This is a genomic window from Aliiroseovarius zhejiangensis (genome assembly GCF_014656375.1).
GTDB lineage: Bacteria > Pseudomonadota > Alphaproteobacteria > Rhodobacterales > Rhodobacteraceae > Aliiroseovarius > Aliiroseovarius zhejiangensis.
Map to the genome: position 1 here is coordinate 1 of NZ_BNCH01000004.1, position 114,520 is coordinate 114,520.

Sequence of the window (114,520 nt, forward strand, 5' to 3'; positions counted from 1 at the left end):
GTTGCGCTCAGAGTGACATTTCTGCTTTGCGAACCAGGTGACATTTCTACTTGGTTGCAACACGTTTTCGTTAACCCTTCGTATTTCACAAACTTGACTATCTTCCGACAAGTCGACTATCAAATGCTCGCACAAGCTCTCATCGCCGCCGCAACTGAAGCAACTGAGCGTATGAGGGCAAGGCTCTACCGCCCAGTTCATGCGACAGATACCGTGCGGCATAGGATTATAAAATTGAACAGCCGAAGCCAGATATTCGGAAGCTTCCTCTGGTGTGTCTTTGGAAAGACGGCTAAAGGTTTCCGCCACGTGTCCAACCAGTTTTCCCTTGGACATTGCTGTCTCCAGCCGATCGCGACGGGTCTCCACGCTTGTTTGACTGTAAATTGAATTCCCGGAAACAGACTTTCGATTGAACAATGTTGCGATCTGGGTCTGTGTCAGACCGCCATTTTCGTAGGCCGTGTTAAGCCAATGCCTGAAATCGTGATGAGTGAACTCGGCAATCGAACCGGTGCGCGGATCGACTATTCCAAGACGCGCACAGAGGCTATCAGTCGGTTTCCCGGTGCCCCGATCTCGCTTATATCCGGAAAGCCAATGAGCAAAGCTTGATCCGGTGACCCGAGTGACCACTTCCATATTTGCTGCAATGTGGTGAGATAGCTGATCCTTGAATACAACCATGAGGGCCTCATGCATATGCAGAAACACCTTACCAGTATGACGGCACTGCAAAATCGCAGTGTCATATATGTATTTACTTTCTATTTCCGGATTCTCTATTGGGGGTGCAAATGGCTTCTGATGAACCATCATCACACGAGCTTCTTTAACAAGCTCCGAGATCACGGAATACGCATGGCCGGTAATGCTCTTATAGCCTATGCAGGATGCGAGCCCTGAAACAGACGGAAACCGAACATCAGTATCGAACGATCGTTGTGCCTGTAAGTTCTTCCCGCCAAGATATACTCGGCCTTGTCGGGAGGAAATAAGCTGCTCACAAAGCAACGCGACCGACCTTCGATCTATTCCCATTTCACGAGATATGGCCGATACATTCCCATTATGCCGCCTAAAAATCTCGCCCAGAGGAAGCCATTGGGAGGGGCCACCTCTTGGAGTGAAGAACACTTCCTCTGTGTCAATTAAACGATTGAATGGATGTGTGATCCAGTCGGCCAACCAGCGGCGAACAAAATACTTAATGTCCTCCTCGTCACCACCGGAGATCACAGCCTCCCAGGAAATCTCCTTAGCTTTATAGAGTTCTCGTGCACGCTGCCGAGCGGGCTCTGTCACGGCCAAAAGATATGCGATCGCGTCCCTGGCAATTTTCTCCAACTCTGGGGGAACGATGCGTGGAACAATCTTCCCGCCTTTTGCTGCAAAACACCGAATAATGAGTGCATCACCTTCATCAACCAAGCAATCCCGTGGCAGGGTCAACATTTCCTCCACTCGAAATCCGGTGCAAACTGATACGGCTATCGCTGCAAGGAAAAACTGGTCTCTTTCCGACATTTCACTGGCATGACGAGCGGCGAGTAGTTGCTGAACAACCTCGTCAGGAAGAAGTTTTTGTCGTCGCCCTGCCTCAGTTCCACCACGACCGAAAATCGGGTTCGCTTTATGCTTTTGGAAATAAGATATCCTGAGGGAAGTATTCTTAGTCAGCCAGCGTCCGAACACAGCAAGCGTAGTGCAACGACGATGCGCAGTTCCAGTCGAAAATGTCTCAAAAGTTTTTTTCTCGACCCAATAAAAATCTTCCGAATTAAGACTCTCGACGGATCTGGCGGCTGGCATCTCCCCGAGCACAACCAACATCTCCCACGCCGCTCTAATACTTTGTGGCCCCACTCCCTTTTCTACCAATAAGTAGATACAGTATATTTTTGCTATGCCTCGAATACCCAGGTGGCTGATAGCGTCGAAGTTAATAGTATATTTCTTTACCGAGGCCAGCCTGTGAAGCGGAGCGATATTCCAATTATTAGAATTGAAGTCTAACCAATTTGGCGCGGCATTGATGTAACCAGAAATCACCTCCGAAAACTGTGGTTGCTGTGCTTCTGGGATGAGCCGGTCCACAATTTCTTTAGGCCTCATCAATTTTACCAACATTTTTAATTTGATCTATGACTTCGCGAACACCCACTGCGGCCCTATCAAAGTCTTTCATGACTTTAGAGCGCCCATTCGGGAATTCTGCTGTCCTCCAATGCTCATACTCCTCCTGCAAGTAATCCAAAACTGAGTGATGATCAGCACTTCGGAATGCCAGGAAGTGTTCACAAGTGTAGCAACTGAACAGAGGATGTTTGCCACAGGCGTCTTTACTTCCGCATTCGCCGACAATAGCAGGAGCTTTACCCTTCGGGACAAAAATCGGCTGGCCCACAGAGAGTTGGCCATCAACAATCTTCCCTGAAAACCATGCATCTCGCAGCGCAGAGAAACGTCCTCCCAGATTCCGATCCATCTTCTCGAAGACAGGAATGAACTCCACTCCAACAGCGTCGATATAATAACGCGCACTACTCTCGATATCGTGCTGCAAAACATCGGCGATCAGCTGCAAAGAATACCCCTGCATAGCCATATGGGTGGCACCGGTATGTCTAATACGACGAAGACTCACACTAAGAAGATCACCGGTCCGGGGACTTTTCACCCCAATCGATGCAACCCAATTCTGAACACATGCTTTCGCAAGAGCGCCGTAGGCCTTTCGGACTTCAATCCGATCACCCTCCTTCCTGCGGGTTACGTAGGGAAGAAGAACTTCCTGTCGTAGGCTTGACCCAAGTATCTCTGGGCGAGCTCTGTAGGCTTCAATATCGGCGACAAGCTCGGTGGAAATTGTCTCCCAACGCCCCCCCCGGGCGGCTTGGCCCTTGCCTAAGGGAATGCGAACCTCGGCGGTCTCGCCAAAGCGCGTCTTATGTCGGCGCAGACCATCTCCTGCAATTTCCAACAACTGCGATGGGCGTCTTAGAGTATTCAACGTCAGACGTGTGAATACTCTTGCAAAATGAGTCTCTATGTTTTCATTTTCAGCAGGGCTCAAATGCCGACGTAGAACTTCGATCTCCGCCGACGTCATGGCTCCCGCGTGAGGGTCCCACTCCAAAATAGACTTTCCACTTTCAAGCCGTCTGTTGGCGCCCCATGATTGTATTTCGGACGCCAGAACCTGGCCTTGGCGCGGATCGATCTCTTCCAACACCATACAGATCAGCGTTCTGAAATGCGGTCGGTAACTTGGTCGAAGAGAGGTCCAAAGGGTCTTGAGAGCCCTGTAATTGAGGAGATTTGACTTTGTTAGGGGTGGCAAACTCGCCTCGAGGCAACAAAGATGACGGAGAAGCAGATCATATTGCCGCAGAATTGAAGGCGCCTTGCGCCGCATCAACACCCTAAGTGCACTTTCGAAATATGGTTTCACTTCACGAGGGAACCTCTTTGGCCAAACCAGACGGTGCTCACGATTCAAGTGTTCTGCCGACCACTGCCATTCGGTGACGCGAATATATGTGGGTTTGTCCGGTCTAAATTCGTTCTTTAGAAACCGCACGCCGGCTCGATCAAGCCAGAACCCCGATGTAGGGTCATACTTCATGGGAAGTCCGCCAAAGGCTCAATGTCTTGTCTCCAAGCCGCCAAACCACTTCTCGCGCGCTCTTGGCGTGTCCGTCGGGAATATATGGCCAAGCTTTTAGGGTCGCTCCAGCCTCCCCAATAAACCAGATCGTCCACCCTTACAGCTTTGACTGAAGGATCGTCGATCATATCGGCCGCTGCATAAGCGCGGTTGAAAAAGGCGTGGCGACCGAGATGCCAAGTGAACTGGGCCCCGACTTCCTCCGATATGCTTCTTGCCAAACCGAAAGCTGAGGACCTCGGGAGAGGCGCTCCACTGCAACTAACCAGAAGATAATTGTGACCGAGAACCGGCCGCCGCGATTTTCGACCGTTTGCGCCTCGGACGTTCCGGACCCGATGATTGAACTGATAATCGGCTATCAGTCGAGGGACTGGGCTATTCGAGAGGATCGGCGCAAGTTCTCGAGACAAAGTCTTAGGTCGAGGTGCTAAGCGGCCCCGGGGGTCCGGCGGACCGTCGCGCTCTTCAATGCGAACGACGCGGATCGTGGGATCTGAGCGTGTCGGACAGTCTTGAAGGCGAAGGGCGAGGATCTCGCCGAGACGGAACCCGAATTCAATCGTGAGCCGCCATATCAAGTATGCTCTGACCCATCGCGGTTCAGGCTTTTCCCGTTCCGCCGCGTTCTTCAGAAAGGTATCAATTGCTTTGACAGTATCATCGTCCAAATCTGGAGCGATGTCGTCATGAACACGCCTTTTCTTAACATTTTGCCATTCCCTCTTAGAGGTCGTGAGTGCAGCGTCAACGATGGACGCACGCGGCAACTCATATCCTCTACCGTCGCAGAACGTCTCGATGAACCAACGGACCATAGCCTCTGCGGCCCGGATACGCCCATTGAAGGTGTCAACTTGCTTTCGGCGTAGCGCCATATCCCCGCGTTGCATGCACTCTTGGAGCCAGTTTGCGAAGTTTTCAATTTCCCGCCTGTCGAGCGGTTTGCCCTGGATCAAGCGCGCGTCCAAATTAAACCCTGTCTCCAGAGACCAGGAGACGAGCGCTTGCGCCCCCCGCATCACATTCTCAAATGTGTTGGGAGATTGGTATCGATAGCAGGCTGAGGCCTCGTAGAGGGCCCCCGAGATAGACGGCGCAAACGTTTCTCTGTCAACGATCATGGCTCGGATTTCGCCACTCTCCCCCTCAAAGAAGTTTAGCGAAGCACGATATGTTTGCGTTCTTGCCACTCTAACCTTACCCCATTGACCCTTCGCACCTCCCCGGAAAATGGGTGCGCATACTTCTCGTTTAGGGACGGTAAATCAGATATGCACCTTAATTTCCGATGGGGTGCAGATCCAAACGAATGGAAGCCTGTAAAAAAACGTCTAAAATTAATAGGTTAGATAGAAGATTTGAGCGTTGCAGATGGGCCACAATACTCAAATTCCTTGATGGGGTGCAGATCTAATCTGCGGCCTAAACCGGATATTTTAGTTTAATATCAGTTTGTTATCTAAATACACTGCTGGAGTATTGAGCTTTTCTCCAATTCCTCCATGGATACAACTCAACTGTCCGTTCTCCGGAGGGAAATGAATAACCGCGCCAAGCGAGACGCAAACCCTCACGCGATCGCGTTGGTCATTTTTTCTTACATTACTAAGGATCGACATCTATCGCCTGAAAGGCCGCAGGCCCGATACGGTTGCGCTGTATGAAGGCTACACCGCATCGGGCCTGCTACCCGTGCGCTCAAAAGCGATAGTTTTGAGTGCCGAACGTTGAGAAATTAGTGTTTGGCCTTACGAGCCGCGAAAACATCGTCGAACAGATTCCTCCAAAACGCCAGAGGTCGATGATAGGCCCTTCACGAGGGTGCAATCTGGCTGATTACCCCTCGTGAATGCATTCATTGCTCTACAAACTGCACAGCAACTGGACTAAGCCATCTAACCACTACACTTCGAATGCCCGCAAGACGCGCAGGTCATGCAGCCTTCGATCATGCGCATGTCGTATTGGCCGCAGCTTGGGCAGGCGGGACCGCGCGGGGCGTTGCCCAGGTTGATGACCTCGGCTTGTGGGTCGGTTTTCAGGCCCATACCTTCGCCTTCAAGGAAGCCCGTGGCAACCATGTGGCGTTCGATGACCCCGCCGATGGCCGCGAGGATTGAGGGGATGTATTTCCCTTCCATCCACGCCCCACCGCGCGGGTCAAAGACAGCTTTCAACTCCTCCACCACGAAGCTCACATCGCCACCGCGCCGGAATACGGCCGAGATCATGCGGGTCAGCGCGACAGTCCACGCAAAATGCTCCATGTTCTTCGAGTTGATGAACACCTCGAACGGGCGGCGGTGGCCGTTCAGAACCAGATCGTTCACGGTGATATAGATCGCATGTTCGCTGTCGGGCCATTTGACCTTGTAGGTATGGCCTTCCAGCGATTGCGGGCGGTCCAGCGGCTCTGAGATATAGACGACATCTGCACCGCTATCGGCCTCGGGCGCCTTTTCGCTGTCCTCGGACACGGACAGGACGGACCCTGTGACCTCGTTCGGGCGGTAGGTCGTGCAGCCTTTGCAGCCGCTGTCCCAGGCCTCCATGTAAACGTCCTTGAACGCCTCGAAACTGATATCGTCGGGGCAGTTGATGGTCTTGGAAATCGAACTGTCGATCCATTTCTGGGCCGCCGCCTGCATCTTCACATGATCCAGTGGTGCCAGCGTCTGTGCGTTCACGAAGTAATCGGGCAACTCCTTGTCACCAAACTTGTCGCGCCACATCTGGACGGCGTAATCCACAACCTCTTCTTCCGTGCGCGAGCCGTCTTTTTGCAACACCTTGCGGGTATAGGCATAGGCGAACACCGGTTCGATGCCTGACGACACGTTGCCCGCATACAGGCTGATCGTGCCGGTGGGCGCGATCGAGGTCAGCAGCGCGTTGCGGATGCCATGTTCGCGGATCGCGTCGCGCACATCCTCGTCCATATGGGTGAGCGAGCCGGAGGCCAGATATTTCTCGGCATGAAACAGCGGGAACGGCCCCTTCTCTTTCGCAAGCTCCACTGACGCCAGATAGGCCGCCCGCGCGATCTGCTTCATCCAAGCCTCGGTCTGGGCGGCGGCTTCGTCCGAGCCATAGCGCAAACCCATCATCAACAGCGCATCCGCCAGCCCGGTCACGCCGAGGCCGATGCGGCGTTTCGCTTGAGCTTCCTGCCGTTGCGCCTCCAGCGGGAAGCGGCTGGCGTCCACCACATTGTCCATCATGCGCACCGCTGTCGCGACCAGCTCGGTCAGTGCCTCGCCATCCAGATGGGCAGCATCTTCGAACGGATCGGCAACCAGTCGTGCAAGGTTGATCGAGCCAAGAAGGCACGCGCCATAGGGTGGCAAGGGCTGTTCGCCGCAGGGGTTCGTCGCGGCGATCGTTTCGCAATAGGCCAGGTTGTTCATCTGGTTGATGCGGTCGATGAAGATCACGCCCGGCTCGGCGTAATCATAGGTCGCCTTCATGATCTTGTTCCAAAGATCGCGTGCCTCGACCGTGTGATAGATCGTATCGTCGAATTTCAGATCCCAGCTTGCGTCGTCCTTCACGGCCTGCATGAAATCATCGGTGACCAGCACCGACATGTTGAACATGCGTAGACGGGCAGCATCGGATTTGGCGGTGATGAAATCTTCGATGTCGGGGTGGTCACACCGCATGGTCGCCATCATCGCGCCCCGCCGTGAACCTGCCGACATAATCGTGCGGCACATCGCGTCCCACACATCCATGAATGAAAGCGGACCAGAGGCATCCGCCGCCACGCCCTTCACATCCGCGCCGCGTGGCCGGATGGTCGAGAAATCATAGCCGATCCCGCCGCCCTGCTGCATGGTCAACGCGGCCTCTTTCAACATGTCGAAAATGCCGCCCATGCTGTCGGGGATCGTGCCCATGACGAAACAGTTGAACAGGGTCACGGAACGACCCGTCCCGGCGCCTGCGGTGATGCGGCCTGCGGGAAGAAACTTGAAATCTTCCAGTGCGTCATAGAAAGCGTTTTCCTGCTCCGGCTCGGCCTCGGACAGGGCGCGGGCGACGCGGCGCCAAGTATCCTCGACCGTCTTGTCCTCGGCCGTCCCATCGGCCTGTTTCAGCCGGTATTTCATATCCCAGATTTGTTCGGCGATGGGGGCAGCAAAACGGCTCATGCAGACGATTCCTGTGCGGGTTGGAAGGCTTTTCAGACTAGGCGATCGGGCCGGGGAAGGTCAATTGCCAAAGCACAGGATTCGGCGTAAAGTGGCAGACTAACCACAATATCTGGGGTGAGATCGTGGCCAGCACCATAAATCTGGTAAAACTCTGTGTGGGAGCAGAGAAAGTGGAAGATCTGGAAACATGGCAGGCCGCGCGTATGGCCGAAAGCGGTCAGCCCAATCCGCGCCACGTCACACGCATGTGGCCCAAGCGTGAAAGCGAGCTTGTATCAGGCGGGTCGCTTTACTGGGTGTTCAAGGGATTCGTGCTGGCGCGCCAACGCGTGATCCGGCTGGACGAGGTGATTGGCGAGGATGGCATCCGCCGGTGCGGCATCGTGCTGGACCCGAGAGTGATCCGCACCGAAAGCCAACCACGCCGCGCCTTTCAGGGCTGGCGCTATCTGCCGCCAAAGGATGCGCCGCGCGATCTGTCCACAGGCGGTGACGCGGGTGACTCGTCCCTGCCCAGTGACCTCGCCGCCGCTTTGGCCGATATCGGCATCCGCTGACCCCCTGCCCCTGCCATGCACCGGGTCTGGACACCGGTCTTTTGCCTGATAATCTCGCCCCGAATTTGAAGGAGGCTTCGATGGCGACCGGCACCAATATCCGCACCTATTTCAACGGCACATGGCATGATGGCGATGTGTACACAATGCGGGCAGCGGACCATGGGGCGTGGCTGGGCACGACCGTTTTTGATGGCGCGCGCTATTTCGAGGGCATCCACCCGGATCTGGAACCCCACTGCGCCCGCGTGAACCGATCCGCCGAAGCCCTGATGATCACACCGACCGTCACAACTGCCGATATGGTCGAGATCGCCAAGGAAGGGCTGGCAACCTATCCCAAGGACGCCGCTGTCTATATCCGGCCAATGTATTGGGCGCTGGAAGGCGGCGATCTTGGCATTGTGCCGAAAGAGGGGGCCACGGGCTTTGCCATCTCGCTTGAAGAAATCCCGATGGCGCCGGAAACAGCCGCGACCACCCTGACCACCACGCGCTTTCGCCGCCCGGTTATGGAGGACGCCGTGGTCAACGCCAAAGCCGGGTGTCTTTACCCGAACAACGCGCGGATGCTGGCCGAGGCCCGCGCGAAAGGCTACGGCAACGCCTTGGTGGCCGATGCGCTGGGGAATGTGGCCGAAACCTCCTCGGCCAACGTGTTCATGGTGCGCGATGGCGAGGTGTTCACCCCCATCGCCAATGGCTGCTTTCTGGCCGGAATCACCCGCGCCCGCCACATTGCGAACATGCGCGCGGACGGGATCACAGTGCATGAGACCGTGCTGAGCTTCGACGATTTCCGCAACGCGGGCGAGGTCTTTCTGTCCGGCAACATGATGAAGGTCACGCCGGTCAGTGAATTTGATGGCACCAAGTACGACTCCGGCCCGATGACGCGCCGCGTGCGCGAACTTTACTGGGACTGGGCGCATTCTAATGCGTGAGCCTTACAGGACGATCCTGACCCTTGGCGTCGGATCGGTCGGGGCTGCCATCGCCTGGGCGGTCAATCTGCCAATGGGGTTCCTGCTTGGCCCCGCCCTTGTGGTGGCCTTTGCCAGCCTGCGCGGATTGGACACGGACATCGCACCGCCCCTGCGCAACGTGATCTTCATCCTGGTCGGGATCACCGTCGGGTCGATGGTCACTCCGACCAGCATCGAGGCCGTGATCCGCTGGCCCATAGCCTTTGCCATGCTGGCAGCGTTAACCATTGCCACCCCCTATGTCGGGCGCTGGGTGTTGACCCGCAGCATGGGCTTTGATCGCGACGAAGCCTTCCTGTCCGCCGCGCCCGGTCATCTGAGCCTTGTGGTGTCCCTGTCCGACAGCCTTGGCATCCCGGTGGCGCGCCCGGCGATCCTAGCCTCGTTCCGGGTTCTGGCGCTCAGCCTGTTCGTTCCCGTCGCGGCGCGCCTGTCTGGGATCGAGCTTGGCCCCGGTCTGCCCGTGGGCCGGGCGACTGCGCCCTGGCTGATGATCGGGGCCGAACTTCTGCTGGCGCTGGCATTGACCCCGCTTCTAATCCGGTTGCGCCTGCCCGCCCCCGTTCTGCTGGCAGCGATGATTGCGGCAGCGGCGTTTCACCTGACCGGCGTGGTCGATGGCAATCTGCCCCCCTGGGTCAGCCAGGTCGTGCTGGTGATGATGGGATGTCTGATCGGCACGCGTTTTTCAGGGGTGACCTGGCGCGAGTTGAAACGCAATTTTGCCGCAGGCGCGGTGGTCGTCGTGCTGACCGCCTCGCTGGCGGCGGTGGTTGCGATCCCTGCGGCCCATCTGTCTGGTCTGCCGGTCCTGGACATGCTGGTCGGATTTGCGCCGGGGGGTCTGGAAACGATGATCATCGTGGGCGTCGCCATGGGGGCTGACCCCAGTTTCGTGGCCGCCGCGCATGTCGGACGGCTTGTCGTGCTGGCGATCCTGATTACTGGATATGCGACCCGCATTGCCCGTGGTGCGACGCGCTGAAAAACGTGGACAGCACCCGGCCCCATGTGCAGACTGACCCCGTTTCCGGAGGGCCAACATGCGCAAGTTCCTTGTGATTCTTGACGACAGTCGCGAATGCCTGAACGCCATGCGCTTCGCGGCCATGCGCGCCGCCAAGACCGGTGCCGGAGTTCAGGTTCTGTCCATCATCGCGCCAGATGAATTCAATCACTGGATCGGTGTGGGCAACATCATGCGCGAAGAGGCCCGCGAGCGGATCACCGTGCATTTCGAAGTTTACGCCAAGTGGATGCGCGACCGGCAGGGGGTGGACCCCGAACTGGTCATCCGCGAAGGCGAAGCCGTCCCCGAGATCATTGCCCAGATCAACGAAAACCCCGATATCGGGGTGCTCGTCTTGGGGGCCGGGTCGGAAAAGAACGGACCGGGCCCGATCATCAGCCAGATGATGCGAGCCTCGGCCACGCTACCGGTGCCGATGACCATCGTGCCCGGTGAAATGTCCAAGGACCGGCTGGAAGAGATCACCTGAACGGGTCCATTGGCTTGACTCTGCCCAGCGCGAGGCCCATATCAAACCTGACAAAAAAGGTGCGCCAACATGTTCATCCAAACAGAATCCACTCCAAACCCCGCGACCCTGAAATTCCTGCCCGGACAGGCGGTTCTGGGCACGGGGACGGCTGACTTCCCCACTGCTGACACTGCGGGCAGCTCTCCCTTGGCGGAACGGGTTTTCAAGGTGCAGGGTGTGACCGGCGTGTTCTTCGGCGCCGACTTCGTCACAGTGACCAAGGCCGATGAGGTCGAGTGGGATCACATCAAACCCGCCATCCTTGGCGCAATCATGGAACACTACCAGTCCGGCCAACCCGTCATGGCCGGCGAGGCCAGCGCCCCCGCTGGCCATGCCGAACATGATGGCGAGGACAGCGAGATTGTCGAACAGATCAAGGAACTGCTGGACACCCGCGTGCGGCCCGCCGTGGCCCAGGACGGGGGCGACATCACATTCCACGGGTTCGATCGCGGCATTGTCTATTTGCACATGCAGGGGGCTTGCGCGGGTTGCCCGTCTTCGACACTGACGCTGAAGATGGGGATCGAAAACCTGCTGAAGCACTATATCCCCGAGGTGGTCGAGGTGCGCCCCGTTGCCGCATGACCCGCTGATCCTGGCATTTGACACATCGGCCGCGCATTGCGCGGCCGCTTTGCTGTCAGGTGAGACGATCGTCGCATCGCGATACGAAGACATGGCACGCGGACAAGCGGAACGCCTGATGCCGCTTCTGGAAGTGCTGCTGGCCGAGGCGGCGTATTCGTGGACCGATCTTGATGCCATCGGGGTCGGGATCGGACCCGGCAATTTCACAGGCATCCGTATTTCCGTTGCCGCCGCACGGGGTCTGGCGCTGTCGCTGGACGTGCCCGCGATCGGTGTCTCGTCGCTGGATGCGCAAGCCTTCGACGCCCCGCGCCCGGTCTGGTCCCTGATCGACGCGCGGCGCGATCATGTATACGCCCAGTATCTTCGCGATGGTGCCCCGGACGAAGCGCCAATGCTTCTTTCAAGCCGGGAAGCCGCTGCACTTGAAGGCGCGCGGATCGGTCCAAACGCCATGGCAGACTCTGCCCCAACCATTGCCAGGATCGCCGCAAAGCGCCTTGCCGCCGCCGGGCCGACCCCGATCCCGCGCCCTGCCCCGCTCTACATCCGCGCCGCCGATGCCGCCCCGCCGCGCGACCCGGCGCCGGTTATCCTGCCCTGATCCATGTGCACACAGCCGACCCCGCTTGTGCTTGCGTCGCTTCATGCGGCGGCGTTCGCTGATCAACGCCCCTGGAGCGCGGCCGAGATGCAATCCCTGCTGTCCACGCCGCATGTCTTCGTGGCAGGTTTTGATCAGGGGTTCGTCATGGGACGCACGATCCTTGACGAAGCCGAGCTTCTGACCATCGCGGTTGATCCCGACCATCAAGGTCAGGGGATCGGCCGACAGTTGCTGTCTGCGTTCGAAGATCAGGCCAGAGCGCGCGGTGCCATCCGTGCGTTTCTTGAAGTGGCCGAAGACAATACCACGGCACGCGCATTGTATGGATCGGCGGGATGGGCCGAATCTGGTCGCCGGGTGGGCTATTATGCACGTCAAACGGGTGACAGCGTCGATGCCATCCTGCTGGAAAAGCAGCTTCCCTTGCGTGAACCTTCTGAATAATAGACGTTTTCAGGGCAGGCGGCGAAACTTAATGTTGACCCCACCCTTGCCCTTTGCCCAAAATCCCGGATGATCCTATTCAGCGATCTGCTCGCAGACCTTGGGAATCGGCTGACATTCCGTCCGCGACCCCCAACACCAACAACCGGGAGTATCAACATGACCCTGATGAAGACATTTCTTGGCGCAGCGGCGTCGATGGCCCTGACCGCCGGGGCGGCATTGGCCGACCCCGCGATCATCTTCGACCTTGGCGGCAAGTTTGACAAATCGTTCAACGAAGCCGGCTATAACGGCGCCGAGAAATGGGCGAAGGAAACAGGCGGAAACTATCTTGAGATCGAGCTTCAGTCCGAAGCCCAGCGCGAGCAAGCCCTGCGCCGCTTTGCCGAAACCGGTGCAAACCCGGTGATCACCCTTGGCTTTGCCATGTCCGCCGCCCTGTCCGAAGTTGCCCCCGATTTCCCCGAAACCACGTTTGTGACCAATGATGGCTGGTCGGACGCTCCCAACGTGTTGAACGTGGCCTTTGCCGAACACGAAGGCTCGTATCTGGCCGGGATCATGGCGGCCATGGCCTCGAAATCGGGCACTGTCGGCTTTGTGGGCGGGATGGACATTCCGCTGATCCGAAAATTCGGCTGTGGCTATGCGCAGGGTGTTCTGGCAACCAACCCGGACGCCAAAATCATCTCGAACATGACCGGCACCACGCCGACCGCTTGGAATGACCCGGTGAAGGGTGGCGAACTGACGAAAGCGCAGATCAGCCAGGGTGCGGACGTGATCTATGCGGCAGCGGGCGGCACCGGTCTGGGCGTGTTGCAGACCGCCGCCGACGAAGGCGTGTTGTCGATCGGTGTGGACAGCAATCAGAACTATCTGCATCCCGGAAAGGTGCTGACCTCGATGGTCAAACGGGTCGATGTATCGGTCTATGAAGCGATGGTGGAAGGCGAAAACCTGAAGCCAGGCGTGCGCGTGATGGATCTGGCGCATGAGGGTGTCGGCCTTGCCATGGACGAGCACAATGCCGAACTGGTCACCGACGAAATGAAGGCGGCCGTTGAAGAGGCGAAGGCCAAGATCATCGCAGGCGAGATCACCGTCCACGACTATCAGTCGGATGACACCTGCCCCGTGATGAAGTTCTGATCCGGCAATGGCTGAGGTGACAAAAGGGGGGCAACAGGCGACTGTTGCCCCCGCCATCGAACTTCGCGGCATCTCGAAGGCCTTCGGGCCGGTGCAGGCGAACAAGGACATCTCGATTTCCGTGCAGCCGGGCACGATCCACGGGATCATCGGCGAAAACGGCGCGGGAAAATCGACGCTGATGTCCATTCTCTATGGGTTTTACAAGGCCGATGAAGGGCAAATCTTCATTCACGGCAAGGAAACCCAGATCCCCGACAGCCAGGCGGCGATTGCCGCCGGGATCGGGATGGTGTTCCAGCACTTCAAACTGGTTGAAAATTTCTCGGTGCTTGAGAATGTGATCCTTGGGGTCGAAGACGGCGCGATGTTGAAACCATCCCTCGCCAAGGCGCGCAAGTCACTGAAATCACTTGCGGAAGAATACGAACTCCACGTTGATCCGGACATGCTGATCGAAGATCTTGGCGTCGGTGTGCAGCAACGTGTCGAGATTCTGAAAGCCCTTTATCGCGAAGCCGACATTCTTATTCTGGACGAACCGACGGGCGTGTTGACCCCCGCCGAGGCCGACCACCTGTTCCGTATCCTCAACGGTCTGCGTGATCAGGGCAAGACGATCATCCTGATCACACATAAACTGCGCGAGATCATGGAAATCACCGACACCGTGTCCGTCATGCGTCGCGGTGAAATGACCGCGACGGTCAAGACCAAAGACACCAACCCCGAGCATCTGGCCGAGCTGATGGTGGGCCGCAAGGTGCTGCTGCGTGTCGATAAAGTGCCCGCAAAGCCCGGCAAAAAGGTGCTAGAGGTCGAAAACCTGCGCATGGTCGACGACCACGGCGTCGAACGTCTGAAGGGCATCTCGCTGAATGTTCGAGCCGGCGAGATTCTGGGCATTGCCGGTGTGTCCGGCAACGGCCAGTCACAATTGCTGGAGGTTCTGGGCGGATATGCCAAAGCCACGGGCGAAATCCGCGTCAACGATGAGCCGATCGACCTGACCGGGAAGTATTCGGACGGGCGGTCGCGGCGCAGGCGCGGCATTGCGCATGTGCCCGAGGATCGGCAGGAACATGGTCTGATCATGGACTTCCCGGCCTGGCAAAACGTTGTGTTCGGCTATCATCATGCGCCGGAATATCAGAAGAACAAGTTGCTGATGGATAACGCAAAAATCCTTGAGGTCGCGCAGGACAAGATGGATCGCTTCGATGTGCGCCCGCCCAATCCGCTTCTGGAGGCCAAAAGCTTTTCGGGTGGCAATCAGCAAAAGATCGTCGTCGCCCGCGAGATCGAGCGCAACCCCGACCTTCTTCTTGTCGGTCAGCCGACCCGTGGCGTGGACATCGGCGCGATCGAGTTTATCCACAAGCAGATCATTGCCTTGCGCGATGAAGGAAAGGCCGTGCTTCTTGTCTCGGTCGAGTTGGAGGAGATCCTGTCGCTCAGTGACCGGATCGCGGTGATGTTCGATGGGCACATCATGGGTGAACGCCTGCCTGATCAGACCGACGAACGCGAGCTTGGCCTGATGATGGCCGGGGTCACGCAGGAAGGGGACGCAGCCTGATGCAGAAAATGCCCAAATGGGCCGATGTGGCCCTGATCCCGCTTTTGAACCTGTTGATCGCCTTTGTGCTGTCCGGCCTGGTCATTCTGGCCATCGGCGAGAACCCGATCAAGGCGCTGCAAACCATGATCACCGGCGCGCTGGGGTCGACTTACGGCTGGGGCTATACGCTGTATTATGCCACCAACTTCATCTTTACGGGCCTGGCGGTGTCGATTGCCTTCAAGGCCGCAATGTTCAACATTGGCGGTGAAGGTCAGGCGATGATCGGCGGGCTGGGCGTGGCGCTCGTCTGCCTTTACATCCCGTTTCCCCACTGGTCCGTCGCCTTGCTGTTTGCGATGGCAGGCGGGGCCATTTTCGGGGCGGCGTGGGCGTTCATTCCGGCGTATCTGCAAGCCCGCCGCGGCAGCCATGTGGTGATCACCACGATCATGTTCAACTTCATCGCCGCATCGCTTCTGAACTATGTGCTGGTCAATGTGCTGCGCCCACAAGGCGAAATGAACCCACAGACCGCCGCATTTCCCGAGGCAACCCACCTGCCCACGTTGCACGAGGTTCTGGCCCCCATCGGGATCAGCTTCTCGAAATCGGCACCGGTGAATGTCTCGTTATTCGTGGCGCTGGCAGCTTGCGTGATCGTGTATCTTCTGATGTGGCGGTCGCGATTGGGATATGAGATCCGGGCTTTCGGCCTGTCACAGGATGCTTCCGTCTATGCCGGCATTTCGCCTTTCAAGATCATCATGGTGGCGATGCTGCTGTCCGGCGGGCTGTCGGGCATGATGTCGATCAACAACACCATGGGCGAGGCTGAACGGCTTGTCCTGAACTCGGTCGAGGGGGCGGGCTTCATCGGCATCGCCGTGGCGCTGATGGGTCGCAACCACCCGTTCGGCGTTTTGCTGGCGGCGCTGCTGTTCGGGTTTCTGTATCAGGGCGGCAGCGAATTGTCGCTGTGGACGAAAATCCCGCGCGAACTGGTCACCGTCATTCAGGCGCTGGTGATCCTGTTCACCGGGGCGCTAGACAACATGGTCCGGGGGCCGGTGGAACGCATCTTCATCCGGGCCGCGAAACGGGGGGCGAACTGATGGATTTCCTGACGATCATCCAAATCGCCGACAGCGCCCTGCGCCTGGCCACGCCCCTTTTGCTGGCCTGTCTTGCCGGGTTGTTTTCCGAACGGGCGGGTATTTTCGACATCGGGCTTGAAGGCAAGATCCTCGCCTCGGCCTTTTTCTCGGCGGCGGTGGCAGCTGCGACCGGATCGGTCTGGCTGGGGCTGTTGGCAGGTGTCGCATCGTCCATCGCGTTCTCGGGCGTGCACGGTCTTGCCTCGATCACCTTTCAGGGCAACCAGTTGATTTCAGGCGTTGCGCTGAATTTCTTTGCATCGGGCATCACGATCCTGATCGGCACCGCCTGGTTCGGCTTGGGGGGGCGCACGCCCAGCCTGTCCGGCGGGCAACGCTTTTCTCCGGTCGAGCTTCCCTTTGCCAATGCGGTGGCCGATGTGCCGATCCTTGGGCCGATCTACTCTGACCTTCTGTCGGGTCACACGATCCTTGTCTATGTGGCGCTTCTGATGGTGCCTCTGTCGTGGTTTGTTCTGTATCGCACCCGCTTCGGCCTGCGCCTGCGTGCCGTCGGGGAAAACCCGGCTGCGGTCGATACGGCGGGTGTGTCGGTGATCCGGCTGCGCTATGCGGCGATGCTGATCGCGGGAACTCTTTGTGGTCTTGCCGGTGTTTATCTTGCAACCGGGCTGGCCGCCGGTTTCGTCAAGGAAATGAGCGCGGGGCGCGGCTATATCGCGCTGGCGGCGCTGATCTTTGCCCGCTGGCGGCCCTGGCATGCGCTCTATGCCACGCTTCTGTTCGGGCTGCTCGAAGCTATCGCCAACCGGTATCAGAACATCGACCTTGGCACTTTCGTCATCCCCGTTCAGTTCATGCAGGCCCTGCCCTATATCCTGACCGTTATCATTCTGGCAGGCTTCGGCGGCACCGCTGTGGCACCGAAAGCAGGGGGGCAACCATATGTCAAAGAACGCTGAGGCGCTGGCCCGCCAGGTGCGCGACCTTGCCGGGGCAGAACCGGTCGAGGTCGGGCTGGTGCTCGGCTCGGGCCTGGGGCATCTGGCCGAAACGGTCGATGGCGTGTCGATCCCTTATGATCAGCTGGACGGCTTTCCGCAGGCCCATGTGTCCGGTCACAACCCCAAGCTGGTGATCGGACAGTTGGAGGGAACCCGCGTCGCCGTGTTCGGGGGCCGGTCGCATTACTATGAAAATGGCAAGGCGGATGCGATGCGCCTGCCGCTGGAGCTTCTGAAAGAACTCGGGGCGGATCGCCTGATCCTGACCAATGCGGCCGGGTCCATGCGGCTCGACATTCCGCCGGGCGAACTGATGCTGATTTCGGACCACATCAACTTCTCAGGGCTGAACCCATTGATCGGAGAAGCATCGGACGAGCGGTTTGTTCCCATGGGCGGCGCTTATGACGCTGACATGCAAAGTGCATTTTCCGCGATCGCCAAGGACGAGGGTATCACACTGACCCCCGGCATCTATGCCTGGTATTCCGGCCCCTCGTTTGAAACACCCGCAGAAATCCGCGCCATTCGCACCCTGGGCGCGGATGCGGTTGGCATGTCCACCGTGCCCGAGGTGATTCTGGCGCGCTTCCTCGGGCTTCGCGTCGCCGCCTTTTCGACCATCACCAACATGGCACAAGGCCTGTCGGACGAGGCGATCAGCCACGAACACACCAAGGCGATGGCGCCACTTGGCGCTGAAAAGCTGGAAAAACTGGTTCGGCGCTACTTAACACGTGACTAACCCCCGCGTCTTGGGCCAATAAGGATACACGTCGCCAACACACCGCCAGCCCAGAGTTTTTCAATGCAGATTTACCTGCCAATCGCCGAGGTTTCCGTAAACGCGTTTCTGTTGCTGGGGCTTGGGGGGATCGTGGGTGTTCTGTCGGGCATGTTCGGCGTGGGCGGCGGATTTCTGATGACGCCTTTGCTGTTCTTCATCGGCATCCCCCCTGCCGTGGCGGTGGCCACTGAAGCCAACCAGATCGTCGCCAGTTCGTTTTCGGGCGTATTGGCGCATCTGAAGCGCAAGACGGTGGATCTGCGGATGGGGGTGGTGCTGCTGATCGGCGGCCTGATCGGGGCTGCCTTGGGCGTGCAACTCTTCAATGCCCTGAAGGCCATCGGGCAGGTCGATCTGCTGGTCAAGCTGTCCTATGTCGTCTTTCTTGGCATCATCGGGTCGCTGATGTTCGTCGAAAGCCTGCGGGCGCTGATGAAGACACGCGGTGGCACCGTGGTGCCGACACGGCGCAAGCATACCTGGGTCCACAACCTGCCCTTCAAGATGAAGTTCCGCACATCGGGGCTCTATATCTCGGTCATTCCGCCCATTTTGGTGGGGGTGTTGGTGGGTATTCTGGCCGCCATCATGGGTGTGGGTGGCGGGTTTATCATGGTGCCCGCGATGATCTATCTGCTGGGGATGCCCACCAAGGTGGTCGTCGGGACCTCGCTGTTCCAAATCATCTTCGTAACCGCCTTCACCACTCTTCTGCATGCCACGACCAACTTCACCGTCGATATGGGCCTGGCGGTTCTTTTGCTGATCGGTGGGGTCGTGGGGGCGCAGATCGGTGCGCGTATCGGCGTGAAACTGAAGGCCGAGCAATTGCGCGTTCTTTTGGCGCTGATGGTGCTGGTGGTCTGCGGCAAGCTGGCGCTGGACCTGTTGATCCAGCCCGCAGAGCTTTATGAAATCGGCGCGAAGGGGGGGCACTGATGCTGCGATTGCTCGCCCTTCTGACGCTGGCCCTGTGTGCCGCCCTGCCCGCGCGGGCCGAAAAGGTGGTCGCCGGGCTGAGCCAGAACCGTGTTTCGATCACCGCAACGTTTGTGGGATCAGAGATCCTGATCTTTGGCGCGGTCAAACGCGACGCACCCCCGCCCAGCGACAGCCCGCTTCAGGTGATTGTCGTGGTGGAAGGTCCGGCGCATCCTGTGACGGTGCGCAAGAAGGATCGGCGTTTCGGCATCTGGATCAATACCGACGCGATCGAACTGGCAGCCGCGCCCAGCTTCTATGCGGTTGCGACCTCGGCCCCATTGACGGAAACCCTGTCGATTCTGGACGACCTGAAGCACGTCATCTCGGTCGAGCGGTCAATCCGTATCAGCGACAACCCCTTCACCAACGAAGATCCGCGTGATTTCACCCGTGCCCTGATCCGCATCCGAGAGAAATCGGGACTGTACAAGTTGATGGAAAACAGCGTGACCTTGCAGGAAGAGACGCTGTTTGACACACGCATCGCGCTGCCGTCCAACCTGACCGAAGGCGATTATCGCACGCGGATCTATCTGACCCGCGAAGGCAGCGTGGCATCCCAGTATGAAACGGTCATCAACGTGCAGAAGGTCGGGCTGGAACGCTGGATCTTCAACCTCGCCCATGAACAGCCGCTGGTCTATGGCATCCTGTCCCTGGTGATCGCGATTGCCGCCGGATGGGGGGCGTCGGCCCTGTTCCGCGTGATCCTGCGCACCTGAACCGACCGGGTCAGGCCGCGCCTTCTTCTGGCGCATCCAGGGTCAATTCGACAGGTTTTGCGGCCAGGTCACGGGTCGACAACGCCGCCTCGGGCCAGGCCATGGCATAGCGTTTGACCCAATGCAGACGAGTCTCGGCCCGTGTGATCGCGACATAAGCCAGACGTTTCCAAAGGGGCAACCCGGCTTCGGTGCGCCCGGCGCGCGACGCGGCCCAGATATCAGGTGCGAACACCTGCACTTCAGGCCATTGCGACCCCTGCGCCTTGTGTATGGTCACCGCCGCGCCGTGCAGGAAAGCCGCGCCCATATGGGCGGCATAGGGGATGAACGGCTCTTCCTCGTCCGGCCTTTCAATCTTGATGATCGAGGCGGCGGACAGTTGCGGATCCTCTGCCCCCAAAACGTGCAGCCGCGAAAACCCGGGGCGTTTGCCGGGGCCCAGATAGATACACTGCGCGCCCTTGATCAGGCCACGGGCCTCAAGATCAATGCGTTTCTTGCGATGCTTCAACGGCAGCTCGATCCCGTCACAGATCAACGGCTCGCCCGGCATCAACTCGTGTTCGGGCGCACCAAACGCCCCCCGGAACGCCGTGATCAGACGCACCCGCGTCACATTGCGCCAGACCAGAACCGGGGACCGCGCCATCAGGTCTGCATTCACCCGAGGCGCGACCACCACGCGATCGTCCCTCTGCGCGGCCTCGTCGATCATGCGTTCGAAGGATGCGAAATCGAGCGTGTCGTCCGCCAGCGCATGGGCGAGGTCCAGAATGGGGTTATCCTGTTCCTGCCGGTGAATTCGATGCAACACCATCTTGCGATTATCGCCCAAACGGTCGAACACCATCTCGCCCGATTGCCCCACGGGGGCCAGCTGCGCGGGGTCGCCAAACAGGACCAGCGTCGGAAAGATCTCGCGCAAGTCATTGAATTGCTTTTCATCCAGCATCGAGCTTTCGTCGACGAACCCGATGTCCAAAGGATCGTCGCGCCGCTTCCAGCCGGTGATGAAATCCGACCCTCGCAACCCCGCCGCTGCCAAGGCACCGGGAATGGATTTCTGCGCCTGATAGAAGGCGTGCGCCCGGTCCAGCGCGGCATCGGTCAGCCCTTCGATGGCCGGGCGCTCTCCGTTGCCGGCGAGCCATTCGGCGATCTTTTCGTATTCCGGGTCATAGACAGGGGTGTACAGGATGCGGTGGATCGTGGTCGCGGGGACGCCACGGTTGCGCAACACGCTGGCGGCCTTGTTGGTCGGGGCCAGAATGGCCAGGGTCCGGCGATCCTTGCGCCGCTTGCCTTCCCAGTCGCCGGACACGACCTCGACCCCGGCGTCTTCCAACGCGCGATAGAGTTCGGCCAGCAGCATGGTCTTGCCGGATCCCGCCTTGCCGACGACCGCCATCACCTGTGACGTGCCGTCGGACAATGGCGTCAGCAGCGCATCATCCAAATCGACGCCCGCTCCGCGCAACATCTCGGCCACGCGGTCATGGGCATCGGCCTGGTCATCAGAAAAGGTCAGGTGCGCGCCAGCTGTCATGGCGCGACCCTACCCTGCGCTCTGATGCGGCGCCAGCACCTATGGCGCCGATCAGTCTGATAATCACTTATGCACTTGCCGAGATCGCGTCGGGTGTTGCAACCCGCTGGCCAAGACCCAGCGAATAACGCAGCCAGTTCTTGCTGGTTTCGCGATCCACGCCGACACGTTCAAGAGTGGGTGCAAAAGCGGCCTCGTTCATCGACCAAAGGCCGACACCGATACGGTCCTTGCCTTCACCCGCGGTTCCGATGACCTCGGGCTCCAGCCCCATCAGGCGATAGATACGTTCCATCCGCGGATCGAACACTCCGACATAGTGGCGCAGTTTGAAGGCGGCCATCAATTCACCTGCTCCGAGCGCCAGTGCGGCCGAGGCCCGACGGTCTGCACCAGGGGCGAGACAAAAGCGGGTGCATTCCCAGATCAGCGGGCTTTCGATATGCACCCCATCCGTCAGATGGTCGAAATGGTCGTTGACCATGGTCTGTCCCACCGTAGGTAGAAAACGCATCGAGCCGCCATGGCGACCATCGGCCTGTTCCCAGATCACGTAAAGAGGGTTCATGTCGTCATATTCGTCCCGCTCGTGGCCTGCATCGTCCACATGAACGTCCCAGCCCAACCGACGGGAAAACTGTTCCGCACGATCGCGAAACATGGTGTCTGCAAGCAGAGGGAAGTTGTTCAAATCATTACCATAGAGATAGCGCAGCATCGGTTTGGCTCCTTTGTCCGATAAGTTAGCCAAATGATGGTCGCCTCATGGTTAAAATAAGGCAAATATCTTAAGCGTTTTAGGTGTATTTTATACGATGATGATTCCCGTCGACAACGCCCGCGCTACCGCATGGGTTGTATTCATGGCGCCGAGCTTATGACGCGCCGATTCGATATACACCCTTAAAGTGTGCTCGGAAATGTTCATTTCCGCCGCTGATTGCGCGCGATTCATCCCCTTTGCCAAACAGGTCATCGCGGTCAGTTCACGCGGCGACAATGTCGGGGATTGCACATCCTGCCCCCATTTCTCAAACTCCAGCGCCTTTTTGTTCAGCTCGTGCGAAATGATCATCAGGTCACGGGTGTTATCATCAACGAAGGTTTCCCATGCGTCATCTTCGGCGGTCGCATTCATGGTAAAAAGCGCGAATTGGCCATTTGGGCCACGGATCGGAATCGTGAAGCCCTGGTTGCCCAGACCATGGTCCATCGCATCCTGAAACATCTCACGCGCCGCCTTTGACGACCAGTCCAGAGACTTCCAGATTACCGGCGTAAACCTTTGAAAACAGCCGAAAATTACCGGATCAATTCGCAGGTAATCTTTTTCCAGATACCGGTCTACCCATTCGGCGCTATAGGTGCCCGCCCCAAAGCGTTCACCGACGGAATTCACCCAGTGATACACCGTGTGCAAAACGTCATAATGATCCCGCAGAGCCTCGGTTACGGCTTGCAGGTCTTCAAGCGAGTTCGCCGCCTGCAACGTAGAGACAAGGTCTTCCAACCGGTTTTTCATAGTCGCGCGCGTTCTCCGTCTCTTGACGTGAGGCGGAGGCGATTTCTGTCATGGCGATCAGTCGCGCGTCATCCAGCTGGTCAGCCGTGACGTTCAAACCATTTTTCACCGCGTAAGCCTTCAGGTCAGTAAGAACATCAATGATCCATTCATCAGACATGTAAAGCCTCGATCTCGCCAGTTGGGTAAACAACCTTCGCATGTGTTTTCGCGCCCCGGTATTCCCCCATTTGACCTCCCCATAAATGGGGAGGTCATTTCGCGTAAGATATTGATCTTTTGATTCACCGACCAAGCGGTCGGTTTTTCACCAAAGTGATTCGCGCACGTTTCAGGTGAAGTGTCTCAAATCGCGACAAAAAAAGCCCCCCACCCCAAAGGGGCAGAGGGCCGGTTTTTAGCGAGCGTCCAGCTTATTTCGGGCCAGCCTCAAGCGCGTCTTCGAACGTGCGCAGACCGGTCTTTGGCGCCTGAACCAGCACGGCCATGTTGCCGGGCTTGTGTTCATTTCGCAACATCTTCAAATGCGCGTCCGGGATCTCGGCCCAGGGGAACACTTCGGACATGCAGGGATCGATTCGACGTTCAACCATCATCCGGTTGGCCGATGCCGCCTGCTTCAGATGCGCAAAGTGGCTGCCCTGGATCCGTTTCTGATGCATCCAAAGGTAACGCACATCAAAGGTGCAGTTGAACCCGGTGGTGCCGGCACAGATCACGACCATTCCGCCTTTTTTGCAGACGAAGGTCGACACCGGGAACGTGGCTTCGCCGGGATGCTCGAACACCATGTCCACGTTGTTGCCCTTACCGGTGATGTCCCAAATGGCCTTGCCAAACTTGCGCACCTCTTTGAACCACGCGGCATATTCGGGCGAGTTCACTTTCGGCAGTTGACCCCAGCAATCAAAGTCCTTGCGGTTGATCACGCCTTTCGCGCCAAGAGACATGACAAACTCGCGCTTGTCTTCTTCCGAGATCACGCCGATGGCATTCGCCCCGGCGGCATTGATCAGCTGGATCGCAAAGGACCCCAGACCGCCCGATGCCCCCCAGACCAGCACGTTCTGGCCCGGCTTCAGCTCGTGCGGGGCGTGGCCGAACAGCATCCGGTAGGCCGTGGCCAATGTCAGCGTGTAACACGCGCTTTCTTCCCAGGTCAGGTGGCGCGGGCGCGGCAGAAGCTGCTGGGCCTGTACCTTGGTAAATTGCGCAAACGACCCATCGGGGGTTTCATAGCCCCAGATCCGCTGGCTGGGCGAGAACATCGGATCGCCGCCATTGCATTCCTCGTCGTCGCCGTCATCCTGGTTGCAGTGGATGACCACTTCGTCGCCCACTTTCCAGTTTTTCACCTTGTCGCCCACCGCCCAGACGATGCCCGACGCATCGGAACCTGCGATGTGATAATCCTCGCCGTGCACGTCGAACATGCTGATCGGAACGCCGAGGCCTGCCCAGATGCCGTTGTAGTTCACACCTGCGGCCATCACCAGAACCAGCACCTCGTGGCTGTCCAGCTTGGGGGTGTCTACGACCTCGACCTGCATGGCCTTGTCCGGTTCACCCTGGCGTTCGCGCCGGATGGCCCAGGCGTACATCTGTTTCGGCACGTGGCCCATCGGGGGCATTTCACCGATTTCGTACAGGTCCTTCTTCGGGGCATCGTAATCAGCGATGCTGGGTTGTGTATCCAAAGCCATCGGGGCCTCCTTCTGTTGCGCGTAGTCTGATTCTGTTGCCGCAATGCAGAAATGCGGCTGCTAGTGCAGCATTACGTGCCGCCCCGCAAGATTGCAACAACAATCGGTCACTTTTTGTAATTTTATGTCGCGTCAGAATTTCGAAGCGCCCGCATCAATCAGGCAATACAGCCGCATCCGCAACCTCGGCCGGGCTGAGGTCCGAGATCTGGACCGTCGTGATCTGATCCGACAGATGGGCGATGGAGTTGGCATAGAAGGCCAGGATCAGGCGGTCAGGCTTGTTCACGTAATATGTGGCCTGTGCACCCTCGCCCGCTTCGGTGACCAGCTTGCGCAGGGTCAGAAGGCGTATCCCGACCTCGGCGGCATAGCACATGTCGCTGCGTGGCAAATGCACATGTGCTCCATTCGCTTCCATATCCGACACCAGCGAGGCAAAGCGGGCTTCAACGTCGGCGCGGGTAATGCCGTCCTGTGCCAGCAGGATCGCCGCCACAACGGGCACGGGCAGAACCGGAACCACATCGCGAATACGCGACATCAGTTCCTGCCCAAGATCTTCCAACAAATCGTCGGCCACATGGCCTTCAAGATAGTCGTTCAACGACAAGGGCGTGCCAAAGGACACGCTGGCATACCCGAAGCGGTGAAATTTCCCCGTCAGCCGCTGCCAAAGGTGGCGCCCGATGTGACGGGCGACATATTTGAAGCGCAACCCGAAACGCCGGTTGCCCATGATGTCGGCCTTGACCAGCACCCGGTCTTCCAGCACCCGGTCATAGTTCATGGCGACCGGCACAAAGACCACGTTGCGGTTCACCGCCGGGTCGAAATCCTGAACCAGATAGCTGAGCAACCCCAGTTTCGGCTCGCCCACCGTTCCGTTCAGGCTCAACCCGCCTTCGGGGAACATCGCCTGTGTCACGCCACCATCCGTTGCCAGACGCACATAGCGCGACAGAACTTTTCGATAAAGCGCGTTGCGGCTTTTGCGGCGGATGAAATAAGCCCCCATGGACCGGATCAACATGCGCAAGGGCCAGACGCGCGCCCATTCTCCGACCGCATAGGACAGATGTGATCGTTCCGCCGCCAGCCACGTGACCAGCACGTAATCCATGTTCGACCGGTGGTTCATCACAAAGACAATGGTCGAGTCCGGGTCGATCTCTTTCAAGCGGGCTTCATCAAATGCGCCAAGGCGAACGCGATAGAACGACCGGCTGAGGAGCTTGGCCACCCCGATCCCGAACCCGAAATATGCAGTCGCTGAAAACCGCGGCACAATCTCGCGCGCGTAGCGTTGCGCGGTTTCAAAGGCCACCTGTTCCGGCACGCCGGATTTGCGCGCGTGTTCGGAAATCGCCTTTGCCACTTCGGGGTCATAAGACAGTCGCTGCACCATGTCATAGCGACGCGCCAGCTTGAACGGCTCGATGGGGCGCTCCAACTTTTGGTTCAGCCGCTCAACCGCACGTTCCAGACGCTTGCGAAAAAACCAGCGGACCGACGGAAACAGGAAATGGGACGCGAAAGTCACGGTGGCAAAAGCCAGGATCAGGACAAGAAGCCAAAGGGGCAATTCAATGGAGCGCGTCATGGCGATACGTTTTCAGGAAAAGACAACAAGGTAAAGACGCCGTGTGATGGTCGAAATGCCTCCATTCGACGGACAATTTGACCCGCTCAGCGCCGGAAAAGCCGCGAAACCGTCCCGGTCGACAGCGCCCCGCACGTTGCGTAATTTTCTTCCCGTGAATTTCGCCCTTGCGTAATAATCTTTCGTCTGCGAAAAATGCTGCAGCGCAACAAAACGGTGAGTCTCTGTCATGTCCAGCCCCAACTCGATCCGCCCCTGGCTCTTTCGCACCTATGCTGGTCACTCGACCGCGAAAGCTTCGAACGCGCTGTATCGCACCAACCTTGCCAAAGGTCAGACCGGCCTTTCGGTGGCCTTCGATCTGCCAACCCAGACAGGCTATGACAGCGATCACAAGCTGGCGCGCGGCGAAGTGGGCAAAGTCGGCGTGCCGCTAAGCCATCTGGGTGACATGCGCACGCTGTTTGCAGAGATTCCGCTTGAGCAGATGAATACCTCGATGACCATCAACGCCACTGCGCCGTGGTTGCTTGCGCTATATATCGCGGCCGCCGAGGAACAGGGTGCCGACATTTCCAAGCTGCAAGGCACGGTGCAGAACGACATCATCAAGGAGTACCTGTCGCGTGGCACCTATGTCTGCCCGCCAGAGCCATCCCTGCGCATGATCACTGACGTCGCCGCCTATACCCGCGAGCATCTGCCCAAGTGGAACCCGATGAACGTGTGTTCCTATCATTTGCAAGAGGCCGGCGCGACGCCCGAGGAAGAACTGGCCTTCGCGCTGGCCACCGCCATTGCCGTGCTGGACGACTTGAAAGACAAAGTCCCGGCAGAAGCGTTCCCCGCCATGGTCGGCCGCATCAGCTTCTTCGTGAACGCCGGCATCCGCTTCGTGACCGAGATGTGCAAGATGCGCGCCTTTGTCGAGCTGTGGGATGAAATCACCCGCGAGCGTTACGGCGTCGAAGACCCAAAATTCCGCCGCTTCCGCTATGGCGTGCAGGTGAACTCGCTTGGTCTGACCGAGCAGCAACCCGAGAACAACGTCTATCGCATCCTGATCGAGATGCTGGCGGTCACCCTGTCCAAGAACGCCCGCGCCCGTGCAGTGCAATTGCCGGCTTGGAACGAGGCGCTTGGCCTGCCGCGACCCTGGGATCAGCAATGGTCGCTGAGGATGCAGCAGATTCTGGCTTATGAAACCGATCTTCTGGAATATGACGATCTGTTTGACGAAAACCCCGCCGTAGAGCGCAAAGTGGCCGAGCTGAAAGACGGCGCGCGTGCCGAACTGGCCCAGATCGACGGGATGGGCGGTGCCGTGGCGGCCATTGAATACATGAAATCGCGGCTGGTGGAATCGAACGCCCGGCGGATCAACAAGATTGAAGCGGGCGAGACAACAGTTGTCGGCGTGAACCGCTGGACCGAAGCCGCCGAAAGCCCGCTGACCGCCGGGGACGGTGCCATCATGGTCGCCGACAAACAGGCCGAAGCCGACCAGATCGCACGCCTTGAACAGTGGCGGGCAGATCGTGATGACAATGCGGTAAGGCAGGCACTGGAAAACCTGCGCGCCGCCGCGAAGTCCGGTGACAACATCATGCCGCCGTCAATCGCGGCGGCGAAGGCGGGCGTGACAACGGGCGAATGGGGCGAAGTCATGCGCCAGACCTTTGGCCAGTATCGCGCGCCCACGGGCGTGTCGAAAAACCCGTCCAACCGCACCGAAGGACTGGACGAGATTCGCGCCCGTGTCGATGCCGTGTCCGACGCGCTTGGCCGCCGCCTTACCTTTCTGGTGGGCAAGCCGGGTCTCGACGGCCATTCCAACGGGGCCGAACAAATCGCCGCCCGTGCACGCGATTGCGGTATGGACATCACCTATGAAGGCATCCGCCTGACGCCGGAAGAACTGGTGGCGTCCGCACTGGACACGAAGGCGCATGTGGTCGGCTTGTCGATCCTGTCGGGCAGCCACATCCCGCTGCTTGAGGAACTGATCGAGCGGATGCGCGACGCTGGACTGGGCCATATCCCAGTGGTCGCGGGTGGGATCATTCCGGACGAGGACGCCGAACGCCTGCGCGCGATGGGGGTTGCCAAGGTCTATACGCCGAAGGATTTCGAACTGAACACGATCATGGAAGACATCGTGACGCTGGTTGCGCCAAACTCCGTGGCGGCCGAGTAGCGGTCAGTCGTCCAGCCCGGTCAGCTTCTCGATCAATTGACCGTAAGTATAGCTTTGCGCGATCCGGCCCATGTCGCCTTCGCGAAACCGGGCGTCCATCGGCAAACAACCGATGCCACAGATCTGGCTTGCCACCATATCGGTCGTGTCGATGTACCATAGCCGCCCACCGGGCGTGGCCACCCACCCGTCAACACCTTCCATCTCGTCGGTTTCCATGTCGTCACCTGACGGCACCTCGTTGGCGTAACGGGTCGAAAATGCACCATGGGTGTGATAAGACGCAATCACTGTGACCAACTCGGTCGGATCGCGGGACATACAGTTGCCCTTCCCCCCGCGCATGGCCTTGGACGCGACCAGCTTGCCAGACTTGTCATAGCCGATATAGCCGCAATACTCGCGATCTGCCCGGATCGAGATCGGCTGGAGCTTTGCAAACACCTTCTTCACCAAGGCAAGTTCGCCCGGCTCTTGCGCCCAGGCAGGAAGTGGGAGGATAAAGAGAGCCAAGAACAGCGCGCGCATCTGAGATTCCGGTTTCATATGCGTGACTTTATCCACAGGAGACAGCTATGACCATCCACATCGGTGCCGCACCCGGCCAGATCGCAGAAACCGTCCTGATGCCGGGCGACCCCTATCGTGCCCGCTGGGCGGCAGACAACTTCCTGGACGGCGCGGAACTGGTCAACGAGGTGCGCGGCATGCTGGGCTTTACCGGCACGTACAAGGGCAACCGCGTCACCATTCAGGGGTCGGGCATGGGGATGCCCAGCCTGTCGATCTATGCCAACGAGTTGATCCGCGACTACGGTGCCAAGACCCTGATCCGTGTGGGATCCATCGGGGGGATGCAGCCGCAGGTGAAGGTGCGGGACGTGATCATCGCGATGACCTGCACAACGGTCGGCACCCCGTCGAACACCATTTTCCGCGAACTGAACTATTCGCCCTGTGCGGATTACGGGCTGCTGGAAGCCGCCGTGGCCGCCACCCGCAATCGCGGGGTCGGGCTGCATGTGGGCGGGATTTACAGCTCGGACACGTTCTATGACGAACGCCCCGATCTGACCGAACAGATGACCCGCCACGGCATTCTGGGGGTCGAGATGGAAGCGGCCGAGCTTTACACCCTCGCCGCCCGCCATGGCGTGCGGGCGCTTGGGATCATGACCGTGTCCGATCACCTGCAAACCGGTGAAGCCCTGCCATCCGACCAACGCGAAAAGACCTTCGGCGACATGATCGAGATCGCGCTGGAAGCGGCTTTCGCCTGAGCCTTGATCAAACCCCATGCGACCGGTCATAGCCGTTCATCGGCGGCTGTGACCAATCCTTCAACATGCGCTTGGCCGGAGCGAACACCTCAACCAACAGCGGGTAACAGGCGGCGGTGTCCGAGCTGTGCTCGGACGAGCAATCGCCCCCGGGGCAGGTGCTGAGCGCGCCCAGGAGGTCGATCTCGGCAAAGAACTCCAGATAATCGCCGGATCGCACCGGGCTGGCCTTCATGAAATATTGCCCCGTGTCACGGGTGAAGCCGGTGCACATGAAGACATTCAGAACGTCATGGATATGCGGTTCTGCATCACCTGTGGGGCAGTCCAGATAATCCGCCAATGCACGCGTCAGGTTGGAATGGCAGCAATGGTGATACTGCCCACCTGCCAGCAGATTGTGGGTGTAGGGGTCACAGCGTGTGCCGATCACATCATGCACAGAGCCGCCGAATTCATCGAATCCATACCAATCCAACGTGTCGTCAGTGATCGTTGCGATGGGGCGCAAGAACGGATGGCTTGACCAAATCCGATCTGAAACAGACAAATGCGTGCCGTGTAACGCCCTTGTCTTGCCTGAATAGAACCTTTCGTCCAGATCATGCAGATTCCACAGGTTCAAATCCCCGACCTGCGGCCCCTCGACCGAGGTGATGCGAAAAAAATGTCCTGCCGGCACCTGAAACACCTTGGCATCGCGCGGTGGTACCATGATCTCGGCCGTTTTTTCGGCGCTGCCACGTGCCGCTTGATAAAGCGCCATATCCGGCACCGGCAGGCCGTCGATCGGATAGCAGATGACCGGGGCCACAGCGCGCCGATCAGCAGCGTCCGGTGGCGGCGTGTGGGTGGGAGCTTTCGGCTTCATCGCGGATCACCTCGCATTTCATTCATTTGGCCACGGTCCGATTGCGCGCCCAAGACCGCAACCGGCCAAGCCCTGATTGACAACCCCCGGTCAGATTGCCATCTGATACGCGGGCCAAAGGGGGGCTGCATGAAACTAGCCTATGTCATTGCACCCGGTCGGGGCAAAACGAACTTGTTGCTTGCCGGTGTCGCGGACGCACTGGCACGGCGCGGCGTGTCACTCTGCGGGACAGTGCAACTGGACACCGAACGCGCCGAGGATCACCACTGCGACATGGACGTGCTGGTTCTGCCAGACGGCCCAAAGATCCGCATCAGCCAGTTTCTGGGTGCCAATGCCCGCGGCTGCAAACTGAACCCCGAGGCGCTGGAAACGGCCGTGGCCCAGACCGAGCAACGCCTGCAAGCGGGCGCCGACCTTCTGATCGTCAACAAATTCGGCAAGCAGGAGGCCGAAGGGCGCGGTTTTCGCGAAGCTGTGGGCGAAGCCCTGACGCGCGACATTCCCGCGATCATCGGCGTCTCGGAAGGGTCGCGCGAGGCGTTCATGGACTTCGTTGGTCAGGCCGAGCAACTGCCGCCCGAACACGACGCTGTCATGGCCTGGGCGCTGGAGGCGATGCGATGAACCGGCGCACGGCCCGCCCTTCCCAGACCAGCAAGGCCTGACCCCATGGTCCAGATGCCATCCGACCCGCAGCATCACAGTTATGACGTCATCATCATCGGCGGGGCGATGATGGGATCATCCGTGGCGTGGTGGCTCAGCCAATCCGCCGAGTTTCAGGGGCGAATTCTGGTTGTCGAACGCGACCCCAGCTTCGCGCAAAGCTCGACCGCGCACACCAACTCCTGCATCCGCCAGCAGTTCAGCGAGGCGCTGAACGTCCGCATCTCGCAGTTTACCGCAGAGTTCATAACAAACCTGCGCGTGAACATGGGGAACGACCCGCGGGTCGAAAATCTGCACATTCAGGATTTCGGCTATCTATATCTGGCCGATAGCGAACGGAACGCCGACGCCTTGCGCGGCGCATTTGCCTTGCAGCGAAGTCTTGGGGCTGGAACGCGCCTTTTGACACGGGACGAGATCGCCGCGGCGTTTCCATTCTATCAGTTGGACGACATCCTGCTTGGCAGTCACGGCACCCGTGACGAGGGGTATTGGGATGGGGGGGCGCTGTTCGACTGGTTCCGGCGCAAAGCCATTGCGGCGGGTGTTGAATATGTGCATGCCGAAATCACAGGAATCGAGCGCACACCGTCACAGGTGACCTCGGTCACGCTTGGTTCCGGTCAACGACTGTCCTGCGGTCATCTGGTTAACGCGGCGGGCCCACGCGCGGGTCACGTCGCGCAACTGGCGGGTCTTTCGATCCCCGTCGAACCCAGAAAACGCTTCACCTGGATTGTGAAGGCGGCACATCCACTTGACCGGGAACTGCCCCTGACCATCGACCCGTCGGGTGTGCATATGCGGCAGGACGGGCCGGAAACCTATATGATCGGGGCGCGACCCGACCCGGACCTGGCCGTGGACCCAACCGATTTCCATATGGACCATAGCCTGTGGGAAAGCCATGTCTGGCCCATCGTCGCGACCCGCATCCCGCAGTTTGAACAGTTGAAGATCGTCACTGAATGGGCGGGGCATTATGCCTTCAACACGCTGGATCAGAACGCCGTTCTCGGACCGCACACCGATTTGCGGAACTTCCATTTCATCAACGGCTTTTCCGGTCACGGGTTGCAACAAGCGCCTGCGATGGGACGCGGGCTGGTCGAGTTGATCACGACCGGCCGCTTTCAGACCTTGGATCTGACCGCATTTGGATATGACCGGATCCCGGCGGGGCGTCCATTCGGAGAGCGCGCGGTGATCTGAACCTCAGCCGCGATGCGCACCATCAGCCAGCGTTTTCACGAAGGCCAGCACGTCTTCGACGGATTCTCCGGCCGCGATTTTCGACACGATGGCGCTGCCCACCACGGTGCCATCTGCCACGCTGGCAATCGCCTGCGCCTTCTCGGGCGTGTTGACGCCGAAGCCGACGATCACCGGAATGTCGGTTGCCGCCTTGATCCGCGCGACCTCTGGCCCGACATTCGCCGCCTGCGCCTCGGTCGCGCCGGTGACGCCGGTGACAGACACGTAATACACAAAGCCCGAGGTGTTCTGCAGCACCTTCGGCAGCCGCTTGTCATCGGTGGTCGGGGTGGCCAGTCGGATGAAGTTCAGGCCCGCCCTCTGCGCCGGGATGCACAGCTCGTCATCCTCTTCGGGGGGCAGATCGACGACGATCAACCCGTCAACGCCCGCCGCCTTCGCGTCGGCAAGAAACCTGTCCACGCCCCGGCTGTAGATCGGGTTGTAATATCCCATCAGCACAATCGGGGTCGTGTCGTCGCCTTTGCGAAACTCGGCGGCCATATCCAGCGTCTTTTGCAGGGTCATGCCACCTTCCAGCGCACGTTGACCTGCCAACTGGATGGTCGGGCCGTCCGCCATCGGGTCGGTGAACGGCACCCCCAGTTCGATGATGTCGACCCCCGCCGCGGGCAGACCCTTCATCACTTCAAGCGAGGTCGCCATGTCGGGATCGCCGCCCATGATGTAGCTGACAAACGCCTTCTGGCCCTTCTCGGCCAGGGCTGCAAACTTCGCATCAATCCGGGTCATCATCGGTCCTTTATCAAGTTCAGGACCGATGTGCCGAATACAGGCGGGAAAATCAATGGGTCATGCGTAATCGCTATCCGCCATGATCATCCAGCGCACACCGAACTTGTCAGTCAGCGTGCCAAAAAGCGGTGTCCAAAACATCTCGCTCAACGGCATCCGAACGTCACCCCCATCTGCCAGAGCGTCAAAGACGCGTTTGGTCTCGGCCTCGTCCGGTAGGGAGATACAGACATTGCAACCCTCCATTGCTGGTGTCTCGCCGCTGGGGTCATCACTGGCAAACAGCATCCCGTCCCCGATGGCGACGCTGGCATGCATCACGGCATCGTCCGGCACGCCGGGCATCTGGTTTCGATCCTCCTCTGGCATGTCCTTGAACGACATAATCTCGGGCCCGCTGCCGAAAATCTCGCCGTAACGGGTCACGGCCTCGCGGCAATTGTCTTTGAAAAACACGTAAGGAATGGGTTGCATTGCACTTCTCCTGTGTTGCGCGCCTTCCCAGTTCACCACGCTTGCGCCCAACCTGTCAAAGCCCTAGAAGGCCCCGAACACCGCAGGAAAGGGTCTGACATGGGTTTCAAAATGGGCATCGTGGGTCTGCCGAATGTCGGCAAATCGACCCTTTTCAACGCATTGACCAAGACTGCTGCGGCACAGGCGGCGAACTTTCCGTTCTGCACCATTGAACCCAATGTGGGCGAGGTGAACGTGCCGGATGCACGGCTGGACAAACTGGCCGCGATTGCCGGGTCGAAACAGATCATTCCGACACGCATGACATTCGTTGATATCGCCGGTCTGGTGAAAGGCGCGTCCAAGGGTGAAGGGCTGGGCAACCAGTTTCTGGCCAATATTCGCGAGGTCGACGCCATTGCACACGTGCTGCGCTGCTTTGACGATGGCGACGTGACCCATGTCGAAGGCCGCGTGAACCCGGTCGAGGACGCCGAGGTGATCGAGACCGAGTTGATGCTGGCCGATCTGGAAAGCATCGAGAAACGGCTTCAGAACATCGTGCGCAAGGTGCGCGGCGGCGACAAGGAAGCGGTGCAGCAGGAACGTCTGATGCGCGCGGCCCAAGAAGCGCTTGAGGCTGGCCGCCCCGCCCGCACCGTCGAGGTTGACGAAGAAGACCGCAAAGCATGGAGTATGCTTCAACTTTTGACCACCAAGAAGATCCTTTATGTCTGCAACGTCGATGAAAGCGACGCGGCCAGCGGCAACGCCTATTCCGAGGCCGTCGAAAAGATGGCTGCCGAACAAGGTGCTGCGTCGGTCGTGATTTCCGCCAAGATCGAGGAAGAAATCAGCCAGCTTGATGCCGATGACATGGAGATGTTTCTTGGGGAACTGGGGCTGAAAGAAGCCGGGCTGGATCGTCTGATCCGCGCCGGTTACGAGTTGTTGCACCTGGAGACCTATTTCACCGTCGGCCCGAAGGAAGCCCGCGCCTGGACCATTCGCGAAGGCACCCGCGCACCGCAGGCGGCAGGCGTCATCCACGGGGATTTCGAACGTGGGTTTATCCGGGCCGAAACCATTGCCTATGACGATTACGTGGCCTTGGGCGGCGAGGCCGGGGCCAAGGAGGCAGGCAAGATGCGCGCCGAAGGCAAAAGCTATCAGGTGAAGGACGGCGACGTGCTTCATTTCCTGTTCAACGCCTGACGAATGCCATTCGGATTGCGAAAAGCCGGGCCACCCCAAGCCCGGCTTTTCTGTGAGCGCGTGGGACAACGCGCTCTGGGAGAGACCATTACCCGGTCAGATGGCTGATTGATCCGCGTCCGTTGATGCAGAACGTCTTTTTATGTGGTTTGCGAAGCCAAAAACAGAAACCACGATGAAGAACACCTGAACCGTCAACGCCGCGACATTGAAATGTTGCGTCAGGCTCAGCGCGACGAAACTGGCCGCCGAAAACTGCAGGGCATAATAACAGGTCGCCTTGCTTGTCAGGACATCGAAGGCGATCAGCATATAGGTGGTGCAGTAAATTGCCGCCCCCAGCAATCCGACCATTTCCCAACCGTCCAGCAAGCTGACATGTGTCATTGTCCAACCATCCGATGCAAAGTCTTGAAAAAATAATTAGGTTATTGAAAAGGCCTAAAGAAAACTGGCATTTACTTGCAGCGAAATGTGCCGCGGTGCCTGACCTGAATTCATGTTTCGCCAAATCGGAGCGTTAATCAATGCTGCGGCCCGCGAATTGACGCATAATTCACGCCCTTCGAACCGGGGGTTCACGCAGCGCGGAACATTGCCGGAACACTGGCTGTCTCGAATGACCATGAAATGTGGAAAGGTGGTGCGGTCGGTGGGACTCGAACCCACACGAGTGTTACCTCACAGCGACCTCAACGCTGCGCGTCTACCAATTCCGCCACGACCGCAAGCCCGGGCTAGGTGAGGCGCTTCATAGCGAAGGGCATTGGGGTTGTGAAGTCCAAAAAAGCGCAGGCTGACCGGAAAGCCGCGCCCGGATCGGGATGCGTTTTGACAATGGGGCGACAGGGTGCCAAATGATACCCATGAAAGCCCCGCCCGATATGCCCCCCGTCATCTGGGAAACCGCCGACAGCCCTGTCGAATACGAAACCGCCGTTGCACGCATGGAAGCCCATGCCGATGCCATGGCACGCGGCGAGGCGGGCGAGCTGATCTGGCTGCTGGAGCATCCCCCGCTTTACACCGCGGGCACCTCGGCCGACCCAAAAGATCTTGTCGCGCCGGATCGGTTTCCCGTCTATCCGTCCAAGCGGGGCGGGCAGTATACCTATCACGGGCCGGGACAGAGGGTGGCCTATGTCATGCTGGACGTCGGCAGGCGCGGACGGGATGTGCGCGCCTTCGTCAACGCGCTGGAAGAATGGGTGATCGACACACTTGCCGAGTTTAACGTGACCGGCGAACGCCGCGAGGGGCGCGTCGGTGTCTGGGTGGTGCGCACCGACAAGCCGCTGACCGCCACCGGCCGACCGCCCGAGGACAAGATCGCCGCGATCGGCGTGCGCCTGCGCAAGTGGATCAGCTTTCACGGCATCTCGATCAATGTTGAACCGGATCTTGAGCATTTTTCGGGCATCGTGCCCTGTGGAATTTCCGAGCATGGCGTCACCAGCCTTGTCGATCTGGGGTTGCCGGTCACGTTAGAGGATGTGGACATTGCCTTGCGCCGGTGTTTTGATAGAAACTTCGGCCCGGCCGGCGAAAAATAGCCGGTCTGGTCCCAATTTGCCCTGCGACAGCGCGCCCCCTTTCATTCGGGCTGTTAAAAATGCAGGGTCCGCGTGACATTGACGCATAACGCGTGAAACAGACCTAAAAAAGAGGACCAATATGAAGACGATTCTCTCTTCCGCCGCCATGATCATTGCCCTGTCGGGCACCGCTTTTGCCGAAGGCGACGTTGCCGCCGGCGAAAAGGACTTCAAGAAATGCAAATCCTGCCACGCGATTGTCGACGACAGCGGCGAAGCCCTGTTCAAAGGCGGCAAGACCGGCCCGAACCTTTACGGTATCGTCGGTCGTCAGGCTGGCACCGTTGAAGATTTCAAATACGGCGATTCGATTGTGGCCGCAGGCGAAGCCGGTCTGGTGTGGACCGAAGAAACCCTGATCGAATACATCAAGGATCCCAAGGCATTCCTGAAGGAACAGACCGGCGATTCCGCCGCCAAGTCGAAAATGACCTTCAAATGGGGCAAGCCCGAGGACATCGTGGCCTTCCTTGCGACCTTCTCGTCGGACGCCTCGGGTGAAGGTGAAGCAGCCGAAGGTGAAGCCGCTGAAGGTGAAGCAACGGAAAGCGATTCGACCACCACCAACTAAGGCGCGTCGACACGACCGCCAAATTGTGCTGAAACGCTGCGCCCCGCCCGGTAAACACCGGCGCGGGGCGTTTTTTTTGCCATTTGCACCATTGCGACGTTGCCCGCGCTTCCACCTCATATTACACACGTTAAAAAGCCGGGTGAGGTGACGCCTCGCCCCGGTCACGTTAACCCTAAAGGGAGGGAAGCATGGCGGACGCAGCCATCCACGACCATGACCACCACGATGATCGCGGGTTCTTTACCCGGTGGTTCATGTCGACCAACCACAAAGACATCGGGATCCTGTATCTGTTCCTGGCCGGTCTGACCGGCTTCATCTCGGTCTGTTTCACCGTCTATATGCGGCTGGAGCTGATGGACCCCGGCGTTCAGTATATGTGCCTGGAAGGTGCGCGTTTCATTGCTGACGCATCAGCCGAATGTACGCCGAACGGTCACCTTTGGAACGTGATGATCACCTATCACGGTGTCCTCATGATGTTCTTTGTCGTCATCCCGGCCCTGTTTGGCGGGTTTGGCAACTATTTCATGCCGTTGCAGATCGGTGCGCCGGACATGTCCTTCCCCCGGATGAACAACCTGTCGTTCTGGTTGTATGCCACGGGTGTCGCGCTTGGCGTGGCCTCGCTTCTGGCACCGGGCGGCAATGACCAGCTTGGCTCTGGCGTTGGTTGGGTTCTGTATCCGCCCCTGTCCACGACCGAGGGCGGCTATTCCATGGACCTTGCGATCTTCGCAGTGCACGTTTCGGGCGCGTCGTCGATCCTGGGCGCAATCAACATCATCACCACCTTCCTGAACATGCGTGCCCCCGGCATGACGCTGTTCAAGGTGCCGCTGTTTGCCTGGTCGATCTTCGTGACCGCTTGGCTGATCCTTCTGTCGCTGCCGGTTCTGGCGGGCGCGATCACCATGCTGCTGATCGACCGCAACTTCGGCGGGACGTTCTTTGACCCGTCCGGTGGCGGCGACCCGGTTCTGTATCAGCACATCCTGTGGTTCTTCGGCCACCCCGAGGTGTATATCGTTATCCTGCCGGGCTTTGGCCTGATCAGCCACGTGATCGGCACCTTCGCCCGCAAACCGATCTTCGGCTACATGCCGATGGTCTGGGCGCTGATCGCCATTGGCTTCATCGGCTTCGTCGTCTGGGCACACCACATGTACACCGTGGGCATGTCGCTGACCCAGCAGTCGTACTTCATGCTGGCCACGATGGTCATTGCGGTGCCGACGGGCGTCAAGATCTTCTCGTGGATCGCGACGCTGTGGGGCGGCTCGATCGAATTCAAGACACCGATGCTGTTCGCCTTCGGCTTCCTGTTCCTGTTCACCGTGGGCGGTGTGACGGGCGTTGTGCTGTCGCAAGCGGGCGTCGACCGCGTCTATCACGACACTTACTATGTTGTGGCGCACTTCCACTATGTGATGTCGATCGGTGCCGTGATGTGTATCTTTGCCGGGATCTATTACTGGATCGGCAAGATGTCCGGTCGCCAGTACCCTGAATGGGCCGGCAAGATCCACTTCTGGACCTTCTTCATCGGTGTGAACCTGACCTTCTTCCCACAACACTTCCTGGGCCGCCAAGGCATGCCGCGTCGTTACATCGACTATCCGGAAGCGTTCGCCTACTGGAACAAGATCAGCTCCTACGGTGCGTTCCTGTCCTTCGCGTCCTTCGTGTTCTTCATCGGCATCGTGTTCTACACGCTGATGAAAGGCAAACGTGTGACCGAGAACAACTATTGGAACGAATATGCGGATACGCTGGAATGGACCCTGCCCAGCCCGCCGCCCGAGCATACGTTCGAAACCCTGCCCAAGCAGGAAGAGTGGGACAAAGGTCATTCGCACTAAGCGGACCACAGAAACACCAAAGGCCCGGACAAGTGTTCGGGCCTTTTCTTATGCGCAGGCGAAGCAGGGGTGCGCTACTTGACGGGGGGCAGGGTCAGTTCAAATCGCTCATGCCCCCACCCATCAACGCTGGTCCGTGCCCGGATCCAGATCGTTTCCGCCGCCTTCGGCAGGGACACGCCGGACAGGCTTCGGGTGAACGGCTGCTCGTTCACATGCGGGTGGTGCAGCACGCGGGTGCCCAACGTATCCCCGGCGGCATTTTCGATCCGCCAGCCATCGGCATAATCGTCCCATCCGGTTTCGTCATGGGCAATCGTGACCGAAATATGCCAACCGGCATCGGAACGTGTTGCCGTTGCACCGATGATCTCGGCGTCATGGGCGACCGCCGGGGTCGCGGCACAGATAAGGCCGATCCACAAATGCCGCATGGCACACTCCTTTGCCTGACAGGACAGCAGTGTGCCCTGCCGTCGCGTCGTGGGCCAATCACGTCTCGGAGAGGAACCGGGCCATCGTTGCTGGTTCCGGCTTTTTGGCTTGCGTCCCTTCGGTCCTGTGGTTTTCATAGGTATCCCGAAACGACGGAAAAAAAACCCGCGCCAATGCCGTATGAATGGATGCCAACCGATGCCCCCGGTGCCCCGAAAGCCGAACTGCATCTGTGGCCCTTCCGTTCGCTGCCCCGCCGTGGTTTCGTCTGGATCATGGGGCTGGGATTTTCGCTGATGCTGATCCCGCTGCTGGCGCTGCTGGGCACTGTCACGCTGTGGTGGCTGCTGCCGTTTGCCCTGGGCGCCATGGGCGCGTTGTGGTTCTTCATCGAAAAAAGCTACAAGGATGGCGAAATCCTGGAAGAGCTGCTGATCTGGCCGGATCACATGACCCTGACCCGCCACGGCCCGGGCGGGAAGGTTCAGGAATGGCAGGCAAACACCTATTGGGTGACGGTCGAGATGCACAAGACCGGCGGCCCGGTGCCCAACTATGTCACCCTGAAAGGCAACAACCGCGAGGTCGAAATCGGCGCCTTCCTGTCCGAAAAAGAGCGGCCCAGATTGTACGAGGAATTGCGCGAGGCGTTGCTGCGGGCCAAATCAATCGGCTAAGCGTCACGACCTCAACGGCAACACGGTTCAAAGCGGGCGTTCGTAATACCGGATCAGGTGATCCAGATAGGGGGTTTCCTGATGATAGGGTGCACATTCCCGAAACCCCAGCTTTTCATAGAGACTTGATGCTTCGACCAGCGCCCGCCCAGTATCAAGGCGGGCCGTCTTATGACCGTCCTTCCGCGCCTGATCCATTAAAGCCAGGGTCAGCGCCTTTCCCGCACCCAGCCCCCGCGCCTCTTCGGTGACAAATACCCGCTGGATTTCGGCGACACCCTCCCCCAGCGCGCGCATCATTCCGCAGCCAACAGGTTTTCCATCCCGATAGGCCAGAAGCAAATCGCCATGCGGGCGGGCGTGGATCTGTTCGAACTTCGCCACCAGCTCGTCGATCTTGTCCGGGTCATATTTTTTCTGGATGTTGTCCCGTTCCTCGGGCGATCGTTCCAGCAGGAATGAAATATACCCAAGGACAAGCGACCCGACGGTCGGGGCATCCTGTGGAAATCTGGCGCGTTCGATGGTCAGCATGATCTGCCTTTCCGTCCGATGAGTGACCCCCATAAGACACGAAACGGCAACGAAAGTCCCACCCCTTGGGGAATGGCGGGGTCAGCCCAGCTTTTCCTTTACCATCGGTCCGACCTTGCCGAAATCCATCTGGCCCGTGAACTTTGCCTTCAAAGCCCCCATTACCTTGCCCATGTCGCGGATGCTGTCAGCCCCCACTTCGGCAATCGCATCGGCGACGGCGGCGTCGGTTTCCTCGTCCGACAGCTGTTTGGGCAGGAAATCCTCGATCACCTTGATCTCCGATCTTTCCTTTTCAGCAAGCTCAAGCCGCCCGCCTTCTTCATAGGCGCGGGCGCTTTCCTGGCGCTGTTTCACCATTTTGCCCAGAATCGCCAGGACATCTGCATCCGTCACCTCGGCCTCTTCACCCGTGCCGCGCATCGCGATGTCGCGATCCTTGATGGCTGCGCTGATCAGCCGAAGCGTCGACAAACGCTCTGCGTCCTTGTTTTTCATGGCTGTTTTCAGGGCGTCATTCACCTGGCTACGCATGTCCATGTGTACATCCATTTGCTGTGACAGTTACGAAGCTCGCAACTTAGCGAAAAGCCCGATGGCATTCAACCGGGCGGCTTTCAGGGTAAGTCATTGTAAAGGTTGGATATGTAAAATTAGCCACCCGGCACCCAGCCCCTTGACCCGGCTGGCCAGCACAACTAGTTTCGCGCCAATTTGTCGATCGGGAGTCGCCCCATGTCCGCTGCCACCGCCCAAGACCCACAAGCCGAAAAACCCACCGCCTGTCTGGCCCTTGCCGATGGCACCATATTTTATGGTCACGGTTTCGGGGCAACCGGCACCACCACCGCCGAGCTGTGTTTCAACACGGCCATGACGGGGTATCAGGAAATCATGACCGACCCGTCCTATGCGGGGCAAGTCGTCACGTTCACCTTCCCGCATATCGGCAATGTCGGCGTGAACCCCGAGGATGACGAAACCGGCGATCCGGTTGCAGCGGGCATGGTGGTCAAATGGGATCCGACCGAGCCGTCGAACTGGCGCGCCAGCGAGCGGCTGGTCGACTGGCTGCAAAAAAGGGGCAGGATCGGCATCGGGGGTGTGGACACCCGCCGTCTGACCCGCGCGATCCGCCATCAGGGGGCGCCCCACGGCGCCATCGCCCACGATCCCGACGGAAATTTCGACATCGAGGCATTGATCGCGGAAGCCCGCAGCTTCGCCGGGCTTGAGGGGCTGGATCTGGCCAAAGAGGTCACCTGCGCGCAAAGCTACAAATGGGACGAGATGCGGTGGGCTTGGCCTGATGGTTATCCCAAGCAGGACAACCCGCGTCACAAGGTGGTCGCGCTGGATTACGGGGCGAAACGCAACATCCTGCGCTGTCTGGCCTCGGCCGGTTGTGATGTGACCGTTCTGCCTGCGACCGCCACAGCGGACGAGGTTCTGGCGCTGAACCCGGATGGCGTGTTCCTGTCCAACGGGCCGGGTGACCCTGCAGCGACGGGGGAATATGCTGTTCCGATGATCAAGACGATCCTCGACACCACCGACCTGCCCGTCTTTGGCATTTGCCTTGGGCACCAGATGCTGGCGCTGGCGCTTGGGGCGCGGACCATCAAGATGAACCACGGCCACCATGGCGCAAACCACCCGGTGAAGGACAAGGAAACCGGCAAGGTCGAAATCACCTCGATGAACCACGGGTTCGCCGTGGACACCGCCAGCCTGCCCGAAGGGGTGGTCGAAACGCATGTGTCACTGTTTGACGGATCGAACTGCGGGTTGCGCATGAAAGACCGGCCGGTGTTCTCGGTGCAATACCACCCCGAGGCCAGCCCGGGTCCGATGGACAGCTATTACCTGTTTGAACGGTTTTCGCAGGCGATGGCCGAACGCGGCTGAACCGTCAAGCACACCTGACAATACATGCAGCGCCCTCCTTTGGTTAACCCGCCGTTAACCAGAAGGAGGGCATGGTCCTTTGGTCTGACAGTCCAAAGAGCACATAGATGCCGACCGCCAAGCTGCGCCTTGTTGAACCCGATCCGATTTCCCCGACGCGGGCCGTGGCCCCTGCGACCCGGCCTGCACAACCGCGCGCACGCAAGCCGCTGGGCCAAGTGCTTGTCGAAATGGGGGCCCTCAACCCGGACAACCTGGCCATGGCGCTGTCGCTTCAGGCGCGAGAGGATGCGCGGTTCGGCGATATTCTTCTGACCCAGGGTTGGGTGCGCGAGGTTGATCTTTATGCCGGGCTGGCGCGGCAATACGGGTGTCAGATTGCAGATCTGCATCGCGAACCGCCGGATGTGCGCCTGATCGACCAGTTGGGCCCAGCCTTCTGCATCCGAAACGGGATCGTGCCGTGGAAATCGGTGGGCGGGGCGACAATTGTCATCTGCTCGCGCCCGGATGACTTTGCCCGCCTGTCACGCGACTTTCCCGCAAGCTGGGGGCGTTGCTTCCTGGCGATCGCCCCGGAAGGCGACATACAGAACGCGCTGGTGTCGATGCGTCACAGATCGCTGGCGATACAGGCAGAAACGCGCGTTTCCGACGCAGAAAGCTGTCGCGGCTGGCGTGCGGGTTCGGTTGCGCGCTTTGCAGCGGCGCTTGTGATCGGCCTTGGCGCCGTGTTCGTCGTGTCAACCTTCGCGGGCTTCCTGACACTGGTGATCTGGGCGGTGCTGACCCTGCTTCTGAACTCGACGCTCAAGGGCATTGCGGCGTTTCAATACTGGCGTGCAGATCCGCCGCCGGCATCTGCCGCGCTTGAAAGCTCTGCCAGGCACGGGTTCCTGAAACTGCCCACCGTGTCCATCCTCGTGCCGCTTTACAAAGAGCGCGAGATCGCCGGGCGTCTTGTGAAACGGCTGGCGCGGCTTGATTATCCGAAAGAGCTTCTGGATGTCTGTCTGGTGGTGGAAGAGGATGACGAACTCACGCAACATACCCTGGCGCAGGCAGACCTGCCCCGCTGGATGCGGCAGATCGTTGTGCCGCGTGGCGTGGTGAAAACGAAACCGAGGGCAATGAACTTCGCGCTGGATTTCTGTCGCGGATCGGTGATCGGAGTCTACGACGCCGAAGACGCCCCGGACCCCGATCAGATCCACAAAGTGGTGCGACGGTTTGCCGAACGCGGGGCCGAGGTGGCGTGTTTGCAAGGACGGCTAGGATTTTACAACGCCCGCACCAATTGGCTAAGCCGGTGCTTCACTGTCGAATATGCGACTTGGTGGGGGATTGTCCTGCCCGGCGTGGAACGGGCAGGTTTCGCCATCCCTTTGGGTGGCACCACCCTGTTTTTTCGGCGCGAGGCATTGGAGGATCTGGACCGGTGGGACGCGCATAACGTCACCGAGGATGCCGATCTGGGTATCCGACTGGCCCGGCACGGCTATCGGACCGAGTTGATCGACACGCTGACTGAAGAAGAAGCAAATTGCCGCGTCTGGCCGTGGATCAAGCAACGCTCACGCTGGATCAAGGGTTACGCCATGACCTATGGCGTCCACATGCGCCACCCCCGCAGGCTGTGGCGCGATCTGGGCGGGTGGAAATTCCTGGGCTTCCAGATCCTGTTTCTGGGCAGCCTGTCGCAGTTCCTGCTGGCGCCGATCCTGTGGACCTTCTGGGCCTTTCCCCTTGGTCTGCCCCATCCGCTGCGCGGCGTGATGCCGGGTGAGCTTCTGATCACGCTTGGCGCGGTCTTCATGGCGACCGAGCTACTGACGATCACCGTGGGCATTCAGGCGGTCAGCAACGCCAAGCTGCGCTGGCTCAGGTTCTGGGTGCCGACCCTGCATTTCTATTACCCGCTGGCATCCCTTGCCGCGATGAAAGGGTTCATCGAAATCGTGACCAAGCCGTTTTACTGGGACAAGACCCAGCATGGAAAGTTCGATGAGGTCGGGGTTGACGGGGTCACTCCCCCGCCAGTGAATCCAGCTTGATCCGCGTTTCAAACGCCTTTGAGATGTGGGTTTTCAGGGCGGACTGTGCCGCAGCCTGATCGCGCGCCTCGATCGCGGTGACAATCGCATCATGTTCTGCAATCGCTTTTTCGCTGCGCCCCTCCGCGGCCAGCGATGTGGTGGCCAGAAGCGCCATCGTGCGGTGGACAAGGTCCAGTTGCTGCACAAGGTATCTGTTGTGCGACGCCAGATGCAGCTGTTTGTGAAACCGGCGATTTGATCGCGACAATGCCGCCGGATCAGACAGGCGTTTGCGGTCGTCTTCAACCATTTCACGCAATACGCTGATTTCCTCGGGCGTGGCGTGTTGGGCGGCCAGCGATGCTGCCAGACCTTCCAGCGCCGATCGCACCACATAGAGTTCGGCCAGTTGATTATGGCTCAGCGAGGCAACGATCAGGCTGCGCCCGTCCCGCGTCAGCAGCGACTGGGTTTCAAGCCGTTGCAAAGCCTCGCGGATGGGGGTGCGCGACACGCCGAACCGCTCGGCCAGTTCGCTTTCCACCAATCTGTCGCCCGGTTTGTATGTGCCCGTATCAATCGCTTCGAGGATCAGTTCGTAAGCGTCCTTTTGTCCCTGTTTAACGTCTGCCACCTTGTCCTCGTTCATGGTTCGGGCATTTTGTTGCGTTACCTAACCACGCGCGTCGGGTCAAAGCAAACACGAACCGGCAAACATACTGTCGCAGCCTGCCCGATAATGCGCGTATCCCCTTCCCTTGCGCCGTCAGGAAAGATAGCGTCGCGCCATGGTGAAAGATCAGTTTTCTCATGTCAGCGCCTGGGTCTTCGACCTGGACAACACGCTGTATCCGCCGCATGCGCGCCTGTTCGACCAGATCGAGATCCGCATGACCAACTGGGTGATGCAGGAACTGGGCGTCGACCGCCATGAGGCGGACCGGCTGCGCCAGCATTATTGGAAAACCTATGGCACGACTTTGGCGGGTCTGATGCGCGAACATGGCGTCGATCCGGCGCCTTATCTGCATGATGTGCACGACATCTCGATGGAGCATCTTGAGGTCGACACGGCGCTGGCCGATCACATCCGCTCGCTGCCGGGGCGCAAGATCGTCTATACCAACGGATCGGCCCCTTACGCCGAACGGGTGCTGGCGGCACGGGGGCTGGCGGGGCTGTTTGACGCGGTCTATGGGGTCGAGCATGCAGATTTTCACCCCAAACCCGACCGCGCGGCCTTTGACGCGGTGTTCGCCCGTGACGGGCTGACGCCCGAGGTCGCCGCCATGTTCGAAGACGACCCACGCAATCTGGCAGTGCCGCATGATCTGGGTATGCGCACGGTGCATGTGGCCCCGGCCGCCGCCCCTGCCGTGCACATACACCATCACACCGACAACCTGACCACCTTCCTGCGCCAGCTTGTCGATGCCGCCTGCCCCGACGATACCAAGGACTGATCCATGACCATGACAGAGCATCGTGCGGACATCTTCATCTCGGGCGGCGGTATCGCCGGGCAGGTGGCCGCTGCGGCCTTTGCCGAGGCCGGTTTCACCGTTGTTATGGCGGATCCCTTCACCCCTGTCGTGACCGCCGATGACGACAGGTCCGATCTGCGCTCGACCGCGTTCCTGCAACCCGCAAGACGCCTGTTCGACCGGATTGGGATTTGGTCGCTTCTGGCCGATCACGCGAAGCCGCTGAACCAACTGGCGGTGATCGACACGATCGGCTGGCCGCCCGAAATCCGCGACCGCCGGGTGTTTCAGTCGGATGACATGGGGGACGAGCCGTTTGGCTGGAACCTGATGAACTGGGTGGTGCGGCGCGAGATCTGGGGCTATCTGCAAGACCAACCACGGATAACACCCTTGTACGGCACCGGATTTCGGGCGCTTGTGCAGCGCACCGGCGAGATCATCGTAACACTGACCAATGGTGACATCGTGCGGGCGCGGATGGGGATTGCGGCGGATGGCAAGTTTTCCCCATTGCGCGAAGCTGCGGGCATTTCGGTTTCGACCACGCGGTACGGGCAGAAATCCCTGGCCTTCACCGTCACGCATGAGTTGCCGCACAACAACATCTCGACCGAGATCTATAACGAAGGTGGCCCGTTCACCATCGTTCCGCTGCCGGATATTGACGGACAGAATGCCTCGGCGATTGTGTGGATGAACAAGGGGCCGCGCGCGGTGGAGCTGATGAACATGCCGGTGCCCGAGTTCGAAGAGGTGATGCTGGCCCGATCGACAGGTCTGCTGGGCCGGATGCATCTGCAAGGCAACCGTTCGATCTGGCCGATCATCACCCAGACCGCAGATCAGTTGACCGCAGGTCGCGTGGCCGTGGTTGCTGAAGCCGCGCACGCCCTGCCGCCCATTGGGGCGCAGGGGTTGAACACATCGTTGAACGATGTGATCGCGCTGTTGGACCTGGCCGAAGGCGCGCCGCACACGCTGGGTGATCCGCAAATGATGCGGGCTTTCGAAAAATCACGCGCCGGGGACATTGCACGGCGGGCACGCGTGATTGACCTGTTCAACCGCGTGACCCGATCAGGCGACGGAATCATGCAGGCGGTGCGTCTGATCGGGCTGAAGGCCGTCCATGACGTGGCGCCCATGCGCAAGCGGGTGATGCGGGCGGGGCTTGGTCCGAAATAGCTGCACTGCGGCATGCCGCCGCACTGCCGGAATGTCGCATTCCGTTCGGTTCACCGGTGAAGGATACCCCATATCACGCAGCGAACAGGAGTGATCGAAATGACAAGCGAACAAACCCCCGAACAGAAAGCCGCCGAGGCGCGCGCCGAAAAGATCACGTTCGGCATTTTCGGCGCGATTGTGCTGGCACTGGTGCTGGGCTTCGTGACCATGGGCCTGACCGGGGTCGGTCTGGTGGCGGTTGCCACGGTTCCGGTGATCTATGTGCTTCTGGTCCTGATGGCGGGCGGCAAGGGCTGACGCCCGCGCATCTGGTGTCACAGGACTTTTGACAGCACCTCGTCCAGGCGGGCGACGCTGGCATCCACATCATACAGCTTGTCGAGCCCGAACAGACCCAGCCGGAAGCTGGAGTAATCGTCACCCTCGTCGCACATCAGGGGCACGCCGGCGGCGATCTGCACACCTTCTGCGGCGAAGGGTTTGCCCGCCTTGATGTCTGGGTCGGATGTGTAGGACACGACGACCCCCGGCGCGGTGAACCCCTCGGCTGCCACCGATTTCACACCTTTTGACGCCAGCAATGCGCGCACCCGGCGGCCTTGTTCCCATTGTGCCTGTTCCAGTTTGTCGAAACCGTAGGCCTTGGTTTCCAGCATGGTATCACGGAAGGCGCGCAGGGCGTCGGTGGGCATGGTGGCGTGATAGGCGTGACCGCCGCCCTCATAGGCTTCCATGATCGCCAGCCACTTGCCCAGATCGACCGCGAACGAGGTCGACGTGGACGCCTTCGCCAGATCGCGGGCGGTCTCGTTCATCATCACCAGCCCGGCAGAGGGCTGCGCCGACCACCCCTTTTGCGGGGCCGAGATCAGAACATCGACCCCGGTCGCCTTCATATCGACCCACGCACAGCCCGACGCGATGCAGTCCAGCACAAAGATGCCGCCAACCGAATGCACGGCGTCTGCCACGGCTTTCAGGTAGTCATCCGGCAGGATCATGCCGCTGGCGGTTTCCACATGCGGTGCGAAAACCACATCGGGGCGCTCATCCTTTATGCGGGCGACAACTTCTTCAATTGGGGCAGGTGCGAAGGGGGCGTCAGGGGTGTTGCCGACGCGACGGGCCTTCATCACGGTTTCGTCGGACGGGATCGACCCCATCTCGAAAATCTGGGACCAGCGGAAGGAGAAAAAGCCGTTGCGTATGACCATCACCCGCTTGCCGGTGGCAAACTGGCGGGCGACCGCTTCCATCGCATAGGTGCCGCCACCGGGCACGACCGCGACGGCGTCGGCGTTGTACACCTCTTTCAACGTGGCCGAGATGTCATTCATGACGCCTTGGAACGCTTTGGACATGTGGTTGAGCGACCGGTCGGTGAACACGACCGAAAACTCAAGCATTCCGTCCGGGTCAATGTCAGGCAAAAGGGCTTTCATGGCAGGCTCCGCTTCAAGGATCTAGTTCGCAGTCACCGTGACTCAAATCAGATCGGTTTGGAAGGCGTCAAATCGGGCCGGGACGTCGTTCCTCGGACAAAAGGACGTTCGCTTCCACATCCCCCACGCCCGGCAATGTCATGATCCGGCGCCTGAGCACACGTTCGAAATCGGCAATGTCGCGGGCCACCACGCGCAGGCGATAATCATACATGCCCAGCACATGTTCCACGGTCTGCACCTCGGGAATGGCGGACACGGCGCGTTCGAAATCCTCAAGGCTGACCCGTCCCTTGGTGGCCAGCTTGACGCCTAGAAAGACGGCTACACCAAAGCCCAGCGCCTCGCGATCCAAATCCAGCCGCCGCCCGGCAATGACGCCGTTGTCGGTCAACCGCTTGATCCGCCGCCATGTGGCGGGTTGGCTTAGTCCAACCTCCCGCCCCAAAGCCCCTGCCGATTGCGTGGCGTCCTGAGACAAGGCCCGCAGAAGGGCGCGGTCGATGTCGTCAAGCTCGATCACAGCGGCAAAGCCTCGTCCGATTTGATCCGGGCCACATGCATCAGGGCTTCGATATCCGCGATATGAGGCAATGACAGGAGTTGGTCGCGATAGATCGCCTGATAATGCGCCATGTCGCGGGCGATGACGGACAGGCGCAGGTCAACGCGGCCAAGGAAAGTCTGAATCTCGATCACCTCGCGTATCTCTCGCGCCGCCGCGATGAAATCATCGAAGGCCCGGGGCTGGGTCTTGTCCAATGTGATGCGCAGGCTGACCTCGACCGTGTAGCCCAGCGCCCGCCAGTTGATGACGGCGCGCGGGCCGCGCAGGATGTTCTGGTCACGCAGGCGTTCAATGCGGCGCGACAGGCGTGCGGAGGAGATGCCCGTCAGGTCCGCCAGGTCCGGCAAGGCCAAAGACGGGTCCGCCTGCATTTGTCTCAGGATGCGTCTGTCCGTGTCATCAAGCATGATTTTGTCATTATCACCGCAATTCGTGAATTAAAACATTCAATATAGCCGTTGAAATCGCCGCACTCTATCTCGCCAACACAGGGGATCGCCCTATGATGCCCCTCAGAACAACCATATGGAAGGAACGCCGGACATGCGCGTCTATTACGATCGCGATTGCGACATCAACCTGATCAAGGACAAGAAAGTGGCCATTCTGGGCTATGGCAGCCAGGGCCACGCCCACGCGCTGAACCTGCGCGATTCGGGTGCGAAGAATGTTGTCGTCGCCCTGCGCGAAGGGTCGAAATCCGCCAAGAAAGCGCAGTCCGAAGGGCTTGAGGTCATGGGCATCGCTGAAGCGGCGGCCTGGTGCGACCTGATCATGTTCACCATGCCCGACGAATTGCAGGCCGAGACCTACAAGAAATACGTGCACGACAACATCAAGCCCGGCGCCGCGATTGCGTTCGCCCACGGCCTGAACGTGCATTTCGGCCTGATCGAGCCGAAAGAAGGCGTGGACGTTATTATGATGGCCCCCAAAGGCCCCGGCCACACCGTGCGCGGCGAATACCAAAAAGGCGGCGGCGTGCCCTGCCTTGTGGCCGTGGACACCGACGCGACCGGCAAGGCGCTGGAAATCGGCCTGTCCTATTGCTCGGCCATCGGTGGCGGGCGTTCGGGCATCATCGAGACGAACTTCCGCGAGGAATGCGAAACCGATCTGTTCGGTGAACAAGCCGTTCTGTGCGGCGGTATCGTCGAACTGATCCGCTGCGGTTTTGAAACGCTGGTTGAAGCCGGCTACGCGCCGGAGATGGCGTATTTCGAATGTCTGCACGAAACCAAGCTGATCGTGGATCTGATCTATGAAGGCGGGATTGCCAACATGGATTACTCGATCTCGAACACGGCGGAATACGGTCAATACGTCACCGGCCCGCGCATCCTGCCCTATGAGGCGACCAAGAAGGCGATGAAAGAGACGCTGGCAGATATCCAATCGGGCAAATTCGTGCGTGACTTCATGCTGGAAAACGCCGTGGGTCAGCCGACGATCAAAGCCTCGCGCCGCCACAATGACGAACACCAGATTGAAGTCGTCGGCAAGAAGCTGCGTGACATGATGCCCTGGATTTCGGCAGGTAAACTGGTCGATCAGGAAAAGAACTAGGACTGGCGACAGTCACCGAAGGGCGGTCCAGGCGGCCGCCCTTTTTCGTCGCTCACTCTGCGAAAGCTCCTGCGTAGCAGGTGCCGAGCACTCTGTCCCAGCCACCATCATAGCTGCCGCGACGGGTGTCGGCATCGTCCCCCCAAATCTCCCACCCGGAATGGGTCAGTGTCACGCGGGTTGTGCCGTCATCCAGCCCTTCAAATTCCACATCGACCCGCGTCGGCGCGTCCGCGGTGTTGCCGGGATGCCATGTCATGGCGAACTTGCGTCCAGCCTCGAACTCCAACACTTTTCCCCAATCGCTGCGGCTGCCATCAAACATCGTTTCATAGACCGCACCACCGACATGCGGTTCGATGGTGACGGCCAGCGCCGCCTTGCCCTGCCCCGCCGACACCGCGTGCAACCCCAGAGGCCACCATGATGTTGTGCGGTTCACGAATACATCGAATGCGTGATCAGGGTCGCAGGCCACCGTCACTGTTTTCACAATAGGGTCAGTCATCTAAACCGCCACCTCCGTTGATTTCCTCAGCAAATCCATCCATGACTTTGTCCCAATAGCGATCCAGCCACGCCCGCAACTGCGCAAGCCCGTCCGGGCGCGCTGCATAGATATGGCGCGTGCCTTCCACCCGGCACAGGACAAGCCCGGCATCGGACAGAACCTTCAGATGTTGCGAGACCGCAGGACGGCTGATCGGCAGTGTCTTCGCCAAGGCACCGACCGGCTGTGGTGATTGGGCAATCGCCTCGAAAATCCTGCGCCGGGTCGGATCAGCCAGTGCTGAGAGTGATTCTTGGTAAGTCATTACTTACCGTAATCCATAACTTACCAAAAAGCAATAATCGCGGATGACACGTGCTGCCTGTCGGGATATTCCGGCAGGATGACTGACACTCCGACATCCCGCGACTGGGGCGGTGTCATATCGTTGGGCCTGATCTGGGGCGCGACCTTCATGGTCGTGTCTATCGCACTGGAAGGCTATGGCCCGGTGACCGTCGCCACCGCACGCACCACGCTGGGGGCCGTGGCGCTTTTATGCGTTATGGCCGCGACCGGGCGCAGCCTGCCTCGCCGCGAGGGCAGGCTTTGGGCCTATATCGCGCTGATCGGGCTTCTGTCGACGGCATTGCCCTTTGTCCTGCTGAGCTGGGGCCAGCAATATGTGTCCTCGGCCTTTGCCGGGCTGTCGATGGCGGCCATTCCCCTGATGGTGCTACCGCTGGCGCATTTCTTTTCGGACGAGCCGTTGAACCTGCGCAAGTTCATTGGTGTGTCGCTGGGTTTCAGCGGCGCCTTGGTGCTGATCGGGCCGGGGCAGGCGCAGCTAGGCCAGGGGGCCGAGCCGCTGGCGCAACTGGCCTGTATTGCCGCGGCCCTGTGCTATTCGGTCGCTTCGGTTTTCACGCGGCGCTGCCCGCCGGTCGATCCGGTCACGCTTGCGGCGCTGACGCTGGTCGTGGGGTCTGTCACGCTGCTGCCGATCATGCTGATCACGGAAGGTGTTCCGGGCTGGGCCGGGCCCAGATCCGGCTGGGCGATCATCGCTTTGGGTTTGGTCCCGACCGCACTTGCCACCTTGCTGCGGGTGTCGATCATCCGAAGCGCCGGATCGGTGTTCATGACACTGGTCAACTACCAGGTGCCCATCTGGTCGATGATGTTCGGCGCCTGGATCTTGTCCGAAGCCCTGCCGCTGCGGTTCTTTATTGCCCTGGCGATGATCCTGACGGGGCTGGCCATCAGCCAATGGCTCAGCCTGAGCAAGATGCTGCGCGGCGGCCGAGCCTCAGCCCGCTGATGCGACCGTTTCAACCTCGGCCACGATGTCGTCCACAACCTGCAACAGCAGCGCATCATCCTCGCATTCGGCCATGACCCGGATCAAGGGTTCGGTGCCCGATTTGCGGATCAGCAAACGTCCCTGCCCGTTCAGCTTGGTTTCGGCCTCGGAAATGACGGCTTTCACGCTGTCGGATTCAAGCGGCGTTTGCCCGGCCGAATAGCGCACGTTTTTCAGAAGCTGTGGCACGGTGTCGAACACCTTGCACAGCTCGGACGCAGGTTTCCCGGTTTCGATCATGCAGGCCAGGAACTGGATCCCCGCCAGCAGCCCGTCGCCGGTCGTGGCAAAGTCGGTCATCACGATATGGCCCGACTGCTCACCCCCAAGGTTATAGCCGCCCGCGCGCATCGCCTCGACCACGTGGCGGTCGCCGACCTTGGTGCGCAAAAGCTCCAAGCCCTGTGCCGCCATGAACCGCTCCAGTCCAAGATTCGACATCACCGTCGCCACCAGTTTGCCGCCCTTCAGGCGACCCTCGTTCGCCCAGTGACTGGCGAACAGACCCATGATCTGATCACCGTCTGCCACCTGACCCTTTTCGTCGATGATCATGATCCGGTCGGCGTCCCCATCCAGACAGATGCCCAGATCCGCGCCGGTTTCGACAACGGTGCGCGCGGCCAGCGCGGTGTCGGTCGACCCGCAGCCCTTGTTGATATTGGTCCCGTCAGGCGAAACGCCGACCGGCACGATCTCGGCGCCCAACTCCCACAGGGTTTCCGGCGCGGTGCGATAGGCTGCCCCGTTGGCGCAGTCGATCACGACCTTGATGCCGGTCAGGCGCTTGTTCTCGGGGAATGTTGTTTTCAGGTACTCGGTATAGCGCATCCGCCCTTCGTCGATCCGCTTGGCGCGGCCAATGTTCTGCGGTTTCACCGGGTCCACACCCACATGGACCAGACGCTCGATCTCGGCTTCGTCCTCATCGGACAGTTTGAACCCGTCGGGGCCGAAAAACTTGATCCCGTTGTCATGGAACGGGTTGTGCGAGGCCGAGATCATGATCCCCAGATCAGCGCGCATCGAATGGGTCAGCCGCCCGACTGCGGGGGTCGGCACCGGGCCAAGCAGCAGCACATTCATACCGGTCGAGGTCAGCCCCGCCGTCAGCGCGTTTTCCAGCATGTAACCTGACAAGCGGGTGTCCTTGCCGATCACCACGCGGTGGCCGTTCGATCCGTCACGACGAAAATGCCGACCCGCCGCCGCGCCCAGTTTCAACGCCATATCTGCGGTCATTGGCCAGGTATTGGCCAATCCGCGCACCCCGTCGGTTCCGAATAGCTTCTCAACCACTGCTCTGCTCTCTTTCCATCATTGCCTGTTGCAGGCGAATGGCCTGCCGGGTCTCGTAGGTGTCGTGCACCCGCAGGATCTGTGCCCCGTGTTGAATGCCGTGCAAGGCGACCGCCAGCGATCCGGCCATTCGATCTTTTGCATCTGCGGCCTGCCCGATGGAACCGATGAAACGCTTGCGCGACACGCCCAACAGGATCGGCAGACCCAGATCATGTAACAGCGACAGGTTTCTGAGCAAAGTCACATTGTGTTCCAGAGTTTTACCAAACCCGATGCCCGGATCGGTCACAATCCGCTCACGCGCGATGCCCCGGCTTTGGGCAAAGGCGATGCGATCTTCAAGAAAATCCATCACCTCAAACAGCACATCGTCATAACGTGGGTCGTCCTGCATTGTCTCAGGTTGACCTTGCGCATGCATCAGGCAAACCGGCACGTCACGTTCGGCAACCAAATCAGCCAGTTCCGGATCAAAGGTAAAGGCCGCCACATCATTGACCATATCCGCACCGGCATCCAGCGCGGCCTCGGCCACACGGGCTTTGCGCGTGTCGATCGAGATTGGCGTGGTGATCCCGGCCTCACGGATTGCGGCGATCACGCGGGCGGTGCGGCGGATTTCTTCATCTATTGGCACCTCGGATGCGCCGGGGCGCGTGCTTTCCCCACCGATATCGATAATATCAGCCTCGTCTGCCATCTGTCGGGCACGAGTGACGGCCGTTTTTAACGTGGCATGGTCGCCCCCGTCCGAGAAGCTGTCCGGCGTAACGTTCAGAACGCCCATGATGCGGGGCCGGTCCAGCGATACGCCACAGAGGGACGGTCGAGGCGCAGTCAGCCGCGCGCGGTCCGGTTCGGCGCAATCGGCAAGGGCAACCTGCACGACCGGTTCGTCCCGGCGACGTGACAATACCATATCGCACCACACATCCGCCGACCCGGCCAGCGACGGCCCAGAATAAGGCGCCCCGACGCGCGCGATGGGTTGCAGGCGCGTGGTCACGGCAGATCCTTCAGAACATACGCGCCCTGCCCCACGACAGCAAATCCCTGCGCCCCCAAATCCTCGGCCAACCAGCGGGCCAGTACCTGCGGGTCACTGCCACCCGGTCCGCCCACCGCATCCAGCACCAGCTTCGATGGTGCCCAGACGCTGATCTGGTTGTTTTTCATTCCCCAATCCAGCTCGGTTCGCGTGCCCACAACGACACAACGCGGGTCGATGGCCGACAGCCGCCAGGCGTTTTGTTCGATTTCCAACAGGTCGATATGACGCTGCGCCATCGCATCGGTCGCTTGCGGGCAACGAATGTGTGCCGGCCCGACACACAGCACGAAGGCGCGAGGATCGTTGTCGAGCCGGTCCAGAAATCGGGGAAGTTCGGGATCCGTGAAGACGTCGTTTTCAAGCAAGAAAACCTGCAAGTCTGGGGCCGTTCCAGTGTCGCGCTGGACGGGCAGGCCGTCACGAACGCGCATGATCTCGACCCCCAGCTTGCCGGGGCCGCGATCCAGTTTTTCGATCCGAACGAAAACGCGAAGTGGTTGTGGTTCTGCCAATATCCGTTCGGCAATTCGTTCTGCCAAAGTTTCAAGCAGGTTCAGACGTTCCGCCGCAAGCTCGGCCGTGATTGCTTCGGTGATCGCGTCATAGGACAGGATGTCATCGACATCGTCAGTCTGCGCTCCATCGCTCGGGGCGACCTCGGCCACCACACTGAAGCTGAGCCGCTGGGTTGTGTCACGTTCGGATTGAAACGCCCCGATTTCGACCTCGACCACATGATCGCGCACGGAAATACGGTCAGGCGCAGTGGGTGGGTCCGGTTGCGACTCAGCGCGGCGATCCAATGGTCCAAAGGCGGCAGCGGTTTCGTCTGTCATCGTGACCCTCATCAAAGATGCGGTCACATTGCCCTTTTTACGGACCCGATTGCCAGCGCAAAACGACGCAATCCCCGGACTGCACGGCCAAGCTAGCGATAGAACCGATGCACCCCGATGCTGGCGGTTCGGGTCAGACGCCCAGCCCAACGCGGCTTGACCGCCGTGGTGTGGTAATGTGTGGCGCCTGCAGTCAGGGTCCGGTCGATGCCGTCCAGGATCGCATGGGCCACCTTGCCCAGCCGGGCGAACGCGGCGGGTTCATTGATCACCTCGGGCCGCCCGTCGCAGGTGAAGGTGAACTGACAGCCATATTTGCGGCCCGTGCCCTGATGGATCACACCGCATACGGTATTGGGGTAGCGTGGATGTTCGACCCGGTTCATGATGACTTCGGCCACCGCGAACTGACCCTTGATCGTTTCACCACGCGCCTCGAAATACAAGGCTTCGGTCAGGCATTGCCATTCGGCATCCCGACGGGGCTTGGGCAACGTCGCCAACCATTTCGACGAGTATTTCGTCGCCAGAACCTCGTTCGCGGCGTTTGCCTTTCGTGGTGTCGGCAAGGCACTGAGCGCCGCAATACGGTCGTCGTTCATTGCCCCAAGGGCCGTGCGGTCATGCAGCAATAGCGCGCCGAACGGATTTGAGGTGCCCTCGGCAACAGCAACGGTCGACAGGGTCATTGGCGCCACAGCAAGGCAAAAGCCCAGCGCCACCTTCTGAAGAAGCTGGAACATTCGTCATCCCCCACACCGGATACGTCTGATTTCTGGGTGTGTGGGTAGCGAAAAAAGCGGCTCTGGTCCAGTCAGACAGGATGTCACAGAGCGCGAATGGTTCGGGCAAGCGGCGCGCGATGCGCCAGACCATCACCAAAAGTCTTTCTTTATCAGTCCTCTAGGCCATGATCGCGCACTCGCCCCTCAAGCGCAAGATGGGCAGCCGCCAATCGGGCAATCGGCACCCGGAAGGGCGAACAGGACACATAGTCAAAGCCCGCATCACGACAGAATCGGATTGATTCCGGGTTGCCGCCATGCTCGCCACAGATCGACAGGGTCAGATCGTGATTGGCATCGCGTCCCCGTGTCGCGCCCATTTTCAGAAGCTCGCCCACCCCGTCGGCATCCAGCATGTGAAAGGGATCTTCCTCGTAAACGCCCTGCGCCACATATTCGCCCATGAAGCGCCCGGCATCGTCGCGCGACAGGCCATAGGTCATCTGGGTCAGGTCATTGGTGCCGAACGACATGAAGGCGGCGTGCTGGGCGATCTCACCCGCACGCAACGCCGCACGGGGCGTTTCGACCATCACGCCCAACCGATAGGTGAAATCCGACCCGGTTTCGATGCGCACCTCGGCGGCCACCGCATCAACCCGCGCTTTCACCATCTCGACCTCGCGCTTGGCGGAAACCAGCGGGATCATGATCTCGGGCACGACAGGATCGCCGGATTTCGACGCCTCGACCGTGGCTTCGAAAATGGCGCGGGCCTGCATGTCATAGATTTCAGGCACCGTGATGCCCAAACGCACCCCGCGCATCCCCAGCATCGGGTTGAACTCCCGCAACCCGTCCACCCGGCGTTCGACATCACGCAGGTGCAGATCAAGTGCCTCGGCCAGTTCGCGCAAACCTTCGCGCCCGTGTGGCAGAAACTCGTGCAGCGGCGGGTCGAACAGACGAATGCACACCGGCAAGCCCTGCATGATCTCGAACAATTCGGTGAAATCGGCGCGCTGCATCGGCAACAGGCGATCCAGCGCCGCGCGGCGATCTTCGGCGTGATCGGCAAAGATCATCTCGCGCATGGCCAGAAGGCGATCGTCGTCGATAAACATATGCTCGGTGCGGCACAATCCGATCCCTTCGGCAGCGAACATCCTTGCGTTGTGCGCATCGGGCGGTGTGTCGGCATTGGCGCGCACCCCGATGTCACGAAATTCGTCCACCCAGGCCATCAGCGTCTGGAATCCCTCGCCCAGCTCGGGAGGCAGCATGTTGACCGCACCGGCATAGGCAACGCCCAGCGCGCCATCAATGCTGATGACATCCCCTTCGGCAAACTCGCGCCCGTCCCCGGCGATCAGTTTGCGCTGCTTGCGATCCAGCGACAGGTCTTGCGCCCCCACCACACAGGGCAGACCCAAACCGCGCGCGATCACCGCTGCGTGGCTGGTGATGCCCCCCCGAACGGTCAGGATACCCTTGGCCGCATGCATCCCGCGAATGTCCTCGGGGCTGGTTTCGCTGCGCACCAGAACACAGTTTTCCCCCTGCGCCGCCATCGCCTGTGCGGCGCGCGCGTTGAACACGATCTTGCCCGTTGCAGCCCCCGGACTGGCGGCAATGCCCTTGGCAAAACGATCCCGCTTGTCTTTCGGGTCGAACTGGCTGTGCAACAATTCGCTGAGCGCACGCGGTGGGATGCGCAGCACGGCCTCTTCCCGGCTGATGATCCCGTCATTGGCCAATGACACGGCGATGCGCACATTGGCGCGCTCGCTGCGCTGCACCCGCACGGCATCGAGGATGAACAGCTCTTCGTTGTCGATGGTGAACTCGATCTCCATCTCTTCACGCAGGCGCGTCCGGCACAGATCGCCATATTTCAGAAGGTTCGAGAAATTTTCGGGCAACACCTCTTCGATCGACCGTCCACGCGGGTCTTTCGTCAGATACATGACGTCGCGATCCTCGGCATCGCTCAGCGCATCCCGCCCCTGGCTTTTGCACAGATAGCGACCGCGGATTTCCCGATACCCGGTCTGCCCGTTGACGAACTGGATGACCCCAGATCCACAGGTGCTCTGCCCGACGCCAAGCGCCATCTTTTGAACCACCAGCCCAAGCCCCGCATCCGCAGGCGCCCCTTTCGCCTGCCGCAGCAGGCGCGCGGTCGTTCCTTCCCAAGCACGTGCCATCGAGCGAAGGATTTCGGCCAGTTGCTCTTTCGGGTCTTGCGGAAAATAGCTTTCGGTTTCTTCCTCATAAAGCGCAAGCGCGGCGTGCAACGCGTCCGGCGATGACGTCGAGAAGGCTTCGAACTCGTCCGGGTCCAGACGGCCGACATGCACGGCATAGGATTGGATAAACCGCAGATACAGCGCGTTGGCCGCTTTTTCGCCATGCGTCTTCGTCAGTTTGGAATGCACCGCGTCGTTCATGCCGATATTCAGGATGGCGCCGGGACCGCCCCAATCCGGGTCCTCCGATGACGGGCGCACCGAAACCAGCGGGTCGGGCCCGAACAACGCCAGCATTGCCCCCAAATCGGGCATGTCGCCAGCCGAGATGCCATGGACGGCATCAAAGCTCAGCGCGACCGTGCGCGGCACCGGCATGTCCAGCCGGATCAGGCGTTGCAGGCACTTCGCCCGTCCGCCGTGGCGCGCATTTTCTATCGCCGCTGTTGGCGTGATCTCAGTAAAGCTCATGGCCCCGCCTTTTTCTGCACCGCAGCACCGCAGTTACACGTCACCATAGCGCGCGCGACGCATGGCACAAGGGCTACGTTGGATGCGATGTTCTGGCAAGAACCATGGCTTGAACAAGCCCTATGCCCGGATGGCCCCGTATCAACCCTCGATCCGGGACAGGTCTGCAACACCCGCGCAGATCATGCGGATACGGGACAGAAGGTTCAGCCGATTGCGGCGCACGACCTGATTGTCGGTGTTGATCTGAACGGCTTCAAAAAACGCATCAATCGGCGCACGCAGATCCGCCATCGCGTGCATGGCAGCGGCAAAATCCTCGTCCTCCATCGCCGGTTTGATCGCGGCTTCGGCCTTGTCCAGCGCGGCAAACAGCGCCGTTTCCTCGTCCGCTTCGGCGAATTTCACATCGGCGCCATAGGAGTATTCCACGCCGTCCTTTTCTTCGGCCTGTGCCAGAATGTTGCTGGCGCGTTTGACCCCTTGCAGCAGGTTCTCACCGTCATCAGTGGTCAGGAAAGTGCTCAGCGCCTCGGCGCGCTTCACCAACAAGGACAGGTCGTCATTGTTCGGCATCGCAAGACAGGCGTCGATCACATCGTGACGGATGCCCTTGTCGCGGAGGTAGACCTTCAGGCGGTCATGGAAAAAGCCCAACAGATCGCGCGATGTATCGGGCAGGTTGTCCTTGACCTGTTCCAGATGCTTGGACAGATCACCGTCGAAATGATCCAGCACCGTTCGGATCGCCGCACCAATAACGCCGTGGTCGGCAATCTCGCTGTCCAGGTCATGCAAAAGCGCATCACGCACCGACCCGTTTTCGTTCAGGGCGATCTGATGGCGCAGCAGTTGCGCATCGAAAAGCTGATCAAGCGCAAGGCGCAGGTCGTTGTCCAACACCAGCCGGATCACCCCAAGCGCCGCGCGACGCAGGGCAAACGGGTCCTTTGACCCGGTGGGTTTTTCATCAATCGCCCAGAACCCGGTCAGCGTGTCCAGCTTGTCGGCCAGCGCCACGGCGACGGACACAGGCGCAGACGGCACGTCATCTGATGGGCCCAGTGGCGAATAGTGTTCGACCGCCGCACTCGCGACCTCAACCGGATACCCTGCGGGTGCGGCATAATATTTGCCCATCAGGCCCTGAAGCTCGGGGAATTCATAAACCATCTCGGACGACAGATCGGCCTTGGCCCAGCGGGCGGCTTTCTCGGCCAGATCGGGATCGGCGCCCACGGATGGCGCGATGGCACGGGCCAGTTGGGCGATCCGCTCGATCCGTTCGCCCTGCGTGCCCAGCTTGTTGTGGAATGTGACGTTTGACAGGCTGTCCAACCACGCCTGCCCGCCGGTTTCCGCCACGCGCAGGTCATTTTCCCAAAAGAATTTGGCGTCGGCCAAACGGGCCGACAGCACCTTCTGGTTGCCGGCCAGAATGGTCGCGCCGTGGTCGGTCGTTTCGCGGTTCGCGACGGTCACGAATTTCTCGATCAACCCTGTTTTTGGGTTCTTCACCGAGAAGAACTTCTGGTGTTCGCGCATCGAGGTTTGCAGAACCTCGGGCGGCAGCGGGATGAATTCGTCGGCGATGTCGCCCATCAGGACCACGGGCCATTCAACCAGCCCGGCCACCTCGGCCAGCAGTCCCTGATCCTCAACGATTTCCAACCCCTGAGCGAAGGCGGCATTCTGCGCTTCGGCCCAGATATGATCGGCGCGTTCGTCCGGCGACAGAATTACCTTGGCGGCTTTCAGCTTGGCCTCGTAATCCGCAAAGCCTGTCACGGCGAAACGGTCCGGCGCCATGAACCGATGCCCTTCGGTGGTGTCACCTGCGGTGATGCCGTCGACCTCAAACGGCACGACACTGGCCCCGGTCTCATCCGACAGGATGCACAGGATCGAATGTAACGGGCGCACCCAGCGCAAGCTGCCCGCCCCCCAGCGCATCGACTTGGGCCAGGGGAAGTTGCGGATCGTGGTGTCCAGCACTTCGGCGATGATCTCGGCGGCGGGGCGGCCTTTCTTTTCAATCAGGGCAAAATAAACCGGCCCCTTCGGTGTGTCGCGTTCTTCCAACTGGTCACGGGTCAGGCCCGCGCCGCGCAAGAACCCTTCGATCGCCTTCTCGGGCGCACCGACTTTCGGCCCCTTGCGGTCTTCACGCGTGTCGGGCGATTTGTCCAACAGCCCCTCGACCGCCAGCGTCAGGCGGCGCGGCGTGGACCGCGCGGCGGCACCGGCATAGGTCAACCCAGCCTCGACCAGACCATCGGTCACGAGTTTTTTCAGATCTTCCGCCGCGCGTTTTTGCATCCGCGCGGGAATCTCTTCGGAAAACAGTTCAATCAGCAGGTCGGGCATATCGTTCACTCGCTGTATTTTTCGTTCAGCTGGTGCCAGGTGTAACCCCGGCCATCAGGGAAGATCGCGACGACACGGTCCACCCCGTCCTGAATATCGCGCTCGCCCAGAAAGGCGATGGCGTCCCCGGTTTCCAGCGCCGCGCCGATCTGGCTGGCGTCAAAACAGTCAAACCAGCCGGGCGCGGTCAGGGGCGTGGCGTTTTCGTAGGTCTCGAACGTTTCGGTCAGCATCGCAAGGCTCATCGTGGTGGTGAAGCAGCCCCGGAACCGAAGCGGAGAGCTGTCCGCATCAATCCCCTGAAAGCTGTCATAAAGCACGACTTCCGGTTCGCCCGTCACAACATTCGTCATGCGCAGCTCGGTGTTCAGCGACACGTCGTCGTAGAACGCGTAAAGCTGCAACCAATAGATCGCTATACCTGCGACAAGTGCTGTTACCACGATGAATATCCCGATGATCCTGCCGCTCACGCCGCGTCCTCGTCCGTCCAGCCGCCCGCGCGGGTCTGCACGAAGGCATCCGCACACAGCTTGGCCAGCGCGCGCACCCGCCCGATATAGGCTTGACGTTCCGTGACCGAAATCACGCCGCGTGCATCCAGCAGGTTGAACAGGTGGCTGGCCTTGATGCACTGGTCGTAAGCGGGGTGCGCCATGACGATGCGTTTGCCGGTTTTCGGGTCCACATGCGCCTGATCAAGGATCGCTTTGCATTCCGCTTCAGCCTCTTCAAACTGCTTCAACAGAACATCCGTATTGGCGATATCGAAGTTCCAGCGGGCATATTCTTCCTCGGTCTGTTTGAACACGTCGCCATAGCTCAGCGGGATCGGCGCGGAAGGGTCGTTGAACGGCATGTCCATCACGTGATCGACCCCAAGGATATACATCGCCAGACGCTCAAGCCCATAGGTCAACTCGCCCGAAACCGGGTGGCAGTCATAGCCGCCGACCTGCTGGAAATAGGTGAACTGGCTGACTTCCATACCGTCGCACCAAACCTCCCATCCCAGACCCCAGGCGCCAAGCGTGGGGCTTTCCCAATCGTCTTCGACGAAGCGGATGTCGTGCAGGTCCATGTCGATGCCGATGGCCTGAAGCGACCCAAGATACAGCTCTTGCAGGTTGGGTGGGCTGGGTTTGATCAGCACCTGATACTGATAATAATGCTGCAACCGGTTCGGGTTTTCACCGTAGCGTCCGTCCGTCGGGCGGCGCGACGGCTGGACATAAGCCGCGGCCCAGGGTTGCGAGCCAAGTGACCGCAGCGTGGTCGCCGGGTGGAAGGTGCCTGCGCCGACCTCCATGTCATAGGGTTGCAGCATCGCGCAGCCCTGCCCGGCCCAATAGCTCTGAAGCCGCAGGATGATCTCTTGAAAGCTCTTTGGACGCGTGTCGCTCATTGCCCTGGCCTTGCCCATCTGGTCGTTCTCTGATTATCAGCCTTCAATACGGCCTGCCCCCCACAGGGTCAACGCGTGAAAACCGTTGTTTCCGTGGGAGATTGCGGGCCAAGCATCCATGATCGTCAGGATTCGCGCGAAAATTGAGGAAGCCGCTGGACCCGCTGCACGAAACTGTCATAGTGCGACCCTGTTATTGACCATGTCCGGGGCAAACGTGTTATCTGCCCAGGACATTTTCCAGCCACGCCGCAAAGGCCACGAGGATTCATGACAAAACGCATTGCTGTTGCCCTTTACACCACGGTTGCGATCAGCCTGACCGGCCTGCCTGCTGCAGCTCAAACATCCGCGACGACTGCCACCGGTGTGCAGGCCGAAAACCTCTACTGGATCCAGATCGAGGCGCAGCCAACCTTGTCCGAGGCCGAGGCCCGCGCGCGGTTCTATGCCGCGCGGCTCGACGGCGTGAACGGGTTTCGCATCGGGGGCAACTGGTACGGGATCATCCTTGGCCCCTATACCGAGGCCGCGGCGAATATCCAGCTTCGGTCGCTTAAAAACGCCCGACTGATCCCGCGTGACAGCTTCATCACATTCTCGAACAAACTGCGACAGCAGTTCTGGCCCGTCGGGGCCAATACGCTCAACACCCGCCCGCTTGAGGCATCGGACACCCCCGATCCGGCAACGGAACAGACGCCCGCACCCGCCGAAGGCGACCAGCTTGCATCCGTAGCGCAACCGGACGCCACCGCGCCGGTCCTGGCTGCTCCGGAACCGACACGGGACGAAACCCGGCGCGAGGCGCTGGACAGTGAACGGCTGCTGGACCGTGACGCGCGCAAGGCATTGCAGGTCGCGCTGCAATGGGAAGGGTACTACACCTCGGCGATTGACGGGGCGTTTGGGGCAGGCACCCGCCGGTCGATGGCGGCATGGCAGACCGATCGCGGTTACGACCCGACCGGTGTTCTGACCACCCGCCAGCGCGACGAGCTTCTGACCGCGTTCCAGACTGTCATCGCCTCGCTGGGCCTGCGCCCCTACGAGGATGCACAGGCTGGCATTTCGGTCGCCATCCCCGCCGCGACGGTCGAATTTTCGCGCTACGAAGCCCCGTTCGTTCATTTCGACAGCAAGGATGACAGCGGCGTGCGCGTGGTGCTGATCAGCCAGACCGGCGATCAGGATACGCTTTATGGTCTGTATGACATCCTGCAATCGCTTGAGATCGTGCCGGTCGATGGCCCGCGCAAACGCAAGAAAAACGCGTTCACGATCGAAGGCACGGATGGCAAGATCACATCCTACACGCAAGCCGAACTGGTGGACGGAACCGTCAAGGGCTTTACCCTGATCTGGCCCGTGGGGGACGAGAAACGTCGCAACAAGGTCTTGCAGGACATGAAGGCCAGCTTCACCTCGCTCGGGTCGCAGGCGCTGGCCGATAATGCAGGGTTGGACGCGGCCACCCAAAGTCTCGATCTGCTGTCCGGGCTTGAAATCCGGCGACCCGCAATGTCGCGCTCGGGCTTCTATGTCGATGCCAAGGGCACCGTCCTGACCACCGCCGAGGCAGTCGCGGGATGCACGCGCATCACCCTGAACGAGGATTATGTGGCGGAAGTCACGGCAGTGGACGATGCCCGTGGCCTGGCACTTCTGACCCCGCAAGACCCGCTGGCCCCGCTGGCCCATGCAGCCTTCCTGGCGGTTGATCCGCGCCTGAAATCCGATGTTGCGGTCGCAGGCTACAGCTATGAAGGGCGGTTGAACGCGCCCAGCCTGACCTATGGCAACCTGTCGGAACTGACGGGTCTGAATGGCGAAGCCGAGCTGAACCGCCTGACGCTGGCCGCGCTTCCCGGCGATGCCGGTGGCCCGGTGCTGGATGCAGGTGGCGCGGTGATGGGAATGCTGTTGCCAAACCAGGCGCCGAAAGGCCGCAGCCTGCCCAAAGATGTCAGCTTCGCCCTTGATGCCGCGTCTGTCACAACGTTTCTGGCCGAACACGGCATCACCCCGGATGCCACCGATGCCGGTGCCACGCTTGATCCCGTTGATCTGAGCGCGCGCGCGGCGGACATGACCGTTCTGGTCAGTTGCTGGAAATAGGCAGTCATCTCATGGGTCGGCCCGCAGGATCACGCGGGCGATCCTAGCCGCGCCAGAACGTCATTGTGAACAGGACATAGACGGCCATCAGTTCCAGCCGACCGATCAACATGGTGATGGCCAGGATCCACTTGGCGGTATCGTTCAGGCTGCCGAAGTTCCCTGCCGGTCCGATGATGTCCCCCAGTCCGGGACCGATATTCGCCACCGCTGTCGCCGCCCCGGATACCGAGGTGGTGAAATCAAGGCCCGTCATGCCCAAGAGCACGGCGACGATCCCCAGCGTCACCACGAAAAACACGAAGAACGCCATGACGGATGACAGCACGTCATCATCCACACGACGCCCGGCATAGCGCGGGGTGAACATTCCGTGGGGTGAATGGATTGACCGGATCTGCGCCTTGATCGACGAGAACAGAAGCTGATAGCGGAACACCTTGATCGAACAGGCAGTCGATCCCGCACAACCGCCGATCAGGCCCAGAAAGAAGAAAACGACCACCGGAAACGCGCCCCACAACTGGTAATCGACGCTGGAATAACCGGTGCCGCTGATGATCGAGGTGACATTGAATATCCCCTCGCGAAATCCGTGTTCCAGATGGTCGCCATTGGCGACAAGACGATAGATCGTCATCATGATTGTGATGGTCAGGATGATGATCAGATACACATGAATTTGCGTATCCCGCAGGATCGGCCGCGCGGTGCCGCTGAGCAGTTGGATATAGCGCACGAAGGGCAGGCTTGCCAGGATCATGAACACCGCGGCAACATATTCCGGCACCCCCTGAAAGGCCCCGAACGAGGCGTCGGTGGACGAAAAACCGCCGGTCGAAAGCGTTGTCATTGCGTGATAGATCGCCTCGTATGGCGGCAGGCCAACGGCCGCATAAAGCACGGCGCAAGCGATGGTCAGGACAAGATAGATCTGGCTGATCCGCCCGGCGATCTGGGCCGCGCGGGGCAGAACCTTGCCCATCGTATCAAACGCCTCGGAGCGGAAAATCTGCATCCCGCCCACCCGCAGTTCTGGCAGGAATACCATCGCCACGACGATGATCCCGATACCGCCATACCACTGCATGAGCGCCCGCCAGAACAAAAGGCCCTTGGGCATGTCGTCAAGACCCGACAACACGGTTGCGCCGGTGGTGGTCAGGCCCGACATCGCCTCGAAAAACGCATCGACCGGGCGCACGGCCACATCTGACAACACGAACGGCAACGCGCCAAAGATGGGCAACGCCAACCAGACACCGGTGGTCAGAAGAAAGGTCTGCTGGATCGACAACCCTTTGCCGACACCGTTGGCTGTGGCCAGCGCCATCGACCCGCCCACCATCGTCGTGATGACCGCACTTTCCAGAAAAACCGCCCAGTCCGCACTGCCGTAGTATAAATCGACCCCCATCGGGATCACCATCGTGACCCCCAGGGCGGCAACCAAAAGGCCGGTGACATATACGACAGGGCGCAGATCGAACATGGCGAAGGGTTGGCCCCGCGCAGACAAACTGTCAAGGATCAGTTGCCGTCCGGCTTGGCCTTGCGACCCGGGTGTGCCTGATCAGTCAGAACTGCGAGCGTGTGGCTAACCCACGTGAAACAAGGTCGAAAACAGCTTGGGATCAAGGCTCTCGGCCTCGAATGTTTCACCTTCGGTCAGGATCGACACCGCATCATGGCTGTGCAGGCTTTCCTGATGGCTGGCCACGATGCGGAAATCCCCGATCCGCGCATCTTTTTGCAGATGGTCGCAGAACAGGCGGGCGGCGTCTTCGACAAAGATCGGGTTCGCGGCGTTCAACTCGGCAAAGGCCTGTTCATCTTCGCGTTTCACCATCACCTGCGTTTCCGTCGGCACGGCGGCGCGACACAGGTCGATCAGATCCTCAAACCACAGCGTGTGATTGGGCTGGTGGATTTTTTCGACCGAAATCCGCGCGACCGACCGTTGCGAATGCGGAGTGGCCAGTTGCCCGCGCATCTGGCGCGCGTGTTCGGACAGCTCCAGCGAACAGGGACAGGTCGAGGAATAGACATAGTCCAGATGCATGAACTTGCGCCGCTTGCCACGATGTTCGACCAATTCCAGCGCAATATCGTAAAACTGATAGCCTGACAGGCCAGACCGCAGGCTTTCCACCCGTGCGGGGTAGGAAAAGCGCATCTCAATGCGCGCGTCCAGGCTTTCCAGATCGGTCTTGTAATCGTCCAGCGCAGACTCGATCACAGCAAAACTGAAGGTCTTTTCCGCATGGGCATAGAAGCTGCGCATAATACGCGACATATTGATGCCCTTCTTGCCCGCCTCAAGGCTGACCGTGCCCGTGACCGAGGTTTCCAAGGTCACATCCGCCCCGTCGCGGGTGTGATACCGGATCGGCAGGCGGAAGTTGGAGATACCGACATGCTGGATATGCCTCTTGGCCCCCTGAATCAGACTGGCCGGACCGTTTTGCAGGTCGGGCATCGACGCCTTATAAGCCGCATCCGGTGTGAAATTTGCCGGGTAATCGCGGCTGAGGTCGGGATAATTCGGCAGCTCTGCCCCCGGCAGAAGCCGTGCGATGGCCGGGTCCAGCCGCGCCACTTCGACCGGGTCGGCCTGGGCCGCCCAATCGCACAACAGCGCCAGCGCCTCGCGCGCGGTGTCTGTATCAGGGGTCGCCCCCCGCTTGCGCTTCATCTGGTTCATTTCGGACCCTCCGATCCTGTCGCACCCTTACAACATAAGTGTGTGGCAGGAAATCTCCAAATGCGATGCGCGGGATGCGACCAATCAGGCGGCGTTTAGGGCCTGTATCAGATCCGCAATCAGATCCTGCGTATCCTCAAGCCCGACAGACAGACGCAGAAGGCCGGGGGTAATCCCCAGCATCGCTTTCTGATCGTCGGGCAGGCGTTGATGCGTCGTGGTTGCCGGATGGGTGACAATGGACTTCGCGTCGCCAAGGTTGTTCGAGATCACGATGATCTCAAGCGCATTGAGGAACCGGAACGCAGCCTCTTTCCCGCCCGCGAGCTCCAGCGCCAGAACGGTTCCTGCCCCGCCGACCATCTGGCGTTCAGCCAGCGCCCGGTCGGGGTGACTGTCCAGCAGCGGATGCACCACGCGCGCCAGTTTGTCATGGCCTTCCAATGCGCGCGCAATATCAAGCGCCGATGCGGCCTGTGCCTTTACGCGCAAGTCCAGTGTTTCCAGCCCTTTCAGCATGACCCACGCGTTAAAGGGGCTCATCGCGCCACCGGTATGTTTCAGATAAGGCTCCAGGGTTTTGCGAATATAGTCCTGCGTGCCCAGCACGACACCGCCCAGACACCGCCCCTGCCCGTCCACATGTTTGGTCGTCGAGTAAACAACCACATCAGCGCCCTGGTCGATGGCGCGGCTGAACACCGGGGTCGCAAACACGTTGTCCACGATCACCAGCGCGCCCACTTCGTGCGCAATTTTTGCGACGCCTTCGATGTCGATCACCTCTAGCGCCGGATTGGACACGCTTTCAAAAAAGCAGACCGCCGTATCGCTGCGCACAGCCGCACGCCAGGCATCCAGATCGGTGCCGTCCACCAATGTGATCTCGACCCCGTAGCGCGCAAGAATATCTTCAAGGACGTAAAGGCACGACCCGAACAGTGCCCGTCCGGCGACAACGTGATCGCCGGCCTTCAGAACAGACATCAACGCACCGCTGACCGCTGCCATGCCCGACGCCGTGGCAAACGCATCTTCGGCCCCTTCCAGCGCGGCCATCCGATCCTCGAACATCGCCACGGTCGGGTTGCCATAACGGGCATAGATGAACTCGTCCCGGCTGCTTTCGATGAACCGGGCTTCGGCCTGTTCTGCGCTGTCATAGACGAAGCCCTGGGTCAGAAAGATCGCCTCGCTGACCTCGTTGTATTGGCTGCGACGTGTGCCGCCATGCACGGCTGTCGTCCGTTTCGACCAACCCGTCTTTGCGTCTGTCATCTGCGCCGTCCCTTCGCACAAAAAAACCCCCACCGCGATCCGAGCGTCGGGGGCTGTGTCGCAGGCGCCACGCCCGCAAGGTCCCTGACCTCTTTAGCGGTTTATTTTACGTGGCCCGCAATCCGGTGAACAAATCGCCACGCGAAAGCGTTACTGCCTGCGACGTTTTGGGTCAAGGGCGCAAGGGGTTTAGGCGCACCGGATCGTGACCACACTCACCTGCCAGAGGTGTTGCCATTCGCGCACCACCTGTCATCCTGCCCGCAACAGAAAGGAGCCCACCGATGCCCAAACCCATCGACCTGTATTATTGGCCCACCCCGAACGGCTGGAAAATCTCGATCGCACTTGAGGAAATGAAACTGCCCTATGAGGTGAAGCTGGTGAACATCGGCGCGGGCGATCAGTTCGACCCCGATTTCCTGAAGATCGCGCCCAACAACCGGATGCCTGCGATTGTCGACCCGGACGGACCGGACGGTGCGCCAATCTCGATCTTCGAATCCGGTGCGATCCTGCAATATCTGGCCCGCAAGACCGGCACGTTCTGCGGCGAGACCGAGCGGGACCGGATCGCGGTCGATCAATGGCTGATGTGGCAGATGGGCGGCTTGGGGCCAATGGCCGGACAGGCGCACCACTTCCTGAAATACGCACCGTCGATGGAGCCACCCAACGACCTGCCCTATGCCAAGGACCGCTATCGCGCTGAAACCGCGCGGCTATACGGAGTGATGGACAGGCAACTTGCGAACAATCGCTATCTTGCAGGCGATTTCTACTCCATCGCCGATATGGCCTGCTGGGGGTGGGCGTCGTTGTGGGAAGGGCAGGAGCAGACGCTGGACGACAAGCCCAACCTGGCCCGGTGGCTGGAGGAGGTGGGCGCGCGTCCCGCCGTTCAACGCGGTCGCGCGCTCGCGTCAGACCAACGCGGCAATCTGCAAACCGACAAGAAGGCGCAGGAGGTACTGTTCAAAAGATAAGTGCGGCCGGGAGCACGGCGTCAGCCTTCGCTGGCGTCCTCTTCCGTGCCGAAGCGTTTGAACAACCCGGCCTGCGTCATGAAAAACGCAAACATGGCCAGTGGCAGACCGAAGGTCTTGAAATTGACCCAGGCGTCAGTGGACATGCTGCGCCAGATCACCTCGTTCGCAAGCGCAAGACCCAGAAAGAAAAGCGCCAACCGTTTGGTCAGGATCATCCAGCCCTCGCGTTGCAACGGCAGCGCGCGGTCCATCACCGCCTCAAGATAGCTGGTGCCGCGCATCAGCCCGAAACCCAGTATCCCCGCAAACAAGGCGTAGATCATCGTCGGCTTCATCTTGAAGAACCGTTCGTCATTGAACCAGATCGACATGCCGCCGAAGGCGACGACCAGCACCAGCGTCACGATCTGCATTTTTGACAGGTAGCCCGTGATCTTCCACATCGCCAAGGTTGCCAGCGCCAGCACCGGGATGAACAGCGCGGTCACGGCGACAAAGCCGGAATATTCGGTGCCCGCGACCAGAAAGCTGCGATCCTTCAGGAACGTATAGGCCACGAAGAACAGGATGATCGGCCCGTATTCCAGCGTTGCCCTGACGGCGGGTGTTGCCTGTTTCTCGGTCATGGTGCCTCCTTATGCGCCCATTTCGACTATCACGGCACCCGCCGCGATCAAAGCCATCATCGTCAGACGACGCGGCCCGACCTTCTCTTTCAGCACAAGCCAGCCGATCAGCGCGGCAAACACGGTCGAGGTTTCGCGCAGCACCGCCGCTTCGCCCACATTGTCCAGCCGGGTCGCAAGCATGATCGAGCCGAAGCTGAAATAGGCAACAAAGGCCCCAAGCACACCGCGCCCCATAAGGGGGGCAAGCGCGGGGCGGTCCGTCATGTTCCACCAGCGCAGACCCGCGATGATCGGCATGAAAAACCCGTCGATGAAGAAAAACCATGCCAGGAAGGTGAAGGGGTTGGCGGTCGCGCGGATGCCATAGGCGTCATAGGTGGTATAGGCCGCGACGAACAAACCTGTCACCACTGCCATCGCCAGCGCCGGTTCCAGTTGATCGCGCCCCATTTGCCAATGGCGCAGGTTATAGACCGCCAGCGCGAAAATGCCGGCCACCAGCGTCGCAACGCCGACCCATTGCACCGACGTAAAATGCTCCCCGAACAAAAGGCCCGCGCCAATGACGGTGAACAACGGCCCGGTGCCGCGCACGACCGGATAGACGACGGTATAGGAGCCCAGCGCATAGGTATAACTCTGCGCAAGCTTGTAGCCGACATGGATCAAGAACACGACGGCGAAGATCGGCCACATATGCGGCTCTGGCTTTGGCACAACGAATAACGCGAAGGGTGCCGCGATCAGCCCATAGGACAAATCAATGGCCCCACGTGACAGCCACGGATCATGCCGCCCCTTCTGCAACGCGCCAAACAGCGCGTGCAGGAACGCCGCCGACAGCGCAAGGATCAGAGCAAGCTGGCGGCCCGCATCGGTGCCTTCCAGGGACACAAGCCAATCGCTCATCCGTCAGGTCCGATCAGTGATGCCGATCAGGGCGCGGGCAAAGTCTTCGGGATCGAAGGGGGCCAGGTCGTCAATCTGCTCGCCCACACCAATCGCGTGGATAGGCAGAGCGAACTTGTCGGCCAGCGCGACCAGAACGCCACCCTTGGCGGTGCCATCGAGCTTGGTCATGACAAGCCCGGATACATCGGCGAGTTTCTGGAACGTCTCAACCTGTGACAGGGCGTTTTGCCCGGTGGTCGCGTCCAGCACCAACACTGTGTTATGCGGCGCGGTCTCGTCCTTTTTCTTGATGACGCGCACGATCTTGGCCAATTCCTCCATCAGATCAGCGCGGTTTTGCAAGCGGCCCGCGGTGTCGATCATCAGAAGGTCGGCGCCGTCGGCCTCGGCCTGCGTCATCGCGTCAAAGGCCAAGGACGCGGGGTCGGAGCCTTCGGGTGCGGTCAGGACCGGCACGCCCGCGCGGTCGCCCCAGACTTGCAATTGTTCGACAGCGGCGGCGCGGAACGTGTCACCGGCGGCAATCACGACCTTCTTGCCGGCGGCGGTGAACTGGCTGGCCAGCTTGCCGATGGTGGTCGTCTTGCCCGCGCCATTCACACCGACGATCAGGACGACCTGTGGGCGTTTGGGATAAAGCGGCATTGGGACGGCGACCGGCTCCATGATACGGGTGACTTCGGCCGCCAGAACCGATTTGATCTCGTCCACCGACAGTTTCTTGCCGAAATACCCTTCCGAGATATTGGCGGTCACGCGCATCGCGGTATCCACCCCCATATCCGAGGTGATCATCAGATCTTCAAGGCTTTCCAGCATGTCGTCGTCGACGGTGCGGCGCACGACCGTCTTGGCCTCGCGTCGTCCAAACATGCGACCCAACAGGCCGGGCTTTGCAGCGGCTTCCGGTGCGCTTTCGACCAGAGCCTCGACCGGCGCGGCAAGTGGTTCGGGTTCGGGTTCGGGTGTAAGCTCCTCGACCTCAACCACTTCCGCAACAGGCTCAGGCTCAGGCTCAGGCTCAGGCTCAGGCTCAGGCTCAGGAACTACATCTGGCGCATCCTGCGTTGTGTCAACGGGGGCGGGTGCGTCAGCTTCGGTGGACGCTGCAGCCTTGGCAGATTCCTCAACCAGTTCTTCTTCGCCGCCATCTTCGACGATCGCCTCAAGCCCTTCTTCCAGCTTGGATGACGATTTGAACAGCCGTTCCTTGAGTTTCGAGAAAAAAGCCATGGGCGCCCTCTTGATCGATTTCTATCCACCTAAGCCACATGGGGGGCGGATGGAAGGGGGCAGCGCGGGGTCAGGCTTGCAACCCGCCCCAAAGGATCAACGCCTGCCCGGTAATATAGAACGCCCAGATCGCGTATCCAGCCTTCAGCCGGTGATGGTGCGTGTCCGACATCCGAAACAGGTTGATGGCAAGGATCACATCCGAGAGGATAAACAACCCTGCGCCAACCACAGTCCATCCGAACGGCAATGTCAGCGCAGACAGGCCCATCGTGCCGATGATCACCACATAGATACGCACAGGCCATTGAAGATGCCCGGTATGCGTGGCCAACCAAAGTTCGGTCGACACCATCAGGGTAACAAGGATGATCGCGGCAACAGGCACGGTGGAAAACGCATCCCAGATTTGTGCATCCGAGACGCCCAGGAAATGCAGGATATAGGCCAGATGAGACAAGGCGAAGGCAGACAGGCCGTACAGAAACGGCGCATCCCCGTCGCGCGACAGGCCGAAATCCCCCAGCGCGGACAGAAACAATCCGACCACAAGGAACGGACCCAGACCGGCCAGGTAAGCCGCCAGCGCGAAAGCCAGAAGCGGAACGGTCTTGATGATGGACCGCGCCCAGGATTGCGGCGTCGAGCTGAGCGGAAAATACGCCGCTGCAAAACCCAGACCCAGAAGAATCGGCAGGTAGATCATGGCTTCTTCCTTGCACCAGAGCCGTTAACAACAGGTGATTGCACGTGGCACAACACATGCCTGCGCTGGTGCATGGGTCAAGCGTGACGTAGGAAGAACCGAGGGGGGATTTCTGTCAAATTTCGTCTGGAAAGTGCTTCATTGTCAGCAAGATCGGGTTCGGCGCCGCCTGACCCAGACCACAGATCGAGGCATCTTGCATCACGCTGCACAGCTCCTTCAGTAGCGGTTGATCCCAGCGATCCGCCTGCATCAGCTTAACCGCCTTCTCGCAACCTGACCGGCAGGGGGTGCATTGGCCGCAGCTTTCATCCTCAAAGAACCGCAGCATGTTCAGCGCCGCATCGCGGGCGCTGTCCTTGTCGGACAGGACCACGACCGCCGCCGATCCGATGAAGGTGTCATGCGGTTGCAACGTATCGAAATCCAGCGGGATGTCGTCCATCGACGCGGGCAACAGGCCCGAGGACGGGCCGCCCGGTTGGTAAGCCTTGAAACTGTGCCCCTCGGCCATCCCGCCACAGGCGTCGATCAGGTCGCGGATCGTGGACCCGGCAGGCAGCAGATGCACCCCCGGATTGGCCACGCGCCCCGACACGGAATAAGACCGCAAGCCTTTGCGCCCGTTCTTCTCAACCGACGACAGAACCTCGCCCCCTTCGCGCAGGATGCGCGTCACCCAGTGCAGGGTTTCGACGTTATGCACCAAGGTCGGGCGGTCAAAAATGCCCACCTGCGCCACAAAAGGCGGGCGATGGCGGGGCAGGCCGCGCTTACCCTCGATCGATTCGATCATCGCGCTTTCTTCACCACAGATATAGGCCCCTGCCCCGCGCCGCAGGTCAATATAGCCCGGGTTGATCAGCCCCGTTTCTTCCAGCGCCGCAATCTCGCGGCGCAGGATTTCCAGCACCGCCGGGTATTCGTCGCGCATATAGATAAAGCAGGTCTCGGCCTCGACCGCCCAGGCGGCGATCAACATGCCTTCCAGCATCAGATGTGGGGTGCGTTCCAGATAGTAACGGTCCTTGAACGTGCCCGGCTCGCCCTCGTCACCATTGACAGCCAGATAGCGCGGACCGTCATTGGCCCGCACGAAGCCCCATTTCTTGCCCGACGGAAAACCGGCCCCGCCAAGACCGCGCAGACCGGCGTCCAGCACTTGCGTCTGCACGGCCTCCCAATCGCCACCCGCACGCAGGTTTTCCAGCGTCGCGTAGCCACCCCCGGCGCGATAGACGGCAAGGTCTTCGTAGTCAGGCAGTTTGGTATGAGTATCACCCGCCGCAATCGCCGCCTGCACCTTTTCAGGCGTGGCATGGTCGATGTGGTTGTGACCCAGCTCCAGCACCGGGGCGGTGTCACATCGGCCCATGCAGGGCGCGCGCACCACGCGCACCTGATCCGCGTCCAACCCATCCGAAAGCGCCTTTTGAAGCGCCTCTGATCCAGCCAGTTCGCAGGACAGGCTGTCACAGACACGGATGGTCAAGGCGGGCGGTGGTGTCTCGCCTTCGCGCACCACGTCGAAATGGGCATAGAAGCTGGCGACCTCGTAGACCTCGGCCTGGCTCATCTTCATCTCGTTGGCCAGCGCGCGCAGATGGGCGGCAGACAGATGGCCACGGGCGTCCTGGATCAGATGTAGAAACTCGATCAACAGATCACGGCGGCGCGGACGGTCGCCCAGCAGCGCCTGAATATCCTCAAGCGCGGCGGGATCGACCTGCCGGCCTTTCGGCTTGCGCCGCCCCTTGCCCTTGCCAGATTTCCAGACACCTTTTTTCTCGTCCAACGCCATTGCGATCCCCGATCAAACATTGCCCCCACAATAAACGGCGCCCCCAACCCGACGCCATCCAAAAGCGACATAGATATGGCGGATTGCGCATCGCGCCCGTTTCCCTGATATTTTATTCACGCCCACCCAGGGCCAGCAAGCGGAGCGCATATGTCCGGACAACCAACCCATCCTCTCAGGCTTTTTGCGATTGCCAGCCTGACCCCCGTGGTGCTGATCGCACTGGCGGCGACATTCGGAGGCTGGTTTGCGGCGGTGGCCCTGATTTATATGACGCTTCTGGTCTATGGTCTGGATGCGATGATCGCGCGGATCACGCCCCCGCTGGACGAAGAGGATACCGCCCAAGGCGCAGACCGCTTGTCGGCCCTGTTGGCGTTGAGCCATTTCGGACTGCTTGGACTTGTCGTCTTTTCGCTGGGGGGTGGCATGCAGCACAGCCTTGCCGCCACCGCCTGCACCTTTCTGGCCGCGGGGCTGTTTTTTGGTCAGGTCTCGAACGCAAACGCGCACGAGTTGATCCACCGCAGCGACCGCGCGCTGCACGGCCTCGGCAGATGGGTCTATATCTCGCTTCTGTTCGGGCATCATGCCTCTGCCCACCCCAAGGTGCACCACCGCTGGGTGGCGACCCCGGACGACCCCAACACCGCGCAAGAGGGCGAAAGTTTCTATGATTTCGCACCGCGCGCCTGGATTGGGTCCTTCGTGGCGGGGTACGAGATGGAAAAACAAGACCTTGCGCGACGACAGCGGTGGGGGGTGCACCCCTACTACATCTATGTCGCAGGGGCGATTGTGATGATGGTTGCGGCGCTTTGGATCGGCGGCATAGCTGGCTTTCTGGTCTATCTTCTGTTGTGCCTGCATGCCCAGATGCAACTGCTTTTGTCAGATTACGTCCAGCATTATGGCCTGCTCAGGGACAAGCGCCCGGACGGGGACTTCGCCCCGGTCGGGGTCGAGCACAGCTGGAACGCGCCACATTGGTTTTCATCGCATCTGATGCTGAACGCGCCGCGCCATTCCGACCATCACGACCATCCAATGCGGCGCTATCCCGCGCTGTCCCTGCCCGACGCCCAAACGGCGCCCATCCTGCCCTATTCCCTGCCCATGATGGCCACCATTGCCCTGATACCGCCGCTTTGGGACCGGGTGATGGGTCGCGCCCTGCGCAAATGGCGCAGCCGGAGCGCCCCGCAGGCCGAGATGGCAACCACACACAGCTGAAATCGGGAACGAATGGGTGGGTTTCCCCGTTGGACCTGTGATGCACTGCGATAGGATTGATCTGAACCACGACCGAAACCGAAGAGCTGCGCGACGGCCGTTCGCGCGAGATGGACACCAAACGCCCCGGGCGAACCACCCCACCGCATTCCGCCAACAAACCCATAGCGATAGCGGGCAGACGACCCTATATTGATTTCGAAACGGTGAGCAGGAAAGGCCTCCGATTGTCTGAGAATGGACTACAAAAGACCGCTTTTTTCGTGCTCGTCGCGCTGATCCTCTATGTCTCGATCACGGGGGGCGCGTGATGTCACAGCGTTATGGCGGCGAGTTCAGCCCGAAATCGTCTGATCGCAATTCGGACACACAGCACGATGGCGGCCCGGTCGAACGCTCGCCCTATCACGGCAAAACCCGCTCGCGCGCCGGTGGACGTGTGAACCTGTTGTTTCTGGCGCCGCTGCCGCTGGCCTTTCTGGCGTTCTTTCGCGACCCCGGCGACCTGATCCTGCGTCTGTTGGCGTTCGGGGCATTGATCGGGGCTGCCTGGCTGACGCGCGAAGGCATACTGGCACAAGAAGAATACGACGCGCGCAAGATCGCCCGCCGCCCCGCCATTCCGCGCAAGCTGTTTGGCTCGGCCATGACGGGGATCGGTCTGTTTCTGGCGGGCTCGGTCGATGGCTCGCCGATTATTGCGGCGGCACTTGGACTGCTGGGGGTCGGCCTGCATGCGTTTTCGTTCGGGCTGGACCCGATGCGCGACAAGGGGATGGAGGATGTGGACAGCTTCCAGACCGACCGCGTGGCCCGCGCCGTGACCGAAGCCGAAAAACATCTGCGCGCCATGAAGGACGCCATCAACAGGACCAAGGATCGCCGTCTTGAAGGGCGTGTGGATCGCTTCATCGCGACCGCCCGCGATATGTTCCGCACTGTCGAGGATGATCCGCGCGACCTGACAGCGGCCCGCAAGTATCTGGGGGTCTATCTGCTGGGCGCGCGTGACGCGACGACCAAGTTCGTGGACATCCATATGCGTGATCCAAGCGGCACCGCCCGCGCCGAATATGAAACCCTGCTGGATGATCTTGAGGCGAATTTCGCCGCCCGCACCCGGCAGTTTCTGAACGACAACCGCACCGACCTTGATGTCGAAATTGAGGTTCTGCGCGAACGACTGGCACGCGAAGGCGTGCGAACCGAGTAACTTGTGAGGATTTTCAAATGACCGATACGACACGTCAAAAGGCCGAAGCGGCCCTGAAGGATATTGAAGAAGTGACCGCCGTCGTGCTGCCGGAACCCTCAAGCGCGCTGGTGCCGCTGGAAAAGGCGAACAAGAAAGTCAGTGCCGAGATTGAAAAGCGCATGGCCGAGATCGACATGGAAAACACCCAGTCGATCATCGAATTCGGATCCGCCGCCCAGGCCGAATTGCAGGTGATCAGCCAGGACATGCTGGCCGGGGTGCGCAACAAGGATGTCGGTCCCGCCGGTGACAGCCTGCGCAATATCGTGACCACGATCCGCGGCTTTTCGATCAGCGAGTTGGACATGCGGCGCGAACGCAGCTGGTGGGAAAAACTGCTGGGCCGCATGGCTCCTGCCGCGAAATTCATGGCGCGGTACGAGGATGTTCAGGGCCAGATCGACAAGATCACCGACAATCTTCTGGGCCATGAACACGCGCTTCTGAAGGACATCAAATCGCTGGACAAGCTCTATGAAAAAACGCTGGAGTTCTACGATGAACTGGCGCTCTACATCTCGGCGGGCGAGGCCAAGCTGGCCGAATTGGATGACACCGTCATCCCCGCCAAGGAGGCCGAGGTCGCCGACGCCCCCGAGGACCAGGGCGTGATCAAGGCCCAGGAATTGCGTGACCTGCGCGCTGCGCGCGATGATCTGGAGCGTCGTGTGCATGATCTGAAGCTGACGCGACAGGTGACGATGCAGTCACTGCCGTCGATCCGGTTGGTGCAGGAAAATGACAAGTCGCTGGTGACAAAGATCAACTCGACGCTCGTGAACACTGTGCCCCTGTGGGAAACGCAACTGGCGCAGGCCGTGACCATCCAAAGGTCGTCGGAAGCTGCGCGCGCCGTCAAGGACGCCACCGATCTGACCAACGAATTGCTGACCGCCAATGCCGAAAACCTGCAAGAAGCCAACCGGATGGTGCGCAAGGAAATGGAGCGTGGGGTCTTTGACATCGAGGCGGTGAAATCCGCCAATGCGACTCTGATCGCCACGATCGAGGAAAGCCTGGCCATCGCCGATGAAGGCAAAGCCAAACGCGCCGCCGCCGAGGAAGAACTGATCAAGATGGAGGCCGAGTTGAAGGACACCCTGGCTGCCGCCACATCGCGCGGCACCGCATCGGCGCACAACATAGCAAGCTCGGTGCCGCAGGCATGAACAGGATTGGGAAAGGGACGCAATGCGGCGACACCCCCTGACACTGGCAACCGGAGCCCTGGCGGCAACGCTGGCGCTGTCGGCGTGCCAATCGGCTGGTCCCGTTGGGGCTGGCCTGTCCACCTCTCCTACACCCAAGCCAAGGGCGGTATCGGCCAATCTGGTGCCCAGTGCGGAAAGCCTGGCATTGGTCAACTATTACGCCAGCGTGCAGCGCAGCTTGCTGACCCAGGGCCTGCTTCGCACCGATGGCGGCGGCGCGGATGTGCCGTTCAGCGCGGCGATGCTGGCCCGCAATTTCGAACGCATCGCCTTCTTTCAGGAATACTCGCAAGCGGGCGGGCGTCTGGTTGCGCGTGAAAACGCCTCGCGCCTGACGCGCTGGGAGAAACCGGTGCGGGTCTCGGTGCATTTCGGCCTGTCCACACCTGATGACAAGAAAATGCGCGACCGTGCGGTCCTGTCCCGGTATGTCCGCCGCCTGGCCCGGGTCACTGGCCATTCGATCAGCATGACCAACGGGGAAGGCAATTTCCGCGTCTACATCCTGAACGAGGACGAGCGCAAAGCCTTCGGGTCAGAGCTGCGCAGGATCGTGCCCGGCATCAGCGCGCTGAGCCAGCGGGCGGTCATCAACATGCCGCGCGACACCTATTGCCTGGTCTTTGGGCGTGACCCGGAAAACAATGGTCGGTTTGAACAAGCCGTGGCGGTCATCCGCAGCGAGCATCCGGACCTGATGCGCACCTCGTGCATTCACGAAGAGGTCGCGCAGGGATTGGGCCTGTCCAATGACAGCCCGCAAGCCCGCCCGTCGATTTTCAACGACGACGAGGAGTTCGGCCTTTTGACCACGCATGATGAAAACCTGCTTCGCATGCTATATGACGACCGGCTCAGGCCGAACATGACGGCGGAGGAAGCCCGCCCGATCATCAAACAGATCGCTGCCGAACTGACCGGCGGCGCGGTGTGACCGACACCCAATAAGGGAGCGTAACTATGGGAATTCTTGATTTTCTGACGGGCGAGTTCATCGACGTCATTCACTGGGTGGATGACACCCGCGACACGATGGTCTGGCGTTTCGAACGGGAAGGCCACGAGATCAAGTATGGCGCCAAGCTGACCGTCCGCGAAGGGCAGGCCGCCGTGTTTGTGCATGAAGGCCAGTTGGCGGATGTGTTCACCCCCGGCCTTTACATGCTGGAAACCAACAATGTGCCGATCCTGACCACGATCAATCACTGGGATCATGGCTTCAAGTCTCCGTTCAAGTCCGAGATCTATTTCGTCAACACGACGCGGTTCAATGACCTGAAATGGGGCACCAAAAACCCCATCATGCTGCGCGACCCCGAGTTTGGACCGACCCGCATCCGCGCCTTCGGCACCTATAGCGTACGCGTGTCAGACCCGGCCAAGTTTTTGGTCGAAATCGTCGGCACGGACGGCGAGTTCACGATGGACGAGATCAGCTATCAGATCCGCAACATCATCGTGCAGGCCTTCAGCCGTGTGATTGCGGGTGCGGGCATCCCGGTTCTGGACATGGCCGCCAACACCGCCGATCTGGGGGCCCTGATCGCCACCGAGATTTCGGGCATCGTGGCAGAATACGGGCTGATCATTCCCGAGTTCTATATCGAAAACATCTCGCTGCCCCCTGCGGTCGAAGCAGCGTTGGACAAACGCACCTCGATGGGGGTTGCGGGCGATCTTGGGGCGTTCACGCAATATTCCGCGGCCGAAGCCATGACCGCTGCGGCGCAAAACCCGTCCGGTGGCGGCGGCATGGGCGCTGGCCTTGGCATGGGCATGGGCATGGCGATGGCCGGGCAAATGGCGCAGTCCGGGTCGTGGGGCGCGGCCCCGGCGCCCTCTGCGCCGCAAACGCCCCCACCGCCACCGGTGGAACATGTCTGGCACATTGCCGACAACGGCGAGACAAAAGGGCCGTTTTCCAAGGCCGCTTTGGGCCGCATGGCAGCGTCTGGAGGTCTGACGCGTGACACGTATGTCTGGACACCCGGGCAGGATGGCTGGATGCGGGCCGACGAGGTGGCGGAACTGGCACAGCTTTTCACCGTCATGCCACCCCCGCCGCCCGGCACCTGATTGCCCCGGCGGCGCACGCGCCGCCCACCCTTCTCAACCGCCTGAAAGACGAGGCTGCCCCGGATGGCCTATCCGCGTGAAGACACTCAAGCGCCGCTGGAAGAGCACCGCTTCCCTTGCGACCAATGCGGGGCGGATCTGCGCTTCGATCCCGAACGGAACCTGTTGACCTGCGACCACTGCGGGAACCAGCAGCCGATCGAGGACCGGCCCGTCGCAGTCCCCGTCATCCGCGAGCTTGACCTGAAACGTGCCCTGTCCCAGCAATTGCCGGACACCGAGACCGAGGTCACGCGGATTTTGACCTGCCCCAACTGCGCGGCCCTGATCGAGTTTGATGGCGACACCCATGCCACCGAATGCCCGTTCTGCGCCACACCCGTTGTGACCGACACCGGCACCCATCGAAGGTTCAAGCCCAAGGGGCTTGCCCCGTTCGAAATCCGCGAACGCGACGCTCATAAGGCCATGACCGATTGGCTGGGGCAGCTCTGGTTCGCGCCAAACGGGTTGCGTGAATATGCCCGAAAAGGGCGGCGCATGACCGGGATCTATGTGCCCTACTGGACCTTCGATGCCGACACCCGCACCACCTATAGCGGCCAGCGCGGGACGGTGCATGAACGTGTGCGCACGGTCACGGTCAACGGGGAAAGACGGCAGAAACGTTCGCAAACGGTCAGGTGGCAATCGGTTTCAGGGCGCGTCGCGCGGGTTTTTGACGATGTTCTTGTGCTGGCCTCTCGCGGATTGCCAAAGACATATACCGACGCGCTGGAGCCGTGGGACTTGTCGCGGCTGGAACCGTATCGACCCGAATACCTCGCAGGGTTCCAGGCCGAAGGCTACACCGTCGATCTGGAACAGGGGTTCTCGGAAGCCCGCGACTACATGAACCGCATCATTTTGCGGGACGTGAAGTTCGACATCGGCGGGGATCGCCAACGCGTGACCTCGATGGACACCAAGACCTCGGACGTGACCTTCAAGCATATCCTCTTGCCGGTCTGGCTGGCGGCCTATAAATACCGCGGCAAAACCTACCGCTTTGTGGTGAACGGGCAAAATGGGCGTGTGCAGGGCGAGCGGCCTTATTCGGCATGGAAGATCGCGATGGCGGTCATTTTGGGGCTGATCGTCGCCGGGATCATCGGCTATGTGTCGGCCCAAAGCCAATAGGGACAGACCATGCAATATGATGACTTCAACGCGCTGCTGGGCGCCCGGCATTCCTGCCGTGGGTTCAAGCCTGACCCCGTGCCGGCTGAGTACATCACGCAGATCCTGACCGCCGCCCAGAAGGTGCCAAGCTGGTGCAACGCGCAACCTTGGCAGGTCGACATCACGGTGGGAGCGCAAACCGACCGGCTGCGCAAGGCGCTTTATGACCATGCGATGACCGCGCCCCAAACCCCCGATGTGAGCTGGCCCAGCGCCTATACCGGCGCGCATCAATCCCGGCGCAAGCGGTGTGGCTTGCAGCTGTATGATGCCGTAGGCGTAGCGCGCGGCGACAGGCAGGCCTCGGCCAGACAGATGCTGGAAAACTTCCACCTGTTCGGCGCACCCTGCTTTGCGCTGCTGACTGCCCCGGCCGAACTTGGCCCCTATGCCTATCTGGATTGCGGCGGGTTCATCACCGGCTTCACCCTTGCCGCCACGTCGCTTGGCATCGCCTCGATCCCGCAGGCGGCGGTGGCGGCCTATGCCCCGTTTCTGCGCGATTGGTTCAGCCTGCCCGACGATCGGGTGATCCTGTGCGGAATCTCGTTCGGTTATGGGGATGACGCACATCCCGCAAATCAATTTCGCACCGCCCGCGCACCGTTGGCTGAATGGGTGCGCCTGCACAGAGAAGAGGACCAATCATGAAAGCCCTGATCCAACGCGTCAGCGAAGCCGCCGTTCACGTGGATGGCAACCTGATCGGCCAGACCGGGCCGGGGTTGATGATCCTTGTCTGCGCTATGGAGGGTGACAGCGAGGCCAACGCTGACGCACTGGCCGCCAAGGTCGCGAAACTGCGCATCTTCAAGGACGACGCCGGAAAGATGAACCGATCGCTTCTGGACACAGGCGGCAGCGCGCTGGTGGTCAGCCAGTTCACATTGGCCGCAGACACCTCACGCGGGAACCGTCCGGGGTTTTCCACCGCCGCCCCGCCTGCCGAGGGTGAACGGCTCTACAACCGTTTCGCAGGCGCCCTGCGCAGGCTTGGCATCGCCACCGAACAGGGCCAGTTCGGGGCGGATATGAAGGTCTCGCTGGTGAATGACGGGCCGGTGACGATCTGGATGGAGGTCTAGGCGCACGAGGCCTCAGTAACCCGCATCACGATCCACAAGATGCAAAAGCGGCTCGCCGGCCTCGGACCGGCGGATGTTTTCCGCCACCACGCGGGCGGCGGAAGACGGGCGGGTGTCGGCGGCGATATGCGGCGTGACCGTCACATTCGGATGGGTCCAGAAAGGATGATCGTCGGGCAAGGGTTCGACCCGGAACACATCAAGCGTGGCATGGGCGACCTGCCCGCTGTCCAGCGCGGCCAGCAAGGCCTGATCGTCGATCAGCGGTCCGCGCCCCGGATTGATGATGACCGCCCCCTTGGGCAGCCAGCCCAGACGCTCGGCGTTTAGAATGTTCTCGGTCGCCTGGGTCTTGGGCAGAAGCAACACCACGATCTCGGCCTGCGCCAGCACTGTCCGCAGCCCCTCGTCCCCGCTGTGACAGTCGATGCCCGCGATGTCCTTCGGGCGGCGGCTCCAGCCACAGACCTTGAAATTCAACGCCCGCAGCGCCTGAGCGGCCGCACTGCCCAGCGCGCCAAGCCCCAGCACCGCCACCGTCCGGTCCCGTGCAAGCGGCGGTGCGGGCTGGTGCCAGATCGGGTCGGTCCGGTGGATGTACCGATCCAGCCCCAGATGGTGACGCAGAACCTGGCCCGTAACCCATTCGGTCATGCCTTCGGTCAACCCGTCATCAACCATGCGCGTATAGGGCTGGGTCAAGGTTGGGTTCCCCACCACTTTCTCGACCCCCGCCCACAGGCCCAGCACGGCTTTGGCACCAGTGAAGGGTGCAAAATCCTGCACCTTCCCATTTGGCGCATAAACGATGTAGTCGACTTGCGCCGGGGGCAGGTCGCAGGACAGGGTCGCGTCCAACCCATGTTCCGCCAACGCCTGCGCCAGCGCGACCTCATAGACCGGCCACAACTTTTCATTGCCAGCATAAAGGACATTCACGCTCATCTTTTCTGCCTGGCCCGATGCACATGCGCGCTTTGCACCAATCCGAAACCCACCAGCAGAACCAGCATTGCCGACCCGCCATAGCTGACCAGCGGCAGGGGCACGCCCACCACCGGGGCAAGGCCCATGACCATCGACATGTTCACCGCAAAGAACAGAAAGAACGTCACCGCCACCCCAAGGATCAGAAGCGAGCTGAACCGGTCCTTGTTCTGCAGCGCAGATGCTATGCAAAAGGCAAGGATCAGCACGTAGAGCGCCAGAAGGGATACGCCACCAACGAACCCAAGCTCTTCCGCCAGCGTTGTGAAGATGAAGTCGGTCTGTTTTTCCGGCAGGAAGTTCAGGCGCGACTGCGTGCCCTGCATGAAACCCCGCCCGGTCCAGCCCCCCGACCCCAGCGCGATCTTGGACTGGGTGATGTGATAGCCCGCCCCCAAGGGGTCGGACGACGGGTCCAGAAACGTGTCGATGCGGCGGTATTGATAGTCTTTCAGCAACTGCCAGTCGGTGCCGCGCGACATGAAGACGGACGTGACCAGCCCGACCCCGGCGGCGATCACCGCCCCGAAATACCACAGACTGACCCCGGCCAGGAACATGATCGCCCCACCCCCGGCCAACAGCAGGATCGAGGTGCCAAGGTCGGGCTGCTTGAGCACCAGCGCCGTGGGCAGAAGGATCAGGATGATCGGCAACAGAACCCAGAACGGGCGCGACACTTTCTTGATGTCCAGCCAGTCGTAATAAGCCGCGAGGATCATCACCAACGTGATTTTTGACAGTTCGGAGGGTTGCAGACGCATGAACCCCAGATCAATCCAGCGTTGTGCGCCCATGCCGGTGGCGCCGATGAATTCAACCAGGATCAGAAGGATCAGCGACAGGATGTATCCAAGCCCCGCCATGTTCCGCCAAAACCAGATCGGCACCATCGCGATGGCGAACATCAGCGCCATGCCCAAGGCAAACCGCTTCATCTGCGCCGCGGCCCACGGCTCCATGCTGCCACCGGCGACAGAATAGAGCATCAAGAAGCCCATCGCCGCCACCGCCGTCAGAAGCAACACAAGGAACCAGTTGATATACAACACCTTGCGCAGACCGGCCGGCACGACCTTTACGTTATATTCCAGATAACTCATGCCTGATCGCTCTGTTCGGTGAAACGTTCTGCGGGCGGGCGGCTCAGCATTTCCTCGATATCGCGCTGGCGCGACCGGATGGTGCCGCGCTGGCTGGACGGATAGGCTTCCAGCGGCGGTTCACCCTCATAGACAGTTTGCAGCAGAATATCGCGCGCAATCGGAGCGGCTGCCTTGGACCCTCCGCCGCCATGCTCAACCACCACGGACACCGCGTAACGCGGTGCTTCGGCAGGGGCGTAGCAGACGAACAACGCGTGGTCGCGCCGGTTCCACGGCAGGTCTTCGTTGCGGGTGACACCGCGTGCGCGTTCGGCCTTGGTGATGTTGCGGACCTGACTTGTGCCGGTCTTGCCGGCCATGCGCAACCCTTCGGCCACGATCTTCGAACGCCCCGCAGTGCCGCGCTTGGCGTTCACCACCTCGTACATGCCTTGCCGGATGTATCGCAGGTTTTCGGCACTTATGCCCAGCGGACCACCGTTCATCACCGGTTGTTCCACCCCGTTGATGGCACGCACAAGCCGAGGGGAAATCGCCTGACCGGTCGCAAGCCGGGCGGTCATCACCGCCAGTTGCAAGGGCGAGGCCAGAACGAACCCTTGTCCGATTCCCGCATTCAGACTGTCCCCGATGACCCAATCTGCGCCACGGGCTTCTCTTTTCCAGGCTTTGTCGGGAACAAGCCCCTGCGCGACCGCCGACAGGGGCAGGTCGTGCCGATCCCCCAGACCAAGGCGCCGCGCCATTGCCGCAATCTTCTCGATCCCGACGCGCTGCGCGACTTCGTAGTAATAGATGTCGCAGCTTTCACGCAGGCTTTTCACCAGATCGACCTTGCCGTGCCCGACGCGCTTCCAACAGTGGAACCGTCGCTTGTGCACCTCGACATGGCCAAGGCAGTTCACGGTTTCGCCAACGCCAATCACGCCTTCTTCCAGCGCGGCCAGTGCCGTGACCATCTTGAAGGTCGATCCGGGCGGATAGGTGCCCTGCGCCGGTTTTGCGGCCAGCGGACGATACGGATCTTCCAGAAGCGCCTTGTAATCCGACCCTGAAATGCCGCGCACGAACTTGTTGGGGTCAAAGGACGGTGTCGACCCGATGGCAAGCACGTCACCTGTTTGCGTGTCCATCACGACAGCGGCTGCGCTTTCGCCTGCCATCCGCGCCTGAACATAGGCCTGAAGGTCGGCATCGACCGTCAGCTGGATATTGTCCCCCGCCTGCCCTTCCTCGCGCCCCAGTTCGCGCATTTCGCGCCCGACGGCGTTCACTTCGACCTCGCGCGTGCCGGCTGACCCGCGCAGAGACATCTCCAGCTTGGCCTCGACCCCGCTTTTACCGATCTGGAACCGTGGAATTTGCAACAGCGGGTCCGGGTCTTCCAGCTTGCTCAGGTCATAATCCGACACCGGCCCGACATAGCCGACCACATGCGCGAAATCAGATGCACGGGGATAGATGCGCGACAGCCCGACCTCGGGCGTGATGCCGGGCAGGACGGGGGCATTGATCGCCACCTCGGCCACGTCTTCCCAGGCCACGCGATCCGCAACCGTGACCGGCACGAAGGAACTGCGCCGCTTCATTTCGGACAGGATCCGCGCGACCTCGTCATCCTCGATCCAGACGATTTTACGCAGCCGTGCCAACACCTTGGCCGGATCGCCCGCGTCCTCACGCACCAAAACGATACGATAGTTCTGTTCGTTTCCCGCGATCAGCTTGCCATTGCGGTCATGGATCATGCCACGGGCAGGCGGGATCAGTTGGAACTTGATGCGGTTTTCTTCGGCAAGTGTGCGGTATTCCTCGGTCTGGTCGACCTGCATGAAGCGCATCCGCCCCACCAGCAATGCGGCGAACGAGACCTGCAAGCCCCCCAGAACAAGCCCCCGCCGGGTGATGCCCCGGGCGCTTTTCTCGGTATCAATCGGTGATCGCTTCATGACGCCTGCCTTGTAATTGCATCGTCGCCGGGTTGCAGTTTTTCCACACCCAGCAGAAAGACCGATACGAACACCACCAGCGGATAGGCCAGGGCCGTCGAAATCAACTGCAGCAACTCACGACCGAAGGGCACCTGATCCACAAAAAACACTGCCAACAGGATACGCTGCCCCACCAGCATTGCAAACAGGGTCATGACGACAAGCCCCCATTCGACAAGGAAATGCCGTTCACGCAGACCGGATTCGCGACGGCGCAAGAACTCGGACCCGGCCACGACCATCAGTGGCCAGACGCCGGGCACGCGCAGTAACAGCATGTCCAAGAGAAAAAACAGGATCGCCACCAGCAGAACCGGCACATAGTCAGGGCGGCGCAGCACCCAGGCAAAGGTAAAAGCCAACAGAATGTCGGGGCCGGGAAACCGCCCCGGCGTCAGGTCGATCGGCAACAGGCGTGCGAACAAGACCACCGCAGCAATAAATACGAGCACGAGCGAAAACAGCCAGCGCATCAAGGTCAGGTGGTCGGTCATCCGCCTGTCCCCTCGCTCGCCGGGGCCTCGGTCTGTGCCTCGTCTTCGATATTCTCCGGTGCAGGGTCGGGCAGCGGCGGCAATGCAGGCGTCGACACGATCAGCGCCCCGTCATCATCCACCTTTTCGCCGGGGTGGCTGCGCAAAACCCGCAAAAACTCCAGACGTTCATAATCGGCAGACAGGCGCACCCGCAGCCTGCGGTCCGTGCCCATCGCCACATGACCCACCAGAAGCCCTGCGGGAAACACGCCCCCGTCGCCCGAGGACACGACACGGTCGCCGGGGCGCACTTTTTCGGGGGATTCCAGAAACTCAATCGGTGGCGCGGCCGAGTTGTCGCCCACAAGCAGCGCCGTCTGACCCGAGGGCTGCACCATGATCGGCACGCGGCTGTTGCTGTCCGTCAACAGGATCACGCGGCTTGTTTTCTGCCCGACGCCCGAAATACGTCCCGCAAGGCCCAGCCCGTCCGTCGTGGCCCAACCGTCGATGATCCCGTCCCGCGCGCCGATGTTCAGAAGCACCGACTGCCGAAAGGGCGAGCCACTGTCGGTCAGCACAACGCCGGTGACATAGGACAGTTGCGCATCCAGCCTAACGTTGTTCAGGTTCAGAAGCTGCGCGTTTTCCTGCTCCAGTTGCAGCGCGGCCTCTTTCCAGGCTTTCATCTGCTGCAACTCGCGGCGAAGCTCTTGATTTTGCTCATAGATGCGCTGGTAGGATTGAAAATCCTCAACCATTCCTACCATCTTGGTGACCGGCACCAGGGCCCAGTCGAAGCTGGGCACCACGCGGTCGACCAGATTGGCGCGGAAGCGTTCCACACGCGGGCTGTCGATGCGCCAGACAAGAAAAATCAGGAACAGGCAAAGCATCAGAATGCCCACCATCAGCCTGCGCAGCGGACGGGCATAGATGTCGCTCTGATTGCTCTTCTTTGCCAATATGGCCTCCGGTCACACCAGACGAGACCAGCCCCAACCATGCGGGGCGGGCCTGTCAGCTGTCGTAGTCGATCACGTGGCGCAGCTGCTTTTCGAACTCCAGCGCCTTGCCGGTGCCCAAGGCCACGCAGTTCAGGCTTTCATCCGCAACCGAGATCGAAAGACCGGTTTGTTCGCGCAGGGCAAGGTCCAGCTCGCCCAGAAGCGCGCCACCGCCGGTCAGCATCACACCACGGTCCACGATATCCGCCGCCAGATCGGGCGGCGTGGCTTCCAGCGCGGTCATCACCGCTTCGCAGATCTGTTGCACGGGTTCGGCCAGCGCCTCGGCCACCTGCGCCTGAGAAATCTCGGTTTCCTTGGGCACGCCGTTCAACAGGTCACGGCCCCGGATTTTCAGCGATGCGCCACGCCCGTCATCGGGCATCCGGGCCGTACCGATCGAGGTCTTGATCCGCTCTGCCGTGGTTTCACCCACAAGAATGTTCTGCTGACGACGCAGGTAATTGATGATCGCATCATCCATCCGGTCACCACCCACGCGCACCGAACGCGCATAGACGATGTCGCCCAGCGACATCACGGCAACCTCGGTCGTGCCGCCGCCGATGTCGACAACCATATTGCCGGTCGGATCGGTGATCGGCATCCCGGCCCCGATGGCTGCGGCAATCGGTTCGGCAACCAGCCCGGCCTTGCGCGCACCTGCCGAGATCACGGATTGGCGAATGGCGCGTTTTTCAACGGGGGTGGCACCATGGGGAACGCAAACGATAATCTTCGGTTTCGAGAACGTCGTGCGCTTATGCACCTTGCGGATGAAATGCTTGATCATCTCTTCCGCGCTGTCGAAATCGGCGATCACACCTTCGCGCATGGGGCGGATGGCCTCGATCGAGCCGGGGGTGCGGCCCAGCATCAGCTTGGCATCTTCGCCCACGGCCAGCACCTTCTTGACACCGTCCTTGACATGATAGGCAACGACCGAAGGTTCGTTCAGGACAATTCCTTTGCCCTTCACGTAAACCAGCGTGTTCGCCGTTCCAAGGTCAATTGCCATGTCCGACGAAAACAAACCCGAAAGCCCAACCATCAATGCCTACCCCGTTTGAATACCCTTGCCGTCCGCGATTCCCGCCCGGGTGCAGACCGAAGGATATATACGGGGCAGCAGGCGCAGGTGAAAGCCCTAATACACCCGTTCAAGCGGCTTATCGCTTAGCTGGAAAAGGGAAAACAGCCATGAAACGGGCCGATTTTTCCGATCTGGTGCCGATCTAGCCATGGGTCGGCCAGGCCCGGTGTTCATTATCAATTACAAAGACATGGGCATGTTCGCGCCCGTGGGTCTGATGCGCTTTCATATGCGGATGGTCCGGCGGCAGATCCGGATGACTGTGTTCAATCACGCGATCACCATGCACCGGCCAAAGCCGCATGGCCGCGAAAACACCCATCGCCCCGAGGGCTGCCAGCACCAGCAACACCGCCGTCAGGCCCGCATATCGCCCCATCCAGCCGGCCAGCGGATAGGTGATCATCCAACACGCATGTGACAGCGCAAACTGCGCGGCAAATATCGCGGGTCGATCCTCGGCGTGGGCGGAAATGCGCAAAAGCCGTCCCGACGGGGTCAGGATCGCAGAATAGAAAGCCCCGATCAGCACCCAAAAGGTCAGAAACAGCCACCAGGGCGGCAGCGACCTGCCCCAGATGATGGCCGCGAAGACAAAGGCCAGGCTTGTCAGTGCAATCGCCGCTGGCAACATGACATCGCGTTCACGCACCCGCCCGAGCAGGCGGGGCAACAGGATCGCGGCCAGCATCGACCCGCCCCCGAACGCTGCCATGGCAACCCCCAGCGCGCGTTCACCCAAACCATAGTCTGACCGGACCAGCACAACGGTGTTCACCAAAACGAAAGCCCCGATGGCGGCGGCGGTCAGGTTCAACGCCAACAATCCGCGAAGGCGCGGCGTGGCCAGATAGATGCGACTGCCACGGGTCAGGCGTTCTGAAAACGGTCGTGTCTCGGTCGTTCCGGCAAATGGTGGCAAGTCACACCGCGCCACCAGAGCAGCCGAGATCAAGAACCCGACAACCGTCCCGGCAAACAACCCATGGAACGAGATCACCAGAAGCAGAAGCGCCGCCAGCGTGGGGCTGAGCAGGTTTTCAAGGTCATAGGCCAGGCGCGACAGGGACAAGGCCTGGGTATAATCATCCTCATCCGTCAGGATGTCGGGGATCGTCGCCTGAAAGATCGGCGTGAAACTGGCCGATGCGGTCTGCAACACGAATATCAGCGCATAGATCTGCCAGACTTCGGTCACGAAAGGCAGCGCCAGCGCCACCCCCGCGCGCGCCAGATCGGCCCCGATCAACACCGCCTTGCGCGGCAGGTGTACGAGGCTGGCCGCCAGCACCGGCGACAAGCCAACATAGGCAACCATCTTGATCGTGAACGCCGTGCCCAGGACCGCACCGGCAGCATCACCCGCCAGATCATAAGCCAGAAGACCCAGCGCGATGGTCATCAACCCGGTGCCCAGCAAAGCCACCACCTGCGCGGTGAACAGTGTGGCATAGGTGCGGTTGGACAGGGCGCGTATCATACGGGCGAGTGTATCCCCGCCCGCTTGCCGGTCAATCTGTCAAACGCCTTCGGGCTTGGTTTTCTCGCGCCGCACCAGCAGGTTGTTCAACGCGTTCACATAGGCCTTGGCCGAAGCGACAACGGTGTCGGTATCCGAAGATTGGCCGGTGACGATCTTGCCGTTCTCCTCCATCCGCACGGACACGGTGGCCTGAGCGTCAGTGCCTTCGGTCACGGCGTGCACCTGATAGAGTTGCAGCCGCGCGTCATGGGGAAACAGCGCCTGAATGGCGTTGAAGGTCGCATCGACCGGCCCGTCACCCGTCGCCGTTTTCTGGTGGTCTACGCCGTCGATTTCCAGTGTCAGGTCCGCCGATTGAGGGGCTTCGGTGCCGCAGATCACCCGCAGGAATTTCACCAGAATGCGGTCGTTGGCGGCGTCCGTCCCGTCGCGCATCAGGGCGATTAGGTCGTCGTCAAAGACCTCTTTCTTGCGGTCGGCCAGTTCCTTGAAGCGCACGAACACGTCTTTCAAATGGTTGTCGCCCACGTCAAAGCCCAACTGGTTCAGCCGGTCGCGCAGGGCGGCGCGGCCCGAGTGCTTGCCCAACACCAGGCTGGTTTCGGACAGGCCCACATCTTCGGGGCGCATGATCTCGAACGTCTCGGCGTTTTTCAGCATCCCGTCCTGATGGATGCCGCTTTCATGGGCAAAGGCGTTCTTGCCGACGATGGCCTTGTTATACTGCACGGCAAAGCCAGATACCTGCGCCACGCGGCGCGAGATGTTCATGATTTTCTTCGTATCAACGCCGGTCGACCACGGCATGATATCGTTGCGCACCTTCAAGGCCATCACGACCTCTTCCAGAGCCGTATTGCCCGCGCGCTCGCCCAGACCATTGATGGTGCACTCAATTTGGCGCGCACCGGCCTCGACCGCCGCCAGCGCGTTCGCGGTCGCCATGCCCAGATCGTTGTGACAATGGGTGGCAAACGTCACCTCATCCGCGCCCGGCACCTTTTCGATCAGCATCCGGATCAGATCGGCACTTTCGCGCGGCGCGGTATAGCCGACCGTGTCGGGAATGTTGATCGTGGTGGCACCCGCCTTGATCGCAATCTCGATCACGCGGCACAGATAGTCATGTTCGGTCCGGGTGGCGTCCATCGCAGACCATTGAACATCATCGGTCAGGTTGCGGGCGTGGGTGACGGTTTCGTGGATCAGATCCGCCATCTCGTCTTTCGACAGGTTCGGGATCTCGCGATGCAGGGGCGAGGTGCCGATGAAGGTGTGAATGCGCGGCTTGGCGGCATGGCGCACGGCTTCGGCGCAGCGGTCGATATCCTTGAAATTCGCGCGGCTCAGCCCGCAGATAACCGAGTTCTTTGATCGCTTCGCAATCTCGCTGACTGCTGCGAAATCACCCTCAGAGGCAATCGGAAACCCGGCTTCGATGATGTCGACACCCATGTCGTCCAGCATCTCGGCGATTTCCAGTTTCTCGTCATGGGTCATGGTCGCGCCGGGGCTTTGTTCGCCGTCACGCAAAGTTGTGTCGAAAATCAACACGTGATCCGATGTGGTGGTCATAGTCATGTCTTTCAGTAGAAGTGTCTTAGCCTTGGTGGCCCAACGCGGGGCCGGTTCGTGGCGCGTATGGCGGTTCCCCTGAGCGGTCGCGCCAAAACGGCACGCTCAGAGGCGGCTAAGAAGAAGCAGAAGGCCCAGCGCGGGGCCCGAAGTCGTGATATGTTTCTGCATTACCATGGGCGCGACTATAGGACGGTTTGGCGCAAGATAAAGATCTTTTTCGCCCCAGCCCAAGATTTCACCAAGGCCGGGTCTAGTTGGTGGCGGCATCCGAACTGGCCGCGGCGGCATCCGACCCTGCGGCGCTGTCCAGCGCCGGCGCGGGAGAGGTGCTGGCGGTCCCGGCGATGAGGCCGTCTTCCCAGGTGCCTTCCTCCTGACTGCCGTCGGCGCGGGTCACGACCCCTTTGCCGTGGCGTTTGCCCTTCTGGAAACCACCCTGATAGCGATCGCCATTGGCATAGATTGCGACGCCTTGACCGTGAAACAGCCCCGACAGCCATTCACCGTCATAAGAAAATCCATCCGTCCCGGTATAGGTGCCCTTGCCTTCGCGCAATCCGCCGACAAAGCTGCCCTCGTATACTGCACCATCGGCAAAGACCGAACGGCCCTGCCCATGCGGCTGCCCGGCCTGCCATTCCCCGGTATAGGTGGTGCCATCGGCGGTCGTCAGACTGCCCTGCCCGTCATAGAGCGCGTCTTTGAACATCCCGTCATAGACGGTGCCGTTGGTGTAGCGGGCAATCCCCTTGCCTTCGATCACCCCGGCTTTCCATTCGCCTTCATAGGTGTTGCCATCGGGATAGGTGATCGTGCCGGTGCCGTCGGCCAGACCATCGCGAAACTGCCCTTCATACACCGAGCCATCGGGATATGTCACCTTGCCCGCGCCCTGTATGACACCGGCCACCCAACTGCCTTCGTAACGATAGCCGTCAGCCCCTTCGAACACGCCCTGCCCGTGGCGCTTGTCGTTTTCGAAACTGCCTTCATAGCGGTCACCATTGGCGTATTCGACCACGCCTTGCCCCTGACGGGCCCCTGCTTCGAAATTGCCGGAATAGATGTCGCCATTGGCCTGTTTCAGGATACCTTCACCCTGCATCTGGCCCTTTTCCCAGGTGCCATCGAAAATCATTCCATCGGCCTGCGTCAGGACGCCTGTGCCATGACGTTCGCCTGCCCGCATCTCACCGTCATAGGTGGACCCATCCGCATAGGTCGAGATGCCGCGTCCTTCTTTCACGCCAGCAACCCAGTCGCCTTCATAGATATAACCGGTCGGGCTTTGCAGCCGCCCCTGCCCGTGATGCATCGCGTTGCGGAACCCGCCCTCGTATTTGATGCCATTGGCATAGATCGCAAGGCCCGATCCATTGATCTTGCCATCCACCCAGTCACCTTCGAAGGTCGATCCGTCGGCAAAGGTGATCTTGCCAAAGCCCTCGGGTTTGCCCTTGGCGAAGCTGCCTTCATAAATCGACCCGTTGGGGAAACGCGCGACACCCTGGCCGACAATCTCGCCCTCGATGAACTCGCCGGTATATTCGTAGCCGGTGGGCAATTGCAGCGTGCCCATCCCGTGTTGCACGCCCCCTTTGAACGTCCCCTCGTACACCGCGCCATCTTCGTATTGCTTGGTCTCGACCTGCGCCATGACAGGCGTCGCCCCCAGCGCCAGACCCAAGACGACTCCACGAATACCTGTGCGAAGGGGATCCATGTCCAACCTCTTTCAATGAGTGTTATTTTTCGCGCTTCAACCCACGCAAACCCGTCGCAAGACTAAGCGAGCCGTGGTCCCGAAACAACGGTTTTCCCACGCATGGTCTTTATCCCGCACGCAAACCTGCTACATCTGTGCGCAGGATCAAACCTGGCAGAGAATGCCGGGCCAAAAGGATACGCGCGATGAGTGACCATTTCCGCCTGACGCTGGCGCAGTTGAACCCGACCGTCGGCGCCCTGGCAGCCAATGCAGAAAAGGCGCGCAAGGCATGGGCCCAGGCGAAATCCGCCGACAGCAATTTGGTCGCCCTGCCCGAGGCTTTCATCACCGGCTATCAGACTCAGGACCTGGTCATGCGCCCACAGTTTTTTCGTGACGCCATGGACGCGGTTGAGCAGCTTGCCGCCGATTGCGCCGATGGTCCCGCGATGGGCATTGGTGGTCCATATTTTGACGGCACCAATCTGTTCAATGCCTACTACATCCTGCATGGCGGCAAGGTGGCTGCGCGCATTCTGAAACAGCGCCTGCCCAACTTCACCGTGTTTGACGAAAAACGGCAGTTCACATCCGCCGATCCGCAAGGCCCGGTGGGCTTGGGGCCGATCCGTATCGGCATCCCCATTTGCGAAGACGCATGGCATAGCGAAAACGTCTGCGAAACATTGGCTGAAAGCGGGGCCGAGTTGCTGCTGATCCCCAACGGATCCCCCTATTATCGGCGCAAGTTCGATGTGCGGGTGAACCACATGGTGGCGCGGGTCGTCGAAACCGGGCTGCCGCTGATCTATCTGAATATGGTGGGCGGCCAGGACGATCAGGTGTTCGACGGCGGGTCCTTCGCCCTGAACCCGGGTGGAGAGCTGGCCATGCGCATGACCACCTTTGACGAGGAGATCCGCCATATCGACCTGAATCGCACCGACGAAGGCTGGCGCATTGCCCCCGGCCCCATCGCTGTGCATGGGGATGAATGGGAACAGGATTACCGCGCCATGGTCGAAAGCCTGCGCGACTATATGCGCAAGACTGGGTTCAAGAAGGTGCTGCTTGGCCTGTCCGGCGGGATCGACAGCGCGATTGTCGCGACCATTGCCGTCGATGCGCTGGGGCCCGAGAATGTGCGCTGCGTGATGCTGCCGTCTGAATACACGTCGCAAAGCTCGCTGGATGATGCCAAGGACATCGCGACCCGTTTGGGCTGCTCCTATGACATCGTTCCGATCCGCGAAGGCCGTGAGGCGATCACCAACACGCTCGCCCCTTTTTTCGAGGGCATGGAACCCGACGTGACCGAAGAAAACATCCAGTCCCGCCTGCGGGGTCTTCTGCTGATGGCGCTTTCCAACAAGTTCGGCTCAATGCTTCTGACCACCGGCAACAAGTCCGAGGTCGCCGTGGGTTATGCCACGATCTATGGCGACATGGCGGGCGGCTACAATCCGATCAAGGATCTGTACAAAACCCGGGTGTTCGAACAATGCCGCTGGCGCAATGCCAATCACCGCGACTGGATGAACGGCCCCGAGGGCGAGGTCATCCCGGTCTCGATCATCGACAAACCACCATCTGCGGAGTTGCGCCCCGACCAGAAGGACGAAGACAGCCTGCCGCCTTACGAGGTGCTGGACGCGATCCTTGAGGGGCTGATCGACGACGAGAAATCGGTGGCCGAACTGGTGGCAGAAGGGTTCGACCGGGCGACGGTCAAGAAAGTCGAGCATCTGATCTTCATCTCGGAATACAAACGCTTCCAATCCGCACCCGGCACGCGCCTGACCATGCGCAGTTTCTGGCTGGACCGCCGCTATCCGATCGTGAATCGCTGGCGGGACGAAAGCTGATCGCCCCGCCGCGCATGTCTCAGCCCATCAAAAGCTGATAACTGTGTGGGACATAGTGGAAGCCTGCGTCCCGCGCCTCGACATAGCCAAGCGCCGGGAAGGGCATGTGGTATCCGATAAAGGGCATTTTCTCGGCAGCCAGCATTCCCAGCAGCGACCGGCGGGTTGCGGCGGCGGCTTCCTTGTCGCGGTCGAACTTCACCTCCCAATCCGGATAGGCCAGCGACCAGACGTAATGGTTGGCGAAATCCGCGGCGATCAGAAGCGAGTTTCCGTCGCTGTCCAGCCGATAGGCCATGTGGCCGGGAGTATGGCCAAACGCCTCGACCGCTTCGATACCGGATGCAACCGTGTCGCCGCCGTTGATCATGGTTGTCTGGTCCGCCAGAGGAGCCACTTTGGCGTCGAACCCCTCGTTGCCCGCTGCCGCCCAATGGTCGAACTCCAGCGCGCCGGTGACGTAACGGGCATTGGGGAAGGTCACTCCGCCATCACCGGACAAGCCGCCGATATGGTCGCCATGCATATGGGTGATCACGACGATATCCACCTGATCCGGCGCATACCCTGCATCAGCCAGCGCCGCCGTGATACCCTTGGCGTTCAGGCCCGTATCAAACAGCACAAGCTCGGACCCGGTGTTCACCACGGTCGGTGTAAAGAAAAACTGCGCTGCATCGGTCGGGATATGTGCGGTTTCCGAGGCTGCAGCGAACTCCTCTGCGCTGACATTCATGCCAAAAATGCTTTGCGGGTCTTCGACCGTGCGGTTGCCCGCCAACAGAGTCGTGACCTCGAACCCGCCCAACATGACGGTCTGCGATGCGGTGCTGGACAAGCCTGTTTGCGGAGCCATCGCACGCGCAGGTCCAGCAGCAAGCCCTGCCAGCGGCGCGGCGGCGCCCGCCATCAACAGATGTCGGCGCGACAGATAGGGAACGGAGAAAGATTTCATGAGGGACCTCCCGGTAAGAGCAGATTTTGATGAGATTCAGACCTGCACTATACTTCGATTTCCGATGGAAATGGACGGCGTCACGCAATCGTGACAAGCTTCAACACAAGGGCATGGCATGAGCACGCAGGAAAACAAGACACGCCCGACCGGTCAGGCCGTCACCCGCTTCATCGCCGCGGTCGAGCCCGAACCGAAACGCAAGGACGCCGAGGCGCTTGATCGGTTGTTTCGTCAGGTGACAGGGTTCGCGCCCGTCATGTAGGGCCCGTCCATCATCGGCTATGGCCGCTATCACTACCGCTATGACAGCGGGCGTGAAGGGGAGTTTCTGGCCACCGGTTGTTCACCCCGCAAGGCGCGTCACTCGATCTATATCATGCCGGGATATGCCGATTACGGTGATATTCTGGCGCGGCTTGGCAAGCACAAGATGGGCAAGTCCTGTCTTTACGTGAACAAACTGGCGGATATTGATCTGGAGGTATTGGCGGAGTTGATCCGGGCAGGCCTGCACGATCTGGACAAGAAATGGCCCGTGCAGCCCGTTTGATCATTCCCACCAGCGATCAATTTCGGCGATATCCTCGTCCGACCACCCGAAATGATGGGCAAACTCGTGAACGACGATATGCCCGACCAGTTCTGCCAGCGACACATCCCCGCGCGACGCCCATTCGTCAAGGATTGGCCTGCGAAACAGCGTGACTGTGTCCGGGGCGAAGGGTTGGTCAGACACGGATTTCTGTGTCAGCGGAATGCCTTCGTAAACCGCCGTCAACTCGAACGGATCTTCGATCTCCATCTCGGACAGCAACACGGCATTCGGCATGTTCTCGACCCGGATCGCAACCTCCAGCGCCTTTTCGACAAAGGCAGGTGGCAGGCGCATCCGGGCGTCATGGGCAAGCGCCTCGATATCTGCGATGGAAGGGGCGTATTTCCGAGTCATACCGGATTATATGGACAAATCCGGGCCAGTATGAAAGAGGGACGAGCCAAGGAGACCTGACCCATGACCACCACCCGCTTTGCCCCCTCGCCCACCGGCTATATCCATGTTGGCAACCTGCGCACCGCGCTGTTCAACTTTCTGATCGCTGCCAAGTCGGGCGGGCAATTCATCCTGCGTCTTGATGACACCGACCCGGAACGCTCCAGGCAGGAATATGCGGATGCCATCAAAGAGGATCTGGAATGGCTGGGCCTGACCTGGGACCGGGTCGAGAAGCAGTCCGACCGGCTGGACCGGTACGAGGCCGCCGCGCAAGAGCTGCGCGACATGGGCCGGTTTTACGAGTGTTTCGAAACCCCGACCGAGCTGGACCTGAAGCGCAAGAAGCAACTGAACATGGGCAAGCCGCCGGTCTATGACCGCTCGGCTTTGGCGCTGTCGGAAGATGAAAAGGCCAAGCTGCGCGAAGAACGTGGGCAAGGCCACTGGCGGTTCAAGCTGGATCACGAGCGGATCAACTGGACCGATGGCATTCTGGGCGACATCTCGATCGATGCGGCTTCTGTGTCCGACCCGGTGCTGATCCGCGGTGACGGGCAGTTTCTGTATACGCTGGCCTCGGTCTGTGACGACATCGACTTTGGCATCACTGATGTTGTGCGCGGGTCCGACCACGTGACCAACACCGCCACGCAAATTCAGATCATCGAAGCCCTGGGCGGCAAGGTGCCGTCTTTTGCGCACCACTCGCTCTTGACCGGTCCGCAGGGTGAGGCGTTGTCGAAACGCCTTGGCACGCTGGCAATTCGTGACCTGCGCGAACGCGGCGTTCAGCCGATGGCGCTGCTGAGCCTTCTGGCGCGGTTGGGGTCGTCGCAGCCGGTTGAACTTCGCAACTCGTTGGAGGAAATCGTTGAAGGGTTCGACCTGTCCACCTTCGGCTCTGCGCCCACCAAGTTTGACGTAGAAGACCTGTTGCCGCTGACCGCCCGGTATCTGTCACAGCTTCCGGCAACCGCCGTCGCGGACACGCTGTACGGTCTTGGCGTGCCTGCCGAACAGGCGGATGCCTTCTGGTCCGTTGCGCGTGAAAACATCACGACACTGGGCGATCTTGAAGGCTGGTGGACCCTGTGCCGCGATGGAGCGGACCCAGTGATTGACGAAGAGGACCGCGAATTCGTCGCCACAGCGATGGGACTGCTGCCGGACGGACCGTACAACGCCGACAGCTGGTCAAACTGGACTGCTGCTGTGAAAGAGGCCACCGGCCGCAAGGGCCGCGGGTTGTTCATGCCGCTGCGCAAGGCCCTGACCGGAATGGATCACGGCCCGGACATGTCAGTGCTTCTGCCGCTGATGCAGGTGATCCGCGCCAAGGACTGATCCTTTACACCGGATCGGTGCGGCGGGTTTGGGTTTTTCCCTCTGGCCCGGCACGCCGCACTCCTCCATGCTGTCAAAGCGTGACAGGAGATTACCAATGGCCCAACCCCAAACGGCAAGCGATGCGCAGGCGAAATTCCTGTCAGGCAGCTTGTTGCGTCATATCACGGTGATGTCGCTGACCGCTTCGGTCGGTTTAATGGCGATCTTTCTTGTCGACCTCGTGGACATGATCTTCATCTCGTGGCTGGGCCGGGATGAACTGGCGGCGGCCGTGGGCTATGCCGGCGCTATCCTGTTTTTCACGACCTCCTTCGGCATTGGCATGTCCATCGCGGCCGGTGCCCTTGTGGCGCGGGCGCTGGGGCAAGGCGACCGACAGACGGCGAAACGCCGCGCGGCGACCGCGCTTCTGTATGGGGTCGTGATCGGCAGCGCCTTCGCAGCCCTTGTCTGGTGGTTCGTACCGGAACTGGCAGCCCTTTTGGGGGCGTCCGGGGACACGCTGACACTGGCAACCGGGTATCTCAGGATCATCCTGCCCAGCCTGCCTATCCTGATCGTCGGCATGGTCGGCGGGGCGATTCTACGTGCCCATGGTGACGCCCGACGCGCGATGATGGCGACGATCTGGGGCGGATTGGTGAATGCCGTGCTGGACCCGATCCTGATTTTCGGTCTGGACCTTGAACTGACGGGTGCGGCGCTGGCTTCGGTTTGTGCGCGTATGACAATCGCGGTCATGTCGATCTATCCCGTGCTGCGTCATCATGGCGGGTTGGACCGCCCCCGATCGGTCGACTTCAAAGTCGATTTCACAGCCATCATGACCATCGCCCTGCCGGCGATCCTGACCCAGTTCGCTACACCAGTCGGTCAGGCCTATGTCACCCGCGCCATGGCCAAGTTTGGCGAAGACGCCGTGGCGGGCATGGCCATCGTGGGGCGTCTGGTGCCGGTCTCGTTTGCCGTTATTTTTGCGCTGTCAGGGGCCATTGGCCCGATTGTCGGCCAGAATTTCGGGGCGGGTCGGCTGGACCGTGTGCGCCGCACCATTCGTGACGGGTTGGTGTTCACGCTGTGCGTATCGGTCGCCGTCAGCGCCATCCTGTTCGTCCTGCGCGCGCCGATTGCCGATCTGTTCAACGCCGAAGGGCTGGCCCGCGACCTGGTCTATCTGTTCTGTGGTCCCTTGGCGCTGGCGTGGTTCTTCAACGGCGTGATCTTCGTCACCAATGCCAGTTTCAACAACCTGGGCCATCCCTTCTATTCGACCTGGGTAAACTGGGGTCGGCAGACGCTGGGCACGATCCCGTTGGTAATGCTGGGGGCAGCCTATTGGGGCGCGCCGGGCGTGCTGATCGGGCAGGCTGTCGGCGGGTTGATCTTCGCGGCAATCGCGCTTTTGCTGTCGGCGCACGTGTTGCGCATGGCGGAGCGTGGGGAATGCGAGGCAGATGCCCACCCGTACCAGCGGCAAACCCGACAGATATCGCTATTTGGTCTGCGCCGATAGGCGGGACAGACCTGCATCGACGATCTGCTGCTCTTCTTCGGTCAGCGTCTGCGCGCGTGGATAGATCGGCGCGGCGCGGTCGTTCAGAATAGGCGCGTGCCAGCCTTCGGTGGTTTCGAAGAAATGCGTGACGCCGGGCAAACCGAACTCGGCCAGGTATCCCTGTACTACAACGTCGATATAGCTAAGCAGCACCGGATTGTCGTCCGTTAGCGGTTGATGCTTGCCGTCCTCGATGGCATAGATGGCCACGTCGGCTGTTTCGACACCATGTTGCACCTCGGGTCCAAGCGGGACGCGCCTGTAAGCGCGCTCTCGGTGGTCCAGTGCTGACCAATCCGCGCCGGGGACCGAGGCGATCATCCCCTCGATGTAATCCTCGCGATCCGGAACCGCGGTCAGATAACACAGCTTGCGCAGCGGTGACCGTCGCCACGCGCGCCGCCACCCCGTCACCCGCGCGGGTTGCGCGTTCTCAAACGCATGGGTGCGGCGGTTCACAAGCGAGCCATAGCCGAAGAAAAACGGATCCTGCATGACCCTACCCTGCCGTGGCATGCAGTTGTGTTCAACCTCTTGCCGAAATCGGTGCAGACGGATAACGTATCGCCATCGCATCGGGAGAATCTGGCGAAAGCTGGTGCCGAAGGAGCAACCGCCCCGGTAAACTCTCAGGCCCACGGACCGATGCGGCGCACAGGACTCTGGAGAGAGGCACACAGATGCCCGCCGAAGGGATAACGATCTCAGGCGACACGGACAGAGGGGGCATCACTGGACGCCGAGGCGTCTGAACGATGCCGGGCGCATGGCTTCCATGACTTACCGGTAGCAATTGGAGGAATGGCCATGGGTGCAGCCCAGGACGATCTGAAACGGACGGGTCTTTACGACCTGCATCTGGAGCTTGGTGCCAAGATGGTGCCATTTGCCGGTTACGAAATGCCCGTGCAATACCCGCTGGGCGTGATGAAGGAACACCTGCACACGCGATCTGCGGCGGGGCTTTTCGATGTCAGCCATATGGGTCAGGTGATCCTGCGCGGCGACAATCCGGCACTGTCGCTGGAACGCCTTGTGCCACAATCAGTTGCGGGACTGGCCGAGGGGCGCCAGCGCTACGGCCTGTTCACCAATGACGATGGCGGCATTCTGGACGACCTGATGATCGCCAATCGCGGCGATCACCTTTTTCTCGTCGTCAATGCCGCCTGCAAGGATGCCGACATTGCCCATATGCGCGCCAACCTAACCGATTGTGAGGTCGAGGTCATTGACGAGCGCGCCCTTCTGGCACTGCAAGGCCCGGCTGCTGAAGGCGCGCTGTCCCGGCTTGTTCCGTCGGCCAAGGACATGAAATTCATGGACGTAGCGGTTACCGACAGCGACTTTGGAGAGCTTTGGATATCCCGCTCGGGCTACACCGGCGAAGACGGATACGAGGTCTCGGTGCCCGACGCCCACGCCGTTGCCTTTGCCCGTGCCCTTCTGGACATGGACGAGGTCGAGCCAATCGGCTTGGGTGCGCGTGATAGCCTGCGGCTCGAGGCCGGGCTGTGTCTTTATGGAAATGACATCGACACCACCACCACGCCGGTCGAAGCCGCCCTTGAATGGGCCGTGCAGAAGGTGCGCAAAACCAGTGGCGAGCGCGAAGGCGGCTTCCCCGGAGCCGACCGCATATTGGCCGAATTCGAAAACGGCGCCACGCGTCGTCGCGTGGGTCTGCTGCCCGAAGGGCGTGCGCCCATGCGGGCCGGAACCGAGCTATATGCCACTGAAGACGCCGTTACGCCCATTGGGCAAGTGACCTCAGGCGCGTTCGGTCCCTCGATCGAGCGGCCGATGTCGATGGGTTATGTCACCATCGAGCACGCCGAAACCGGCACGAGGATATTCGGCGATGTGCGCGGCAAGCGCCAGCCTGTCACGGTTGCGGACATGCCGTTCCGCCCCGCCACTTACAAACGTTGACCCCATATTTCCAGCAGGAGACACAATATGAAATACACCGAAGAACACGAATGGCTGCGCGAAGAAGACGGCGTCTACGTGGTGGGCATCACCACCCACGCCGCCGAGCAACTTGGCGACGTTGTCTTTGTCGAACTGCCCGAAGTCGGCGACACCGTCTCCAAGGATGACGAAATCGTCGTGATCGAAAGCGTCAAGGCCGCGTCCGATATCCTCAGCCCGCTGGACGGCGAGATTACCGAGGTGAACGAAGCCATCGTCGATGAACCCACCAAGGTCAACGAAGACGCCGAAGGCGAAGCGTGGTTCTTCAAGATCAAGGCGTCCGACACCAGCCCGTTGGATGATTACATGGACGAAGCCGGTTACAAGAAATTCATCGGCTGATCCACAGGCCACGCGCCATCAAACACAGGGTCAGGGGCCAACACGGCCCTTGCCATCCCCATATGCCTGCCCCCCGTACGGAGAAACGCAATGTCGTTCACGCCCACCGGTTACAAACCCTATGATTTCGCCAACCGCCGCCATATCGGCCCCTCGCCCACCGAGATGGACGAGATGTTCAAGACCATCGGCGTGAAGGATCTGGACGAGTTGATCGACCAGACCATGCCGAAAAGCATTCGCCAGAAGGAACCTTTGGACTGGGGCCCGGCGTTGTCGGAACGCGAGGCGCTGCACAAGATGCGGTACACGGCGGCACGCAACAAGGTCATGCGGTCCTTGTTGGGTCAGGGCTATCACGGGACGGTGACGCCCCCGGCAATTCAACGCAACATTCTGGAGAACCCCGCCTGGTACACCGCCTACACACCCTATCAGCCCGAGATATCACAGGGCAGGCTTGAGGCGCTGTTGAACTTCCAGACGATGGTATCGGACCTGACCGGGCTTGAGATCGCGAATGCCTCGCTTCTGGATGAAGCGACGGCCTGCGCCGAGGCGATGACCATGGGTCAGCGCATCGCCAAGTCGAAGGCGATGAAGTTCTTCGTGGACGAAGCCTGTCACCCACAGAACATCGCCGTTATGAAAACCCGCGCCGAACCACTGGGGATCGAGATCGTGATCGGCGACCCCGAAGAGGATCTGGTGGCCGATGAGGTGTTCGGCGCGATCTTCCAATACCCCGGCACCTATGGTCGCGTGTGCGATTTCACCGATCAGATTGCGGCGCTGCACGACGCGAAAGCCGTTGGTATCGTATCTGCCGACCCGCTGGCGCTGACCGTGCTGAAAGAGCCGGGCGCAATGGGGGCTGACATCGCTGTCGGCTCGTCGCAGCGGTTTGGCGTGCCGATGGGCTTTGGCGGCCCGCACGCCGCCTATATGGCGACCGCTGACAAGCACAAACGCGCCATGCCGGGTCGCCTGATCGGCGTGTCGATTGATACGCGCGGCAATCAGGCCTATCGCCTGTCGCTGCAAACCCGCGAACAGCATATCCGGCGCGAAAAGGCGACCTCGAACGTCTGCACCGCGCAGGCGCTTCTGGCCGTGATGGCGGGCTTTTATGCGGTTTTCCACGGCCCCGAAGGCCTGAAAGCGATCGCGCAGGACGTGCACCTGAAAACCGTGAGACTTGCCAAGGGGCTCGAGGATGCGGGCTTCACCATCACCTCGAAACACTTCTTTGACACAATCACCGTCCATGTGGGCGCGCTTCAGAACACGGTCCTTAAATCGGCACGTGAGGAAGGCATCAACCTGCGCCCGGTCGACACTGAATATGTCGGCATCACGCTGGATGAAGCCACCCGCCCCGCCGTGATCGAAGGGGTCTGGCGTGCCTTCGGCATCACCCGCAGCTATGACGACAGCGACAACGAATATCGCCTGCCGGATGCAAGCCTGCGGACCTCGGAATACCTGACCCACCCCGTCTTCCACATGAACCGGGCCGAGACCGAGATGATGCGCTATATGCGTCGTCTGGCGGATCGCGACCTGGCGCTGGACCGCGCCATGATCCCGCTTGGGTCCTGCACCATGAAGCTGAACGCCGCTGCCGAAATGATGCCTGTCACATGGCGCGAGTTCGCCTATATCCACCCGATGGCGCCGGAAAATCAGGTCGAAGGCTATGCTGAGATGATCGAGGATCTGAAACAGAAGCTGTGCCTGATCACCGGCTATGACGATATGTCGATGCAACCAAACTCGGGCGCGCAGGGCGAATATGCGGGGCTTCTGACCATTCAGGCCTATCACAAGGCGCAGGGCCAGGGTGATCGCAATGTCTGCCTGATCCCGATTTCTGCGCATGGCACGAACCCTGCTTCGGCGCATATGGTCGGAATGGATGTGGTCGTGGTGAAATCGGCCCCGAACGGGGACATCGACCTTGATGATTTCCGCGCGAAAGCCGAAGCGGCGGGCGACAAGCTGGCCGCGTGCATGATCACCTATCCATCCACCCACGGCGTGTTCGAGGAAACCGTGCGCGAGGTTTGCCAGATCACCCATGACCACGGTGGGCAGGTCTATATCGACGGGGCGAACCTGAACGCGATGGTTGGCTTGTCGAAACCCGGCGAAATCGGCGGGGATGTCAGTCACCTGAACCTGCACAAAACCTTCGCCATTCCACATGGCGGGGGCGGCCCCGGCATGGGTCCGATCGGTGTGAAAGCCCACCTTGCACCGCATCTGCCGGGCAACGGGCTTGTCGGGGAAGAGGGCGCTGTGTCCGCAGCCCCGTTCGGATCAGGCTCGATCCTGCCGATCAGCTGGGCTTACGTGCTGATGATGGGCGGTGACGGGCTGACGCAGGCAACCAAGGTGGCGATCCTGAACGGCAACTATATCGCCACCCGCCTGAAAGGGGCGTTCGACGTGTTGTTTACGGGCAAAAACGGTCGCGTGGCGCATGAATGCATCATCGACACCCGCCCCTATGCCGACAGCGCGGGCGTGACCGTGGACGACATTGCCAAACGTCTGATCGACAACGGCTTCCACGCCCCGACGATGAGCTGGCCGGTGGCCGGCACGCTTATGATCGAACCCACCGAGTCCGAAACCAAGGCCGAACTGGATCGTTTCTGCGATGCGATGCTCGCCATCCGCGAGGAAATTCGCGAGATCGAGGAGGGCAAGATTGATCCGGAAAACAACCCGCTGAAGAACGCGCCCCACACCTATGTGGACCTCGTTGGGGAATGGGACCGCCCCTATACCCGCGAGCAGGGATGCTTCCCGGCGGGCAGCTTCCGGGTCGACAAATACTGGTCGCCGGTGAACCGGGTGGACAACGCCTATGGCGACCGGCATCTGGTCTGCACCTGCCCGCCGCTGACGGATTACACCGACGAAAGCTAAGTGGCGTTTAACGAATGAGAACGGGCGGTGAAGCAATTCACCGCCCGTTTTGATTTTGCCTTGACTGTTCTGCCCACATTGCGATCGCCCGAGCCGAGGGGTGGGCGGGTAGCGCCCGCCCCGCGGGGGCGGTTCGGGCGCTGTCCGTGCAAACACGGATAGACCAACGTTTCTTATCCCTTTGACCGCTCCAGCATCCCGAACAGATCACGCGGATCATCAGGGTCTGCCAACATATCAAGCTGGGTGAAAAACTCTGTCCCCTCAATCGCTTTCGAGATGTAGCGTAGGGCGGAAAAATCCTCGATCGCGAAGCCCACGCTGTCAAACAGGGTGATCTGTTTGGCGTCCGTTCGCCCCGGCGCTTGCCCGGTGATCACCTGCCACATCTCGGTGATCGGGTGGTCCTTGTCCAATTGCTGGATCTCGCCTTCCACCCATGTTTGTTCAGGATACTCGACAAAGATTTTCGACCGCAGAAGGATGTCACGGTGCAGTTCGGTCTTGCCGGGGCAGTCACCTCCGATGGCGTTGATATGCACCCCCTCGCCGATCATGTTGTCAGTCAGGATGGTTGCATATTGCTTGTCGGCGGTGCAGGTGGTGATGATCTGCGCGCCCTCCATGCTTTCCTCGCCGGTCTTGCAGGGTACGACGGTCAATCCCGTCCCTTGCAGGTTGCGCGCGCATTTCTCGGTCGCGGCGGGGTCGATGTCGTAGAGGCGCACCGTGTCGATCCCGCAAATCGCCTTGAAGGCCAGACACTGAAATTCAGACTGTGCGCCATTGCCGATCATCGCCATCGTCTTCGACCCCTTGGGCGCCAGATGTTTGGCAACCATTGCGCTGGTGGCAGCGGTGCGCAGCGCGGTCAACACGGTCATTTCGCTGAGAAGTTTGGGATAGCCCGAGTTCACATCGGCCAAAAGGCCAAACGCGGTGACGGTCTGCAGCCCTTCCTTGGTGTTCTTCGGGTGGCCGTTCACGTATTTGAATCCATACATCTCACCGTCCGACGTCGGCATAAGCTCGATCACCCCAACGTCAGAATGGCTGGCGACGCGGGGGGTTTTGTCAAACAGCTCCCACCGTTTGAAATCGGCTTCGATTTCGTCGGCAAGATCGATCAGCACGTTCTCGATGCCGATATGGTGGACAAGTCCCATCATGTGTTCGACCGACACGAAGGGCACATAAGCAAGTTCAGAGGGCAGAGGCGGCATTGGGCGTCCTTTCGAAGATCAATAGCTTTGGGTGCGGCGGTCCAGCACGCGACGGCCAAACAGGCTGGCGGTCAGATCCACCATCAGGCGCGCGGTGCGGCCGCGGTCATCCAGAAACGGGTTCAGTTCGACCAGATCAAGCGAAGTGACAAGGCCGCTGTCGTGCAGCATCTCCATGATGTGATGGGCTTCGCGGAAGGTGGCGCCGCCGGGAACCGTGGTGCCAACAGCGGGTGCAATGTCGGGTTCGATGAAATCCACATCAAGGCTGACATGCAAAAGCCCGTCAGCCGCCGCGACCTGATCCAGAAACGGAAGCAGTAGCTTGGCGATGCCGTGTTCGTCAATCGCCCGCATGTCATATGCAAGCGCGTCCGAGGCTTGCAGCAAATCCCGCTCCATCCCGTCCACGGACCTGAGACCGATCATGCAGACATTTCGCGATTCCAACGGTGCAGGCAAGGGTTTGCCAAGTATGTCGGGAAAGCCGTCCAACCCGCAGGCGAAGGCCACGGGCATGCCATGGATATTGCCGCTGGGGGACGAGGCCGGAACATTGAAATCGGAATGCGCGTCCAGCCACAGCACGAATTGCGGGAGCCCCAGTTCGGCAGCGGCGGCGACATGGCCGGTAACGGTGCCCATCGACAAGGCATGATCCCCACCCAGATAGATCGGCAGCACATCCTGCTTCGCCAGATCATAGGCATGACGGTGTAGACTGCGCGCCCAGCCCGCAACCTGTGGCAGGAGTTTCAGATGCGTGTATTCGGTTTCAAGCGCGTCGACCTCGTCGCGCTGCGCATCACCCAGATCGACCACCTCGTGCCCCAGTGACGCCAGTTCCTCGGCCAGACCGGCAGTGCGATAGGCCGCTGGCCCCATGATGCAGCCGCGACGACCCGCGCCTTCCTCGATCGGTGCACCAAGCAGATGGATGTTGGTCATTGGGCCTCTCCTTCATGTGTGGATCGCGTCAAGGTTGGTCATGGCAGCGCATCAGCGTGTGGGTGCTCACGTGATCATAGCATAGGCAGGATTTCACCAATAATGAGCAAATTGCACAATATCTATAAATTGTATTGTCATTTTGATATGGTTGCTTATCACTACCTTATGCATATCTTTGATGACCTCGACCGCAACCTGATCGCCATTCTGCGCGAGGACGGACGCGCCCCGATCTCGAAACTCGCAGAAATTCTTGGTGTCTCACGCGCCACGGTGCAGGCGCGGCTCGATCGGTTGTTGGACACCGGTGCGGTGTTGGGCTTCACCATCCGCGCGCGGCAGGATCACGGGCCGGATGGCGTTCACGCCATCATGATGATCGAGGTCTCCGGCAAATCCGCCACGGCAGTTATTAAGCGCCTGCGCGGCCTGCCGGAACTGCGCAGCCTGCATTCCACTAACGGAAAATGGGATCTGGTGGCGCAACTGACGGCCGACAACCTGACCCATTTCGACCGCATCCTGCACGATGTGCGGATGGTCGAAGGCATCACCAACAGCGAAACGAGTATCTTGCTGAGCACCGTCTGACCCCTTGACGTAAACCAGCGTCAACATCATATGCTCTCCATTGAATATAATGGAGCACCCCATGTCCTCTTCCGCCAAAATGACCTGCCTTGATTGTGGCAGCGTAAATCGTGTCCCGACCGACAAGCTGACCGCTGGCCCCAAATGCGGCACCTGTGGGGCGAAACTGTCCGATGGCAAGGTGCGCGAGTTGGATCCGGCCACTCTGTCGAAAGCCGCACGAAACGACGACACGCCGCTTCTGGTGGATTTCTGGGCGCCCTGGTGTGGCCCCTGCCGCATGATGGCCCCGGCCTTTGCGCAAGCCGCGCAGAGCATGGCGCCGGACGTGCGGTTCGCCAAGATCAACACGCAGGATCATCCAAGCGTTTCGGTAAAGAACAACATACGCGGCATTCCGGCCCTGATCCTGTATCAGAACGGCAAGGAAATCGCGCGTCATGCCGGGGCGATCCCCGCCAACGCGATCGAGGCTTTCGCGCGCACGCATATCAAAACGTAATCCGCCGATATTTCCTGACTATTTTTGTCGGAACCACTTTACGATACCTTGATCCGGCATTAGAACGGGGCGCAATTCCAAGGAGCTTGCGATGCGCGCGCCGGCAATTCTGGCCTTCATTCTGTTCGGCTGCCACATGGCACAGGCCAAGGACGCCCCGCCATGGGGCGAGCCGCACCTGTCACCCGCCCCGCGCACCCAGGCAGAACAAGACCGCATTCGTTCCACGCTGGGGGCCAATCCGCGCGCCCTTTCGGCCTATGAGGCACGCCCAGCCGGCGCCGCCACCTCGATGTCCCCATCTGCACGGGTGCCATTCTCTGATCCTGCGATCGGGCTGACGGCAGATCAGAAGCTGGAGTTCAGGCTGGGTGAGGCGCTGTTTGAGAAACTTTGGGTGCAAGGCCCAGCCTCGACCATCTCGTCCGACGGACTTGGCCCGCTTTACAATGCCCGCGCCTGTTCGGCTTGCCACCTGAACAACGGGCGGGGCTATCCCCCGGCACATCCCGACGACGCCACCCCCGGTCTGGTTCTGCGCCTGTCGCAGATCGGAGCAGACGGCAGGACGCACCCCGACCCCCAATATGGCTTTCAGATACAGGATCATGCGACCTCCGGGCAGACCGCCGAAGGGTCGCTTTCCGTCACCTACGCCCCGCAGGTGAAACGCTTTGCGGATGGGACAAAGATCGAACTGCGCGTCCCGACATACTCTGTTGCCAACCCGTCTTCCGGCCCCATTGATGATAGCACCCTGACCTCGCCCCGCGTCGCCCCGCCGATGATCGGGCTTGGGTTGCTTGAAGCCATCCCCGAAGCAGACATTCTAAAGAATGCAGACCCCGATGACGCTGACAATGACGGCATCTCGGGTCGCCCCAACCGTGCCTGGTCGCGCGAGTTCGATCAGTGGATGCTGGGCCGGTTCGGCCACAAGGCGGGCAACCCCACCGTTCGTCAACAAACAGCCGAGGCGGCGCATGGCGACATCGGCCTGTCCAGCACCCTGTTCCCGGCCCAGTATGGCGATTGCACCCCGAAACAGGCAGACTGCCGGGCCGCGCGCAATGGCAACTCTGCCCAGCAAGACAATCAGGAGCTTGGCGACACGGCGCTGGACCTGATGGCCTTTTACGCCGCGAACCTTGCGGTGCCTGTGCGCATATTGGCACGGGCGCCACAGGTGCTGCGCGGCAAATCGCTGTTTCACGATGCTGGTTGCGCCGCCTGCCACACCCCGACCTTCGTCACCCATCGCCTGCCCGATGATCCCGCCCGTTCGTTCCAACTGATCTGGCCTTACTCCGACCTGCTTTTGCACGATATGGGGGACGGATTGGCAGATCGCCGCCCGGAAGGTCAGGCGTCAGGCCGGGAATGGCGCACAGCCCCTTTGTGGGGCCTGGGCAGCACGGAACGGGTTGGCGGGCGGAAGGGCTTTCTTCATGATGGACGCGCACGCACGGTGCTGGAGGCCATCATGTGGCACGGGGGCGAGGCCACCGCCGCCCGTGAAAAGGTGCGCCTGCTGGACGTTGAAGATCGTGCGGCGCTGATTGCATTTCTGGAGTCGCTATGAGAACCCTTGCCACCCTCATCTCCGCCTGCCTGCTGCCCGGGATGCTCTGGGCGGCCGATCCGCAAACCGCCACCAATCCCGCCGTCAATCATGTCGCACTGACCGATCAGGTGCTTGTGGTTCTGGATGATCAGTTTGCCGCCTTTCGTGATGACACCGCCCGCTTGTCCCAAGTCGCGCAGGCGTTCTGCGACGGCACCGCCAACCGGCAACAGATGACGCAGGCGCTTGCCGCAGCATGGACTGCCTGGGCGCCGCTGGATGCCTATCAGTTCGGCCCGATCGAAACGCAGGCCGCCGCGCTGACGGTCAATTTCTTTCCCGACAAGAAGAACTTTGTCGGACGCGCCGTTGCCGAATTGTTGAAGCGACCAGCACAGGAACAGGCGGATCCGGAAACGGTTGCGGCAGCCAGTGCCGGCGCACAGGGGTTGCCGGCGCTGGAGCGTTTGGTGTTTGACGATGTTCAAACCTGCCCGGCGCTGATCGGCGTGTCGGGCAACCTGGCCCGGATCGGCGCGGCCCTTCATGACGGATGGTTCGCCCCCGAAGGGTGGGCCGATCTGGTTCGGGATGCTGGGGCTGACAACCCGGTCTATCTGTCCCATCAGGAGTTCACGCGCCAGATCTTCACGGCGCTGGATTTCTCGATCCTGCGCCTGCGCGAACACCGGATCGGACGCGCCCTTGGCACATACGAGCGCAGCTTCCCCACACGGGCCGAAGCATGGCGGGCGGGCTTCACCAACGACATCATGATTGCCCAGCTTGACGGCTTGATCGCGATGGTTGACGACGGTTTTTCCGATGCGGTGCCCGACGCGACACGGGCCGAGATCGTGCAGATCGCACGGGATGTTCAGGCGCGTATCCACGCCATCGGCGCGCCGCTGTCCGAGGCGCTGGATGATCCGCAAACGCGCATCCGGGTCGAGGCTTTGCAACCCATGCTGGACCATCTGAAATCCCGCCTTGATCAGCAGATCGGTGAAAGCCTTGGCGTCGATGCCGGGTTCAGCGCCGGGGACGGAGATTGACGGGATGAAGCGACGCCATTTCCTTGCAGGGGCGTCGGCCAGCCTTGGGCTGAGCGGATGGGCGACAGGGTCCTGGGCTGCCGCCGGGGCGCCTGATTTCATCACGGCTGGAAACCGGGCTGACAAAACCTCGTGGTTGGTGGGGCTGACACGCGCCGGCGATGTGGTGTTCCAGATCGCCCTTCCCAGCCGGGGTCACGCAGCAGCCATTCATCCGGAAATGGCGCAGGCGGTCGCTTTTGCGCGCCGCCCGGGTCGTTTTGCCGTGGTCATTGACTGCACCGATGGCCGCGAACTTGCGCGTTTGACGACACCCGCCGGACGGCACTTCTATGGCCATGGCGCTTTTTCGGCCGATGGCAAGCACCTGCTCACGACCGAGAATGATTATGACACCCCCGCTGGGGTGCTGGGCATCTGGGACGCATCCGACGGCTTTCGTCGGGTGGGCGAGGTGTCGTCAGGAGGGATTGGCCCGCATGACATCCTGCGCCTGCCGAATGGGGGATTCGTCGTTGCCAATGGCGGCATCCAGACTCATCCGGACATGGAGCGCGCCAAGCTGAACCTGCCGACCATGCGCACCAATCTGACCTATCTGAATGTCGAAGGCGCGATTGTGGATCAAGTTGAACTGACCGGCGCGATGCATCAGAACTCGATCCGCCATATCGCGCTGGACGGCATCGGCGCGGTGGCGGCGGCGCTGCAATGGCAGGGGGCACCTGCGAAAGAGGTGCCGTTGGTTCTGCGCCACCGCCGAGGTGACGACCCGACCTTCCTGCCGCACCCCGATCAGTCACGTCTGAAAACCTATGCCGGGTCCGTCGCCGTTTGTCCGCAGACCGGAGACATCGCCGTTACCGGTCCGAAGGGCAGCACCGTGATCTATTTCGACGCAACGGGCCAGCCACGCGGGTCCACCCAACATGACACTGCCTCAGGCGTTGCGCCCGCGCCGCAAGGCGGTTTGATGATCACCCGGGACGGCGGTTTGATCCATCGCGCCAGCGGGGTCGAGACTCTGATCCCCGTCGAAGGGGGTTGGGCGTGGGACAATCACCTGATCGCCCGTTAATCCAGATAGGTCCAGCTGTCAGCGCCATCGAAATGCCGAACGGGAATCGTATTCAGGTCGGACGGCGAAAGCATGCGCAAATTCAATGCCATCCGCTGTTGATCCGCGTCCTTCCCTGACACCCAGTGGGTGATGCATCCACAGGTCCTGCAGGCGCAAAACTCTATCGTGCGATCGCCCCAGCTGTAACGCGTCACTTGGTCCGAACCAGTCAAAATCGCGCCTTCGACGGGTGGGCAATGGGTCCATAACGTGGCGTATCTTCTACAAATCGAACAATTGCACGAAACCACGTGTTCCGGGCGGGCGACTTCGAATGTCACGGCACCACAATGGCAGGAACCTTTGAGCTTCTCTGTCATGACGTATCCTCCTGATCAAAACTGACACAAAGAAAAAGGCCCCGCAATCGCAGGGCCTTTTCTTGGGTCGTGGTGCGCTCACCCATCCTTGCGGATCGTCTCGTTCTTTGGATCATAGGGGCTGTCGACCGTGATCTCGGCATCCCAGAGCCTGTCAAACATCTTGACCTTCAGCTTGGTGCCCGGCACCGCCAGGTCAGGGCGCACATAGCCCATGCCAATGGATTTGCCGAACGC

Annotated in this window: 109 protein-coding genes, 1 tRNA gene and 2 riboswitches (1 of these 112 cut by a window edge); of the genes, 53 read left to right on the forward strand and 57 right to left on the reverse strand. The window is 60.4% G+C overall.

The genetic code is table 11. From position 1 onward, the window contains the following. The 3 genes from IE188_RS09965 to IE188_RS09975 form a co-directional block, all read right to left on the reverse strand. Positions 1-2,115: hypothetical protein (locus IE188_RS09965; RefSeq protein WP_191286352.1), on the reverse strand; the 2,115-nt coding region annotated here is incomplete at its 3' end. Beyond that, positions 2,105-3,628 carry a site-specific integrase gene (locus tag IE188_RS09970; RefSeq protein WP_191286353.1) on the reverse strand — a complete coding sequence of 508 codons (1,524 nt, stop codon included), beginning with the start codon at positions 3,626-3,628 and terminating at the stop codon, positions 2,105-2,107. The genes IE188_RS09970 and IE188_RS09965, both read right to left, overlap by 11 nt. A 1,940-nt stretch (positions 3,629-5,568) precedes the next feature. After that, the gene (locus IE188_RS09975; protein WP_191286354.1) at positions 5,569-7,827 is read right to left on the reverse strand and encodes an adenosylcobalamin-dependent ribonucleoside-diphosphate reductase; all 2,259 of its coding nucleotides are present in this window, start codon (positions 7,825-7,827) and stop codon (positions 5,569-5,571) included. 125 nt (positions 7,828-7,952) lie between these two features. Here IE188_RS09975 and IE188_RS09980 point away from each other — a divergent pair, with 125 nt between their 5' ends. The 14 genes from IE188_RS09980 to IE188_RS10045 all read left to right on the forward strand — a co-directional run bounded on the left by IE188_RS09980 (position 7,953) and on the right by IE188_RS10045 (position 19,890). Next, entirely contained in the window at positions 7,953-8,387 is a 435-nt protein-coding gene (locus IE188_RS09980) for a DUF1489 family protein (RefSeq protein WP_191286355.1), read from the forward strand. 80 nt (positions 8,388-8,467) lie between these two features. Further along, entirely contained in the window at positions 8,468-9,331 is an 864-nt protein-coding gene (locus tag IE188_RS09985; protein WP_191286356.1) for a branched-chain amino acid aminotransferase, read from the forward strand. Beyond that, the gene (locus IE188_RS09990; protein WP_191286357.1) at positions 9,324-10,358 is read left to right on the forward strand and encodes an AbrB family transcriptional regulator; all 1,035 of its coding nucleotides are present in this window, start codon (positions 9,324-9,326) and stop codon (positions 10,356-10,358) included. Before IE188_RS09985 ends, IE188_RS09990 begins: the two co-directional genes overlap by 8 nt. 58 nt (positions 10,359-10,416) lie before the next feature. Then, on the forward strand, positions 10,417-10,872 hold the full coding sequence (locus IE188_RS09995; protein ID WP_191286358.1) for a universal stress protein: 456 nt from the start codon (positions 10,417-10,419) through the stop codon (positions 10,870-10,872). Positions 10,873-10,941: 69 nt separating this feature from the next. Continuing rightward, complete coding sequence (locus IE188_RS10000) at positions 10,942-11,505, forward strand: NifU family protein (protein WP_191286359.1); 564 nt, start codon at positions 10,942-10,944, stop codon at positions 11,503-11,505. Further along, positions 11,495-12,112 carry a tRNA (adenosine(37)-N6)-threonylcarbamoyltransferase complex dimerization subunit type 1 TsaB gene (gene tsaB, locus IE188_RS10005; protein ID WP_191286360.1) on the forward strand — a complete coding sequence of 206 codons (618 nt, stop codon included), beginning with the start codon at positions 11,495-11,497 and terminating at the stop codon, positions 12,110-12,112. Before IE188_RS10000 ends, tsaB begins: the two co-directional genes overlap by 11 nt. Before the next feature lie 3 nt (positions 12,113-12,115). Continuing rightward, a complete protein-coding gene (gene rimI, locus IE188_RS10010) occupies positions 12,116-12,559 on the forward strand; it encodes a ribosomal protein S18-alanine N-acetyltransferase (protein WP_191286361.1) in 444 nt (147 codons plus the stop codon). Positions 12,560-12,718: 159 nt separating this feature from the next. Further along, positions 12,719-13,714, forward strand: coding sequence for a BMP family lipoprotein (locus IE188_RS10015; RefSeq protein ID WP_191286362.1), 996 nt, complete (start codon positions 12,719-12,721; stop codon positions 13,712-13,714). Between the two features lie 7 nt (positions 13,715-13,721). Then, the gene (locus IE188_RS10020; RefSeq protein WP_191286363.1) at positions 13,722-15,293 is read left to right on the forward strand and encodes an ABC transporter ATP-binding protein; all 1,572 of its coding nucleotides are present in this window, start codon (positions 13,722-13,724) and stop codon (positions 15,291-15,293) included. Continuing rightward, positions 15,293-16,390 (forward strand): ABC transporter permease, encoded by a 1,098-nt coding sequence (locus IE188_RS10025; protein WP_191286364.1) that lies wholly within the window; start codon positions 15,293-15,295, stop codon positions 16,388-16,390. Before IE188_RS10020 ends, IE188_RS10025 begins: the two co-directional genes overlap by 1 nt. Then, on the forward strand, positions 16,390-17,355 hold the full coding sequence (locus IE188_RS10030; protein ID WP_191286365.1) for an ABC transporter permease: 966 nt from the start codon (positions 16,390-16,392) through the stop codon (positions 17,353-17,355). Before IE188_RS10025 ends, IE188_RS10030 begins: the two co-directional genes overlap by 1 nt. Next, positions 17,339-18,142: a purine-nucleoside phosphorylase gene (locus IE188_RS10035; protein ID WP_191286366.1), complete on the forward strand. Its 804-nt coding sequence runs from the start codon at positions 17,339-17,341 to the stop codon at positions 18,140-18,142. Before IE188_RS10030 ends, IE188_RS10035 begins: the two co-directional genes overlap by 17 nt. Positions 18,143-18,205: 63 nt before the next feature. Beyond that, on the forward strand, positions 18,206-19,123 hold the full coding sequence (locus IE188_RS10040) for a sulfite exporter TauE/SafE family protein (protein ID WP_191286367.1): 918 nt from the start codon (positions 18,206-18,208) through the stop codon (positions 19,121-19,123). Then, positions 19,123-19,890 (forward strand): TIGR02186 family protein, encoded by a 768-nt coding sequence (locus tag IE188_RS10045; protein ID WP_191286368.1) that lies wholly within the window; start codon positions 19,123-19,125, stop codon positions 19,888-19,890. The genes IE188_RS10040 and IE188_RS10045 overlap by 1 nt, the downstream gene beginning before the upstream one ends. Positions 19,891-19,900: 10 nt before the next feature. Here IE188_RS10045 and IE188_RS10050 read toward each other — a convergent pair whose 3' ends face one another. From IE188_RS10050 to IE188_RS10080, 7 genes are all read right to left on the reverse strand, one after another. After that, positions 19,901-21,439 carry an ATP-dependent DNA helicase gene (locus IE188_RS10050; protein ID WP_191286369.1) on the reverse strand — a complete coding sequence of 513 codons (1,539 nt, stop codon included), beginning with the start codon at positions 21,437-21,439 and terminating at the stop codon, positions 19,901-19,903. Positions 21,440-21,506: 67 nt separating this feature from the next. Next, positions 21,507-22,157, reverse strand: coding sequence for an acyl-homoserine-lactone synthase (locus IE188_RS10055; RefSeq protein WP_191286370.1), 651 nt, complete (start codon positions 22,155-22,157; stop codon positions 21,507-21,509). Between the two features lie 90 nt (positions 22,158-22,247). Next, positions 22,248-22,961: a helix-turn-helix transcriptional regulator gene (locus IE188_RS10060; RefSeq protein WP_191286371.1), complete on the reverse strand. Its 714-nt coding sequence runs from the start codon at positions 22,959-22,961 to the stop codon at positions 22,248-22,250. Continuing rightward, positions 22,906-23,121 carry a hypothetical protein gene (locus IE188_RS10065; RefSeq protein ID WP_191286372.1) on the reverse strand — a complete coding sequence of 72 codons (216 nt, stop codon included), beginning with the start codon at positions 23,119-23,121 and terminating at the stop codon, positions 22,906-22,908. The genes IE188_RS10060 and IE188_RS10065 overlap by 56 nt, the downstream gene beginning before the upstream one ends. A gap of 253 nt (positions 23,122-23,374) precedes the next feature. Beyond that, positions 23,375-24,664 (reverse strand): crotonyl-CoA carboxylase/reductase, encoded by a 1,290-nt coding sequence (ccrA, locus tag IE188_RS10070; protein WP_191286373.1) that lies wholly within the window; start codon positions 24,662-24,664, stop codon positions 23,375-23,377. A gap of 154 nt (positions 24,665-24,818) precedes the next feature. Beyond that, positions 24,819-26,267 (reverse strand): 1-acyl-sn-glycerol-3-phosphate acyltransferase, encoded by a 1,449-nt coding sequence (locus IE188_RS10075; RefSeq protein ID WP_191286374.1) that lies wholly within the window; start codon positions 26,265-26,267, stop codon positions 24,819-24,821. Positions 26,268-26,279: 12 nt separating this feature from the next. After that, positions 26,280-26,498 (reverse strand): hypothetical protein, encoded by a 219-nt coding sequence (locus IE188_RS10080; protein ID WP_191286375.1) that lies wholly within the window; start codon positions 26,496-26,498, stop codon positions 26,280-26,282. Between IE188_RS10080 and IE188_RS10085 the strand changes: the two genes are divergently transcribed. Beyond that, complete coding sequence (locus IE188_RS10085; protein WP_191286376.1) at positions 26,497-28,464, forward strand: protein meaA; 1,968 nt, start codon at positions 26,497-26,499, stop codon at positions 28,462-28,464. The two genes, IE188_RS10080 and IE188_RS10085, sit on opposite strands and share 2 nt — an antisense overlap. Before the next feature lie 3 nt (positions 28,465-28,467). On the opposite strand, the gene IE188_RS10090 is transcribed toward IE188_RS10085, so the two are convergent. Then, entirely contained in the window at positions 28,468-29,010 is a 543-nt protein-coding gene (locus tag IE188_RS10090) for a DUF4329 domain-containing protein (RefSeq protein WP_229836715.1), read from the reverse strand. Positions 29,011-29,039: 29 nt separating this feature from the next. On the opposite strand from IE188_RS10090, the gene deoD reads away from it, so the two are divergent. Then, complete coding sequence (gene deoD, locus IE188_RS10095; protein WP_191286377.1) at positions 29,040-29,744, forward strand: purine-nucleoside phosphorylase; 705 nt, start codon at positions 29,040-29,042, stop codon at positions 29,742-29,744. A 7-nt stretch (positions 29,745-29,751) separates the two neighbouring features. Here the strand turns inward: deoD and IE188_RS10100 are convergent, their stop codons facing one another. Continuing rightward, positions 29,752-30,615: an urea carboxylase-associated family protein gene (locus IE188_RS10100; RefSeq protein WP_191286378.1), complete on the reverse strand. Its 864-nt coding sequence runs from the start codon at positions 30,613-30,615 to the stop codon at positions 29,752-29,754. Positions 30,616-30,744: 129 nt separating this feature from the next. Here IE188_RS10100 and IE188_RS10105 point away from each other — a divergent pair, with 129 nt between their 5' ends. Together IE188_RS10105 and IE188_RS10110 are read left to right on the forward strand one after the other, a co-directional pair. Further along, positions 30,745-31,245 (forward strand): DUF2478 domain-containing protein, encoded by a 501-nt coding sequence (locus IE188_RS10105; protein ID WP_191286379.1) that lies wholly within the window; start codon positions 30,745-30,747, stop codon positions 31,243-31,245. A 54-nt stretch (positions 31,246-31,299) separates the two neighbouring features. Continuing rightward, positions 31,300-32,502 (forward strand): NAD(P)/FAD-dependent oxidoreductase, encoded by a 1,203-nt coding sequence (locus IE188_RS10110; protein ID WP_191286652.1) that lies wholly within the window; start codon positions 31,300-31,302, stop codon positions 32,500-32,502. Between the two features lie 3 nt (positions 32,503-32,505). On the opposite strand, the gene trpA is transcribed toward IE188_RS10110, so the two are convergent. Next, on the reverse strand, positions 32,506-33,297 hold the full coding sequence (trpA, locus tag IE188_RS10115) for a tryptophan synthase subunit alpha (RefSeq protein ID WP_191286380.1): 792 nt from the start codon (positions 33,295-33,297) through the stop codon (positions 32,506-32,508). A 60-nt stretch (positions 33,298-33,357) separates the two neighbouring features. Next, on the reverse strand, positions 33,358-33,774 hold the full coding sequence (locus IE188_RS10120) for a VOC family protein (RefSeq protein WP_191286381.1): 417 nt from the start codon (positions 33,772-33,774) through the stop codon (positions 33,358-33,360). Positions 33,775-33,873: 99 nt separating this feature from the next. On the opposite strand from IE188_RS10120, the gene ychF reads away from it, so the two are divergent. Beyond that, entirely contained in the window at positions 33,874-34,971 is a 1,098-nt protein-coding gene (gene ychF / locus IE188_RS10125; RefSeq protein ID WP_191286382.1) for a redox-regulated ATPase YchF, read from the forward strand. Positions 34,972-35,067: 96 nt separating this feature from the next. On the opposite strand, the gene IE188_RS10130 is transcribed toward ychF, so the two are convergent. Further along, on the reverse strand, positions 35,068-35,325 hold the full coding sequence (locus IE188_RS10130; RefSeq protein WP_191286383.1) for a CBU_0592 family membrane protein: 258 nt from the start codon (positions 35,323-35,325) through the stop codon (positions 35,068-35,070). Positions 35,326-35,612: 287 nt separating this feature from the next. Further along, a tRNA-Leu gene (locus IE188_RS10135) sits at positions 35,613-35,699 on the reverse strand. 138 nt (positions 35,700-35,837) lie between these two features. Between IE188_RS10135 and lipB the strand changes: the two genes are divergently transcribed. From lipB to IE188_RS10150, 3 genes are all read left to right on the forward strand, one after another. After that, a complete protein-coding gene (gene lipB, locus IE188_RS10140; RefSeq protein WP_191286653.1) occupies positions 35,838-36,524 on the forward strand; it encodes a lipoyl(octanoyl) transferase LipB in 687 nt (228 codons plus the stop codon). 121 nt (positions 36,525-36,645) lie between these two features. Next, positions 36,646-37,137 carry a c-type cytochrome gene (locus tag IE188_RS10145; protein ID WP_191286384.1) on the forward strand — a complete coding sequence of 164 codons (492 nt, stop codon included), beginning with the start codon at positions 36,646-36,648 and terminating at the stop codon, positions 37,135-37,137. A 191-nt stretch (positions 37,138-37,328) separates the two neighbouring features. After that, a complete protein-coding gene (locus tag IE188_RS10150; RefSeq protein ID WP_191286385.1) occupies positions 37,329-39,002 on the forward strand; it encodes a cytochrome c oxidase subunit I in 1,674 nt (557 codons plus the stop codon). A gap of 74 nt (positions 39,003-39,076) precedes the next feature. Here IE188_RS10150 and IE188_RS10155 read toward each other — a convergent pair whose 3' ends face one another. After that, the gene (locus IE188_RS10155) at positions 39,077-39,436 is read right to left on the reverse strand and encodes a hypothetical protein (RefSeq protein WP_191286386.1); all 360 of its coding nucleotides are present in this window, start codon (positions 39,434-39,436) and stop codon (positions 39,077-39,079) included. Positions 39,437-39,610: 174 nt separating this feature from the next. Between IE188_RS10155 and IE188_RS10160 the strand changes: the two genes are divergently transcribed. Then, positions 39,611-40,114: a DUF2244 domain-containing protein gene (locus IE188_RS10160; RefSeq protein ID WP_191286387.1), complete on the forward strand. Its 504-nt coding sequence runs from the start codon at positions 39,611-39,613 to the stop codon at positions 40,112-40,114. Positions 40,115-40,141: 27 nt separating this feature from the next. Here IE188_RS10160 and IE188_RS10165 read toward each other — a convergent pair whose 3' ends face one another. Both IE188_RS10165 and IE188_RS10170 read right to left on the reverse strand, forming a co-directional pair. Continuing rightward, positions 40,142-40,648, reverse strand: coding sequence for a GNAT family N-acetyltransferase (locus IE188_RS10165; RefSeq protein WP_191286388.1), 507 nt, complete (start codon positions 40,646-40,648; stop codon positions 40,142-40,144). 81 nt (positions 40,649-40,729) lie between these two features. Continuing rightward, on the reverse strand, positions 40,730-41,188 hold the full coding sequence (locus IE188_RS10170) for a GatB/YqeY domain-containing protein (protein WP_191286389.1): 459 nt from the start codon (positions 41,186-41,188) through the stop codon (positions 40,730-40,732). A gap of 195 nt (positions 41,189-41,383) precedes the next feature. Between IE188_RS10170 and carA the strand changes: the two genes are divergently transcribed. Together carA and IE188_RS10180 are read left to right on the forward strand one after the other, a co-directional pair. After that, complete coding sequence (gene carA, locus IE188_RS10175; RefSeq protein WP_191286390.1) at positions 41,384-42,556, forward strand: glutamine-hydrolyzing carbamoyl-phosphate synthase small subunit; 1,173 nt, start codon at positions 41,384-41,386, stop codon at positions 42,554-42,556. 107 nt (positions 42,557-42,663) lie between these two features. Then, on the forward strand, positions 42,664-44,610 hold the full coding sequence (locus tag IE188_RS10180) for a glycosyltransferase family 2 protein (RefSeq protein ID WP_191286391.1): 1,947 nt from the start codon (positions 42,664-42,666) through the stop codon (positions 44,608-44,610). Here IE188_RS10180 and IE188_RS10185 read toward each other — a convergent pair. Next, positions 44,582-45,226, reverse strand: coding sequence for a GntR family transcriptional regulator (locus tag IE188_RS10185; protein WP_229836719.1), 645 nt, complete (start codon positions 45,224-45,226; stop codon positions 44,582-44,584). The two genes, IE188_RS10180 and IE188_RS10185, sit on opposite strands and share 29 nt — an antisense overlap. 154 nt (positions 45,227-45,380) lie before the next feature. On the opposite strand from IE188_RS10185, the gene IE188_RS10190 reads away from it, so the two are divergent. From IE188_RS10190 to IE188_RS10200, 3 genes are all read left to right on the forward strand, one after another. Then, positions 45,381-46,055: a pyrimidine 5'-nucleotidase gene (locus IE188_RS10190; RefSeq protein ID WP_191286393.1), complete on the forward strand. Its 675-nt coding sequence runs from the start codon at positions 45,381-45,383 to the stop codon at positions 46,053-46,055. Positions 46,056-46,058: 3 nt separating this feature from the next. Next, positions 46,059-47,264: an FAD-dependent monooxygenase gene (locus tag IE188_RS10195; protein ID WP_308442449.1), complete on the forward strand. Its 1,206-nt coding sequence runs from the start codon at positions 46,059-46,061 to the stop codon at positions 47,262-47,264. A gap of 99 nt (positions 47,265-47,363) precedes the next feature. Beyond that, a complete protein-coding gene (locus IE188_RS10200; protein ID WP_191286394.1) occupies positions 47,364-47,564 on the forward strand; it encodes a hypothetical protein in 201 nt (66 codons plus the stop codon). Between the two features lie 17 nt (positions 47,565-47,581). Here the strand turns inward: IE188_RS10200 and IE188_RS10205 are convergent, their stop codons facing one another. The 3 genes from IE188_RS10205 to IE188_RS10215 form a co-directional block, all read right to left on the reverse strand. Next, positions 47,582-48,709, reverse strand: coding sequence for an aminotransferase class V-fold PLP-dependent enzyme (locus IE188_RS10205; protein ID WP_191286395.1), 1,128 nt, complete (start codon positions 48,707-48,709; stop codon positions 47,582-47,584). A gap of 67 nt (positions 48,710-48,776) precedes the next feature. Then, positions 48,777-49,232, reverse strand: coding sequence for an Lrp/AsnC family transcriptional regulator (locus IE188_RS10210; RefSeq protein WP_191286396.1), 456 nt, complete (start codon positions 49,230-49,232; stop codon positions 48,777-48,779). Then, positions 49,229-49,684, reverse strand: coding sequence for an Lrp/AsnC family transcriptional regulator (locus IE188_RS10215; RefSeq protein ID WP_191286397.1), 456 nt, complete (start codon positions 49,682-49,684; stop codon positions 49,229-49,231). Before IE188_RS10215 ends, IE188_RS10210 begins: the two co-directional genes overlap by 4 nt. Positions 49,685-49,820: 136 nt before the next feature. Here IE188_RS10215 and ilvC point away from each other — a divergent pair, with 136 nt between their 5' ends. Next, on the forward strand, positions 49,821-50,843 hold the full coding sequence (gene ilvC, locus IE188_RS10220; protein WP_191286655.1) for a ketol-acid reductoisomerase: 1,023 nt from the start codon (positions 49,821-49,823) through the stop codon (positions 50,841-50,843). 52 nt (positions 50,844-50,895) lie between these two features. Here ilvC and IE188_RS10225 read toward each other — a convergent pair whose 3' ends face one another. Together IE188_RS10225 and IE188_RS10230 are read right to left on the reverse strand one after the other, a co-directional pair. Beyond that, the gene (locus IE188_RS10225; RefSeq protein ID WP_191286398.1) at positions 50,896-51,351 is read right to left on the reverse strand and encodes an SRPBCC domain-containing protein; all 456 of its coding nucleotides are present in this window, start codon (positions 51,349-51,351) and stop codon (positions 50,896-50,898) included. Further along, positions 51,344-51,658 carry an ArsR/SmtB family transcription factor gene (locus tag IE188_RS10230; protein WP_191286399.1) on the reverse strand — a complete coding sequence of 105 codons (315 nt, stop codon included), beginning with the start codon at positions 51,656-51,658 and terminating at the stop codon, positions 51,344-51,346. The genes IE188_RS10225 and IE188_RS10230 overlap by 8 nt, the downstream gene beginning before the upstream one ends. Before the next feature lie 78 nt (positions 51,659-51,736). Here IE188_RS10230 and IE188_RS10235 point away from each other — a divergent pair, with 78 nt between their 5' ends. After that, complete coding sequence (locus tag IE188_RS10235) at positions 51,737-52,654, forward strand: DMT family transporter (RefSeq protein ID WP_191286400.1); 918 nt, start codon at positions 51,737-51,739, stop codon at positions 52,652-52,654. Here IE188_RS10235 and glmM read toward each other — a convergent pair. From glmM to IE188_RS10275, 8 genes are all read right to left on the reverse strand, one after another. Further along, positions 52,643-53,995 (reverse strand): phosphoglucosamine mutase, encoded by a 1,353-nt coding sequence (gene glmM, locus IE188_RS10240; protein WP_191286401.1) that lies wholly within the window; start codon positions 53,993-53,995, stop codon positions 52,643-52,645. The genes IE188_RS10235 and glmM overlap by 12 nt on opposite strands. Continuing rightward, complete coding sequence (gene folP / locus IE188_RS10245; RefSeq protein ID WP_229836722.1) at positions 53,988-55,004, reverse strand: dihydropteroate synthase; 1,017 nt, start codon at positions 55,002-55,004, stop codon at positions 53,988-53,990. The genes glmM and folP overlap by 8 nt, the downstream gene beginning before the upstream one ends. After that, positions 55,001-55,885, reverse strand: a complete 885-nt coding sequence (locus IE188_RS10250; protein ID WP_191286402.1) for a dihydroneopterin aldolase — start codon at positions 55,883-55,885, stop codon at positions 55,001-55,003. The genes folP and IE188_RS10250 overlap by 4 nt, the downstream gene beginning before the upstream one ends. 92 nt (positions 55,886-55,977) lie before the next feature. After that, positions 55,978-56,628 (reverse strand): cell wall hydrolase, encoded by a 651-nt coding sequence (locus IE188_RS10255; protein WP_229836726.1) that lies wholly within the window; start codon positions 56,626-56,628, stop codon positions 55,978-55,980. A gap of 152 nt (positions 56,629-56,780) precedes the next feature. Then, on the reverse strand, positions 56,781-59,330 hold the full coding sequence (ppdK, locus tag IE188_RS10260; RefSeq protein ID WP_191286403.1) for a pyruvate, phosphate dikinase: 2,550 nt from the start codon (positions 59,328-59,330) through the stop codon (positions 56,781-56,783). Positions 59,331-59,471: 141 nt separating this feature from the next. Next, a complete protein-coding gene (glyS, locus tag IE188_RS10265) occupies positions 59,472-61,697 on the reverse strand; it encodes a glycine--tRNA ligase subunit beta (RefSeq protein ID WP_191286404.1) in 2,226 nt (741 codons plus the stop codon). 5 nt (positions 61,698-61,702) lie between these two features. Then, positions 61,703-62,170: a DUF6446 family protein gene (locus tag IE188_RS10270; protein ID WP_191286405.1), complete on the reverse strand. Its 468-nt coding sequence runs from the start codon at positions 62,168-62,170 to the stop codon at positions 61,703-61,705. After that, positions 62,167-63,102 (reverse strand): glycine--tRNA ligase subunit alpha, encoded by a 936-nt coding sequence (locus IE188_RS10275; protein WP_191286406.1) that lies wholly within the window; start codon positions 63,100-63,102, stop codon positions 62,167-62,169. Before IE188_RS10275 ends, IE188_RS10270 begins: the two co-directional genes overlap by 4 nt. 270 nt (positions 63,103-63,372) lie before the next feature. Here IE188_RS10275 and IE188_RS10280 point away from each other — a divergent pair, with 270 nt between their 5' ends. Continuing rightward, positions 63,373-65,220: a serine protease gene (locus tag IE188_RS10280; RefSeq protein ID WP_191286407.1), complete on the forward strand. Its 1,848-nt coding sequence runs from the start codon at positions 63,373-63,375 to the stop codon at positions 65,218-65,220. A 43-nt stretch (positions 65,221-65,263) separates the two neighbouring features. Here IE188_RS10280 and IE188_RS10285 read toward each other — a convergent pair whose 3' ends face one another. The 3 genes from IE188_RS10285 to metZ form a co-directional block, all read right to left on the reverse strand. After that, complete coding sequence (locus IE188_RS10285) at positions 65,264-66,712, reverse strand: TrkH family potassium uptake protein (protein ID WP_191286408.1); 1,449 nt, start codon at positions 66,710-66,712, stop codon at positions 65,264-65,266. Between the two features lie 105 nt (positions 66,713-66,817). Next, positions 66,818-67,924 carry a GTP cyclohydrolase FolE2 gene (gene folE2 / locus IE188_RS10290; protein WP_191286409.1) on the reverse strand — a complete coding sequence of 369 codons (1,107 nt, stop codon included), beginning with the start codon at positions 67,922-67,924 and terminating at the stop codon, positions 66,818-66,820. Between the two features lie 84 nt (positions 67,925-68,008). After that, positions 68,009-69,202: an O-succinylhomoserine sulfhydrylase gene (gene metZ / locus IE188_RS10295; RefSeq protein WP_191286410.1), complete on the reverse strand. Its 1,194-nt coding sequence runs from the start codon at positions 69,200-69,202 to the stop codon at positions 68,009-68,011. Between the two features lie 72 nt (positions 69,203-69,274). Continuing rightward, positions 69,275-69,353, reverse strand: a riboswitch (SAM riboswitch). Positions 69,354-69,486: 133 nt separating this feature from the next. Between metZ and IE188_RS10300 the strand changes: the two genes are divergently transcribed. After that, on the forward strand, positions 69,487-70,188 hold the full coding sequence (locus IE188_RS10300) for a glutathione S-transferase N-terminal domain-containing protein (RefSeq protein WP_191286411.1): 702 nt from the start codon (positions 69,487-69,489) through the stop codon (positions 70,186-70,188). A gap of 20 nt (positions 70,189-70,208) precedes the next feature. Here IE188_RS10300 and IE188_RS10305 read toward each other — a convergent pair whose 3' ends face one another. The 5 genes from IE188_RS10305 to IE188_RS10325 all read right to left on the reverse strand — a co-directional run bounded on the left by IE188_RS10305 (position 70,209) and on the right by IE188_RS10325 (position 75,472). Continuing rightward, positions 70,209-70,817, reverse strand: a complete 609-nt coding sequence (locus IE188_RS10305) for an inner membrane-spanning protein YciB (protein WP_191286412.1) — start codon at positions 70,815-70,817, stop codon at positions 70,209-70,211. A 9-nt stretch (positions 70,818-70,826) separates the two neighbouring features. Next, positions 70,827-71,729, reverse strand: coding sequence for an EamA family transporter (locus IE188_RS10310; RefSeq protein ID WP_191286413.1), 903 nt, complete (start codon positions 71,727-71,729; stop codon positions 70,827-70,829). Positions 71,730-71,732: 3 nt separating this feature from the next. Continuing rightward, positions 71,733-72,965 (reverse strand): signal recognition particle-docking protein FtsY, encoded by a 1,233-nt coding sequence (ftsY, locus tag IE188_RS10315; protein ID WP_191286414.1) that lies wholly within the window; start codon positions 72,963-72,965, stop codon positions 71,733-71,735. A 70-nt stretch (positions 72,966-73,035) separates the two neighbouring features. Then, positions 73,036-73,671, reverse strand: coding sequence for a lysoplasmalogenase (locus tag IE188_RS10320; RefSeq protein WP_191286415.1), 636 nt, complete (start codon positions 73,669-73,671; stop codon positions 73,036-73,038). 115 nt (positions 73,672-73,786) lie between these two features. Further along, positions 73,787-75,472, reverse strand: a complete 1,686-nt coding sequence (locus IE188_RS10325) for an NAD(P)H-dependent oxidoreductase subunit E (RefSeq protein ID WP_191286416.1) — start codon at positions 75,470-75,472, stop codon at positions 73,787-73,789. Positions 75,473-75,622: 150 nt separating this feature from the next. Here IE188_RS10325 and IE188_RS10330 point away from each other — a divergent pair, with 150 nt between their 5' ends. The 8 genes from IE188_RS10330 to dtd all read left to right on the forward strand — a co-directional run bounded on the left by IE188_RS10330 (position 75,623) and on the right by dtd (position 83,553). Then, the gene (locus IE188_RS10330) at positions 75,623-76,705 is read left to right on the forward strand and encodes an alkane 1-monooxygenase (RefSeq protein WP_191286417.1); all 1,083 of its coding nucleotides are present in this window, start codon (positions 75,623-75,625) and stop codon (positions 76,703-76,705) included. 310 nt (positions 76,706-77,015) lie between these two features. Then, positions 77,016-77,918 carry a 5-bromo-4-chloroindolyl phosphate hydrolysis family protein gene (locus IE188_RS10335; RefSeq protein ID WP_191286418.1) on the forward strand — a complete coding sequence of 301 codons (903 nt, stop codon included), beginning with the start codon at positions 77,016-77,018 and terminating at the stop codon, positions 77,916-77,918. A 17-nt stretch (positions 77,919-77,935) separates the two neighbouring features. Beyond that, a complete protein-coding gene (locus tag IE188_RS10340) occupies positions 77,936-79,129 on the forward strand; it encodes a toxic anion resistance protein (protein ID WP_191286419.1) in 1,194 nt (397 codons plus the stop codon). A 22-nt stretch (positions 79,130-79,151) separates the two neighbouring features. Further along, complete coding sequence (locus tag IE188_RS10345) at positions 79,152-80,105, forward strand: DUF2927 domain-containing protein (RefSeq protein ID WP_191286420.1); 954 nt, start codon at positions 79,152-79,154, stop codon at positions 80,103-80,105. A gap of 26 nt (positions 80,106-80,131) precedes the next feature. Continuing rightward, positions 80,132-81,247, forward strand: a complete 1,116-nt coding sequence (locus IE188_RS10350) for an SPFH domain-containing protein (protein ID WP_191286421.1) — start codon at positions 80,132-80,134, stop codon at positions 81,245-81,247. A gap of 63 nt (positions 81,248-81,310) precedes the next feature. Beyond that, complete coding sequence (locus IE188_RS10355) at positions 81,311-82,426, forward strand: TFIIB-type zinc finger domain-containing protein (RefSeq protein WP_191286422.1); 1,116 nt, start codon at positions 81,311-81,313, stop codon at positions 82,424-82,426. 9 nt (positions 82,427-82,435) lie between these two features. After that, positions 82,436-83,119, forward strand: coding sequence for a nitroreductase (locus IE188_RS10360; RefSeq protein ID WP_191286423.1), 684 nt, complete (start codon positions 82,436-82,438; stop codon positions 83,117-83,119). Continuing rightward, the gene (gene dtd / locus IE188_RS10365) at positions 83,116-83,553 is read left to right on the forward strand and encodes a D-aminoacyl-tRNA deacylase (protein ID WP_191286424.1); all 438 of its coding nucleotides are present in this window, start codon (positions 83,116-83,118) and stop codon (positions 83,551-83,553) included. Before IE188_RS10360 ends, dtd begins: the two co-directional genes overlap by 4 nt. 12 nt (positions 83,554-83,565) lie before the next feature. Here the strand turns inward: dtd and IE188_RS10370 are convergent, their stop codons facing one another. The 9 genes from IE188_RS10370 to IE188_RS10410 form a co-directional block, all read right to left on the reverse strand. After that, the gene (locus tag IE188_RS10370) at positions 83,566-84,498 is read right to left on the reverse strand and encodes a 2-hydroxyacid dehydrogenase (RefSeq protein ID WP_191286425.1); all 933 of its coding nucleotides are present in this window, start codon (positions 84,496-84,498) and stop codon (positions 83,566-83,568) included. Further along, entirely contained in the window at positions 84,495-85,643 is a 1,149-nt protein-coding gene (gene rodA, locus IE188_RS10375) for a rod shape-determining protein RodA (RefSeq protein WP_191286426.1), read from the reverse strand. The genes IE188_RS10370 and rodA overlap by 4 nt, the downstream gene beginning before the upstream one ends. Continuing rightward, on the reverse strand, positions 85,640-87,595 hold the full coding sequence (mrdA, locus tag IE188_RS10380) for a penicillin-binding protein 2 (RefSeq protein WP_191286427.1): 1,956 nt from the start codon (positions 87,593-87,595) through the stop codon (positions 85,640-85,642). Before mrdA ends, rodA begins: the two co-directional genes overlap by 4 nt. Beyond that, positions 87,592-88,131: a rod shape-determining protein MreD gene (locus IE188_RS10385; RefSeq protein WP_191286428.1), complete on the reverse strand. Its 540-nt coding sequence runs from the start codon at positions 88,129-88,131 to the stop codon at positions 87,592-87,594. The genes mrdA and IE188_RS10385 overlap by 4 nt, the downstream gene beginning before the upstream one ends. After that, positions 88,128-89,078 (reverse strand): rod shape-determining protein MreC, encoded by a 951-nt coding sequence (gene mreC / locus IE188_RS10390; RefSeq protein ID WP_191286429.1) that lies wholly within the window; start codon positions 89,076-89,078, stop codon positions 88,128-88,130. Before mreC ends, IE188_RS10385 begins: the two co-directional genes overlap by 4 nt. A gap of 55 nt (positions 89,079-89,133) precedes the next feature. Continuing rightward, a complete protein-coding gene (locus tag IE188_RS10395; protein WP_191286430.1) occupies positions 89,134-90,171 on the reverse strand; it encodes a rod shape-determining protein in 1,038 nt (345 codons plus the stop codon). A 184-nt stretch (positions 90,172-90,355) separates the two neighbouring features. Continuing rightward, the gene (locus tag IE188_RS10400; RefSeq protein ID WP_191286431.1) at positions 90,356-91,693 is read right to left on the reverse strand and encodes an MFS transporter; all 1,338 of its coding nucleotides are present in this window, start codon (positions 91,691-91,693) and stop codon (positions 90,356-90,358) included. Between the two features lie 39 nt (positions 91,694-91,732). Next, positions 91,733-93,277: a 2-isopropylmalate synthase gene (locus tag IE188_RS10405; protein ID WP_191286432.1), complete on the reverse strand. Its 1,545-nt coding sequence runs from the start codon at positions 93,275-93,277 to the stop codon at positions 91,733-91,735. 247 nt (positions 93,278-93,524) lie between these two features. Then, entirely contained in the window at positions 93,525-94,997 is a 1,473-nt protein-coding gene (locus IE188_RS10410) for an MORN repeat-containing protein (RefSeq protein ID WP_191286433.1), read from the reverse strand. A gap of 188 nt (positions 94,998-95,185) precedes the next feature. On the opposite strand from IE188_RS10410, the gene IE188_RS10415 reads away from it, so the two are divergent. Next, complete coding sequence (locus tag IE188_RS10415; RefSeq protein WP_191286434.1) at positions 95,186-96,847, forward strand: NAD+ synthase; 1,662 nt, start codon at positions 95,186-95,188, stop codon at positions 96,845-96,847. Positions 96,848-96,866: 19 nt separating this feature from the next. Here IE188_RS10415 and IE188_RS10420 read toward each other — a convergent pair whose 3' ends face one another. Continuing rightward, entirely contained in the window at positions 96,867-97,802 is a 936-nt protein-coding gene (locus IE188_RS10420) for an MBL fold metallo-hydrolase (RefSeq protein ID WP_191286435.1), read from the reverse strand. 118 nt (positions 97,803-97,920) lie between these two features. Between IE188_RS10420 and IE188_RS16850 the strand changes: the two genes are divergently transcribed. Together IE188_RS16850 and IE188_RS16855 are read left to right on the forward strand one after the other, a co-directional pair. Continuing rightward, positions 97,921-98,067, forward strand: a complete 147-nt coding sequence (locus IE188_RS16850; RefSeq protein WP_308442450.1) for a hypothetical protein — start codon at positions 97,921-97,923, stop codon at positions 98,065-98,067. Between the two features lie 12 nt (positions 98,068-98,079). Then, positions 98,080-98,355: a DUF1801 domain-containing protein gene (locus IE188_RS16855; RefSeq protein WP_308442452.1), complete on the forward strand. Its 276-nt coding sequence runs from the start codon at positions 98,080-98,082 to the stop codon at positions 98,353-98,355. On the opposite strand, the gene IE188_RS10430 is transcribed toward IE188_RS16855, so the two are convergent. Beyond that, the gene (locus tag IE188_RS10430) at positions 98,356-98,754 is read right to left on the reverse strand and encodes a metallopeptidase family protein (RefSeq protein ID WP_191286436.1); all 399 of its coding nucleotides are present in this window, start codon (positions 98,752-98,754) and stop codon (positions 98,356-98,358) included. 63 nt (positions 98,755-98,817) lie between these two features. Between IE188_RS10430 and gltX the strand changes: the two genes are divergently transcribed. Continuing rightward, positions 98,818-100,143 carry a glutamate--tRNA ligase gene (gene gltX, locus IE188_RS10435; RefSeq protein WP_191286437.1) on the forward strand — a complete coding sequence of 442 codons (1,326 nt, stop codon included), beginning with the start codon at positions 98,818-98,820 and terminating at the stop codon, positions 100,141-100,143. 97 nt (positions 100,144-100,240) lie between these two features. After that, positions 100,241-101,659 (forward strand): MATE family efflux transporter, encoded by a 1,419-nt coding sequence (locus IE188_RS10440; RefSeq protein WP_191286438.1) that lies wholly within the window; start codon positions 100,241-100,243, stop codon positions 101,657-101,659. Here the strand turns inward: IE188_RS10440 and IE188_RS10445 are convergent. Beyond that, positions 101,639-102,196, reverse strand: coding sequence for a gamma-glutamylcyclotransferase family protein (locus IE188_RS10445; protein ID WP_191286439.1), 558 nt, complete (start codon positions 102,194-102,196; stop codon positions 101,639-101,641). The two genes, IE188_RS10440 and IE188_RS10445, sit on opposite strands and share 21 nt — an antisense overlap. Positions 102,197-102,267: 71 nt before the next feature. Continuing rightward, positions 102,268-102,356: riboswitch (glycine riboswitch) on the forward strand. Positions 102,357-102,508: 152 nt separating this feature from the next. Between IE188_RS10445 and gcvT the strand changes: the two genes are divergently transcribed. The 3 genes from gcvT (at position 102,509) to gcvP (ending at position 106,957) form a co-directional block, all read left to right on the forward strand. Next, on the forward strand, positions 102,509-103,633 hold the full coding sequence (gcvT, locus tag IE188_RS10450; protein ID WP_191286440.1) for a glycine cleavage system aminomethyltransferase GcvT: 1,125 nt from the start codon (positions 102,509-102,511) through the stop codon (positions 103,631-103,633). A gap of 27 nt (positions 103,634-103,660) precedes the next feature. Beyond that, entirely contained in the window at positions 103,661-104,020 is a 360-nt protein-coding gene (gene gcvH / locus IE188_RS10455; RefSeq protein ID WP_191286441.1) for a glycine cleavage system protein GcvH, read from the forward strand. A 90-nt stretch (positions 104,021-104,110) separates the two neighbouring features. Beyond that, entirely contained in the window at positions 104,111-106,957 is a 2,847-nt protein-coding gene (gene gcvP, locus IE188_RS10460) for an aminomethyl-transferring glycine dehydrogenase (RefSeq protein WP_191286442.1), read from the forward strand. Between the two features lie 173 nt (positions 106,958-107,130). Here gcvP and IE188_RS10465 read toward each other — a convergent pair whose 3' ends face one another. Beyond that, positions 107,131-108,180 (reverse strand): ornithine cyclodeaminase, encoded by a 1,050-nt coding sequence (locus IE188_RS10465; RefSeq protein ID WP_191286443.1) that lies wholly within the window; start codon positions 108,178-108,180, stop codon positions 107,131-107,133. Positions 108,181-108,198: 18 nt separating this feature from the next. After that, positions 108,199-109,128 carry an arginase gene (rocF, locus tag IE188_RS10470; RefSeq protein WP_191286444.1) on the reverse strand — a complete coding sequence of 310 codons (930 nt, stop codon included), beginning with the start codon at positions 109,126-109,128 and terminating at the stop codon, positions 108,199-108,201. Positions 109,129-109,230: 102 nt separating this feature from the next. On the opposite strand from rocF, the gene IE188_RS10475 reads away from it, so the two are divergent. From IE188_RS10475 to IE188_RS10495, 5 genes are all read left to right on the forward strand, one after another. Then, positions 109,231-109,722 (forward strand): Lrp/AsnC family transcriptional regulator, encoded by a 492-nt coding sequence (locus tag IE188_RS10475; RefSeq protein ID WP_229836728.1) that lies wholly within the window; start codon positions 109,231-109,233, stop codon positions 109,720-109,722. Between the two features lie 61 nt (positions 109,723-109,783). Continuing rightward, positions 109,784-110,224, forward strand: coding sequence for a thioredoxin TrxC (gene trxC, locus IE188_RS10480; RefSeq protein WP_191286445.1), 441 nt, complete (start codon positions 109,784-109,786; stop codon positions 110,222-110,224). A 91-nt stretch (positions 110,225-110,315) separates the two neighbouring features. Further along, entirely contained in the window at positions 110,316-111,806 is a 1,491-nt protein-coding gene (locus tag IE188_RS10485) for a di-heme oxidoreductase family protein (RefSeq protein ID WP_191286446.1), read from the forward strand. After that, positions 111,803-112,843 (forward strand): imelysin family protein, encoded by a 1,041-nt coding sequence (locus tag IE188_RS10490; RefSeq protein ID WP_191286447.1) that lies wholly within the window; start codon positions 111,803-111,805, stop codon positions 112,841-112,843. The genes IE188_RS10485 and IE188_RS10490 overlap by 4 nt, the downstream gene beginning before the upstream one ends. Before the next feature lie 4 nt (positions 112,844-112,847). Beyond that, on the forward strand, positions 112,848-113,921 hold the full coding sequence (locus tag IE188_RS10495; RefSeq protein WP_191286448.1) for a DUF1513 domain-containing protein: 1,074 nt from the start codon (positions 112,848-112,850) through the stop codon (positions 113,919-113,921). Here IE188_RS10495 and IE188_RS10500 read toward each other — a convergent pair. Both IE188_RS10500 and IE188_RS10505 read right to left on the reverse strand, forming a co-directional pair. Further along, positions 113,918-114,283: a GFA family protein gene (locus IE188_RS10500; RefSeq protein ID WP_191286449.1), complete on the reverse strand. Its 366-nt coding sequence runs from the start codon at positions 114,281-114,283 to the stop codon at positions 113,918-113,920. The two genes, IE188_RS10495 and IE188_RS10500, sit on opposite strands and share 4 nt — an antisense overlap. Before the next feature lie 78 nt (positions 114,284-114,361). Next, positions 114,362-114,520, reverse strand: partial view of a GcvT family protein gene (locus tag IE188_RS10505; protein WP_191286450.1) — the end only. Its footprint extends 2,346 nt past the window's final position; only the last 159 of its 2,505 coding nucleotides appear in the window; its start codon lies off the right edge, out of view — the gene reads right to left on this strand; the stop codon is at positions 114,362-114,364.

Excerpts from the sequence above, each read along its gene's own strand:
- IE188_RS10030 (WP_191286365.1), top strand. The coding sequence starts at position 16,390 with ATGGATTTCCTGACGATCATCCAAATCGCCGACAGCGCCCTGCGCCTG.
- rimI (WP_191286361.1), top strand. The coding sequence starts at position 12,116 with ATGTGCACACAGCCGACCCCGCTTGTGCTTGCGTCGCTTCATGCGGCG.
- IE188_RS10350 (WP_191286421.1), top strand. The coding sequence starts at position 80,132 with ATGGGAATTCTTGATTTTCTGACGGGCGAGTTCATCGACGTCATTCAC.
- IE188_RS10150 (WP_191286385.1), top strand. The coding sequence starts at position 37,329 with ATGGCGGACGCAGCCATCCACGACCATGACCACCACGATGATCGCGGG.
- IE188_RS10085 (WP_191286376.1), top strand. The coding sequence starts at position 26,497 with ATGTCCAGCCCCAACTCGATCCGCCCCTGGCTCTTTCGCACCTATGCT.
- metZ (WP_191286410.1), bottom strand. The coding sequence starts at position 69,202 with ATGACAGACGCAAAGACGGGTTGGTCGAAACGGACGACAGCCGTGCAT.
- IE188_RS10385 (WP_191286428.1), bottom strand. The coding sequence starts at position 88,131 with ATGACCGACCACCTGACCTTGATGCGCTGGCTGTTTTCGCTCGTGCTC.
- IE188_RS10370 (WP_191286425.1), bottom strand. The coding sequence starts at position 84,498 with ATGAGCGTGAATGTCCTTTATGCTGGCAATGAAAAGTTGTGGCCGGTC.
- IE188_RS10050 (WP_191286369.1), bottom strand. The coding sequence starts at position 21,439 with ATGACAGCTGGCGCGCACCTGACCTTTTCTGATGACCAGGCCGATGCC.
- IE188_RS10360 (WP_191286423.1), top strand. The coding sequence starts at position 82,436 with ATGCAATATGATGACTTCAACGCGCTGCTGGGCGCCCGGCATTCCTGC.
- IE188_RS10180 (WP_191286391.1), top strand. The coding sequence starts at position 42,664 with ATGCCGACCGCCAAGCTGCGCCTTGTTGAACCCGATCCGATTTCCCCG.
- IE188_RS10250 (WP_191286402.1), bottom strand. The coding sequence starts at position 55,885 with ATGACAGACGAAACCGCTGCCGCCTTTGGACCATTGGATCGCCGCGCT.
- IE188_RS09970 (WP_191286353.1), bottom strand. The coding sequence starts at position 3,628 with ATGAAGTATGACCCTACATCGGGGTTCTGGCTTGATCGAGCCGGCGTG.
- IE188_RS10475 (WP_229836728.1), top strand. The coding sequence starts at position 109,231 with ATGAGCAAATTGCACAATATCTATAAATTGTATTGTCATTTTGATATG.
- lipB (WP_191286653.1), top strand. The coding sequence starts at position 35,838 with ATGAAAGCCCCGCCCGATATGCCCCCCGTCATCTGGGAAACCGCCGAC.
- IE188_RS10415 (WP_191286434.1), top strand. The coding sequence starts at position 95,186 with ATGAGTGACCATTTCCGCCTGACGCTGGCGCAGTTGAACCCGACCGTC.
- ilvC (WP_191286655.1), top strand. The coding sequence starts at position 49,821 with ATGCGCGTCTATTACGATCGCGATTGCGACATCAACCTGATCAAGGAC.
- IE188_RS10160 (WP_191286387.1), top strand. The coding sequence starts at position 39,611 with ATGCCGTATGAATGGATGCCAACCGATGCCCCCGGTGCCCCGAAAGCC.
- IE188_RS10200 (WP_191286394.1), top strand. The coding sequence starts at position 47,364 with ATGACAAGCGAACAAACCCCCGAACAGAAAGCCGCCGAGGCGCGCGCC.
- rocF (WP_191286444.1), bottom strand. The coding sequence starts at position 109,128 with ATGACCAACATCCATCTGCTTGGTGCACCGATCGAGGAAGGCGCGGGT.
- IE188_RS16850 (WP_308442450.1), top strand. The coding sequence starts at position 97,921 with ATGAGCACGCAGGAAAACAAGACACGCCCGACCGGTCAGGCCGTCACC.
- IE188_RS10000 (WP_191286359.1), top strand. The coding sequence starts at position 10,942 with ATGTTCATCCAAACAGAATCCACTCCAAACCCCGCGACCCTGAAATTC.
- IE188_RS10330 (WP_191286417.1), top strand. The coding sequence starts at position 75,623 with ATGTCCGGACAACCAACCCATCCTCTCAGGCTTTTTGCGATTGCCAGC.
- carA (WP_191286390.1), top strand. The coding sequence starts at position 41,384 with ATGTCCGCTGCCACCGCCCAAGACCCACAAGCCGAAAAACCCACCGCC.
- IE188_RS10275 (WP_191286406.1), bottom strand. The coding sequence starts at position 63,102 with ATGAGCGACACGCGTCCAAAGAGCTTTCAAGAGATCATCCTGCGGCTT.
- IE188_RS10145 (WP_191286384.1), top strand. The coding sequence starts at position 36,646 with ATGAAGACGATTCTCTCTTCCGCCGCCATGATCATTGCCCTGTCGGGC.
- trxC (WP_191286445.1), top strand. The coding sequence starts at position 109,784 with ATGTCCTCTTCCGCCAAAATGACCTGCCTTGATTGTGGCAGCGTAAAT.
- IE188_RS09995 (WP_191286358.1), top strand. The coding sequence starts at position 10,417 with ATGCGCAAGTTCCTTGTGATTCTTGACGACAGTCGCGAATGCCTGAAC.
- IE188_RS10305 (WP_191286412.1), bottom strand. The coding sequence starts at position 70,817 with ATGACCGAGAAACAGGCAACACCCGCCGTCAGGGCAACGCTGGAATAC.
- IE188_RS10445 (WP_191286439.1), bottom strand. The coding sequence starts at position 102,196 with ATGCAGGATCCGTTTTTCTTCGGCTATGGCTCGCTTGTGAACCGCCGC.
- IE188_RS10335 (WP_191286418.1), top strand. The coding sequence starts at position 77,016 with ATGTCACAGCGTTATGGCGGCGAGTTCAGCCCGAAATCGTCTGATCGC.
- IE188_RS10405 (WP_191286432.1), bottom strand. The coding sequence starts at position 93,277 with ATGACTATGACCACCACATCGGATCACGTGTTGATTTTCGACACAACT.
- IE188_RS10485 (WP_191286446.1), top strand. The coding sequence starts at position 110,316 with ATGCGCGCGCCGGCAATTCTGGCCTTCATTCTGTTCGGCTGCCACATG.
- dtd (WP_191286424.1), top strand. The coding sequence starts at position 83,116 with ATGAAAGCCCTGATCCAACGCGTCAGCGAAGCCGCCGTTCACGTGGAT.
- IE188_RS10035 (WP_191286366.1), top strand. The coding sequence starts at position 17,339 with ATGTCAAAGAACGCTGAGGCGCTGGCCCGCCAGGTGCGCGACCTTGCC.
- IE188_RS10120 (WP_191286381.1), bottom strand. The coding sequence starts at position 33,774 with ATGCAACCCATTCCTTACGTGTTTTTCAAAGACAATTGCCGCGAGGCC.
- folE2 (WP_191286409.1), bottom strand. The coding sequence starts at position 67,924 with ATGAACCAGATGAAGCGCAAGCGGGGGGCGACCCCTGATACAGACACC.
- IE188_RS10280 (WP_191286407.1), top strand. The coding sequence starts at position 63,373 with ATGACAAAACGCATTGCTGTTGCCCTTTACACCACGGTTGCGATCAGC.
- IE188_RS10495 (WP_191286448.1), top strand. The coding sequence starts at position 112,848 with ATGAAGCGACGCCATTTCCTTGCAGGGGCGTCGGCCAGCCTTGGGCTG.
- gcvP (WP_191286442.1), top strand. The coding sequence starts at position 104,111 with ATGTCGTTCACGCCCACCGGTTACAAACCCTATGATTTCGCCAACCGC.
- IE188_RS10490 (WP_191286447.1), top strand. The coding sequence starts at position 111,803 with ATGAGAACCCTTGCCACCCTCATCTCCGCCTGCCTGCTGCCCGGGATG.
- IE188_RS10130 (WP_191286383.1), bottom strand. The coding sequence starts at position 35,325 with ATGGTCGGATTGCTGGGGGCGGCAATTTACTGCACCACCTATATGCTG.
- deoD (WP_191286377.1), top strand. The coding sequence starts at position 29,040 with ATGACCATCCACATCGGTGCCGCACCCGGCCAGATCGCAGAAACCGTC.
- IE188_RS10355 (WP_191286422.1), top strand. The coding sequence starts at position 81,311 with ATGGCCTATCCGCGTGAAGACACTCAAGCGCCGCTGGAAGAGCACCGC.
- gcvT (WP_191286440.1), top strand. The coding sequence starts at position 102,509 with ATGGGTGCAGCCCAGGACGATCTGAAACGGACGGGTCTTTACGACCTG.
- IE188_RS10440 (WP_191286438.1), top strand. The coding sequence starts at position 100,241 with ATGGCCCAACCCCAAACGGCAAGCGATGCGCAGGCGAAATTCCTGTCA.
- IE188_RS10080 (WP_191286375.1), bottom strand. The coding sequence starts at position 26,498 with ATGACAGAGACTCACCGTTTTGTTGCGCTGCAGCATTTTTCGCAGACG.
- IE188_RS10100 (WP_191286378.1), bottom strand. The coding sequence starts at position 30,615 with ATGAAGCCGAAAGCTCCCACCCACACGCCGCCACCGGACGCTGCTGAT.
- IE188_RS10015 (WP_191286362.1), top strand. The coding sequence starts at position 12,719 with ATGACCCTGATGAAGACATTTCTTGGCGCAGCGGCGTCGATGGCCCTG.
- IE188_RS10020 (WP_191286363.1), top strand. The coding sequence starts at position 13,722 with ATGGCTGAGGTGACAAAAGGGGGGCAACAGGCGACTGTTGCCCCCGCC.
- IE188_RS10105 (WP_191286379.1), top strand. The coding sequence starts at position 30,745 with ATGAAACTAGCCTATGTCATTGCACCCGGTCGGGGCAAAACGAACTTG.
- IE188_RS10320 (WP_191286415.1), bottom strand. The coding sequence starts at position 73,671 with ATGATCTACCTGCCGATTCTTCTGGGTCTGGGTTTTGCAGCGGCGTAT.
- IE188_RS10395 (WP_191286430.1), bottom strand. The coding sequence starts at position 90,171 with ATGGTTGGGCTTTCGGGTTTGTTTTCGTCGGACATGGCAATTGACCTT.
- ccrA (WP_191286373.1), bottom strand. The coding sequence starts at position 24,664 with ATGGCTTTGGATACACAACCCAGCATCGCTGATTACGATGCCCCGAAG.
- IE188_RS10110 (WP_191286652.1), top strand. The coding sequence starts at position 31,300 with ATGCCATCCGACCCGCAGCATCACAGTTATGACGTCATCATCATCGGC.
- IE188_RS10190 (WP_191286393.1), top strand. The coding sequence starts at position 45,381 with ATGGTGAAAGATCAGTTTTCTCATGTCAGCGCCTGGGTCTTCGACCTG.
- IE188_RS10325 (WP_191286416.1), bottom strand. The coding sequence starts at position 75,472 with ATGGCGTTGGACGAGAAAAAAGGTGTCTGGAAATCTGGCAAGGGCAAG.
- rodA (WP_191286426.1), bottom strand. The coding sequence starts at position 85,643 with ATGAGTTATCTGGAATATAACGTAAAGGTCGTGCCGGCCGGTCTGCGC.
- IE188_RS10410 (WP_191286433.1), bottom strand. The coding sequence starts at position 94,997 with ATGGATCCCCTTCGCACAGGTATTCGTGGAGTCGTCTTGGGTCTGGCG.
- IE188_RS10340 (WP_191286419.1), top strand. The coding sequence starts at position 77,936 with ATGACCGATACGACACGTCAAAAGGCCGAAGCGGCCCTGAAGGATATT.
- IE188_RS10345 (WP_191286420.1), top strand. The coding sequence starts at position 79,152 with ATGCGGCGACACCCCCTGACACTGGCAACCGGAGCCCTGGCGGCAACG.
- IE188_RS10400 (WP_191286431.1), bottom strand. The coding sequence starts at position 91,693 with ATGATACGCGCCCTGTCCAACCGCACCTATGCCACACTGTTCACCGCG.
- mrdA (WP_191286427.1), bottom strand. The coding sequence starts at position 87,595 with ATGAAGCGATCACCGATTGATACCGAGAAAAGCGCCCGGGGCATCACC.
- IE188_RS10025 (WP_191286364.1), top strand. The coding sequence starts at position 15,293 with ATGCAGAAAATGCCCAAATGGGCCGATGTGGCCCTGATCCCGCTTTTG.
- IE188_RS10310 (WP_191286413.1), bottom strand. The coding sequence starts at position 71,729 with ATGAGCGATTGGCTTGTGTCCCTGGAAGGCACCGATGCGGGCCGCCAG.
- IE188_RS10205 (WP_191286395.1), bottom strand. The coding sequence starts at position 48,709 with ATGAAAGCCCTTTTGCCTGACATTGACCCGGACGGAATGCTTGAGTTT.
- IE188_RS10055 (WP_191286370.1), bottom strand. The coding sequence starts at position 22,157 with ATGCTGCGCTATCTCTATGGTAATGATTTGAACAACTTCCCTCTGCTT.
- IE188_RS10430 (WP_191286436.1), bottom strand. The coding sequence starts at position 98,754 with ATGACTCGGAAATACGCCCCTTCCATCGCAGATATCGAGGCGCTTGCC.
- IE188_RS09990 (WP_191286357.1), top strand. The coding sequence starts at position 9,324 with ATGCGTGAGCCTTACAGGACGATCCTGACCCTTGGCGTCGGATCGGTC.
- IE188_RS10285 (WP_191286408.1), bottom strand. The coding sequence starts at position 66,712 with ATGTTCGATCTGCGCCCTGTCGTATATGTCACCGGCCTTTTGGTTGCC.
- IE188_RS10075 (WP_191286374.1), bottom strand. The coding sequence starts at position 26,267 with ATGACGCGCTCCATTGAATTGCCCCTTTGGCTTCTTGTCCTGATCCTG.
- IE188_RS10215 (WP_191286397.1), bottom strand. The coding sequence starts at position 49,684 with ATGCTTGATGACACGGACAGACGCATCCTGAGACAAATGCAGGCGGAC.
- trpA (WP_191286380.1), bottom strand. The coding sequence starts at position 33,297 with ATGACCCGGATTGATGCGAAGTTTGCAGCCCTGGCCGAGAAGGGCCAG.
- IE188_RS10300 (WP_191286411.1), top strand. The coding sequence starts at position 69,487 with ATGCCCAAACCCATCGACCTGTATTATTGGCCCACCCCGAACGGCTGG.
- IE188_RS10420 (WP_191286435.1), bottom strand. The coding sequence starts at position 97,802 with ATGAAATCTTTCTCCGTTCCCTATCTGTCGCGCCGACATCTGTTGATG.
- IE188_RS10065 (WP_191286372.1), bottom strand. The coding sequence starts at position 23,121 with ATGTCTGATGAATGGATCATTGATGTTCTTACTGACCTGAAGGCTTAC.
- IE188_RS10500 (WP_191286449.1), bottom strand. The coding sequence starts at position 114,283 with ATGACAGAGAAGCTCAAAGGTTCCTGCCATTGTGGTGCCGTGACATTC.
- glyS (WP_191286404.1), bottom strand. The coding sequence starts at position 61,697 with ATGCCCGACCTGCTGATTGAACTGTTTTCCGAAGAGATTCCCGCGCGG.
- IE188_RS10040 (WP_191286367.1), top strand. The coding sequence starts at position 18,206 with ATGCAGATTTACCTGCCAATCGCCGAGGTTTCCGTAAACGCGTTTCTG.
- IE188_RS10465 (WP_191286443.1), bottom strand. The coding sequence starts at position 108,180 with ATGCCGCCTCTGCCCTCTGAACTTGCTTATGTGCCCTTCGTGTCGGTC.
- IE188_RS10155 (WP_191286386.1), bottom strand. The coding sequence starts at position 39,436 with ATGCGGCATTTGTGGATCGGCCTTATCTGTGCCGCGACCCCGGCGGTC.
- IE188_RS09975 (WP_191286354.1), bottom strand. The coding sequence starts at position 7,827 with ATGAGCCGTTTTGCTGCCCCCATCGCCGAACAAATCTGGGATATGAAA.
- ychF (WP_191286382.1), top strand. The coding sequence starts at position 33,874 with ATGGGTTTCAAAATGGGCATCGTGGGTCTGCCGAATGTCGGCAAATCG.
- IE188_RS10170 (WP_191286389.1), bottom strand. The coding sequence starts at position 41,188 with ATGGACATGCGTAGCCAGGTGAATGACGCCCTGAAAACAGCCATGAAA.
- IE188_RS10090 (WP_229836715.1), bottom strand. The coding sequence starts at position 29,010 with ATGAAACCGGAATCTCAGATGCGCGCGCTGTTCTTGGCTCTCTTTATC.
- ppdK (WP_191286403.1), bottom strand. The coding sequence starts at position 59,330 with ATGAGCTTTACTGAGATCACGCCAACAGCGGCGATAGAAAATGCGCGC.
- ftsY (WP_191286414.1), bottom strand. The coding sequence starts at position 72,965 with ATGGCTTTTTTCTCGAAACTCAAGGAACGGCTGTTCAAATCGTCATCC.
- IE188_RS10230 (WP_191286399.1), bottom strand. The coding sequence starts at position 51,658 with ATGACTTACCAAGAATCACTCTCAGCACTGGCTGATCCGACCCGGCGC.
- IE188_RS10195 (WP_308442449.1), top strand. The coding sequence starts at position 46,059 with ATGACCATGACAGAGCATCGTGCGGACATCTTCATCTCGGGCGGCGGT.
- gcvH (WP_191286441.1), top strand. The coding sequence starts at position 103,661 with ATGAAATACACCGAAGAACACGAATGGCTGCGCGAAGAAGACGGCGTC.
- IE188_RS09985 (WP_191286356.1), top strand. The coding sequence starts at position 8,468 with ATGGCGACCGGCACCAATATCCGCACCTATTTCAACGGCACATGGCAT.
- IE188_RS10045 (WP_191286368.1), top strand. The coding sequence starts at position 19,123 with ATGCTGCGATTGCTCGCCCTTCTGACGCTGGCCCTGTGTGCCGCCCTG.
- IE188_RS10255 (WP_229836726.1), bottom strand. The coding sequence starts at position 56,628 with ATGTTCCAGCTTCTTCAGAAGGTGGCGCTGGGCTTTTGCCTTGCTGTG.
- IE188_RS10235 (WP_191286400.1), top strand. The coding sequence starts at position 51,737 with ATGACTGACACTCCGACATCCCGCGACTGGGGCGGTGTCATATCGTTG.
- IE188_RS10060 (WP_191286371.1), bottom strand. The coding sequence starts at position 22,961 with ATGAAAAACCGGTTGGAAGACCTTGTCTCTACGTTGCAGGCGGCGAAC.
- gltX (WP_191286437.1), top strand. The coding sequence starts at position 98,818 with ATGACCACCACCCGCTTTGCCCCCTCGCCCACCGGCTATATCCATGTT.
- IE188_RS10165 (WP_191286388.1), bottom strand. The coding sequence starts at position 40,648 with ATGCTGACCATCGAACGCGCCAGATTTCCACAGGATGCCCCGACCGTC.
- IE188_RS10225 (WP_191286398.1), bottom strand. The coding sequence starts at position 51,351 with ATGACTGACCCTATTGTGAAAACAGTGACGGTGGCCTGCGACCCTGAT.